Origin of the sequence: Nitrosomonas nitrosa, from assembly GCF_003051105.1 — a bacterium.
Classification (GTDB): Bacteria; Pseudomonadota; Gammaproteobacteria; order Burkholderiales; family Nitrosomonadaceae; genus Nitrosomonas; species Nitrosomonas nitrosa.
On the sequence record NZ_QAOO01000010.1, the window covers coordinates 1 to 115343 of the forward strand.

Here is a 115343-nt window from a genome sequence, read left to right on the forward strand (position 1 = left end):
GCAATAAAACAACCTCATCCGCAACAAACTGACAAGAATTTTAATAACTATAATCTTTTGAAGTAACCCACCCTATTGCGTGACCAGTGTTTGTAACTGGTCACGCATTTTTGTTTCTTTGGTACCACGAGGAACTTGCAAAATTCAAGAATTAAGCTGAATTAATGGTACGGATGGCCAAAAAAAGAGGAAGTAGCCTATCCATAAGTGATAAAGTTGAATTGTCAAAGACTCGAAAATCATCAACAAATGAAAAGGCTGCGAGAAACTTTATCACAAACTTGATTAAGCATACAAAGTTCGTTATTTCCCTGGTTATCTGAAGAATTAGGTCCGCTAACGGCAAAGCAACAGGAACTGGGGGTGTGGAAAAGCTGGAACAATTAGCCTTTCTGAAGAGACAGCATTGCGAAGAAGGACAAGGTTATTTTCTCTGTCGAGCGATTGCCCCAGAGCAATTTACTCATCTGCTGGCAACAGCGTCATGCAATAAACCAAAATACAAGGGAGCAAATAGCGCTAACGGCAGGTATCGCTTAATTCAGTATTAACCTTACGAATATTTTTATCATTGTGATCAATTTCATATGTGCAATGAGATATCTCTTTATATGCGGATCCTTCGACTAGATTCATGTGTTCGAGTCAAGGCTGGAAAGACGGCTAGAAATGATAATGTGCACCGATGCCGAGATACTCGACTTTCTCTGTAAAAAACTGTCCGGTTGGGGAATTACCGTGGAAGTATTCGATAAGAAATTGAAGCCTTCTGTCGAAGGTTTGTAAATTGTCAAACTGAAAACCGGCTCTCGCTGAAACATCGGCATTCCAATTGTTTTGCTCGTGATTCTTGATGTCTACTGCCAGGACTGGCCGCATGGAAGCTATTTCGAGGCGCCATGGACTGCGGAATTCTATGCCATACTGAATGTACCAAGGTCTGATCGATGAGGGCTGCTTGCGGAAAATGCCGCCGCCGCCGCCATAAACACGCACGCCATAAGGCAGTTCATAAGAAAGCCTGAGATCGGCTGCTTCAAAACTGAGATTGATGCGCTCCAGACTAGTGAGCTTTCTTAACAGAAACTCATCGCCGAGATGAGAGCTTTGGTGGTAGACACGGGCAAAAGCGGATGCCTGCCGCGCGCGTAAGCTGGCATACGCGGCTGCGATAAAATCTGTGTTGACAAGATCGGATGAGGGGGCGTCCAGATTAAAGTCGCTGAAGACGCCAGCCTGAAGTCCTGCTTCCCATTGCACCATGGATTGGCCTATGTTGGCGCGGTAAAACGGGATCGTTTCGCCGAAGCTGACTGCGCCATTATTATTGCCGTCGACATTATTACCGATATAGTTACGATAGGTCGCTGAGAAATGCGCCCACCTTGGATCGGCCAGTAGTGGTTTGAATAGATGGCCTTCGGGCAATATGCCGGTCGCAAGCATTGCATGGCCTGTAGTCGGAATGCCTTCCTCGGTGATGGCTTCTTCCGACACTGGAGAAGTCGGTGGAAATTGATGAGCGGTACGTTCAGCGATTGCGACATGGTTGACACCGGGTATTTCCGAAAGTGTCTGCATTATTTTGACATGATCGTCTGCTGCAACTTTATCGGCTGGAATGGTGATATTGCCATTCTGTACCGTTAGGGAGGGCGCATCGATCTTGAATGCATGCTTGAGTACGGCAGTAGCGTAGCCAGCGATATAAGAATCATCAGGTATTGTGGCGTTTGCAGTGGCCACCCTAAACAATAAGCTTGCGATGACTAATTGAAGACTTAATACTTTTATCGTACTCATCAAAATACGATCAGAATCAATTTTCATCATGCCCCCCTCGGTTTTGTATTTATTTTTCCCGGTCTCTTTTTGTCTGGCTACATTTTTGATTGATCATTAGTTTTCGGATTTTCTGGTCGGCTGCCAGAGTTTCAAGACATCGTGAAATAGAGCTGAGGAAGTGCCCTGTATCAGCTATTTGCGAGAGGAATGCCCTATCCGTATTTAATGTACTTTAGTCCACTTCCATACTACTTCTCATTTGTATCAAAATAAATAAACTGTCAGTTATTGTACGATCGTTTTTTATCGTGGAAACGTATCGACCCAATGCTATCTCATCAGCCATGAGTAAATCTATTCTCGTGAGAAAGGATAATCCGGCTGGTTGGGTCAACTATTTAAACAATAATCTGCCTGGATCCCTGGTAGATCATAATATTATGATGATGAATAATAATACAATCTCTGCTATAAGATTTACGTGCATCTCTTGCGAACGCTGGTTTTGGTGCAAATTGCTTGATTCGATCGGTAAGCGGCGATGTGTCATGCTTTGAGTAAGGCAGTAATTTACTGAATCAATGGCAATGTTTTCTGGTAGTAAGACTATCTATCCACTCCGTTTGGTTTAACTGGAGGATCTGGTTTGAATACAATTCTGATTATTACGGATAATGACACTGATGCGAAGTTATTGCATGATGTGCTGACGCAAGCGAACGAGGATGCCTTCAATATTGAATGGGTGAAACATTTATCCAGCGGGCTTGAGCGTTTACGCGCCGGGGCTGTCGACGCAATTCTGGTAGATCTATCGCTGCCTGATAGTCAGGGTATTGCAACACTAGATAAGTTATTTGCGGTCTCATCCCAGATTCCTATTATCCCTCTTTGTACCACGAATAACGAAATGCTTACGGCCGAAATGATGCAGCGTGGTGTACAAGCTTATCTATCCAAAGAACACCTTGATAGCAATCTGGTCCCTCAGTCATTGCGTAATATCATCTTGCGCAAGGCGGCAGAGGCGTTGCTTTATATAGAAAAAAGACGTACAGAAATTACACTCAGCTTTATCAGCGACGCGGTGATCTATACCGATGTGGCAGGCAAAGTTAGTTTCATGAACGCTGCAGCAGAAGGGTTGACAGGATGGTCTAGAAATGAAGCGCAGGGGCATCATATCAATGAAATCATGCGGCTCATCGATGATGAAACGCGTCAACTAGTTGATAACCCTGTCGAATGGATCGTACGGCGCGGCAAATCATTGACTCTGACCGATGCGAATACTCATTTGATTAGGCGGGATGGCCGCAAGGCGGTAGTTGGTGTTTCAGCGGCGCTTGTTCACGATAATGCTGGAAGATCCATCGGATCGGTGATCGTATTCCACGGTATTACGGCGATACAAGTAATGGCGGCAAAAATGGCCTATCTGGCGCAACATGATACCCTGACCAACTTGCCGAACCGCATGTTGCTCAATGATCGCATCACCCAGGCGATTGCTATGGCGAAAAGGCGGGGCACGCATTTAGCGCTGCTTTTTCTGGATTTGGATAATTTTAAGCACATCAATGATACGCTTGGGCATGGCGTAGGGGACAAGTTGCTGCAATCCATTGCGAAAAGGTTGTGTGATAGCGTGCGTGGTTCCGATACGGTGAGCCGACTGGGTGGTGATGAGTTCGTGATAGTGGTAATGCAAGATAAGCATGCACAAGATGCCGCATTAACCGCTGAAAAGTTGCTGACTGCTCTGGCAGCACCTCATTTGATAGCTGGCCATACGCTCCATGTGACGACCAGCATTGGCATCAGTATCTTTCCTACTGATGGTGAGGATGCCGAGGCATTGATCAAGAGTGCCGATATCGCGATGTATCATGCTAAAGAAAAGGGGCGCAATAATTATCAATTTTTCAAGGATGAAATGAATACGCGCACGGCTGAGCGGTTGGCGATCGAGGGCTATTTGCGGGACGCACTCGAGCGCAATGAGTTCATCTTGCACTACCAACCCAAAGTCAACTTGGAAACTGGCATGATTACCGGTGCAGAGGCATTGTTACGGTGGCTGCATCCAGAATGGGGTTTAGTGATGCCGGAGCGTTTTGTGCAAATTGCGGAAGATAGTGGCTTGATAATACCGATTGGCCGTTGGGTGTTACGTGAAGCGTGTATGCAGGCGAAACGCTGGGAAGAAACAGGGCTTAGGCTGGATTCGATCGCTGTGAATATTTCGGCAGTAGAATTCCGTCTCAAAGATTTTGCCAATTCGGTATATACGATTCTTAACGAAACCGGGCTCAATCCCCAGCGTTTGCAGTTGGAAATTACTGAAAGCATCTTGATGCGTGATGTTGAATCCAGTATCACGATACTTCACCAACTCAAGACCATAGGGGTGAAACTGGTCATCGATGATTTTGGTACAGGCTGTTCCAGTGTAAACTATCTCCATCAGTTTTCGATCGATACACTCAAAATCGCCCCGGCATTCGTACAGGAAATTGGGCACGACAATGGTAACAATGGTGTTATCGTGTCTGCAGTTATCGCAATGGGTGCAAGCCTCAAGCAGCATGTAACCGCTGAAGGGGTGGAAAAATGGGAGCAGCTCGCTTTTCTAAAGGTACAGCACTGCGAAGAGGGGCAAGGTTATTTTTTCAGCCGGCCGATTGTGGCGGAGCAATTCGCTCAATTGCTGATAACGGGCCTGAGTGATAGAAACAGGGTTAGTTAGATTTTAGAACCTGGACAAGACAGTCAGTTCTAGCAGGGTTCATTCAGCGATAGCCATACTCGTCTATCAGACAAAATAGCGCTTACCCACCCTCGCGAAATCCCGGATAGAGCGTCATGCCGCCATCAATATACAACGTAGCACCAACCACATAATCAGAAGCATCAGAAGCGAGCCACACTACGGCTTGAGCGACATCTGCAGGATCACCAATACGCTCATAGGGAATCAGCTTCAACAAATTTGCTTCCATTTCAGGGGTTTCCCAGGCGCTTCGATTAATCGGCGTACGAATAGCGCCTGGCGACACAGCGTTGACTCTAATTTTCATGTGGGCAACTTCCTGCGCCAAGCTTTTCATGAACATCAGCAATCCACCTTTTGAGGCAGCATAGTTTACATGGCCTGCCCAAGGAATGATGTCATGCACCGAGGAAGTACAAACAATCTTGCCGGTCGCACAGGATAATTCCGGCACAACTCCTCGGCGAAGAAATTCCTTGACTGCTTCGCGGGCGCACAAAAACTGGCCGGTAAGATTGACTGCCATGACTGAATCCCATTGGGCCAAAGTCATGTCAACAAATGGCGCATACTGTTGAATGCCCGCATTAGCGACCAATATATCGAGACTCCCCCAAGTTTCAATGACCTGTTGAAACATTGCGATTACTTGATCTTCTTGGCTGACATCCGCTTGAATCGTAATCGCTTCACCGCCTGAGGTCTGAATTTCAGCTACCAGCGCCTGTGCTTCCTCAACATTTGATAAATAGTTAATTGCCACCCGCGCACCCGCTTCAGCCAATGCGAGCGCAATTGCAGCACCAATACCTGAATTTCCACCGGTAACAAGCGCACGTTGCCCGACCAGTGACTTCTCGATTATATGCGGCATAATTCTCTGTCCATTTCTATACTTTCATAAAAAAATCACGGCAACCCCATGCCCGATATCGCTGTTTCGGTTATTTCAATGCGTCCCGATTTCAGAATATTAGCTTTGTTGGGATCGTCAGTTTCAGAAGTTGTTATGAACAACATTCGGCGCTTCGGACCGCCCAACATGCAAGCATAAGGCACACCCACCGGTTTGATGCGAGCCAATACCTTACCGCCTCGTTCGACCCGGATCACTTCGCCGGTACCGGGACTGGCAACCCAAATGGCGCCCTCGGCATCAAGACAAATCCCGTCTGGCGTAATCCGGCCTAAATCGGCCCAAATCCGGGCATCATAGAGTAATCCGTCGTCGCCGATCGTGAATGCAGTCAAGCGTGATGCGAAGGTTTCGGCGACGACTAGTGTCGTTCCATCCGGGGTGATTACACAACCGTTAGGAAAAAGCAAATCTTCAGCCGCGATCCGACAACTACCGTTCACTTCGACCGCTATCAGACAGGTCCTGGTCTGTGGCGCCCCTCCATGTAAATCATAACCGAAGTTACCGACATAAACACGCCCATCAGCTGTTGCGATCATGTCGTTGCAATGATACGGCGCCAGTACGGATAGATCAGCATACCGGGTCCATGCTTGATTTCCGATACGATAAACGGCCCGCTCGGTCATCGCGACAACTAAGGGTGTTCCGTCAGGTAACCAAGCTAGTCCGCCCGGTAGATCGTCGGTTTCCAGTATGCATTCTGCCTGTCCGTCGAGTTTAACAGTCATAACTCGCCGTGCATGCTGATCGGTAAACCATAAGCGATCACCGTGCCAACGAGGTGCTTCTGGAAAAGCCAGCCCGGTCAACAGAGTCTCGGTCTTATGCTCCATCATTCTCGTTCTCCAGCGAAATCAACCAGTTTGAAATCGAATCAACTATTGTCTCGACCGGTTGATCGCTATTTATTAAAAGGATGTCGTCCGTTAATTTCAAAGCGGCGAGTTGGCTATCGAGCAAATCTGCCCCCATGAAATGATTCTGTCGCGACACCAGGCGTTGATGCAGGTCTTCGCGGTCACCAATCAAGAATACAAAATTCACATTACTCTCAGTTCCGCGCAATATCTTGCGGTAATTTGCTTTCAATGCTGAACAAGCCAGCACCGCCGACCTGCCTTTATCGAGATAACGGGTTATTTCGTTGTGCAAGCGACTCAACCAGGGTCTTCGATCGTCATCGTCCAGAGGCTCGTTACGGCGCATTTTTTTGATATTCGCTTCGGAATGAAACATGTCGCCTTCGATGAAAGGCCAACTCAAACGCTCGGCAAGTGCTTTGCCAACCGTTGATTTACCGCTACCAGAAACACCACCGATGATCAAGATGCGCCCGGCGCTATGCTGGTTTCTGGTCGATGATTGCATATCCGATTCCGAGATCCTCATCTATTCTGCAGCGTAAATACATGATAGCCCCACGCAGGAAAATCGAGCAACATTTGCTCTGCATTTATTTCGATGCGCAGGGCTGGCGACTTTGAACTCATCAGGTCTTGCTGCGGGTTTTCGTTAATTGGCGGCTCCTGCCAAACGACCCGACATTGTCCGGGATGTGCCGCGTAGTTCACGGCAATCCAAGTTACTTTACCTTCATCTTGCCAGCAATAAATGATGAAATGCTCCCAAGACTCGTTGCCTTGTTCGTTCGGACAGCATTTCGCCAAAACCCATTTCCCGTGCCGAAACACCGGCTTTTGTAAAGTCTGCAGCAGACCACTGTAAAACTCGCTCAACTCTTTATCGACGGCTTCATCCGGACCTCGACACAGATGAATCGGAATATGCACACTTTTTCCTGCTAATTGCCCATCATGAAAAAACCGCAAACCCGGTGCTAGAAACGTAATGATCGCTGCTGCTTTATGGATTTCATGCGGAAACGTTTCTGCAGCGCGCGGCTCGTCGTGATTTTCGAGGAATCGTGCCAGTTTTTGCTGAAAATCGAGACCGGCGCCAAGATGTTCACGCACCGGATAGCCGACTCGAGCTCTGAGCCTATCGTAAAGTCGCTTGTCATAAGTAAAATCGAAGCCTTGTTGTTGTAGCGTCCATTCAAGGTCCCAATAAACCTTTGCAAGCAACACGAAATCGGGAAAACGTTTCCGCACCGCTGTAATCGCCTTGGGCCAAAACGGCTCTATCGTTTTCCCCCCCAGGTTCTCTCGAAGACTTCCGGTAAAATCAGCATCGCCATATCGCTGCGCACGCCATCGCGGCGCGATCGCGAGCAATTCATCAATCATCGCAGCTTGCAGGGCTGACTGGCTGTAATCCAGCTGTAGCACATCTGGCCAGCCGTTGAAATAAGGATCGCGACCGTAAGCGAATACCCGCCTGCCTTGGTTAGTTTCGAGCGCGATATAATTTTGCGGTTCGCGATCGATATCCTGAGTCGAGCCTTGGATATAAAATTCCGGGTGTTTCTGAACCCAGGGGTGATCGAGTGCGGTGTGATTCGGTACGAAATCGAGTATCAACCGCAACCTGCATTGGTTTAGCTGTTTGTGCACGTGGGCCAACGCCTCATCTCCACCCAATTCTTCGGTTGTCTGATAACGCACGACTGCGAAGCAGGAGCCGCAGATATCGCTTTCGGACAAATCGACAAGATTGGCACGAAAGCCTTCTTGCCAAGCTTCATGGCTGCGGGAAATGCTGCCTCCGGCCTTGCCGATTTGCCAAATATCCAAGAGCCAAACCCAATCAAAACCTTGCTTGGCAATGCCTTGCCATTCGCTGTCTGGCCAACTATCGATGCCGACTGCTTGGTCAACCTGGCTAAGGAATCGCCGATGCCGAACCCGAGTATTGATTTGATAAAGTGAAGGATAGTTAGAAATCTCCATCACATTACCTTATTTGCTCGGGTGTGTCATCGGGCGAATCGGCTAAAGTCGCGACAACTTCCTGCATGCCATTCTTGAGCAACTCCTCGCGATCGAGCGAACCAAAAATCGTCAATAGGGAAGCCAGCGTACCAGTCCAACCGGTTTGATGGCTGGCGTCCAGTCCCGAACCATCATCGCCATGAAAATATTCGTAGAACAACAGATAATCTCGGATCAATTGCCGGGTAGGCTTATTAAGAGAATAAGAGAATAAGAGAATAAGAGAATAAGGGAATAGGGCACATCATCAAAGTAACCCAGTAAAGCTAAGCTATTCCTGGGGCTACGGGCGTAATGACATGAGCATATAATTTTAATTGGAGTAAAAAATGACTTATTACTGCCGGATTTGCTCGTCAGTCACCTTGCTAGAAGATTGATAACGAGATGGATTGGAGTAATAAATACGGATGAGGTCCACTAACGTGATCCCGCTTACGGTTTCTTGGCTTGGGCTGTAGCTACGCTGACAACTGCGGTACTAACTTTGGTGATCGGATCAATCATCAGTCGGTGGAATTCAAGCTGGGGCCACGGTAGCTGGTATCGTTGCAACCACATGGGGGGGCTTGCTGCAACAGCTGGTGTTCCACAACCTCAGACATGAGATGGCAAATTCTAGTACTGACAGCAATTCAATGGATTAGTTAATTGATTCCCTGTCTAGCATGGATTTTAGCGCTACGTCGGGTAGTATCGTTCAGGATGCAAGTTCTGCTACACCTATTCAAATGAGAAACCAGCTTTGCAGAAGTTATCTGCTATATCAGTGCAATCAGTTTTATGTTGTCTAAACGAGGTGTTGGTTATTTTTCGGATACGGCCAATTTTCTGGCGGTTGAACAGCAAGATCCGTGGGGAATACTCTCATGGTTGGATCAATTCGACTTCTTTTGGGGTATACAAATCTAGATTCTACTCATCCAAGTTTGCACTAGCCACAACACTGGTAATCTTTACGGATGAGCTTTATCACACAAAACACCCAACAATGCGCCACGCATGCACAGATCTTGCATGACAGCCAAACCACCCATTATCAAAACATCTAGCGAAGGATAACGACTTTCTTCAGCGATTCTTTCGAGCGCAGTTTGTCCGGTAAATTCTGCTGTTTCTAGCAGGTTTAACAGGCGAGCAGTAAAGGCATTGATTTCAATAAATTGAATCTGCTCGTCAACATCACGAAATACCAGTAAATAGGTATCTTTGGGTATTACCTGAGTATGTGGGGCGATACGGTGCACTGGCCAGTTATATTGCAGATTGGCGAGGACTGGATTCAACGCGGGGCGTTGTTTAAGTAAATCGCCTGCGGGATCAATCCTATCCCAGTCAGGGGTGTGTGTCGAGATGGAGAGCACCAGTTCCATCCATTCATAATGCGCGAGCTCAAGCATGAACTTGGGGTATTCTGTGGTGGCGATCCATGTTGCCTGTAAGAATTGAATGAATTCATCAGGTATCTGGCGGAAAAAGGGCGAATGACAGTGATGTTTGGCAAGGAAAGCACGTACCAGCCGTGCCCAACGGCGCTTCCCTAACACTTCCCTTAATACCGGGAAACAGATCAGGAGGGAGTGTTCAATGCCGTTGTAAACAAGTTCTCTGTAAACCTTCATGCGTCGTGCTTCAATCCCATTTGGGCGGGCGTTTGCCTTCGGGTCGCGGATATGTGCAGTGAATTGGTATTGAAAGCGTTGAAACTCAGGAAGTGGCGTGGACATGAGCTTGGGTAATAGGGGTATGTTGGGTCTGAATCTGGGCAATGCGCTCGACTTCGTGTATCAATTCACTCAGAGGGGGAATATTAAAGTCGCGTTCCAATAGCGTGGGAGCTATACCATGAAAATGATAGGTCTCATCCAACAGCGCCCATACCGGATCGATGACATCTGCACCATGCGTGTCGATAATCAGATCTGCTGCCTCGTTATAGTGTCCTGCCATATGCATGTAGACAATACGTTCAGTTGGCATGGCTCGAATAAAGTCGATGGGATCATAGGCGTGGTTAACACCATTGACATACACATTATTGACATCGAGATGCAAATCGCAATTGGCTTCGGTTAAAACTGCCCGGATAAAGTCGACCTCATCCATCTCGGTAATGGGGGCACGCAAATAAAAGGAAGCATTTTCCAGAGCGATACGACGTTCTAGGATGTCTTGTACTCTGCGAATACGAGCAGCGACGTATCTGACGGCCTCCTCGGTAAAGGGTATGGGAAGCAGATCATATAAATGCCCATCATCGGAACAATAGGAAAGATGCTCGGTATAAAGCAGGATTTGGTGCTGGTCGAGGAACTGTCGAATCTGGTGCAAAAGCACCTCATCGAGCGGGAGGGGGCCGCCTATGGAAAGAGACAGCCCGTGGCAGACAAAGGGATAACGCTCAGTAAAGCTGCGCAATTCTCGCTCGGGCCGCCCGCCAATATCAATCCAGTTTTCTGGTGCAATTTCAAAAAACGAAATGACCTCGGGGACATGCTGCTTTAACGCAGGAATTAATTCCCGCCGAAAACCTAATCCTGCACCGGTAAGATGTTTGGGGCTCATGATGATTCAGTCGAAATCTGGTCAGTATTGTTCGCCGCTTAATCTGTGAAATGACGTCAATATTTCTTAATCGATGATCTTTTCATTGAGGATATCACCCGTTTCCTCGGCTGTCTCATCTATTTTCTCCCCTACCGCTTCTGCCGAATTCTTCTTTTCACAAGCGGGAAGTCCAGCAATGAAAACCATTGAAATCACTACGATGGTTAATGTTTTTAATATGTTCATTTGTGTCACGCCTTTAGTTTGCTTCGGTTTATAAGCCAGGGTAAAGAACATCCTAACAGCCTGTCAATTGTATAGAATATAAATGATGACCAATACGATGGTGGGCACGCCGAGTAACCACGCCAATAAATATTTACCCAGTTGTCTCTCCTTAGAAGATTGCAAGTGACCAATCTGTTAGCCGGTAGTCTGCCGTTTAGTAAAACGGCGCGGTAGGTATATAGGATGCTTCTGAAGATACCATCAAAATTTTTAGTTTTCGACCTGCGTCTGATGTGGTCGTGTCAAATGCATCAATTACATTGCACAGCTTACAATGCGCGGCAATTGCAGTCTGTGCGTTGCCGTACAGAACATGGGAGCCAAGATGAACGAGACTTGTGAGCTCATAGAGTCGGAGTAATACTCACGCAACGACTATTAAGCTTGCAATAGATTATATTACGGCGAAATTTCTTCCAATACCGATTACATTGTGCTTATGTCAGGAAGGAGCCGATCATATTCTTTTTTGACCACTTTATAGCACTCGCAAACCCTGGTCTCCAGGCGCGGTCGATCCAGCACGGTGATGTGGCCCCGGTGGTAATGGATCAGGCCGGCGCGTTGCAATTTACTGGCTGCTTCGGTAACGCCTTCGCGGCGCACACCGAGCATATTGGCGATCAATTCATGCGTCATTGTCAACTCGTTCGATGATAAACGATCGAGGGTCAACAGCAGCCAGCGGCAGAGCTGCTGTTCCACTGAATGATATCGATTGCACACTGCCGTTTGCCCAATCTGCGTGAGCAGCGCCTGGGTATAACGCAGCAATAGATGCGCTACTGGCGCAACCTGATTGAATTCCTGTATCAGCAACTGTCCCTTCAGTCGGTAGGCATAGCCCGCGCTTTGTACCACGGATAGTTGTGGCATGGAATCCCCCCCCATAAAGAGGGCTACCCCAACTATTCCTTCACTGCCTACTCTCGCGATTTCAACTGACCGGCCGCACTGTGTGATTGAGAGCAGAGATACGATCAATGTGGTGGGGAAATAGACGTGATTCGACTTGCAACCGGAACCGCAAAGGATTTTGCCAAGAGGCATCGATACCAGTCGCAAATGGGGAAGTAGTCGTTTCAATTCATCTGCGGGCAGGGCGGCGAGAAGATGGTTCTGGTGTGGGTCATTGGGAATATCGGGAATATGGGGAATATCGGGAATATCGGGAATATCGGGAATATGGGAAATATGGGGAATATGGGGGTGTATGGTAGTAGACATCAGTAATCTCCTTTTGTAGGCTAAAAACTACTGCTATGTGAGTTCCAGGGTGGGGTTAAGCCAGTTCTCTACCTGTCTAGACATAATGCCTATTATGAGCTAATAACTGATCCTATTAATGTAATTAAACACTAGCTACAATGATAACAATACTGACCATTAATGTTTTCATGCAAATTCTCCTAATCAATGATGTAGACATTAATACTTAAGCCAAAATCATGCCAGTTTTGTTATTTTATTTATAACATTATGTTATTAAATGAATATATTATTTCTCATCATCTGTTCTAAAAATATAGGGGGCTTGCTCACTGCGTTAAGTTGTGTCATTTTGGCGCATGTGTCATTAAAATCTGGTATGCAAAATGCTAAGAATAAGGCTTTCGATCTTATTCGGTAGTTTGAGAGCAGTGCTAATGGTGCAAGTCGCATTGCCAATATTACTGGTGCTTGCACTGATGCTGATCGTTGGTCAAAATTTGATCAGCCAATTCATAGAAGATAGGTGCTGGAAGATACAGATACTTGTGTAAAAGTAATAAGAAGAATCGCGCGCATCGGGGTTCTGTGCTTTAAAGCACAAAACCAACTTTATGATGAATGTTGCGCTTCATTTTAGTAAATGAGAGGATAAAGGATATCGGAACGATTGCATGAGTGCGATCAGTCGATTGACAAGAATCTGTAAATTTATTTTGTTACTCATTCCAGGAGAAGTATATGCTCGTGACATTTACAACCGATGCCTATGCAGATATCACTATGTTTGGGGATGACGCACTCGTGATGTTGAAAATGATGGGGCACAGCGGAACCGTGCCTGGTGCTATTCTGGCAGCAGATGTTCCTCAAGCGCTAAGTCGGTTAACCGCTGCTTTAGCGGCACAACAAGATGCTTCACCTCCTGCCGAGGATGAGGATGCAGAAGAGCCCGTGGTGAGCATGGCCAATCGAGCGCAGCCGCTAATTGAATTGCTGACCGCCGCAGCAAAGGCAGACCGTAACGTCATGTGGAAATAAATTGTCTTTTCTCGGAGTGAAAGGATGGCCTCATGACGAACGAGACCTAGCTTGGTGGACTCGACTAGGGAGTATCGGGATCGAAGTTCGGAAGCAGAACGGTATAGCTTATTTCATGCAGCATGAATTCTATGCAGAGTGAGACTTTTCCCAGTCATTCGGGTGCAGTTGTCTCAGTGCGCGGCAGTGTGGTTGATATAAGATTTGCTGAGCATCTGCCGCCGATCGACTCGGTGTTGCGTGCTGGAAATGAAGGGCGTATCGTTATCGAAGTGTTGGCGCAACTGGATGCGCATCACGTGCGCGGGATTGCGCTGACCCTATGAAGCCGCGTACCAGAGCACTGCGAAATAATGGCATGTCGTACCCGCCATTACAAATAAATGCCAGATAAAGTGACCGTATCGAATACGTGAATCGGTTGCGAAAAAAAATATGCCAATTGTGTAGGCCACACCCCCTGCAACCAACCAAAGTAGGCCAGATGGGGGTATGCGGGTATACAACGGATAAATTGCGATCAAAATGAGCCACCCCATGAGCAGATAAAGACTGGTGGAGAGGAAGGGGTTGTGCATCTTGTCAAACGCTTTCAGCGCCACGCCGATTGCGGCAAGGCTCCAGACGATCCCAAGGAGCGTCCAGCCCCATGCGCCATGGAGTACACCCAGCGTGAACGGTGTGTAGGTGCCGGCGATGAGGAGAAAAATCGCTGAGTGTTCGATAATCTTAAACACACTTTTGGCTTTGCCTTGCGGCAGGGCGTGATAGAGGGTGGAAGCAAGATAAAGCATCACCATCGTTGCCGCGAAGAGACTCGCACCAACAATGAATCCCGTATCTCCGTGCTGTACTGCATGCATAATAAGAAATGGGGTGGCCACCAGTGCTGCGACCAGCCCTATCCCGTGGCTGATGCTGTTCGCAATCTCTTCTCCTTGGGACTGCTCTCGTTCGGGTACTGCACGCACGATGGTCACGATATGCTAACTAACAGCCTAATGATATGGCCTATGCGCAGGTAGAAAGCGGCTTGATGGGGCAAACGTTCCTGCTGTCGGCGTGTGCCAATATTTGATTTTTCATCAAGCAGAGTCAAAGACACACAATTTTGAGAAGAGGAAGTCAATTCTGTTCGCCTCTCAGCGTAATGATATGAACAGGGATCTTCGGTAATTGTAAATATCCACGCTAATCGGGACGTGCATTAGCGTGGAATGGTTTTACAAGCATATTTTAATCTTTAAACTTGTTTTTCAACTTTGTGGCAGTATCTCGAACAGCGCTGCTTAGTTTATCCCAAGCGCTCTCTGCACCCTCCTTGAGATGCTCCCACGCATCCTCGCTGGCTTCACCTAGTTCTTTCAATTTAGACTTTGCAGCATCAACTTTATGCTCAAGATCTTCTATCTGCTTTTCATACTTAATACGAGTATCGGCTGCAGAACTCTTTGCCTCGGCCCTCAGTTCTGCCAATTTGGCCTGTGCCAGTTCAACCTCGGCTTCTATCTTTTGCTTGTATGCGTCTTTCGTGCTCATAACGTATCTCCTATGAGAATTGATTCAGGATTGATTCTTAGATTTCGTGATAATCCAAACCAGAAATAGTAATAATGCGGCTCCGACCATAGCGGTTACGATTGAACCGATGAGCCCCAAAAGACCGAACATGAGACCGCCCGCAATGGCACCGATAATACCAATAATAATGTTACCCACGGGACCAAAACCACCACCTTTCATCAATATTCCAGCTAGCCAACCTGCTGCTGCGCCGATTACCATAAAAATGATTAATCCTGTATAGTCCATGAGCTTCTCCTCTGGTTTATCAACTACTAAAATAATCTATTTAGGTATGGCCTAGTATCTACGATACCAAAAATCAGGAAAAGATGCTGTAATAGACGTGACGTGATGACGATTAATTGGTGGCATCTTTAACGCTTTCTTTGATTTCTTTACCGGCATCTTCGAGCTTATCAACTGCATCTTCAGTAGCATCGCGCGCTTTCTCGCCGGGACGTCGGTCAAGCGCATCATCAACGTTATCCATTGCTTTTTCAGTACCTGTTTTGGGTTGGTCGCAAGCAGGTAACACCAGCATTGTTGCGGTGATTATGAGTATCAAAAGGTAGTTAGGTTTCATCATCATTTCTCCAATTTAGTTTTGGTTGTATCCACTGGGCTATTCCCACTGAACATAGGACGCTTTCTTACGTTTCATATTCTAATAGCGACATTAAACGCTGTCTGTACGATACCGTACATAATGAAAATCATCATCTTTCCTCAACTATCAAGATCAAATAGTAATCTGCATAGTGGAAGAAAGAACGGAAACAAATGTATGTTTTGTTGCAAGCGTGCTGTGCTACCCTACCTACTTTCAGCAGGCGTCAGTTTAGTTTAGCTGGAATTTTCTAAAGAACCTAGAATGAGGCATTAACGCCGGCCTTGAATAACACGAACCAGTATCACGATAATGGCTATGACCAGTAGAACGTGTATGAATCCGCCCATGGAAGTCGACGAAACTAACTCTAAGATTCACAAAGCTATTAAAACTATTGCAATAATTTCTAACATGACGATATCTCCAGTAATTATTTGGCAGCGATCTGCTGACGATAAGATTAAGTGTAGCAGTCAACCTAAGTCTGTTCGATAGCGCACGCAGAGTTACATTTCTTAATGGCTGTGTCTGGATCTTTTGTAATCTATGTCATTAGTTACTTCTTGGAAATGGCAAGGGGCAGTAAATGGAAGGTATGTATGTTCGGCATCGTACAGAGCGAGTCGGCTTTTGAGTGATATCTTGATCAATCTTTTCTGATCGGAGACTGACATGCCTGGGTTACCAGCGCCACAACAAAACCATCTTTTAGCTGCATTGTCTGTCGAAGCTCAGAACCGCCTGTTTCCTCATCTTGAGCTGGTGTCGCTACCGCTTGGTAAAGTCTTGTATGAGTCTGGGGATTCCTTGCGCCATGTCTATTTTCCGACCAATGCCATCGTATCGCTGCTTTATGTGATGGAAAGCGGTGCATCGGCGGAAATCTCGGTAGTGGGTAAGGATGGTCTCATTGGCATCGCATTATTCATGGGGGGTGAAAGTACCCCAAGCAGGGGCGTTGTGCAAAGCGCCGGTTATGCCTACCGGTTGCTGGGGCAGCGGCTCAAGGATGAGTTCAATCGCCATGGGGAGTTGTTGCAACTGATGCTACGCTATACGCAGGCATTGATTACGCAAATGGCCCAGACGGCGGTTTGCAATCGGCATCACTCGATCGATCAGCAACTATGCCGCTGGCTGCTACTTTCGATAGATCGCCTGCCGGATAACCAATTGACGATGACTCAGGAGTTGATTGCCAACATGCTGGGTGTGCGCCGCGAAGGTGTGACTGAAGCGGCCGGAAAGTTGCAAAAACTTGGCGTGATCGAATATAACCGAGGACATATCACGGTACTGGATCGACCCAGACTTGAGCAATTGAGCTGCGAGTGTTATGCCGTCGTCAAAAAAGAAACAGACCGCCTGTTACCCTACGTTTTTCCACGCCTGAATCGCTGACAGTATGAGTGGTGCTTGCGCACCGCACCGCGTAATGCAGCAATAATTGCTGCAATCACTGAGTCGGGCCTTTCTGCAGAATTACCGTGCTTTCTGTGTCGTAGCGCACAGACATCTCTATGATCATTGATTAGGATGAAGTTGGAGGATTGTTCAGCATCTTTCTCATGCCATTTTTTGGATTTTTTCGTGCTGCAGGATACTCAAATGTCGGCTACAACAACACCGGTGCGTGTGGTCAACCGCCTGATCGGATGTTTGCCACGCGAAGAGCGGAATAGGTTTTTGAAGCGCTGCGAGCCGGTAGAGCTGGCTTTAGGCACCATTCTGTGCGAACCTAAACAGCCTTTTCGGCACGTATATTTTCCCCTTGTAGGTTTCATCTCGCTTGCGATCGCCATGGATGGTCATCAGCCACTGGAAGTAGCGTTGATCGGTAATGAAGGTATGCTTGGTGTTCCGCTGGTGCTGGGAGTCGATACTTCACCTCACCGTGCAGTGGTGCAGGGTGCTGGTACTGCGTTGCGGATGACCGTCGAGCAGTTTCAGCTCGAATTGCACGACAGTACCTACTTGTTGCGCACGCTCAACCGCTACCTGTATGTGTTAATGACGCAATTGTCGCAAACCGGTGCTTGTAGTCATTTCCATGAGATAGAGCTGCGATTGGCGTGCTGGTTACTAATGACGCATGACCGCGCGCGCGCCGATCATTTTCATCTCACACATGAATGTCTCGCTGACATGCTTGGGGTGCGCCGGAGTAGCATCACTATCGCTGCCGGCGTGCTGCAACGGAGAAAGCTCATTCGGTATAACCGTGGTGATATCACTATCCTTGACCGAAAGGGGCTCAAAGCAGCATCCTGCGGATGTTATGATCAGATGAACAAGAACTACAGTAGTTTGCTCCCTTAGACACTTTGCCGTGCTTTCAGCCAGGCAGAGAATTCATCGTGCAATTCCGGATGAACGGACGCAATATCAACGCTGGCCTGCAGCAAGCCCAATCTGCTGCCACAATCATAACGCTTGCCATGGTAATGATAAGCCAGTACCTGCTCTGAATTTAACAGGGCTGCAATACCATCGGTGAGTTGAATCTCTCCTCCTGCACCGCGGGGTTGTGTGCGAATATGCTCGAATACAGGCGTGGTCAAGATATAGCGTCCAGCGATTGCCAGGTTACTCGGGGCAATGCTGGGATGAGGCTTCTCAACCAAGCCCATGATTTTAATAAGCTCTGGCGTCAGCGCATTTCCTTGCACGATACCGTAACGGCTAGTTTGATCCCGCGGCACTTCTTGAACTGCGAGAATGCTGCATCGGTATTGATCGAAAAGGTTAGTCATTTGTTGCATGATGGGTGGATCACCTACCATCAAGTCGTCGGCCAGCAACACTGCAAAGGGTTCGCCACGAACCAAGCGCTCGGCGCACAGCACGGCATGACCCAGACCGAGTGCCCTGGACTGGCGGATGTATACGCATTCCATGTCATCAGGCTTAATAGCGTTGACGATCGTAATGAGATCGTTTTTGCCATTGGCAGCAAGTTCCGCCTCCAATTCATAGGCTGTATCGAAATGGTCTTCAATGGCACGTTTATTACGGCCTGTTACGAAGATCATTTCACGTATGCCTGCAGCATAGGCCTCTTCAACCGCATATTGAATAAGCGGTTTATCAACGACCACCAGCATTTCTTTGGGTGAGGCCTTGGTGGCCGGTAAAAAACGTGTGCCTAAGCCCGCAACTGGGAAAATCGCTTTGGTAACCGTTTGCTGATTACTGTTATACATGATGCCAGCCTCAAAAAGTGTTACTAGATATCGGCCTCATCCCGCTGGGTTATCGGCAGGAGAGGTAAGTGGCATGCATGCTCCCAGAGCTTGGGGGTGTGCATGTCGGTCTGCCGGATCATCGATGTGACTGAGGCGGCAGTGTTACGAAGTTGACTTCGGCCGTGTGATCCTGGCGATCGTCGATCAGCGGGATGATATTGCCCGGTTGTTCAACGCCATCCACCGTGACGCGCATTGCACCACTTTGCAGGGTATCGCCAGCATGTGTTTGCGATACCGTGATATGGTAGACGGTTTCCCGGTACCGGTAATGTAGCTTGAATGCCTGCCAAGAAGTGGGTAGGCAAGGAGCGAAATGAAGCTTGTCCACGTCTAGCCTTAGGCCGAGCAGCGATTCCACAATCAACCGATACATCCAGCCGGCGGAACCCGTATACCAGCTCCATCCCCCACGACCGGCGTGCGGCGAAACCGCATAGACGTCAGCCGCAACGACATAGGGTTCGACTTTGTAGGTCGCTATCGTTGCTGCCGATTTTCCATGGTTCACCGGGTTGATCATAGCCAGCAATTCCCACGCACGTTGACTGTCGCCCAAGGCTGCGAACGCCATGGTGGTCCAGATGGCTGCGTGGGTGTACTGTCCCCCGTTTTCGCGTACGCCGGGAACATAGCCTTTGATATAGCCTGGATCCAGATTCGATGTATCGAATGGTGGATCGAGTAGCTGGATCAACGCATGATCGTGTCGTACCAGTCGCGCATAGACGGCATCCATGCCCTGACGCGAACGTATGGCATCACCTGCGCCGGAGAGTACCGACCAGCTTTGTGAGATCGAATCAATCTGACATTCAGTGTTGGCTGCTGATCCCAGCGGGGTGCCATCGTCAAAGTAGGCGCGACGGTACCATGTGCCATCCCAGGCATTTTGCTCGATCCGCTGGCGCAGTTGTTCAGCTTCACTGCGACACTTTTCGGCAAACGTTACATCTCCCTGCCGCTGTGCTAGCTCAGCGAAGCGCGTTAGCACGTCATACAGGAAGAAGCCGAGCCAGATGCTTTCACCCTTGCCCTGTATGCCTACCAGGTTCATGCCGTCGTTCCAATCTCCGGAACCGATCAGCGGCAGGCCATGTTCGCCAAACGTCAGGCCGTGCTGGATAGCGCGCACACAGTGCTGATACAGGCTGGCTGATTCAGCGGAGTATCTTGGCAGATCATAATATGAGTCATCCTCAGGGTTGACGGGGCGGCCCTCGAGGAAAGAGATGGATTCATCCAGCACGCCGCTATCACCCGTGCTCAACACATAGCGGCACGTCGCCAATGGTAGCCAGAGATAATCGTCGGAACAGCGAGTACGCACGCCACGGCTAGACGGCGGATGCCACCAATGCTGTACATCGCCTTCCACAAACTGATGTGCAGCACACAGCAGCAATTGCTCACGCACGCGTTGCGGTTCGGCATGGATGAGCGCCATTACATCCTGCAATTGATCACGGAAACCGAAGGCGCCGCCTGATTGATAGTAGCCGCTGCGTGCCCACAAGCGGCAAGCAAGCGTCTGGTAGACGAGCCAGCCATTGGCCAGCACATTGAGAGACGAGTCTGGGGTTTCTATCTGGATGGTACCGAGCGTATGATTCCAATATTGCCACACCGCTTCGAGTGCGGTGTGCGCGGTAGCCGATCCACGTAAGCGGCGCACCAGATTACGCGCATCCTCGGTCCCATGCCTGCCGGCCTGACCCAAGCGGAAGATGATCTCGCGTTCTTCCCCGTCGGCCAAGTCAAAACCGACCTGGATTGCGGCGCAAGGATCCAAGGCTGCCCCCACTTTGCCTGAAAGCCGCGTGCGCGCCATAGCTGCCGGGTCTTTGAGCGAGCCATTACGTCCAATGAACTCAGCACGATCGCAGGTAATCGAGCGATTGAGTTCATCCACATCGAAAAAAGCAATCCGGCCAGCAAATTCCGTGTTGTATGGATTGCGTGCGAACAGCGCACCGCAGTCAGAATCTACTTCGGTAGTCACATGCATGGTCGACTTCGGCCGTAAATCCCCTAATACCCACTCTACGTAGCCGGTCGCAGAGAGCCGTCGCGGTCGTCCTGATGCGTTACGTACTTTCAACACCGAGAATTTGACGGCAGCATCCATTGCCACATAGACCCATAGCTCCGAGACGATGCCTCCCTCGGTATATTCGAATACGCTGTAGCCGAATCCATGCCGACTGATATATGCATTCGCACCGCGACAAGGCAGGGGAGTGGGCGACCAGAAATGACCGCTTTCTTCGTCGCGTAGATAAAAAGCTTCTCCGCTCGCATCGGACACCGGGTCGTTGTGCCAGGGCGTGAGACGAAATTCGTGCGCGTTTTCGCTCCAGGTATAAGCCTGGCCGCTCTCAGAAATGACCGTGCCAAAATGCGGATTTGCCAATACATTTACCCAGGGCGCGGGTGTCACCTGCGCGGCAGTCGTGGTCATGACGTACTCGCGCCCGTCTCGTGTGAATCCACCCAGTCCGTTGTGCAGAATGAGATCACGCGGTGATAATAGGTTGCTGTTTGGAGAATCAGCGCGGTGGCTTTTGCTCGGTCGGATGCGTGGCATTTGCACATCCCTCGGGTTGCGGCGGTTGATCTGTTCTGCCAATGTTCCTCGGCTATCCGTTGCGATCACCCGCGCGACTGATTGGAATAAAATACGGTCTTCGTTCGATATCTGTTCCGTGCGGCGCACGAAGATACCGCCTGGTCGATCGATGACATGTGCTTCGACACCTGCCGCAATCAAACCGATAATTTGGTCCTGCAGCAGCTGCCGGTAACCAGCACGGTCTTCATTCCAGATCACCAGATCGACCACCAGTCCTTTTAAACGCCAGTACGCGTGAGCCTGCACCAGTTGACGCACCAATTCGATATTGGTTGCGTCGCTAATCTGCAGTAGAACGATGGGCAAATCGCCAGAAATGGCGTAACTCCACAAACCGGATTGTCCACGACGATTCTGCATCAGGATGCGGGCTTCGGCGCGCAATGAGCTGTTGGCATAGATAACAGAGTTGGCCAGACGCCCGTAGAGTTGCGCGTCAGTCTCACTTGCATTGAGCTGGCGCAATACCACTTGGGCGTGTGTCCAGGCGACATCAAAGACACGATCTGCCAGTCGTCTATCCTGATATCTTTCGATCAGGCTGAGTGCGGCATCACGTGTTTCTCCTACACCGCTCACTAGATCGAGGGTGATTGTTTGTTCTGGATCAAGCGTGATGGCATGGCAAATAGCGACAATTGGATCCAGCACCGACCCCTGGCTGCCGGAAAGCATCCCTGAGGATGTGCTGCTCAGTACTTGCGGGTCGGCGGTGGTGTGGCCACGGCCAATGAATTGTGTCCGATCCGTTTCATAAGAAATGGCATTGATATCTACTCCGTGTGTTGTCATCATGTGAAACATCCAGCATGTTTCCTCGGTAGCCGAACGTGGCCGACGCGTGCAAAGTATTGCATGGCGTTTTTCGTCGATCTCGGTCTGCACGAACAGATTGCTGAAAGCCGGATGCAGCGCATCTGACGCCGGCATGGCAAGCACGACCTCCGCGTAACTCGTTGCCGTAATTGTGCGGCGGGTGCGGGTGCGGTTAGTGATGCGCACACGGCGCAGCTCGATATCGTCTTCTGGTGATACCACGATCTCGGTATAGGTTTCAAAATGACCATTGCTTACAGAATCGCGACGACGAAATTCAGCACGCCCCTCGGAGAAAATCACTTCATAATGTTGTGGCTGTTTCAGCGCTGGCTGATACGTGGTCGACCATATTTTTCCGCTGCCCTCGTCGCGCAGATAGCAGAATGAACCCCAGGGGTCGCAAGTTGTGTCTTCGTGCCAGCGTGTGACGGCGAGATCTTTCCAGCGACTATAGCCGCCGCCGGCGTTGGTGACCATGACATGGTAGCGGCCATTGGACAACAATTGCACTTCTGGTATCGGCGTATTGGCATTGTTGAAAGTACGAATCGGCGCTTCTACAGCATGAGAGGTTAGTTGGGTATCGGAAAATTGGGCGGTGGGAGGAAAGAGTGCCGTGGTTCTGGGGATTCGTTCCTGGAGCAAAAGTAGTGTTGCCTGGAATAGCGGCTCCGATTCGAAGCGCTTCTGCATCGGACGATTCAGCAGTAAATAGGCTAGGGAGAGCAAGCTCATCCCCTGGTGGTGCGCCATGTAAGATCGTACCACGGTGCTCGATTCCCCGCGTCGTTGACGTGATGGGGTGTAGTCAATCGCTTCATAAAAGCCGAATTTCCCCTCGAGTCCTTGCGCGGCGAGTTGTTGCAGATTCAGGTACGCAGCTTCGGGTGACACCATCAGCGCCAGTACCGTGGCATAGGGGGCAACGACCAAGTCATCGGCAAGCCCGCGTTTGAGACCCAGGCCCGGCACACCGAATGCCCGGTACTGATAGTTAAGATGGACATCAACCAAGTGATAACCCGATTCCGACATACCCCACGGTATGCCACGCTGTCGTCCGTACTCGATCTGTCGGGCCACTGCTGCTTTATAGGTCTGGTCAAGCAGTGTGTTCTCAAAGGTCGGCATGACCAGGAGTGGCATCAGGTATTCGAACATCGAGCCGCTCCACGACAAAAGAACGGGTTCTCCGCCGACAGTGGTAAGGAGGCGTCCCAGGGCAAACCAACTCTCTTGCGGGATTTGCCCTTGTGCGATCGCGACAAAGCTAATCAATCTCGCTTCCGAAGCCAGTAAATCGTAATAACTTGCATCCCGCCGCAGTTCATCCACGTTGTAACCAATCGCCAACAGACGCGATGATTTGTCATACAGGAAATCATACGCCATGCAGGCAAATTCGCTTGACTGCGCAGCAAGCCGTTCGGTGATCGCAATCCGTTCAGCAGCACGGCAACTCGCTTCTGTGATGTGGCGTTTATACGCATGCAGCCACTCGCGTTCCGCGGAAGTCGCCACATTCTCATGGGAGTCATCTAGTCGATGTTCGATTGCCGGCAGCAATACACTTTTGATATTTGCCAATTCTCGTAGCGTTGGGATGATGGTGATACTGAAGTCATCGTCAAGCTTGTTCGGTGCAGCCGGTAGCACGAGCCAAGGGGCGAGAAAGGTCAATTCGACGAGAGCGGCTCTACATTGCCGGACCAGCGCATGTGCCCACCAAACCGCGTCGCTCTCGGAAGTCGTCTCAGAGATGACTGCGCTGGCGTGATCCACAGTCGGATGGTGCGTGGAATCCTCATCTACTTCCAGGTATTCACCCGTTTCGGCGTGCCGTTTTTCATCGGCTGTCATCAAGGTGCGCTCTGTTTGAGGGAGCTTCAGAGCGGCAGTTGCGATACTGTCGGCAAACGTTTCGGCATGTTTCACCAGTCGGTCGAGACATTGCCATGCTAATGCGAGCGTAGTGGGTGGAGTGCTGTATGCAGACTCGATCTCCGCCTGCAATGGGGCGAGCAGATCAGGACTGATGCTTCCTATCGCGTCTAGCAGAATTCCGAGCGTGTCGTGGAGCCCGTGGAACCAGCGGGTATCAAGGATTTTGTCGTCGATAAGGGTGAGCAGACCCGATCGCAAGGTCAGGAGATGACCTGCGAGATTCCCGCTATCTACCGTTGAAATATAAGCTGGATGCAGTGGTTTCAACGATTGTGTGTCGTACCAATTGTAAAAGTGACTACGATACCGCTCCAGCGTTTGCATGGTATCGAAGGTATGGGCCGTGCGTTCGATCAGTGGGCCGGCTGGAAGGTAACCGAAGTCATAGGCAGATAAATTGGCGAGTAGCGCCATGCCCATATTGGTTGGTGAGGTGCGATGTGCGACAGCGGCACCGCGATACTCCTGGTAATTATCCGGTGGTAGCCAATGATCTTCCGGGCCGACAAACGTCTCGAAGAATGCCCAGGTTTTGCGAGAAAGCTTACGCAAGAAGTGGGTCTGTTCAGCCGTCAGACGAGTTTCTCGGCGTGCAAGTGGTTGGCCGACCCACCAGACAATCATGGGTGATCCAAGCCACAGCAGCAGGATGGGTCCCGCTATCGCAAGCGCAGCGGTGTTGAAAAGCAGTAGATAGAGTGTTGTAGTAATGGCGATCAGCGGAGCAATCCACATCGCGCGCAGCGTGGCGGCGAAATCCGTGCGGTTGTTACGCGCGGCTTCACCGGATGGATTCCATTCGAGCAGCCGTTTGTGGGTGAACAACATACGCCCCAGCGTGCGCGCGATTGCATCCAAGCTGAACCAAGCTTCATAGGGAAGACACGCCAAAGTAAATCCCGCTTGCGCCAGACGTTGACTGGCTGTAGCGAGTGTGGCGGTAAGATGCTGGCGTAACAGTACCTCTCGCGGTTTGCGGCAGATTTCCACAATCGATGCGATCAAGGGGGGAAGCAGGAGTGTGCCGATGGCCGCCACAGTCCAGAGCCAGGGTGATGCCAGTACAACCCAGCCTAGCAGCAACAGGGCTGTCAACGCGATGGGTACGAGACTGCGCCGCAGGTTGTCGAACAGCTTCCATTGCGATAGGCGTGAAAGCGTGTTTTTCAATCGACGTTTACCGGGACCGGGAGTGAGCGGCAACAGCCAACCCAGCAATTGCCAATCACCACGTATCCAACGATGACGGCGACTTACATCCATACTGTAGTGTGCGGGGTAATCCTCAAATACATGGACATCGCTCAATAAGCCGGCGCGTGCATAACATCCTTCGAGTAAGTCATGGCTGAGAATCTGGTTTTCAGGGAAGCGCGCATTTAATGCCTGCTCGAAGGCTTCTACCTCATAGATACCCTTGCCGATGAACGAACCTTCGCTGAATACGTCCTGATAGACATCAGAGATGGCACGGGTATAAGGGTCAATGCCAGCCTCACCACCCTGTAAGCGGGCATAACGCGAGCGATTAGCGCCTTCCAGGCTCACGCTGACACGCGGTTGCAGAATGCCATAGCCTTCGTCCACACGCTGTTTCGCATCATTGTAGCGGGGTCGATTGAGTGGGTGGGACATGGCGGCTACAAGTTGCCGTGCAACGTCACGTGGTAGCTGTGTATCCGTGTCGAGGGTGATAACGTATTTCACATGCGCGAGGTAAGAGATATCGCCGACGACACGTGAGAAGCGTTTACCGGCATTATTGTGCGTTTCATCGCGTAGTAACGCATTCAAGTCGGCGAGCTTGCCACGTTTACGTTCATAACCCATCCAGATGCATTCTTGCGGATTCCAACGACGCGGACGATGAAAAAGAAAGAAAATACTTTTTTCCGCTATGCCATATTTTGTATTGAGCGTTTCGACTCCTGTCTGAGCGAGCTGCAACAGTGATTCATCTTCAGCGAGTATTTCTGCGTGCGCATCGCGGAAATCGGTCAACAGCCCGAAATATAGATTGTCATCCCGATTCGCCAGAAAGCGCACTTCCAGCGCTTCGACCAGATCGGTGACGCCTTGCGCGCTAGTGAGCATAGTGGGTACGACGACCAGGGTCCGTGATTGTGCTGGGATACCGGCGGAGAAATCCATGCACGGCAGCGGGTGTGGACGCACGAATAAGGTTGCCAGCCAATTCACCAGAGTGAGCGCCATCTGGCTAGTGGGTAGCAGTGCAAGTAGTCCGATCAACAGCAATAATCCATCCGCTACACCTTGGCTAGGCGCGATGACTAATAGGCTGACGCTGAACAGCAGCGTCAGCAACGCGAATAAACCGAGATACACGTTCAACGGGTGCTGCGCCCCCATTTTAATGAGGGTTTCAGTAACAGAGAAGCGCGCTTGTGTTTTTGTTTCGAGCTCGTGCAAGCCCTGATCAATCAAGTAGAAACCTACGTGTGCAGTGCGTTCACTGTCATCGGGATGCGCTGCCTGGGCTTCATGTGCGAGTTGGACCGCGCTCTGTGCTACTTCGACTTCAGTGAGGGAGCTCTGCTTTGCAATTTTTTCGATCGCATGCCGATAACGGTCGCGCGTAGCAAAATCCATTTTGCTATAGGTACCACCAGGATCTTCGCGCAATGTTTGTTCGGCGATACTCATGGTTTCGACGAACTCACGCCAATCCATACCCTCCAGAAAGCGCAGGCTACCGATACTGTGGCTGATGGAAACCTGATTGGCAGCTTGCTGCTGGTTTCCCAATTGAATCAACTGCTCGATTGTCAGCCCCGACTCGGCCAGTACTTGTTCGATCCAAGACAGCGGTAAAGCCAAGGCGAGGCCTTGTCCTTGCAAGCGGCGCGTAAATTCCGATACGAAGGGTGTCGACATTGGCGGTTGTGAGCGCGCCATATCTGCGATCACGAGCACTAGACTCTTCGGGTCTGTCTCGGCTGCCGCTGCCATTTGGTCTGCCCACACGCTAGCGAGGTCGCAGTCGATTCTGTCAGCGGCGATCCGAATGGCGACACGTCGCAAGTTCTCGATCAACGCTAATCGCAGCATGATGGGGATAGCCCATAACTCGCCTAGTTTGAGCGCACTAACTGTCTGGTAGGCAGCAACGAAACGGCTGAGACTTTCTGCATCTACTCGCCCATCTCCATGTGAAATGATCTCCAGAGCGATATCATATACACGCGGCAGTCCTGCCGAAGGGCCATTCAATAAACGGGGTAATTCCCGACTATATCCTTTAGGCATGTGGCGTCTGGTGGTACGGATCTGTTCTTCGACTAGATAGAAGTTATCGAGCAACCATTCGCTGGCTGGCGTGATCTGCTGGCCGGCTTTTACTGCAGTTGTAAGCCGTCCACAGACATCGATCAAGACCGCTTCATTTTCTGCCAAACGCTTCATCAGACGATCCTGTGGGCGTTCCTGTGTCAAATTATGTATGGTTGCGAGATACTTGCCGCGTTGTTCCATCTGATCAGCACTATACAATTCTGAGCGCAGTGGCGGTTCATTAAAGGCATTCTTGAGGGGGATGCCACCGCGCATACGCGTGTTCAACCGGCTCAAATATCGGAAAAAACGACTGTTAGTGGTTTTCATTTAGAAATCCATTCCTCATTGGATGGAAATTTCAACCTAGATTCCTCTATTGGATCAGGTGGAGTGTGCGGTGCTATGGGTACAGGATAGGGTGCAATGACAGGGAATAGTCGTTCTATTCCCAGCGGCTGAACACAGTCATGTAGCCGTAAAATCGTACAGTCCGTACCGGAGCGGCAGTACCCAAAAGGTGGAGGTGGAAATAATTGTAAAGATCATAATATTTATGATGTCAAAAGATTAACTTGGCGATCAACCGAATCTAGGTTCAATACCGTTTTCCGGTAATGTTCCCGATTGGGCAGATCGACATCCAATCGAGTACCTCGTGTAATAATGTATGCTGACATAGAATGAGTCTCTGGAAAGGAGGGGGACGGGACCCATTGCTGGCAAAAAGTAAGATGCGAGTCCTTTCATCATACACGCATATTCTGAAAAAAAGCTGATGCTGCTCATATTCAGAGCACGGTTCCTTGCAATCAAGACTAACTCAAAGAAACCGCTCGTGTTGAGCTGCTCAAATCGCTAAGCAATGGATATCAACCTACTGACCCTGCCTGGCTGAATGGTTTTTTATAAGCGTTACGCTTGAACGATCTACGCGCATAACTCAATATGGCCTACCCCCCCTGCTTTATTCCCATTATTTACTATGAATAAATACGTCCTGTGAGATAAATGAATAAGGAAATGTCCTGAGGTCAATTAGCTTTGCAAGCTATCGTCACTTGATCAGCATGTCATTCTTGGCAGACACCACACCCTTAACATTGCGCGCAACTTCAACAGCCTTGTTGATGTCGGCCTGGGAGCTGACAAAGCCGCTTAGTTGAACAACACCTTTGAAGGTTTCGACATTGATTTCAGCAGATTTCAGGGTAGGTTCATTGAAAATTGCAGCCTTAACCTTGGTGGTAATAACAGTATTATCGAAGTATTCTCCGGTTCCCGATTGCTTGGAGATGGTATAGCGAGTCTGTACGCTAGCGCACAAAGCTTCTCTGCTTCAAAATCCGCTTAATCTGCAGGATGACAGGTAAAATATAGTCAAACCTTCTTTCAGGTAGGGTTTGCGCTAAAAATTGAAAGTTGTGGCTGACCGATTCTTGAATCCGTTCAATAAAACATGTTTTTCAACTCGGATTGTGAAGTTCTTTATGTGTGTTAAGAAAAATGACTATCTTTTCCTCATCGCAATTTTTATTTTCTCGAGCGCCAGTGTATATGCTGAGATGCAGTGTAGGTTTGATACGGACCAGGGAATTGGTGCATTGGGCCGTATCGAGCCACGCTCCCGGGTAATCAAAGTGTCCCATAACGCAGGTCCAGAAGGCGCACGTGTTGCGCAGCTTTTTTTTCAGGAAGCGGATCGGGTTAAGCTAGGCGATCAACTGGCGATTCTTTCTGATCATGCCAAAAAGAAGGCGGAAGTGGAATCTGTCAAAGCACGCATCAAGGTGCTGGAAGCACAGCGCGCTGTCGAACAAGTCGCACTCGCTTTTAATAAAAAAGAGCATTTGCGCTACCAATCACTTGAGCAAAGTGCTATGGCTTCTGTTTCGCTAGCTGATGCTAAACGTTTAGCATTTGAGCAATCCGAGGCCAATATAAAACGCTTGTCTGCTGAAATTGCCAATGCCCAGTCTGAGCTGAAGGTTACCGAGGCTGAATTGGATAATACGCTTATTTATGCACCGATTTCCGGAACAGTCTTGAAAATTCTTGCTTGGCCAGGTGAGCGTATCGGTGATCAAGGCTTACTGCACATGGCCGATTTAACCCAACTCGATGTCGTCGCCGAGGTTTATGAGTCAGATCTATCTCAAGTCAGGATAGGCCAAGCGGGCTGTATTGATGCGATTGGTTTCAAGCAGAGCTATCGTGCTCAGGTCAGAGAATTGGGCTTCTTGGTTAGGAAAAATGACCTGAATGATACAGATCCGCTGGCAGATAGAGATAATCGCATCATCGAAGTGCGTTTGACACTTGAAACGAGTGCTGTTAATGATTTACAGCATCAAATTTTTCGGCAGGTTCGGGTACGGATCTCACCATGAACGGTATTGCCTGGTTTTATTTTCCTGCGCGCCTGGCTTGGCGACAGTTGATCTTTGACCGAACTAAATTGATTGCAGCTACTAGCGGCGTGTTATTCGCCTGCGTGTTGGTGTTCATGCAATTGGGTTTCCGGGATTCCTTGTATGCCAGCGCGGCTTCCGCCCCGGTCAAATTAAACGGGGATCTGTTTCTCATGCATAAGCAGAGTGAAGCGATGTGGCGCCCAGTTCAGTTCAAACGCAGCGAACTGATGCGCACTTTGGGCCATGCGGCTGTCGCCGAGGTGTACCCGCTTTATTCAGCGCTTGCGCCTTTCAAGAATATCGAGACTCAGATCAAAAGAACCCTGATGGTTTACGGCCTGGATCCTGATTCGATGATATTTGATCTCACAGGGCTCAAAAACAAGCAGACCGAATTGCGTCTCAAGGATACGGTGTTATTTGATGAATTTTCCCGCCCAGAATTTGGGCCGATGCGTCAATTGCTGATGGCCGGGCAGCATACAACAGAAATTAATGATTACAAAGTTACGGTCATTGGACTCTTCCGTTTGGGAGTGTCGTTTGCTTCCGATGGTAATGTGATAACCAGTGACTTGAATTTCATGCGCATTTTTCCAAACAGAAATGTTAGCGATATCGATTTGGGCGTAATCAGACTACAGCCTAATACATCGATTAAACAGACACAAAATGAATTGAGAAGCCGGCTCAATGAGTCCGTGAATATTTTTACCTATGAAGAGTTATTAGAATATGAGATGAATTATTGGGCCAATATTGCGCCGATCGGGTTTATTTTCGGCTTTGGCACGGTAATGGGGTTAGTGGTGGGCTTGGTGATCGTTTATCAGATTCTATTTACCGATATTACCAATCACCGCAATGAATTCGCCACATTAAAAGCCATGGGGTATGAACACGGCTATTTTGTTCGGGTAGTGTTTGCTTCTGCGTTTTTTCTGGCCATTTTGGGATTTATACCCGGTTATTTTTTATCCATTTTTCTATATCAGCTGGCTGAATCTCAAACATTCATGCCCATGCCGATGAATATCAGTAAGGTCTTGACTGTTTTTGTATTTATCCTTTCCATGTGTGCCACAGCCGGGCTTCTGGCTATACGCAAACTGAAATCGGCCAATCCGGCCGATATGTTCTGATGGCAATCGTCATCGATGTACAAGGTTTGAGTTTTAGCTTCGGCAGTGGTGCACTAACGCAGCCCGTATTGAAAAACATTACGATTTCAATCCATACAGGTGAGATCGTGTTGATGACCGGGCCTTCCGGTTCCGGTAAAACGACTTTCTTGACTATCATCGGTGGATTGCGACAAGCTCATCACGGCAGTGTGATGGTACTCGATCGGCAGTTGATTAACAGCACAGAACAGATCAAAGTAAGCGTTCGGCAACAAATCGGGTACATTTTTCAGCAGCATAATCTGCTGAAATCGCTTACCGCGTTGCAAAATGTCAGTATGACCTTAGAGATGCAAAACTCAATGACCGAGCAGCAGCGGCTCGAACATTCAGCAGAGATGCTGCGTGCCGTGGGTCTAGGAGAACGACTGAATTACCTGCCAGATCAACTTTCAGCAGGACAGCGCCAGCGTGTTTCCATTGCAAGGGCTTTGGTGGGGCAACCTAAAATCGTACTGGCCGATGAGCCGACTGCTTCTCTCGATAAACAAAGCGGTCATGAAGCTGTGAGTATTCTCAAGCGATTGGCTAAAGAATCAAAAACCACCATCCTGTTGGTCACACACGATTACCGAATCCTGGATATTGCCGATCGTGTGGTGGAATTGGAAGATGGCAAGATCAAGAATGCTTGATATGGGTCATTGAATCCAGGTCGAATATTGGGTCGCGATGATCATGGTTTACTAGACTAAAACGGTATCAGCTAGCAAGAAATCAGCAGTGAACAAGATAGGTTAATATGCCATAGCATTTTTTGCCGTTCTACCACAAGCTACACTTACCTTCCTTAATCTGTAGAGTAGGGCTCACCGAGATACCTAACAGTTATCGATACTGTTGGGTATTTTATTTACCAATCCATTTTTGAGGTAGTTCCTACCCTATGTGTTTTTCAGCAGAAGCGAGTTTCGTTGTCAGTGGTACACTTTTGGTTGTTGGTGCGGGGGCAATCAGGAAAGTGAATGACAAAAAAGATGTATTCATTGCATGCATTCCCCTCCTTTTTGCGTTTCAGCAGCTAACAGAAGGATTGCTGTGGCTTACATTGGAAAGTGGGGAAGAACCACCAATGCAATTCTGGTTGGCAAATTTATATGGCATTTTTATTGGTGTGGTATGGCCTTTTTATGCGCCTTTCGCTATCTATCAAGGAGAGATGGATAAATCAGTTAGAAAAGTAGTCGCTTCCATGATGGTGGCTGGTATTAGCTTGGCAGCCTATACCATCATCGGTTTGCTGAGTGAGCCAGTTATTGCTTCTATCGTCAATCACAGTATTCATTATGCCCATGATGTGGAAGGGCAACGGTTTGTACTCGGTATGTATTTATTTGCGACCTGTGTTCCTTTCATTCTTTCAAGCAATCGGTTGCTGAACATAACCGGGGCAATGATAACACTTGGCTTTTTTGTCTCTTTTTACGCGTATCGAGAAACATTTGCTTCTGTATGGTGTTTTTTTGCTGCTATAGCGAGCGCACTAATCTATTTATATATTGTAGATCAGCGTATGAATAGAGTGCGTGGCTGAATCTAAAAAGATAAGCCATTTTGGTTTGATGAGCAAAATTGCGCTAACGGGATTGGGTGAATAAGCCAATGATGATTTTATTAAAACCTTGACCAGTCATCTGCAACAATCCGGCTATTTTCAACAATAAATCGTTGGTTATATTGACCTATTCTGTATGTCCACGCTTCACGGATAACGTAAATGTTGCCGGGGTAGCGGAAAGTGCCAAGGTGGATACGTGCATGAGGCTCACCTAAATTGGCTAACAATTTGTCGACATAATCACCTTTGGAAATAATATTGCCATTGGGCGCACGGAAGCCACTTAAACACGCTACAATGGCAATGAGCAGTAATAGTTTCTTCATGGCGTTGCCTTTATATGCTGGCAGGATATCAACTGACTATGGCAACTCTATCTTAAAGTGCGTTAATGTAGGCTGAACAAAATAAAAGATTTGTTACTTTTGTTTGTTGGAAGGCACCGTGTGCTGAGGTAACCGGATTCGCCATCTGACGGCCAATAGACTTCCAAGTATGGAATGCATCACGGCAGAGACTGCGCCAACGACCGGTGCCAATGGCAGTAGCGGAAAAGCCTGTTTGGCTAGAACGATGGCTAGCCCAGAGTTTTGCATGCCTACTTCAACAGAGATTGTTCGTGCGCTTTGGTTGGAGTAACCAACGATACGGGCAAGCTGATAGCCCAGTAGAAACCCCCCTCCATGTAACAACGCAGCAGCTAGAATCAATTCAGAGCCATGTTTGAGAATCGACTCTGCATTCGCGGCAAAAACTACTGCACAGATTACACACACCCCCAGGACGGATAGCAGGGGAGCAACGGGCATGACGCGTTGCACAAGTGTGGGTGCCCAGCGATTGAGCAGTACACCCAAGACGACAGGAATAATCACTACCTGAAATGTTTGCTTGAAGAGCATCCAGGTATCGACGGGTACCAATGCTCCCGCAAACAACTCGGTGAGCAGCGGAGTCAGTATGACTGCAGCTAATGTGGAGCAGACGGTCATGACTACCGAAAGCGCGACATCAGCTTTAGCGATATACGTGACGAGATTCGAGGCTGTTCCTCCTGGACAGCAGCCAACCAGGATTAGACCGACGGCAAAGTGTGGGGGCAGGCCGAGCGCATATGCGATTCCCCATGCAAGAAAAGGCATGATGGTGTATTGCGCGACAAAACCGATTGCTACTGCTTTCGGCATGTGCACAATTCTGTGAAAATCATCAAAGGATAGCGTCAGCCCCATGCACAGCATGATAAAAGCCAATATCAATACCATCAGCGAGCCTTGATTCAGGGGGGCCCACCATTCTGGCCAAAATAGGGCAAAGATACTCACAAGTATCGTCCAGAGCGGGAACAGTAAAGTAAGTCTTTGTAACATGATCGTGAGTGGACGGAATTCGGTTTCTAGGAAATGAGCAGGCTATAAAATTGTAAATTTACAAGTGTGTTGGTGTAGCTCACGGTTTTATCCAGTTAGACTGATCATCCTAGAGTCCTCTGATGGGTGGGGTGGCGTGTTCCGATTTCACGAGTGTAGGGCGATGCGCAATGACGCTGAATAGTCGCTCTATTCCAATGCGTCGCAACGAAACCATGTGCTCGCAAAATCGAGCAATCCATCCCGAAGCGGTAGCGCCAGAAAGGTGTGAAAATTATTCTAAAAAATAGAATATTCATAATATTAACCTCAAAAATTAGTGATTAACGGCTGAATCTAGGATCAGTGTGATTACAAATAAAAAAATGAGAATGGATGCAATTTATATTGATTGGTTATAGGGCTAGATTATCAATATGGGCATTATGTATTTTTTGCTGGGTATGTTATAAAGAGTGTGCGTGCAAGGGTAATTGGTTAGTTAGTATCAAATAAGCTAATTTCCCACGATAATACGTAGGCAGTATGGTATGTATAGGTAGCTTTTTTGCCAAGAATGTTTTGATCTTGATAAATCTTAAGCAAAATAAGGAGCAATTGTCATGAAAACAATATTATCTACGTTTGCAATAGGATTGTTAGCATTTTTCTTAAGCGTGTCACTTTATGCAGATGATTTGCAGCATAAAGCGGAAGCAATCGAACACGCAGAAGAGGCGGTAAAACATGGAAAAATGGGGCATGCTAAAGAATTACTCCAGCATGCAAAAGAAAGCCTGGTGCACGCCAAAGCAGCAAGTGAGGCGGGTGCAGATGCGCATATGGATCAAGCTATTAAAGATTTAGAAGAGGCTATCAAGCATGCTGAAATGGATCATGCCGAAGAAGCAACCAAGTATACTGAAGGGGCACTTCAGCATATGGAACAGTCAGGCGTTAGATCCATCCATACGGATACAGATTAAAAAATCTCGCTCCAAACCTTGCAGGAAGGGAAAATTCATGGCTAAAGGCTAGGGAATTGGGATGCTGAATACTTATTTCAGTATCAGGTGAATGCTGACGTCGCACTAATATCATTTTTACCCTTATTTGGTTGTACAACTTGTTAGCGTTTAGTCATATTGTTTTATTGCAATATATGCTATAAAGAGCTTACGTGCTGTGAATTGTGATAGGCATCGGGCACTTATTTTTGCCATGACAGTCCAGAAATTGGACAGCACGGACTTTCCAAGAATGTTCTGACATCATTAATCTCAAACAAAGAAAGGAGTAATGGTCATGAAAGCATTATCGACTATGATTGCAATTGGAATGTTAGCGTTTTTCATGAATACCCACAGCTTTGCCGGCGATGAAGGTCATACGGCGGAAGCATTGGAGCATGCGGAGGAAGCTGTAAAACATGGAAAAATGGGGCATGCAAAAGAGTTGCTTGAGCATGCAAAAGAGAGTCTAGTGCATGCTCAAGCCGCCAAAAAGGAAGGGGCTGATGCACATATGGACGAAGCCATTAAACATCTTGAAGAAGGTATCAAACACGCTGAAATGGGGCATGCCGATGAAGGTACTAAGCATACCGAAGAAGCTATAAGTCATATGCGTGAAGCGGGTCCTAAATCCCCTCATTAGTTGTGGCGGAAGCCATCTACCCCCAAGCATTTGCTGGGGGTAGATAAAATAGGATTCTTTTCTCAAATTTTTTCGATCTCCATTAATAATCCTTAGATCGCTTACCGTGTTTGAAGGGACATAACCATCACGCCCCAGCATCTTTCCTTTTGTTTACAGACACAACGATGGTTTCGGTCACCAAAGGGTGATTCCAGTTTCTACTTAGTGGATGATCTCTTCGGCTACGTGTAAATTTATGATGGTAGCGATTAATTTGTGGCCGCCCAGTGCATTGCAATTAATTCGAAGTGGCTATTACTGATTACGTACTTGAGCTGAGGGTGTGCATGGTGAGTTCCGGTAAATGAGAAAGGGTAGGTGATTTTTGTTTAATCAAACTATCCCGTAAGTTTCACTCAACATAATCGTCCTTTTATGGATAAGGGTAAGTCAAAACGGTTTTCGTAATTCATGCAAAGTGTTGTGCTTTGTGAAGTGACAGAAATAGACTCCCATTGAATAAAGCCCGAAGCGCTGAAATTAACTAATAAATCTGTCAATCCAAAATTCCTGGAAGTGATGTAATGCCATCTAAACTTTTATTTCTTCCCGGCGCATCGGGGGACGCACGGTTTTGGTTGCCTGTGGCAGAACGGCTTGCCTACCCTGCAGATAAAGTTTATCTTGAATGGCCGGGTTTCGGCCCGATACCGCCGGATCCCAGGGTGAACTGCATGCATGATCTCGTTAGCCTGGTTGTAGCAGCGATCGACCAGCCAGTTGCTGTGATTGCTCAATCGATGGGCAGTGTGATTGCGGTGCAGGCGATAGCCGAAAAGACCGAGCTGGTTACTCATTTAGTATTGGCAGCGACTTCGGGGGGAATGGATCTAGAGAGTTTCGGCGCACACAATTGGCGGCCGTTGATTCATGCTACAAACGCATCCTTTCCTCGTTGGTTTTCTGATTATGATGAGGATCTGACACCTCAATTTCATAGCATATGCGTCCCGACCTTGCTGTTATGGGGAGATGCCGATCCAATCAGTCCTGTCAGTGTAGGCCAGCGATTGGCTGCTCTGATCCCGTATGCCAAATTACACATTGTATCCGGTGGAGATCATCATTTTGCCAAGACGCATGCTCAAGAAATTGCACCGCTGATTGATGCGCATCTTGCAGGTCATGTTGAGTAGTTAAGTGAATTAGTATCAGGCGTAGATTGTTAAAGATCATGTTCCGCTCCCTTATTGTTTTAATAATTTTGGCTGTCATTGTTGTCGTTGTAATTATAGGGATGGCAATCCAAGTAGGGGGGAAGCTAATTCGACCCGCTCATCGTATCGTTGGTGACGCACCAGTTGATCTGTCTGCCGAAACGGTCGTGTTGCAAAACGGGCACGGTAATGTGGTTGCTGGCTGGCTTGTGCATGGGAAGCCTGAAATGGGTGTAGTCTTGCTGCTGCACGGTGTGCGCAGCGATCGGCGTCAAATGCTTGGACGTGCCAGGTTTCTCTCAGAAGCGGGCTATTCTGTCATGCTCATCGATTTGCCCGCTCATGGAGAAAGCAGCGGCGAGCACATTACTTTTGGTTACCGAGAGGCAGAAGGTGTGAGAACTGTCATGCATTATTTAGCAGAAAGGTACCCGAAAAACAAGATTGCAGTCATCGGCGTATCGTTAGGGGCGGTTTCATTTGTGCTCTCGAAATCGACACCTACTCCCAGTGCGGTGGTACTGGAGTCGATGTATCCTACTATTGATGAAGCGATCCTTCGAAGACTCGAGAAGCGGCTCGGCCCATTCAGCCGCCTGTTCACCCCACTCTTTCTTTGGCAACTTCCGCTTCGACTAGGTATTTCTGCTGATCATCTCCGGCCCATTACTGAATTACCGCACTTGCATAGTCCAGTGTTGATCCTGTCAGGCGCGGATGATCGTCATACGACCCTATCTGATACGCATCGCTTATACGAAGTCGCTAATCACCCAAAAATGTTGTGGATTGTTAAAGATGCCGCCCATATCAACCTTCATGCACACGCGCCGACAGAATATGAAACCAGGGTGCTGGCATTTTTTCGAAAATATCTTCAGGGTGAACGTGAGTGAGAGGGCATGGCTCAATGCAAATTGACCGGCCCTGTAAGAGATAAGGCGCTAGACTAGCAGATATGGTCTACTAGTCTAGCGCCTTCAATTTACATTTCAGAAATCCAATTCAATTTGGGGCTGCTGATATGGTGCAACTTAATAAAAGCAATTTGATTGGATCGCTGTAAAATGCTTGACCAGAATAGCCATTATTTTCGAAAACTCTTACACCTTAGTTGATCTATTATGATTAATGCATTGCTGCCAAAATTGCTGCAACCTCTTACGCGTAGTTTAACTACCCACAGGTTTCTTCACCCCTACCTGTGGAGATATTTGATACGGGTACGTAATCACTTTGCTACAGTAGAGGAAGATTGTGAATTTGTAACTACGATCGAAAAAACGATTAGAGTACGCACAAAACTTTCTGATCATATCGAGTCTCAGCTTTTCTGGCAGGGATTTCAGGAGGCTGACGAAGGTGTGCTACGTTTAATATACAAATACTTACCCCGCGATGGGATCTTTTTTGATATCGGTGCCAATATTGGCTCATTAACTTTAGTGGGTGCCAAAATAGCGTCTGCTGGTCAAATATACGCATTTGAACCTAGTGATCATCATTGTGCACGGCTAACATACAACTTATCTCTCAACAATTTTGCTAATGTTACCTTGATAAAGAAAGGTCTTTATAACGCAGCCGGCACTGCCACGCTCTATCGGCCGTCTACAGATGAAATGATTAACAATAGTGGGGCAGCTAGCCTTTATCCTAATACCGCTATTGCTGAAAAATTATTCAATGAAAAAATAGAGCTCATTAAACTCGATGATTTTGTGAAGGAACAACATATCTTTCGCATTGATCTGATCAAAATTGATATCGAAGGCTCAGAATACAATGCTTTACTGGGAGGTGTAACGACATTAAAACGTTTCAGACCTGTCGTTCTGATTGAATTGGACCAAGATAATTTGTACCGTGCGGGGTGCACTTCAGCTGATATTTTGAACTTTTGGTATGATTTAAATTATCAGGTAAGCCGTATTGACATCAATGGCGAGGTCACTCCAGTTAATTCAGAGGCTGATCTTGGCAGACATCAGAATCTTTTGTGTCAGCCACAGACATAAGAGCATTTAGTTCAGAAAAATTATCATCGGCTGATGGAATCAACATTTAAAACACACTATGCTATTCACTTCATCAATTCTTTCAAATACTTTGCCCTTAAAGGCTGACTATTGCACTAAAAGTAATTGTTGACTACCTGGTATTTTTCCTTCAAGAAATCAAATCAATAATCCTTGTTCCAACTGGTTCTACCCTGTCCTCCACTCACCGCAAAGACTGTGCTGCTAAAAAAAAGACACGTGCATGACAGGTAGCGCTGGATACCCACGAAAAATGCTTGCTACGCTGCAAACCAGCGCTGGCAAGGCGAGTATATAGATTTTCTTCATTGCAAAAAGCCGCCATCGCAGTTTCTAATTCTTCCTCGCTACGAGGATCAACTATGAGTGCTGCTTGATCAGCGACTTCCGGGCATGCGCTGACATTCGATGTGATTACTGGACAACCACAAGACATAGCCTCCAGGATAGGCATCCCAAATCCTTCATACAACGATGGAAAAACAAAGGCGAGTGCATTCCGGTATAACTCGGCAAGTTCTTCTGAATTGAGATAACCGGTTATAACACGAACGCCTTCTATTCCCTGATACTTCGATAATGCTTCTCGGGGTAATTTGAGCACTAATTCAACTGGATATTTACGCCGCAGGCGAATGAATACATTAACAATACGATGAATATTTTTCCGTGGCTCATCATTCGAAACATGAAAGAAATAAGATTCTGTTTTTGCGCCTGATGTTGGTCGAAATATTTTCGAATCAACGCCATGGTGGCAAACCACGAAGCGATCAGCAGAAATGCCCGTAAAGGCAATCGCCTCGTTCTTGGTGAAATTTGATACTGCAATTACAGAATGTATCCGATGTCGAATATGAACCCACTTTCTTTGCTTGCCTCTTGCATAGTGCTTGGCGAGCAGTTTATCTTTTAGGCCAGTAAAATATTCCCAGCCCTTTAGCGAAATGGGTGCCAAGCCATGTATAGTGACGACCAAAGGAGGTGTGTCCATCCCGACTAGAAAGTCTGGCGGAGGATTACCGCCGCCGGAGCGAATATCCCATAGTACATCTGCATTTCGTGGTAGTGTTCCAACGCTGTCAAAAGGTAATGGTTTGATGCCAAAGGGCGATAGTTGCGCAAGAACATTTTCTGAGTAAACTCTGAAACTTTGTGGGATGTCTGGTGGCATATATACACCGACACTAAGCGGTGTGGTTGATCCAACCTGGTTCAGATATGACATTCTCGATCCTCATAGATAAGTGAAAATATTGGGTGAGCAGTACGATTTCTGCATTAACCCAATTTGATCAACAATCAATACAGGCACGGGGTCTCAAAAGTAAATCATTTGATTAAGATGAGCTTGCAAAAATTTAACGGTAGCTATCTTGATATGATTTAATTTTTTTGATATTGATTATCCTGGTGTAAATTATTGATAGTTCTAATATTTAGAGTCGATATTAATCTTCATTTTACGACTGCTTCTAAGTTAATTTCTTTAGGGTGTCGATTAACTTTTACCATTCAGACGATATCGATTTATATGAGATAAAATTTTAATTATTTCGTCGAATAAAGGTAATTTGAGCAGCCAACCAGCTGCTATCCAGCTAAGCCCGGTAACTAGAATGAGCATAAGCATATTGGGGAGATAAATTAATGATGCATTACCTCCCATCAGTATCACTACGAGAGATGGTATCGACGTCATAACCGTTAGCAGCATGCTCTTACGATAAATAGTGGCAAACGAAGAAAAGCCAATATCTAAGGCTCGTTGTCCCACAATTTGGTAAATAACAAGTTTAATTATGCTGACACAAGTCATAGCAACTGCAACCCATATCAAGCCATAATGAGCGGAAAGCAAGATTGCTATGACATTGAGTGTATGAACTGTGACATTAAGTCGAAAGGAAATACGAATTCGACCTGTTGAAATCAGAACTTGGTCGACTAATGATATTGCATATAAAAGTATGGCGTTAATACAGAGAATGCTTAAAATAGGCGCGGACTCTAGCCAGGTTTTACCAAACAATATATAGATTACTGGCTCAGATAATAGGGCGAGGATTGCATAAAAAGGCCAGGCCAATGCAGTAATGCTGGATGATAGTATAAGATATTGATGCTTATCGATTCCTCCATCGCGGTGTTGTTTAGAAAAACGGGGAAACATAATCCCTACGAGCCCTTCCATAATAACTTTGCTGAAGATACTAATTGCGCCCACTGCACGGCCGAATATACCTACAGCGTTCATATCCAGTATTTTTCCAATAATCAGGTCGGGTGCACTATTACCCATATGCGAGATGAGTGTGCTTGAGCCTGCGTAGCGGCAGAAGGTAAACACGTGGGGAATTTCACGAAAACCAGGAAGCAGTAATACACCCGGAGGACGAAATACAAGTGTCAGGAGTACACTTGTCAACGTGCCGGCGATTGCACTCCAGACGAGACTTCGATAACTTTCTCCAGCCAGTGCAGCAGAGACGCCAACTACCGCAGAAACGAGTGAGCTGCCGATTTGGATAATCATTGTATGCTTAAATCGCATTTCGCGCCGGATATGAGCAAATGTGATCGCGCCTATCGGAACCAGCAGGAAATTGATGCACAATAAACCTATTACATCACTGACGGCTTCGTTTTCATAGAAATTTCCTATTGGGGTACGAGCGAAGTACATAACGAGTGCAATACCCCAACCAAACAGTAAATTCAGAGTAAAGGCGGCGCGGATACGCTCGGCCGTCAAATCTTTTTCCTGAATAATATAGTTATTGATGCCAAATTCTCTAAGTACCTGACCGAGCCCGACAAACACGGAGGCGACGGTATAAATACCGATATCTTCAGGGGTAAGTATACGCGCCAGTATAATAGTGGTTATAAAATAAATAATAAATGTTGAATACTTCGAGGTGTATACATAGAACAACGAAGATCTGAAACTCGTCATGGCGCTTATATTTGGTCTTTTAGGGTTGACTTCTTTAGCTGTTGACAGATCGTATTTATGATTTACAGTAAAAGGAGAGAATTTTCTGACGCAGCACACTCTACCATGACTTAACCCAATTCTCGGTCAGTGTGGCTACTTGATTGCGCCACTTACTACTAGAAAAAGTATGGTTTGCATCCTGTAAATGGATGCATTCTGCTTTTTTGATTTTTAAGGCTTTATCCCAATCTCTGGATTGATTGATTAAATCTAGAAATTCCTTCGCAGTAAGATCATCGCCACTTGTAATGATAAATACTTTTCCTGTAAAACGATTTAGTCCAGCAAGCATGCGTTCAGGTAATGGCGCGTGATTGGCGTCGCTGTGAAGTGAATCATTGGATGGAATTTCATTCCTTCCTTTTCTCGTGAGCGTAAACAGTGACTGTAATAGAAAGCGGAGAGTTACTTTTGGATTATATCGGCCACTACCCACTTTTTTCCAAAAGTCCGGCTGAAACAGACGTGTAGCGTAGTAATGCTTTATATATGTTTTTATCGCGCTTTGTTCCGTTCTAACCCATGGGTTAAGTAGGATTAACCCAACTATACGCGGATCTTGATAGGCATAAAAAAGCGCAGCTGACGCCGCGTCACATAAACCCCAAATTGCTAACTCTTTCAGGTGAGGTAAAGCTAGGAAGAACTGATCGATTGCTGCATGTAGATCGTCATGTATGTTTTCAAATGTTCTAATTTCCCCCTCACTATCCCCCATTCCTCGATAATCATAGCGCATTGCCGGGATGCCTGCAGTAGCTAGATGGCGGGCTAGCAAAGTGAACTGGCGGTGACTTCCCACGCGGTACTGTGGGCCACCCACCACAATTAGCACACCGCGTGATATTGGTTGGTCGGGTATGCTCAGAATCCCGAATAGAGAATCATCAGCGCATTCAAATCTTATTGCTTGCTCGTGATAGATCATATGATCAATCAGCGACTAATTTCGACGTGGTTGAGATTAATTCATGACATTCAGTAATTTCTTGTGTTGCCCAGAAAGGTTGGCAGGAAATAAGGTGAATATCTAGATTAATTCCTGATTGTTTCCACAAGTTTACAACGCTCATTTCAGCAGGTGAGAGCGTTTGTCCGGCTCCTGATGTGATCGCAAACCAATGAATGTGGCTTTGGGCGATCATCAACTCACTTAGTCTCAAGTTGTCGATTTTGCAAGCGAGTTGTGAGGAAAGTTCGTACCCGGCAATTTCAAGCGAGGCGCCCGATGAGAGCATGTTGCGCATTGTCCGTATATTGGTTGTTGTGTCGCTTTCGCGTGTTATCATCTGACTGGCTAATTTTAATCTGAGAAATTGAGTCAGGAATGTATGGCCATTTATAATGGGCTGCCACAAAATAATTTTGTTGAATACATAATCCGATTCTTTAGCAAAATCCAATGCAAGCAAGGCCCCTAAGCGAAGTCCCCAAAGATAAATGGGTGCGTCAATGTGAGATTCGATCCAATGTTTTGCTGCGGAGATATCTTGCTTCCAGATATGCCATGATGCATCTTTGAAATTACCTTGACTATCACCACAACCAAATAGATCGATTTGGAATATACCGATACCTTTCGATGCAAAAGCACGGGCCTGTAGCGCAACCATTCTTCGTGATTTATTCATCTCCTCTGCAAACGGATGGATATAGATAAGCATCCCCTGCAAGGTCTTATTTGAAGCGGGTGGATAGTAAAGGCAAAATCGTTTTCCATGCTCGGTCCTTAAAAAAAAAGGCTCTGCAGGAGGATTTTCTGTACGCATGTCAGCTCGACAGTTTTTGTTCAACAAAGTGGGTTAGGCTGCCCAGGGTTTCAAATGTTTTGGCACTGATTTCATCATCATCTACTGTAATATCGTAATATTCCTCCAATGCAGTAATCACATTGACGACGGCCATTGAATCTAATTCGGGGATATTGCCAAGTAAAATTGTACCTTCATTAAGAGAATGCTTGCGCTCTCCTAGGCTGAGTACATCAGCCAAGATGTTTCTGACTTCTTCCAGATGTTGCATAATTACTCCAAAGTTATTCCTTTTTCACGAGAAGAAAGTGGATTATTTAGTTTTTGTGTATTGAGGTAAAATTTAGGAAAAGAATTAAAATGAGAAGAAAAATGAATATAAGGGTGAAGTGAGGAAAACGTTATTTGCCAGTTATAGACTCGAAAAAAAATGGCTTGCCCGAGGGTTATGGTGCCAAAACCCGCATGTGACTTTAGTGAATTGAGGTTGAAAGCAGAAATTCTACTGCAAGACCATTGAATGCCATTTTTGATCAGTAACTGATTCGCTTCTTCCCATAGACGCAAAAAAGTAAAACCAAGACGATATTCCGGGACTATATAAACATCAAAATCCCAAGCTGCTCTGCTAGATGGTAACGGTATAAACCTTGCTCGCACTTCATCTTCTTGGTAAGGGTTTAATATCAACCAAATAAAGCCAATAAACTTTTCATCCTTAAAGGCAGCCAAACAGAGGGCGCCTTGTTCGAAGCGATTATAAATAACCGAAAGAGGCCGTGGGAAGATCTGTATCACGGGATCTTGTTTGTTTATCAATCTAATTTTTATGTTTTTCCCCCTGTTCGGAGGTAATAACAATTTACTGTTAACTGGCTGTGCAATTAAGTAATATTTGTAAATACAAATATTTTGGTTGGACATTTTTGCAAGCAATCTATTTAATATAAGAAGGCCGGTATTAATCCATCCCATCTGAGATAACGCTTTAGAAATGCGTTTACAGTTTGTGACCGTATTACTGAACAAGGCCATCATTCATTAACTTACTAAATTAATTTATTATTTAAAGTCTACCACATGCTGTGTTAGCGTGAATGAGTAAATCAATGATCCTATATCAACAACCCCCGTTGTATACTGAAAATCGGATGCGCTGCCAAGCATTGCACTATGCTCAAGTCCCAAAATTTATTCTTTATTTAAGTTTAAGTATTTGGTCGGGGTGAGAGGATTTGAACCTCCGACGCCTGCGTCCCGAACGCAGTACTCTACCAGGCTGAGCTACACCCCGAGAAATTAAATAAACTCTATTTAGTTGTGCAAATTATTCTTTAGGGATTATTGATGTGATGGTAGTCAAATAAGTTTTGGCGATATTAATGGTTTCTTGTCACAGCGAATTGGGTTAATTCTAACAAACAATTCTTGTGACTCGAGTCAGTCAGTTTCGCGATTGCTTTGGAGGCTATATCTGCTTCCTTTTGTGCGCGCTGTTTGGCGTAGGCAAGTGCGCCGGTATCCTGTATTATTTGCAGAACGGATTGAAATCCGCTTTCTCCGCCTGTTTCAATCGCACTGCGTATAACGCTTGCTTGTTTATCCGTACCGGCACGCATGGCATAAATCAAAGGTAACGTTGGTTTTCCTTCGGCGAGGTCATCACCGAGGTTCTTGCCAGTATCCTGATAATCTCCTGAGTAATCCAGTAAATCATCAATCAACTGAAAGGCTGTTCCAAGGTGCATTCCATAGATGGCTAAAGCATCTTCTTCCTCGGGAGTGGCATTGCCAAGGATGGCGCCTAAGCGGGCGGCAGCTTCAAAAAGCTTCGCGGTTTTGAAACGGATGACGCGCAGATAATTTTCTTCTTCTACATTAGGGTCTCGGCAATTAAGGAGCTGTAGCACCTCGCCTTCTGCGATAATGTTAGTGGCGTCCGCTAGCACCTGCATAACGCGCATACTGTCCACTTCGACCATCATTTGAAAAGCGCGCGAGTAAAGAAAATCCCCGACCAATACACTTGCAGCGTTGCCGAATAGCGCATTAGCGGTTGCTTTGTTACGCCGTAATTTAGATTCATCTACTACATCATCATGGAGCAGTGTGGCTGTATGAATAAACTCCACGACTGCGGCAAGTTGATGATGGTGCTGCCCAGAGTAGCCGAACAACCCAGCAGATAATATCACCAACGCTGGCCGTAGCCGTTTTCCTCCATTATGGATAATATATTCGCTTACTTGATTAATCAGTGCTACTTGAGAATGAAGCTTTTGTCGTATTACAGCGTCGACAGCGCTCATGTCTTCGGCAATAAAGCTTCTAATACGTTCGATTGGCACAACAACCCCTTGAAGAAATTACTATGGTAGAAATGTCTCAGCTTAAGGTCAAGCGAGAAGGTGTAAATAGATTTCAATATTTATCACACAAAATGCTCGTGCAAATGTATAATTTTAGGGTATATGAAAGAGGATGAATAGGATATGTATGCTGTAATAAAAACTGGCGGAAAGCAATATCGCGTTGAAGTCGGTAACAAATTAAAAGTTGAACAGTTGCCAGCAGAAGCGGGGAGCGATTTAGTCATTGAACAAGTGCTCATGGTTTCTGAAGGTGAAAATGTTTCTGTAGGAAAGCCCTTTTTAGAGAGTGCAAAAGTTAATGCAACTGTGCTTAGCCATGGTCGGCACGACAAAATACGTATTTTTAAAATGCGTCGCCGTAAGCATTACCAAAAACATCAAGGGCATCGGCAAAATTATACCGAAATACAGATTACAGGTATTTCTGCATAAAGTAGAAGTGAGGGGATTACATGGCACATAAAAAAGCAGGTGGTAGTTCAAGAAATGGGCGTGATTCTCATTCCAAGCGTCTCGGTGTGAAACGTTTTGGAGGAGAATTGATAAAAGCAGGGAGCATCATCGTTCGTCAGCGCGGCACCCAGTTTCATCCAGGTGAGAACGTTGGTATAGGAAAAGATCACACACTTTATGCAAAAATTGAAGGCAAAGTTTTGTTTAGTGTGAAAAGCGTATATAAGCGTAAAACTGTATCAATTGTACCTGCCTAAACAGATTAGGTTTTAAAACAAGCCCCATTCAGCGCGATGGGGCTTTTTTTATGTGCGCCCTGCACGGGTGCACGCTTGTGTTCTGCTTTCGTTTTACGCCATCTTGTTTTTGTATTTTTGTGTCCTGGGCTGCTATCAAGTTAAGGTAAGGTTATGAAATTCATTGATGAAGCAAAGATACAAGTTTTCGCCGGCGATGGCGGTGATGGTATCGCGAGTTTTCGCCGTGAAAAATTTATTCCGAAAGGCGGTCCGGATGGAGGGGACGGTGGGCATGGGGGGAGTATTTATGCCATTGCTGACCATAATATCAATACCCTTGTCGATTATCGATTTACACCCATATTTCGAGCTAAAAAAGGTGAGAATGGGCGCGGTTCAGATTGCTATGGCAAGGGGGCTGACGACATCATTTTGCGGATGCCGGTAGGTACCGCTATTACCGATCTGGCTACTGGAGAGATCATTGCAGACCTTAAGTATCACGGACAGAAAGTGCTTTTAGCGAAAGGTGGCGCCGGGGGACTCGGGAATATCCATTTCAAGTCGAGTACCAATCGCGCACCAAGACAATTTACTTACGGCGAGCCTGGCCAAGCTTTTGAGCTGAAACTGGAGCTTAAGGTGCTTGCGGATGTGGGGCTTTTGGGAATGCCTAATGCGGGGAAGTCGACATTAATTCGTGCTGTATCGGCCGCACGTCCTAAAGTGGCTGATTATCCGTTCACAACGCTGTATCCTAATCTGGGCGTGGTGCGCGTAGATCAAGAGCGGAGCTTCGTTATGGCCGATATCCCAGGCTTGATCGAGGGGGCTGCAGAAGGGGTTGGGCTTGGACATCGTTTTTTGAAGCATCTTACTAGAACACGATTATTGCTCCATGTTATCGATATTGTGCCGTTTGATGAGCGTATCAATCCTTTGCATGAAGCCCAGGCATTGATCGAAGAACTTAAAAAATACGATGAAGAACTCTATATGAAGCCTCGCTGGTTGGTGTTCAACAAAATTGATATGCTGCCTGATTCGGAGCGTGAGGCGCGGTGCAATCAATTTATTCTTGATTTTGGCTGGGAAGATAAATGGTTTGGGATTTCAGCATTGACGGGTGAGGGATGCGATGCACTGAAGTATGCCATTATGAATTATCTTGAACGAGCATCGATGGAAGTGACTGAGTAATGAGTCAATCTATTCTGAAGCAGGCTCGTCGTATTGTTGTTAAAGTGGGAAGCAGTCTGGTTACCAATCAAGGGCAGGGGCTCGATCATGAAGCGCTTGCCTGCTGGGCTGCCCAAATTTCACAGCTTAAAGCGATGGGTAAAGAGATTATATTGGTCTCTTCAGGCGCCATCGCTGAAGGTATGCAACGATTGGGTTGGAAAAAGCGTCCGACGGCCCTATACGAGCTGCAAGCTGCTGCGGCTGTGGGGCAAATGGGGTTAGCGCATGCTTATGCAGTCTGCTTTGGTCGTTATGAGCTGTTGACAGCGCAAGTTTTGCTGACGCACGATGATTTATCCAACCGCAAGCGCTATTTGAATGCCCGCTCCACGCTGACAACTTTATTGAAGTTGAGCATTATACCGATCATCAATGAAAATGATACGGTAGCCATTGATGAGATCCGTTTTGGTGACAATGATACTTTGGCTGCGCTAGTGACCAATTTGACAGAAGCTGATGCGCTTGTGATCCTGACTGATCAAGCGGGATTATTTACCAGTGACCCGCGCAAGAACAGTGACGCCAAGCTTATCCAAGAAGCGGTCGCTGGAGATCCTGAGATAGCGGCCATGGCGGGTGGGGCAGGTAGTGAGATTGGCCGTGGAGGCATGCAAAGTAAAGTGGTTGCCGCCAAGCGAGCAGCTAGAAGTGGTGCACATACCCTTATTGCGTCTGGAAGAGAAACTGATGTGCTCATTCGGCTGGCGCAAGGTGAGTCAATCGGCACTTGTTTATTAGCTACCATGCCGGTACTCATTGCCAGGAAGCAGTGGTTGGCTGATCATTTGCAAATTCATGGGAGCGTGGTACTTGACTCAGGTGCGATCAAAGCGCTTGTTACAGAGGGGAAAAGCTTGTTGCCCATCGGTGTGGTGGATGTCAAGGGCGATTTCGAGCGAGGGGAAGCCGTTGCTTGTCTTGATATGGAAGGCAGGGAGATCGCACGGGGTTTAATCAATTACAGTGCCAGAGAAACTCGAAAAATCTTGCGGCGACCGAGCCATGAAATTCAAGCTATTCTTGGCTATGTGGATGAATCCGAGTTGATCCATCGAAATAATTTAGTACTGATATAAATGCGAATTTGGTGAACTTGATGATGGGAAACAGGATGACTGATAGAGACGTCGAAATTATGCGAAAAGAACTATGTTTCCAGGGGTTTTTTCGTATGGAGCGATATACGCTACGTCACAGGCTGTTCAATGGTGATTGGAGCCAGCCCTTGGTACGCGAACTGCTTGAACGGGGGCATGCAGCTGCCGTATTGCCGTATGATCCTGTCAAAGATCAAGTTGTGCTGATTGAACAATTCCGAATAGGCGCGGTATCGGTCGCAACTGGTCCGTGGTTGCTCGAAATCGTGGCTGGTATTATAGAGGAGAATGAAGCTGCGGAATCTGTTGTCAGAAGAGAAGCGGTTGAGGAGGCGGGTTGCGAGATTCTTGAGCTGGTTCCTATTCATGATTATCTCGTCAGTCCAGGAGGGACGACAGAGCGTATTGCGCTATTTTGTGGCAAGGTCGACTCGACCCCTCTTGGTGGAATTTATGGCAAAATGGATGAGGGCGAAGATATCAAGGTGCATGTGATGACTGCAGGCAATGCAATAGCGCTACTAGATGCGGGGGAAATTATTTCAGCAAGTGCGATTATTGCACTGCAGTGGTTGGCCCTGAATCGAGAGCGCCTCCGAAAAGCCTGGTTAAGTGGCTGATTAAGCAATGTTCAATAAACGAATAACGGAATGTAATCTTTTTCGTTTGAAAAGTTTAATAAGTTTTTTTTATCTTTTGGTATTGTTGTGCGGATTTTGTCCGCCAACGGTACATGCAAGCAATACTGCATTATGGCTGGATATTGATGGCGCTATTGGTCCGGCTACTCATGATTATATCAAACGTAGCCTTGCTACCGCAGCTACTCAGAATGCACGGGTGATCATCATTCGATTAAATACGCCTGGCGGTTTGGATGCTTCCATGCGCGAGATAATCCAGGAAATCATCGCATCTCCCGTGCCCGTTGTTACCTATGTCGGCCCTGGCGGGGCGCGAGCTGCGAGTGCGGGAACTTATATCCTATATGCGAGCCATATAGCGGCCATGGCGCCTGCAACAAATTTGGGCGCGGCAACACCAGTAAAAATTGGCGGCTTTCCAAGTATTCCTGATTCGTTTGATGAGAAGCAGGAAAACGATCAGCAAGAGCGAGCCGGTGCGCAAGATCCCATGACAAAGAAAATCGTTAACGATGCAGTTGCCTATATTCGTGGCTTGGCCCAGATGCGAGGGCGTAATGCTGAATGGGCAGAAAAGGCGGTGCGTGAGGCGACCAGCTTGACAGCTGATGAAGCATTAGCGGAAGGTGTGATCGATTTGATTGCATCGGATATTCCCGACTTGCTAGCTAAGATCGATGGGCGAACCGTCAAGATGCAAGGACAAGAAATAATATTGTCGACACAAGATGTCGCTATCGTGGAGCTGGAGCAAGATTGGCGAACACGCTTGTTGGCAATCATAACCGATCCCAATATTGCTTACATCCTGATGCTGATCGGTATCTATGGGTTGATACTCGAATTTGCCAATCCCGGTACCATTGTATCAGGCGTAGTTGGGGCGGTATGCTTGTTACTTGCTTTGTTCGCTTTCCAAGTGCTCCCTGTCAATTATGCTGGACTCGCGCTCATTTTTCTGGGTATTGTATTTATGCTGGCTGAAGTGTTTGTCCCCAGCTTCGGTGCGCTTGGAATTGGTGGCATGATTGCTTTCGTTATGGGCTCTATTATGTTGCTCGATATGGATATACCTGGCTATGGAATTTCTATTCCGCTGGTTGCAACGGTTGCTTTGATAACGACAGGTTTTTTTCTATTTGTGATAGGTATGGCAGTGAAAGCGCGGCAACGGCCTGTCGCGAGCGGCAATGTAGAGATGGTCGGTGCGATCGGAGAAGTTGCCGATGATTTCGATAGCGAAGGCTGGGTGAAAGTGCATGGAGAGCTATGGCGTGCAAAGACGTTTATGCCATTACGTCGGGGGCAAAAAGTGAAAATTACCTCCATAGACGATTTAACCCTGACAGTGGAAATCTATGAGTAGCATCATTCACGGGAGGCGTTAACATGAGTATGAATATTGATGTGGTATCGACGATTATTTTAATCCTGGGGCTCACTGTTTTTTTTCTGGCAAGTGCCTTCAGGGTGCTGCGAGAGTATGAGCGTGGCGTTGTATTCTTGTTGGGGCGTTTCTGGAAGGTTAAGGGGCCAGGATTGGTCATCGTGATTCCAATCATCCAGACGATGGTGCGTGTCGATTTGCGGATGGTTGTTATGGATGTGCCCAGTCAGGATGTGATATCGCGCGATAACGTTTCAGTAAAAGTAAATGCTGTTTTGTATTTTCGTGTAGTTGATCCACAGCGTGCCATTATTCATGTGGAAGATTACAATGCGGCCACAAGCCAGCTCGCACAAACCACGCTGCGTTCTGTGCTTGGTCAGCATGAACTGGACGAAATGCTGGCGAGCCGCGATAAGCTTAATAATGACATCCAAAAAATTCTAGACGAACAAACGGAATCTTGGGGGATCAAAGTTACCAATGTTGAAATTAAGCATGTTGATATTAATGAAAGCATGATTCGTGCGATTGCCCGTCAAGCCGAAGCGGAACGTGAGCGGAGAGCTAAAGTCATTCATGCGGAAGGTGAGTTACAGGCGTCGCAACGTTTGCTGGAGGCTGCGCAAGTGCTTGCAAAGCAACCAGAAGCGTTGTTACTTCGCTATTTACAAACACTGACCGAAATAGCGGGGGAGAAAAGTTCAACGATTGTTTTCCCTTTGCCGCTGGAAATGATGGCTACGCTCCAGAAATCCCTACAAAAACAAACAGAAAAATAGTGGGCAAGAAGTCTTCGATTACATTACCGAAGGGCTTTGGGATGCGCCCCCGTTTTTAAAGCCCGGATTGCTTCTTCTGGTGTGCTGACAATAAGCCCTCGTGGGCAGAAGTAATATTTTGCAAGTTCACGTTGAGCTTGGTCCTGAACGACATTTTCCAGTCTTTCCCATTCTGAAGTGCGAGGCTGTATCCAGGTTTTATCATGACGGCCTAGCGCATAGCGCTTTTTTTCTCTCGTCTCACAGCGAATTCCTTCAAAGGTTGCGTTTTCTGCTCCTTGTGCAGATTTCACCACTAGGCTGTATCGAATTACTCTATCCTGCCCAATACGGATGGAAGTGGCATCAATGTAATGCCGGTGACTACTGGTTGGGCCAACAGAGAATTCCAGCAGATTGCTAGCATCTGGATAGCTAGGTAGTTGAGACTGAATCTCTTCCCATTCTTTTTTATGATCGAGTATGTCTACAAATTTTTCTTCCTTACTCACACATGCAGTGAGAATCAAGGCGCAAAGTATCGTGAGGGTATTTTTCATTTAATATTGTTTGATTGAGCCTTTGGTCAAGGTCAGTTGAATAGGGGTATTGGCCATTTCAATATATGAGTGTTTTTGATTAAAGGTCATACGTGGATGCCCTAAAAATGAAATAACACCTGGTTTCCCAGTGTAAAACCAAGATTAACCAGGCTGTTTTCAAGTTTATTACCTGCAAATTGATTACAGACGACTCGATTGCGGAATAGAATCAAATTTTCGAATTCCATAATATCTCATATTTTAGAAACTGGCGAATGGCCTGTAGCTTGCCAAGTCACCGAGAGCGGTTTATAGAATAGAATCAAATGAGCTTGAGGTAGGTAAAGATTATTGTTTGATCAGCATTTGGACTGGCCTTTATAATGGAACATTTTTTCTAAATGGCAGATTCGGTATTTTTACCAGGCCTCCGAAACACCGTACTATTTGTATATGTACTATGCTATGGTGCTGCCTGTGACACCACAGGCTTTCTGAAATTGTCCGTCAATGGTATCAGTATGAAATCATTTGAGATACAAGCGTCTAGGCTAGCTTGCTAGATCATAATCATAGAGAAAATGAACCCAACACTGAATAAACTGCAACCTTACCCTTTCCAGAAGCTTTCAAAATTGCTAGAGGGTATCACTCCAAATCCATCGTTATCATCGATTCATTTGCATATTGGTGAACCTAAGCATCCAACACCTGATTTTATCCGGCAGGAATTGGTGAATAATCTGGATGGATTGGCACATTATCCAACAACCTTGGGTGCGCGGTGGCTCCGCGTCGGTATCGCAGATTGGTTGATGCGGCGCTATCGGTTGACGACGATCGATCCTGATACTCAAGTAATGCCAGTTAATGGTAGCCGAGAGGCCTTATTTTCTTTTGCGCAGGCAGTAATCGATGCGCATTCTGCAGAATCTCCTGTTGTTGTGTGCACAAACCCTTTTTACCAGATCTATGAGGGCGCAGCATTGTTGGCTGGAGCAATTCCATTTTTTCTCAACACATTAGTACAGAATAATTTTGCGCTGGAATTAACGCAACTCGGCGAGGAGATATGGGCACGTACGCAACTCGTCTATGTTTGCTCGCCGAATAACCCAACCGGTAGGGTAATGACACTGGATGAGTGGCAGCAATTATTCGCGCTCTCGGATCGCTATGGTTTTGTGGTCGCGTCCGATGAATGCTATTCAGAAATATATTTTGATGAGGATCACCCCCCTTTGGGTGCACTAGAAGCAGCTCACCAACTCGGCCGAAACGGATTTCCCAGGCTAGTCGTGTTTAGCAGTTTGTCCAAGCGTTCTAATGTGCCTGGGATGCGTTCAGGCTTCGTGGCTGGTGATGAAGCCATCCTAAAGAAGTTTTTATTGTATCGTACATATCACGGTAGCGCGATGAATCCAGCGGTACAAGCTGCAAGTAAGATTGCATGGGGAGATGAGCGGCATGTCATAGAAAACCGTCGTTTGTATCGTGAAAAGTTCGATAAAGCGATCTCCGCTTTGTCGGGCTGTTTAGATGTGTCCATGCCAGATGCGACTTTTTACCTTTGGGCGAGAACACCTATTAGCGATGTTGAATTCACTCAGAAGCTCTATCGCGATTATAATGTCAATGTATTGCCGGGAAGTTATCTTGGACGCGAAGCGCACAGCGTCAATCCAGGAGAAAACTTTGTGCGTATTGCATTGGTTGCGTCACTGGAAGAATGCCTGGATGCGATGGAAAGAATAAAAAATTGTTGTATCAGAATTGATTAAATATTTTCTAGGAGCAGTATGGAACATTTGCAAGCCATAATTGAAGAAGCTTTCGAGCGCCGTGCCCAAATTACACCTCGTAATGTTGAAGCGAATCTAAAAGAATCGATCGCGCAAGTTATCAATCTGCTCGATAATGGAAAGTTGCGTGTCGCTGAAAAAATAGGTGGCGAATGGGTGACGCATCAGTGGATCAAGAAAGCAGTGCTACTTTCTTTTCGGATAGAAGATAACAGCTTTATCAAAGGCGGGTTTTCTAACTATTTCGATAAAATTCCTTCAAAATTTGCAGATTACAGCTCTAGGGATTTTCGTGATGGGGGTTTCCGGGTCGTACCCCCGGCGGCCGTACGGAAAGGTTCATTTATTGCTAGCAATGTGGTACTGATGCCTTCATATGTCAATATTGGCGCTTATGTTGATGAGGGCACCATGGTGGATACGTGGGCGACCGTCGGATCTTGTGCTCAGATTGGTAAAAACGTTCATTTGTCGGGAGGGGTGGGGATTGGGGGTGTGTTGGAACCCGTTCAAGCTAATCCTACGATAATTGAAGATAATTGTTTCATCGGGGCACGATCAGAAATCGTCGAGGGTGTTATTGTTGGAGAGAATTCGGTGATTTCGATGGGAGTATATATTGGTCAGAGTACCAAAATCTATCATCGGGAAACGGGTGAAATTAGTTACGGGAGGATTCCGCCAGGCTCAGTAGTGGTCTCGGGAAGTTTGCCATCAGAGAACAAACAATATAGCCTCTACTGTGCTGTGATTGTGAAACAGGTTGATGCCAAAACGCGCTCTAAAACAGGCATCAATGAATTACTGCGTGGGATTTAGTAGCTCATAAAATGGGATGGGGCGCTGACAGTTTTGCGCTATCGATCATTAGGAAAGCGAGAGAAGGCATGAGATATACAAAAATTAGCGGATTTCGATGTTTGCCTGTTTATTATTGCGTGATCTAAAAAATTAAGCATTTGGGGGCACACTCTAAAGAAAAAACAATGTGCCTCCACTTTATGCCGAATTTATAAATATTTCGGTGGGCTGCTGCGGACAATAAAAACGCATGCTGGCGGAGGAGGTGGGATTCGAACCCACGTGTCAGGTTACCCCGACCATCTGATTTCGAGTCAGCGCCGTTATGGCCACTTCGGTACCCCTCCGTGTCGATTGTATTAATCTTCTAGCAATTTCTAATATTTTACCAGCTTCTGAGCATCTTACCCATAGCGAGTTGAGCTTGTCGCAGCAAGAGTCGATGCTTGCTTGCAGTCCACTTTTCGATAAAAATTCTCGGACAGCTTCCTAGGTTCAACTCGAGATTGTCACGTTTAATATTTACCCTAATTATGGCCTGATTTATATTACATCACATTGGTAACGGCATTTCTTATTTTCTGGATAGCCTTGGCCTCGATTTGTCGGACACGCTCTGCTGATACCCCTAACTCGTCGGCCAACTCATGCAATGTTGCCGTGTCTTTTTCTCTTAGCCAACGCGCTTCAATAATATGTCGGCTGCGGCTATCTAGGCTTTCGAGAGATTCTTCTAGTTTCTCATGATATAAATGAGAAAGCTGCTTATCTTCAAGCTGTTGAGAGGGATCAACGCCGTCGGTGAGATAATTGATGGGACTGCAGCTATTTTCCTCTTCTTCGTCCGATAGTGGTTCTAACGAGATATCGCGACCACTAAAGCGTGTTTCCATTTCAACAACTTCTTCAGGCTTGACACCAAGCTGGTTTGCCACGGCTACAACTTCACTTTGGCTCAAGGTATCCAAGCTTTGTTTCATACTACGTAAGTTAAAAAACAATTTACGTTGTTGCTTGGTTGTTGCAATTTTAACTAGCCGCCAGTTTCGCATAATAAATTCATGGATTTCTGCTTTGATCCAGTGTACAGCAAAGGATACAAGACGCACACCTCTTTCTGGGTCAAATTTTTTCACAGCTTTCATTAATCCGATATTGCCTTCCTGAATTAAATCTGCATGGGGCAATCCATAGCCCAGATATCCGCGAGCGATCGAAATGACAACTCGCAGATGCGAAAGTACAAGCTGGTGAGCGGCTTTTATATCATTGTTGTCTCTCAAGGATCTTGCCAGCCGAACCTCATCTTCTTGAGATAAAACAGGGAAGCGGTTAACTGTTTGTATATAGTTCTCGATGCTGTCTCCCACTATTGCGGGTAACGCTAAAGTATTTGCCATGTCTGCTCCTTTAACATCAAATGTGATTCTTGACGCTTTTTATAAATATTAGCACTCTGGCATTGAGAGTGCTAATATTTCTTGAAGTTTCACGGATCACCTAAAAATAGCGGGCAAAAGATCGTTAGTATGAAATGAAGTGAGCTTGCTTGATTATGCTCTGAAAGCAGCAAAGAGGATAGCTGTCCTTCCTATTTACAATCCGAACTATTCAGGTTCTATCAGAGAGAGATGTTGTGCGACGGATAATCTTGCTCCCAACCAGCCTAGCCATGCTGAGAAAAGAAGCAAGCTCAGGCTATCCAGTAGAGAAAGGTGGTCTATAAAAAAGTCTATTGAATAGAGCTGGGTGAGTTCGACTAGGCTTTCATTGATCGCTTGGATACCTAAAGCAATAATGAGCCATGCTGATGCGGCACCGGCCATTCCTTGTATTGCGCCAAAATAAAGAAAAGGGCGGCGTATAAAACTATCTGTCGCGCCGATGAGCTTCGAAACTTCTATTTCATCTCGCTTGGTAAGTATCTGCAGGCGAATGGTATTGAAGACAACGATGATTAAAGCAAAACCTAATAAACAAGCCAACATCAGCACGGCAAATTGACCTAATCTAATAAAGGCATCTAATCGCCTTGCCCAATCGGTATCGACCTGAGCATGTTCTACTTCAGACCATTTTTTCATTGTGGCTTGGATCGATTCGAGTTCATTGGGTGAAACTGGCTGGATATCAATAACAAATGCGTCGGGTAGGGGGTTCTTGATTAGGCTATCGACTACATCGGCTAATCCACTTTCATGTTGCAGTTGCTGTAAGGCGATTTCCTTGGAAACGAACTTAAAACTCGCAATATTCGGGAATTTCTCCAAACGAGCGTTGATTTGTTCAATATCAGAGGATGTGGCGTCCATCCTTAGAAACAAACTTAATTGAGGGGTGTTTGCAACGTGTCCGGAGAGGGCCTGTAAATTTCCTATCAGCGTGTAAATACCGAGAGGGAGGCTAAATGCAATGCCAATCACAAAAATACTTAATAGGCTGGAGAGTGGTGTTCTTGCAAGCTGTTTGAGTGTCTGACCCAATGCTTGCCAATGCTGGGACAACCACATTTTCATGAAATTAACTTTCCTTGGTTGAGGGTGAGAGTACGATAGCGCGTGTCATTTAATAACGTCACGTCATGCGTGGCGATGAGCACGGTTACGCCCACTTGCTGGAATGATCTGAACACTTCCATAATACTTTGTGCATAATCGACATCGAGATTGGCCGTGGGCTCGTCGGCGATCAAAATAGACGGTCGGTGGACAACCGCTCGTGCAATACATAATCGCTGTTTTTCTCCACCGGATAAGGTAATAGGGTTTGCGGTTTCTTTCGCTAGTAAACCGACTTTATCAAGTGCGGCACGAACTCGTGCAGCTGATATTTTTTTTTCAAAGCCGCGGATTTGTAAAGGGAGCATGACGTTGGCAAAAACAGAGCGATCGTACAGAATCTTCTGATCTTGAAAAATGATACCTAAGCTGCGTCGCAGAAAGGGAATGGTACTTTTTTTGAGCGCATTGACATTCTGTTCGCTCACAGTGATATGACCCGATGTGGGACGCTCAATGGCAGCAATCAGTTTCAATAAAGTGCTTTTTCCGGCACCTGAGTGACCTGTCAGATATACCAATTCACCTGCGTCAATTGTGAAGGCGACATTTTTTAAGGCCTCGAAACCATCTGGATAACGTTTGTAAACATTTTTAAAACTGATCATAAAAAACCTGGGAAAGCAAAAATCAAATCGTTGAACGATTAATCGAACAATGCTTCTACAAATTCCTCGGCATTAAAAGGTCGGAGATCATCAAGTCCCTCTCCAACACCTATAAAGCGTAGAGCGGGAGGGTTTTGTGGATATTGAGCAGCAATGGCGGCAATGATGCCTCCCTTGGCTGTTCCATCTAGCTTGGTTAAGATCAATCCAGTTACCCCGAGCGCCTCATCGAAAGCTTTGACTTGGCTAATGGCATTCTGTCCTGTATTGGCATCCAACACTAATAAAATTTCATGGGGTGCATCGGGCATGGCTTTTGTAATAACACGCTTGATTTTTTTGATTTCTTCCATCAAATGTAATTGAGTCGTCAGGCGGCCTGCCGTATCGGCCAATACGATATCGATATTACGTGCCTTGGCGGCATTGACCGCATCAAATATGACTGCTGCAGGATCGCCCTTTTTTTGTGTATCGTTTTCTTGGGCAATAACGGTCACGCCATTGCGCTCACCCCATGCGAGCAGTTGTTCTCGTGCAGCGGCACGGAATGTATCGCCTGCCGCGAGCAATACTGATTTTCCCTGGGAGCGATAATAATAGGCAAGTTTTCCAATGGTGGTCGTTTTGCCAACACCATTGACACCCGTAATCATGATCACGAACGGCTTCTTCGTATCAACATCTAGGGGTCGAGCAAGGGGTGTGAGTAAGCTGACTAAAGTTTCCTGTAATGCTCCCTTGAGTTGCTCCGCGTTATTAAGCGCATCACGCTTGACTTTTTTACGTAACGACTCCAGCAACCAGTTCGTGGCGGTAACGCCCGTATCAGCGGTCAGTAAAATGGTTTCGAGCTCCTCGTAGAGCTCTTCATCAATCTTGCGGTTGCCAAATAAGCCAGAGAATTGTTTACTGAGGTTTTGCCGGGTTCGAGCAAGCCCTTGCCGAATTTTACTCGCTAAACTTTCCGATTTGGCAGTACTCTCTGTTTCTTCTGATGGATTTTTTTTTGATTTAAAAAAACTGAACATTCTAATAAAGAGTAATTAATATAGAGTCACAATAAATATCGATTTTATTCTTATTACGTATATTTGGGTGAGCGAAAAATAGAAATAGAGCGTTATAATTAAAGCCAATTTTTTTGACAAGAATAATGTCTCGGATTTTTAATTTTTCATTAGACAAATCCCTCACTTTATCAGTGCTATGTTACATTAAACCTCCTTCTTCATTGTCTGGGCTTTTCGGTATAGGAATTCGACAGAATATATTCATTCTTGGAACGGCTTGCTGATCGATTCTCGATTATAAAAAATTTAATTCCCATTCTGGAAAGTTATCTTATTTTTCATATAAGCACATTTTATGCCGCGTCCTATCCGCGCCTTGATTGATTTCTTAGCTCTTCAACATAACCTTAGTATTGTGCGTAAGCATGCAAGGAATGCACAAATTATGGCTGTGATCAAAGCAAATGCCTATGGACATGGATTACTGAGTACTGTAAGTGCGCTTAAATCAGCCGATGCATTCGCAGTGCTTGAATTGGAAGCTGCTGTGCGACTAAGAGAGGCTGGCGTAGATCATCCTATTCTACTACTTGAAGGTTATTTTTCCACAGAAGATCTTGTTGTGGCCGATCAGTATCGCTTAAGCACAGTAATCCACCATAAAGAACAATTAGTAATGCTGTTGGCATCAAAGCTTAAAAATAAACTCAACGTGTTCGTAAAAATCAATACGGGGATGAATCGCTTGGGCTTTACGCTTGGCGATGCAGTTGCTGCATTAAATACACTCAGATCTCATCCGACTATTGGCAATATTACGTTAATGACCCATTTTGCCTGTGCAGACGATCCATTACAAAAAATTGAAATAATTGAACAAATTAAGTGTTTTTCCGTAATTCAGAAGAAATTTCATTTGCCATGCTCAATGGCTAATTCTGCAGCCATCTTGCGATACCCTGAAACACTTGCAGATTGGGTGCGTCCAGGCATTATGCTTTATGGCGCATCGCCCTTGCTAGATAAGACTGCAGCAGAGCTAGATCTTCGCCCAGTCATGACAGTAACGAGTAAAATCATTGCGATACAGCACCTTGCTCTAAAGGATAAGGTTGGATATGGCAGCCACTTTCAGGCTGATCGGCCTATGCGAATTGGTATCGTTGCCTGTGGCTACGCAGACGGTTATCCTCGTCATGCGCCGACAGGAACACCTATACTTGTCGATGGGCAGCGTACTCGTATCGTAGGGCGCGTCTCTATGGATATGCTTACGGTCGATCTTACCGGTATAGAGCATGCAAATGTCGGAAGCATTGTCATTTTATGGGGGAAAGGATTACCGATTGAAGAAGTAGCAGAATCAGCCGGTACTATTAGCTACGAACTGTTTTGTGCCCTTTCTTCCCGAGTAGAGACACAGACTATCATGAATGAAAATCAGTAAAGCAATTAGCTTTACTGATTCCCGATGGCTATAACAAAGCTATTCGACTTTAGCTTTGTTTCTTAAGTCTTGCACAGTAGCCGCAAAATTTCTTTGTAGGACACGTTGCTGCATATTCATTTTTACTTCATCGAAAGGGGGTGTCACGGTAGGCCGGATATCTTCTAAGCGGATAACATGCCAGCCAAAAGAAGTTTGTACGGGTTTATCAGTGGTATTACCTTTCTTCAGGTTTTGAAGTGCATCAGCAAAGGGCTTGACGTAAGCGGCGGCTGCACTCCAGCCTAATTCACCACCATTATTTTTACTTCCTACATCGATCGATCTTTCTTCGGCCAGTTTTTCAAAAGAAGTGCCCTTCTTGAGAGAAGCGATAATATCCTTTGCTTCTACTTCGGTTTCAACAAGTATGTGGCGTGCTTTATACTCCTTGTCACCCATTTGAGCTTTGACAGTCTCGTACTCACGTCTTAAAACATCATCGCCTACAGCATTATTTTTGATGTAATCGGCCTGATAAGCTCTCACCAGTATAGCTTGCCGTGCGAGTTCAATTTGGGTAATCACATCCGGATCACGATCAAGTCCTTTCTTAATGGCTTCTTGTGCAATAATTTCTTCAGCAATGAGATTCTCACGAAGCGCGTTTCTCATCTCGGAAGAATCAGGCTGACCCTGAGCCACAGCAGCTTTGACCATAAAATCTAGCCTTGATTGGGGAATGACCACGCCGTTAACTTTCGCTACCGCGGCAGTCGATTGAGCATGAAGAGAGGCTGCGATAACGAGTCCTCCCAGACATATAGATATTGACAACAGAACTTTTACTAAGCGCATGCAACTTCCTTTAGATAAATTAAGGTTAAGATGAAAATATTTATATACAAGGCACTTTATGGTGTATGCGTGATGCCCTGCATATTATAAGCATAGGTAAGGTAAATAGCTGATAATCATTTCTGAGATCTAATTAAAATAGAGCTAGACAGGGAACACTTTCTTGAATGGTCTAACAGTGATTTTCGAATAGACGCCAGCGGTAACATAAGGATCCGTTTCTGCCCAAGATTGAGCTGCTTCCAGTGAAGCAAATTCCGCAACAATCAGGCTTCCTGAGAAACCGGCTGATCCGGGATCTGCACTATCGATTGATGGATAAGGTCCTGCTAAGATAAGTCGCCCTTCATTTTGTAGTGTCTGAAGGCGCTCCAAGTGGGCGGGCCTTGCCATCATGCGCTTTTCTAGACTGTTCAATACATCCTCGCCATGGATTGCATAAAGCATAATTCTCTTTTACCCGTGCTGTTAGGTTAGTTTTATTTGGTTTGATCATTTTAGAAAATTTGAGTATTTTTAGTACATCATAATAAAGATTCTTTCCTCCATTGACTTTTTCCAAAGTTGCTTACTGGTTTGTGCGAAAGAAATAGTATCGCCAGCTTCACAATTGTTTTCCTATAGATCATTAAAATCTTTCAGGATTCAATTTTTTCCTTATTTTCTATCATAGGGTGGTCAAGATGGCCTAGCATAAAATAGTGAACAATATAGCAGTTTTCTGGCGATTTTCTATTTGCTGGGCAATAATAAAACGGAACTAATTAAATACGTGTTGATCCTCATTGGGAGGGCAGTAGAGCGTCGAAGTTACGCATATATTAAAAATAAATCTGAATCTGGCCATACGCAAAGGCGAATACCCTTTTCAAGAGAATATATTATCTCAAGCATTAATATTTGTTATCCAAATATGCCACTTCTTTCCCAATTTTTAACTTGATATTCCGATTTTAGAAATATTTAGCTTTCTATCTTGTATCTCAGGTGATACTTTAAATTTTTTAACGAGTCTTTTTTATCAATATCAATTCTAGAAGGAGCCAATCGATGAAGTATTCTTTATCATTTTTGATTGCCACAATAACATTGTTTAGCGCATTGTTCAGTAATCAGGCGTTTGCACGTTCCCTCTGGATTGAAGGTGATGTCCTCGATGGTTTGCATAGCAAGCTTTATTTTGGTGAGTATGGTGAAAATCAGCGCGAATCATCGCCAGGTGAACTGGATCATATCGTTTCTCCTTCTGTTTCAGTATTTGATACAGAGGGTGTTGAGAAAGAAGTGACAGCCGAAAAAAGCGGCAATCATTTCGTGATCCCTAGTGGAAGAACTGTTTTAGTACAAGCGCTCAATCAACCTGTTGAAGAAATAAAGCGTGACGGTAAGTCTATTTTTGTCAAACCCTATTTCTATGCACGCCTAGGCGCTGAGGGGAGCATGCCGTTAGATATCAAGCAGAATGGTAATAAATTGTCACTCTACTTTAGAAACAAACCATTAGCCGATGCGAGTATTCGCATCATTGCGTCAAATGGTTGGGAAAGACGGCTACGTACCAATGAGAATGGAGAAGTTACCTTTACACTTCCAGGTTTAGGCATTTATATCGTAGAAGCGGAATACGAAAATAATCAACCCGGCGAATTTGAGGGTAAAGCCTATACACGTGAAATTCATACGGCGACGCTAAGCATTTATCAATAATAATGGCTGTTCGCTGACAACGGCGTACATCGCGTGTGTCGTCCCAGTCGAATGCCACTGGTTATTGAAGTACGATGACAAGGGTTTGGAATATGGCGTTTTTATAGTTTAATCTTTTTCCATTACGCTCAATCCAATTGAAAAGTATAGAAAATATCAACGGCGTTATCTTCGCCGGCGCGCGTTACGACTGAAATATTGCTTGTCAGACTGTACGTGAGTTTTGTGATGCCTGTTGCTGTGGTCGTCAGTCCTCGTTCGTAACTCAGGTAAGCGCGTGAGGAAAGACGCTTCCCCACGGTGCCTATTTGACTGGTTAGTGGATCGCCGGTGCCTTGCTGGCGGATTGAAAATTCATCCACACCCAGTGCGCCACCGATTTGGTCCATAATCCCACCGCCTGATTGTCCACCGAGAATGGAACTTGCTGCTGTGAGCAACAGTGAAGTATCCATTCCACTGGCATCTGGTGCGCGACCGAGCACAATCCAGGATAATTTCTCGGCATCTGGAACGTCAGGCGTGGAGACCAACCTAATGATTGGGTTACGCACAGATCCTGTCACTTCCACGCCCGCTTTAACGGGTAAATTGTTGCGTACTGCCAGGACGTTGAGCCCTGGATCATCCAGCGGACCGTCGAAGCTGACAATGCCGCGCTGTACTTTCAAACTTTGGCCATAGGCATTGAAAGACGTATCACGTGCAGTGATCGTGCCAACTGCATGCAATGCTTGCCCTGGTTGACTGCTTAAGTGCAATTGCCCCGCTAGCCGGCCTTCCAAGCCGGAAGCACGTAAATAAAAATGTTCGCCTAAATCCAGTGCCGCATCCAGATTGACCAGTAGTTTCTCTGCATCTTCAGGAGGGGGTGTTTGTCCGATAATGACGACATCATCAGCTAATTGGGGGCGCCCAGCTTCAGGTTGCAGGATAAAGCCCGCATCGGCAGTGATTTTGCCACCGATAGTAAGCTGTTGATCATTCAAGCTGATCTGGCCATCGCCGGATGCAATGATCCAGCGGTTAGCTTGTTGCGAGAGGGGGAGATGATCAATTTCAATATTCGCATGGCTACGCCGATCTTGATAATCGATAGCGCCCGTAACCTTGAGCTGGCCCGTTTTTTTGGGAAGCTCGATCTTGGATAAGAGACGATCTTTGGGCGGGGGTTCATGCGGTGCGTCGAATGTAAGCGTGTTAATTTGTAAGGTAGCCTGATCAAAAGCGATAGAGAGTGCTCCGTTCTCCAAATGGATGCCTTCATCGAGCAAGGCAATACCCAGTGTATCGCCTTGAATAGTGCCGTCTAGCCTGGGCTGATCAAATGTACCGCTTGCCCGTGCTTGCAAGGAGAGCTGCCCGTTACTCTTCAGATTACTGTCTACCACTGGCCCAACCCAGGATAAGTCAGCAATGTGTATATTCATTTTGCCACTCAGTGGGCGATCTTGTGCGATTTGCCATCCTCCCTCCTTGGAGATTAAAGGGAGCACACCGCTCGCGATCGTTTCACCAATACGGTTACCATGAATGATCATTTCCACTGTCAGATTGTCATCCAATGCACGTGCATCGAATTGTAGACGCTGTAATCCTAATTGTACGGGGTTTCCCTCCAGGAACAGGGTCCAATCCCCTTTTTTTCGTTCGATATGTATATGCCCGGTGAGCTGTTTCCCAGCCGTGATATTCCATTCACCGCCCATTTGTAGGGGTTCAATATTTTGGGGTGGTTTTTCATTAGGTCTCAGGGTAATTTCGGATAGCGTTCCGCGGCTCGACCATTGGCGTGGTGTCCAAATTGTTTCGAGCAAGCTGATTTCGCCTTCTGCAATGGCTATTTGGGTAGATTCCAGCGCGATTCGGTGTTGGCTGATATGTAGAGCGGGTTGGTTGACTAAGTGAGTAGGCATACCTCCCGTGACAGATAATTTTTGTATCGTGCCGTTCCATCCAAAATCCTGGGGTTTTTCCCGTGAGAAGGTAAGTTTGCCCGTTGTTTGGAAAGAGAGATGGGCGTCTTGTGGCAAACCTGATTCGATACCGAGCGTATGACGTGCCAAATTGCCAGTCAACGTGACGGTGGGATTTTTCAGATAATCATCTGTGGCCGAGCGATAGTTGGCCGCTTGAATGGCCAAAGTGGTGGCGGTTTCATGTAGATCGCCATTGATCTTCAGTTTCGATAGTTGATGGTTTTCACCTAGCACTAAACGTTTTGCACTGCTTTCAATCAGCAGGCGAGGCGAATCAAAAGTGTCAGCCAGTGTGAGCTGTGCCTTGATATCGCCTTCAATGCCCATTCCAAGCTGTGCAAGTGCGGGTGCGACAATATTCACTATTAATCGATCACCCTTGATACCAAAGGCACCTTTAGTATCGAATCGGTTGCTGCCGATCTGCAAGTGGATATCGCTTTTGATGCGACGTGTTGCATCAAATGTCAGCTGTCCTTTACCTGCTACCGGCTGTCGAGCGAAATGGCTTTTGGCTATGGCAAATCCAAGCTTGCCCTCGATGGAGGGTGAAAGCTTTCCTGATAATGTGACCGTTGCGTTCAAATTCGAGGGAGGGGCTTGTACCAGCGTAGCCAGGTTGAATTGACTGAGCTTGCCTTCAAAATGGAAGGATTGTGCGTCATCCCAATTTAAACGGCCTTGTCCTGTAAGTGCGGATGCTGCATGGCGCAGGGAGAGCTTTTCCAAATTTATCATCGCATCTGTACGGGTCAGGCTTGTTTCCAACGATAATGCGCCGTCACGCAACGAAATCATGCCATACTGCGTTCCGATGTCGCCTGTAAGTTGGATGTTGCCACTGATTTTGGCGGGTTGTAATCGTGTATCCAGCGCTGCTGGATTGACCTGATTTACCTTTATCTTGGCAGTGCCGGTCGCGTGCGCGATATGCCAGGCAATATGGCCTGTAATGCTCGCTTGATCGGTTAATTGCAACAGTAGCTCGTCGAGCTGAATTTCCTCCATCGTAATGGCTGGATGGGCGCGTATTTCTGTCACGGGTAACCCTTTCTGATCAAGAGGTTGGGGCAGCTTGTTTTTTATGATCACGCTTCCCGCCAGTTTTCCGGTGACCGCTTCAGTAAGTGCCGTGGCAATGGATAGGTCGGCTTTGGGTAGATCAGCCAGAAAGGTTTGTGGATTCAGTTCGTCTATCGATAAATGTAGCGCAGCCAGCGGCATGGTTGCAAAAGGACGTGCTATGAATGTTCCGCTTCCTTTTGCACCCGCGCTCGTTCCCGCTATTTTTCCCTGGATTTCCTCCAAGTTGCCGTCAAGCACAATCGAGACCATTCCCTCAGGGGCCGCAACAGAAGAGGTATGTAATCGGTCAAGCGACGCGCGCAAACTGAGATTAAAGGGACGATCAGGGCCTAACCGGGCCGATCCCTGAAGCATTCCAAAAGGCAGTTTTGCTTTGATTTCCTGTAACTGATGTTGGTGCTCATCGCTTTTCAGACGGGCGGTGAGATGGGCGATCATGACATCGGGAGTATCATGACCGAGCGTAAACATTTGTATGGAGCCAATATCGACCTGCTGCAGCGAAATTGTCAAGGGGAGGCGCAAGCTTTCCGGCAAAGTGGCGGGTTCGGTCGAAGGGGCTGAATGCATTTCAATAGCACCGATGGTCAATGCGTTGATTTCCAATCGACTTGAAAACAATCGTTGCGGTTGCCATTGCAATTCAAGGTCGTCTATCGTCAGGCGCAGGTCTTCACTTGCATAGCGCATTTTTTGGATCGTTAATGCACGCAAGCTGCCATTGATCTGCTCAAATTGAACGCTTTCTCCGCTAAGACGCGAAGCCATCGAGAGCAAAAAACGGAGCCCGGCATTACTGGTGGCGAGCCAAATGCTGCTTGCGATCAATACGAAGATCAGTGAAAACAAGGTGTAGAGAAACCAGGGTCGTTTTCTTTTTTCCTTTTGACCCTGGTTATTGGTATCGGTATCGTATTCTTTCATCTGATGTCCAAGCTAGAATGCAACCGCAATCGAAAAATGTACCCGCAATGTGCCGGTATCATGCCGTCTGGCTAAATCAAGCGCAAAAGGACCCGCCGGACTGCGCCAGCGGATACCGCTGCCATAGCCGAGCGATGGATTGAAGGATTGCCAGCTATCAGCGGCATCCCCAATGTCAGCGAATACTGCCCCTCCCCAATTTTGGGTGAGCCAACGGACATATTCGAGCGTTCCCGTGCCCAGTACACGTCCACCAACGATGGCATCACCTTCACGTACCCCCAGGCTTAAAAAATCATGCCCTCTCACGGAATTGATGCCCCCGGCACGGAATAAATATTCCTGAGGTATACCTTGCCGGGATGAGGCAAGAGTTTGTCCGATTTCTGCACGAAAAAACAAGACGTCACGCTTGCCGATCGGCCACCAATGCTGGTGACGTCCATACAATCGGAGAAAATCGCGCTCTGAAAGAATATGTTGACTACCGCCACCGACGCGCAGCTCCGTAATATTCCCACGTCTGACATGCAGTGGATCATCAACTGAGCGGTAACGCCACCAGGTATCTAATGCGAGTGCTTGAATGACGGTATCAGGTGCGCCAACTGGGTTTTTTTCTTCTCTTTGCCAATTAATGCCGACTTGGGTTTGCATGTTTTCCTGAATATGGGTACCGCTCAAACCGAGTCGCTGATTGAAGGTTTTCAGATTTTCGATATCCGTCAATTGAACGCTGGCCCCTAATCCATACTGAAGATTGTATTCATTGGGCAGAGTGTCGATCTTTGCAGAAAATGTTTGACGTTTTTGCTCATAGCGCAACAAGCTACTTAAAATCCAGGCGCGATCAAGAAAATTATAGCTTTGATAATTGACTTCACCTCGTGCTCCGTTGTTAGAACTATACCCCACACCGATACCGATTCGCTTGGAGCGAGCCTCTGTCAGAAGAATATCGATAGGGGCTGCTTGATGCTGCGTAACATCCGGCCGAATACTGACCGTGGCGGAGCTGAACTGGGGGAGGTTTTGCAAGGTCGCTTGCAGCGCGAGCAATTTATCCCTGCGATAGGGATCCCCTTTTTTAAAGAGGACTTTACTGCGAACCAGATTGGGATCATAACGCTCCAATCCGCTAATATTCAAATCACCAAAATAAAAAATAGGCCCCGAGTCGACTACGAGATGGAGCGTTGCACTTGCAGTAGCAGGGTCAACTTTTGCCTCACTCTTGATCAACCGGGCTGCGGCGTATTCATTGCTGGTCAAATTGGCAAGCAAGGATGATTTAGCTTCTTCCCAGGCGGCATTCCTAAAAAATTTGCGAGGGGTTAACGGCCAATTTGCCCGTAACTGCGCTATCCGATTACGAAACTCGGGAGCGTCTTTAGCGATTTCCCCTTGAAATTCGATATTAAGCTCTGTGACACGGGTTCGCGGCCCTGGTACGACTTTCAGCAAGCGTTTACCGTCGGGCAAATCATTTTCCAACGTAATCGTCGGTGTAAAATAGCCTTCGGTCGCGAGCAATTCGGTGACTTCCTGCCGCGTCTTGCGCACAAATGAGGCTCGTGCAGTATCATCGGAAAACGGCTCGGTCGGGAAAGAGAAATATTTTTCAATTACATTCCTGACGGATTTGGGCGCTGACAGCTCGATAATGCCTGCTTCCTTTTTTTTATCGCTGCCCTGAATCGCTTGTGCTGCGGTAATAGGGGCGCCAAGTAAAAGCAAAGCGATACACAAGGCAAGAAGGATTCGCTGTGCATTACGAAAATCAATTGAAGCGTTCGTTGTAGATTGAATTGAACGTATGACCGTCATTAATCCGGGATGCCAATTTTGCTTGCATGAAATTGATCGTACTTTTCCAAACCAGCAAAGTGGGTGTTTAAAATGGGCTTAAATGCGTTCGATATACTCACCACTATCTGTATTGACTTTGATTTTCTCGCCTTGTAGAACAAAAGACGGTACCATGACGACCAATCCCGTTTCCAAGGTTGCGGGTTTAGACGAGCTGGTGGCTGTTGCGCCTTTGAGGCTGGGTTCCGTGTCAACGACAGTCAATATGACACTGGAAGGAAGCTGCACGCCGATTGGGCGATCATTGTGAAAATTGACCAGCACGTCCGTATTGGGTAACAGGTATTCGCTTTGTCCTTCGAGAAAGTCTTGCGACAGATTGAGCTGCTCGTAGGTTTGCTTGTCCATAAAGACGTAATCATTGCCTTCCTGGTAGAGGAAGGTCATTTCCCGTGGCTCGACCAGTGCGCGTTCAACTTTATCTTCGGTACGGAAACGCTGGTTTGTTTTGGTGCCTGCTTCGATATCCTTCATTTCGACTTGCATGAATGCGCCCCCACGGCCACCGACATGAACATGGTAACATTTCAATATACGCCAGATCCGTTTGTCCCATTCGATCAGATTGCCGACGCGGATTTCTGTTGCGAGAACTTTTGTCATTGTTAATTGATATTCAAAATGGCCATTTTACACCATAACACCCATTCTCCGAGCCTGCATGAGGCGTTGGCCGATTGCCGGCAATGCCACCGGCTGGCAAAATTCTTGGAAACAGTCAAGACACAGTACCCAAGTTATCACGCCAAACCGGTACAGGCATTTGGAGATTCGTTATCTAAGCTGCTGATTATCGGTCTAGCGCCGGGCATGCATGGCGCCAACCGGACGGGTAGGCCATTCACGGGGGATTTTGCGGGTATCTTGCTATATCAAACACTGCATAAATTTGGGTTGGCGAATCATCGCGAATCCATTTCGGCGGCGGATGGATTGCAACTGTTGAGTTGCCGCATCACCAATGCTGTCAAGTGTCTCCCCCCGGCAAATAAGCCGCTGCCAGGCGAAATCAGGCAATGCAATGCTTATCTGGCCGCTGAAATAGCAGATTTCACAGTAAGGGGCGGGCGGGGAATTCTAGCACTTGGGAGAGTAGCGCATGAGGCGGGCCTTATGGCGCTAGCCCTCAAGATGAAAAGCTATCCTTTCAGTCATGGTGCAGTCCACAACCTGCCCAACGGTTTGATGCTTTATGACAGCTATCATTGTAGTCGCTACAATACGCAAACCAAGCGCCTGACAGCTGAAATGTTCGAGCAAGTCATCGCTAGAGTATGCGCTGATCTGGCATTACCATCATAATTATTTCGGGAGAAAAAGAAATGCCTTACGTCAATATTCGTATTGCCGGCACTTTGAGCCGGGAGCAAAAAAAACAGATCGCCGAGGAAATTACCGATACCTTGGAAAGAGTAGGGAACAAACCCAAGTCGTACACCTATATTTCTTTTGACGAGATTCCCCATGAAAACTGGGCAATTGCGGGAACGTTGCTCGGTGAGGATAAATAGCGTGCCGTAGCGGAGAAAATGCGTTTTGTCTGAAATTACATTTGATGGCAAGGTTTTTTCGTCGACTTTGCCGCCTCTGCCGGGTGTTTATCGTATGCTGAATGCGGCGGGGGAAGTCATCTATGTTGGAAAAGCAATCGATTTGCGGAAACGGGTGTCGTCTTACTTTCAGAAATCCAATTTAAGTCCGCGCATCCAACTTATGGTTTCGCAGATTGTGGGTATTGAAACAACCGTCACCCGTTCGGAAGCAGAAGCGCTATTGCTCGAAAACAATCTCATCAAAAGCCTGGCGCCCCGCTACAACATCTTATTCCGAGATGATAAATCATATCCCTATTTGATGTTGAGTCGGCATGCCTATCCTCGATTGGCATTCTATCGCGGTATGCTTGACAGCCAGCATCAATATTTTGGACCCTTTCCAAATGCAGGGGTCGTCAGAGAAAGCATCCATCTTCTGCAAAAAGTATTTCGCCTGCGTACTTGCGAAGACAGTGTATTCAATCATCGTGCCCGTCCTTGTTTGCTATACCAAATCAAGCGCTGCAGTGGGCCTTGTGTGAATCTCATTTCGCAGGATGAATACCGTGAGGATGTAAAAAGTGCTTCACTTTTTTTACAGGGCAAGCAAAATGAAGTACTGAAAGCGATTGCTGAAAAGATGCAGATAGCTGCCGAACGTATGGAATATGAGCAAGCCGCTATTTTCCGAGATCAGATGCAGGCTCTGCGGAAAATACAGGAAAAACAATTTGTCGACAGCGGCAAGGCTTTGGATGTGGACGTCATTGCCTGTACCTCATTGCAAGAAGGTGATGGAAACGTTTGTGTCAATCTGGTCATGATTCGAGGAGGACGGCACCTCGGGGACAAAAGTTTCTTTCCACAAAATGTACAGGGCTATACGCTAGCCGATGTTCTGGAAGCGTTTATTACCCAACATTATATCAACCGACCTATCCCGCCGATGATTGTAATCGATGAGAAAATCGCCTTGGACGTATTACAACCTTTACTGAGCGAGCAAGCCGGGCGCAAAGTTGCGATCGTCATCAATCCGGCAGGTGAACGGCGCGCATGGTTGAGGATGGCGACAGAGAATGCGCGTTTAGCGCTCAAACAAAGGTTGCAAAGACAAGCAAGTCAAGAGGATCGGCTACAAGCGCTGCAGTTTGCCTTGAATCTACCTAGCCTTGGTCGTATCGAATGCTTCGATATCAGCCACACTATGGGTGAAGCAACGGTAGCATCTTGTGTGGTTTATGATAATTTTGCGTTGCGTAATAACGAATATCGCCGCTATAACATCACTGATATCATGCCAGGCGATGATTATGCTGCGATGCGTCAAGCGCTTTTGCGGCGATACAAAAAAATCGCGGAAGACGAAGGTAAGTTACCCGATTTGATTCTGATCGATGGTGGGAAAGGACAAGTCAGTGCAGCACAGGAAGTGCTCATCGAACTCGGACTAAATGATATTCCTTTTATCGGTGTAGCCAAAGGAGAAGAACGTAAGCCAGGTTTGGAGCAATTGATTTTTCCATCAACAGAAAAGTCGTTAAAATTACCGCCTGATCATGCGGGTTTACATTTAATTCAGCAAATTCGTGATGAAGCGCATCGCTTTGCAATTCAGGGACATCGTGCACGTCGCAACAAATCGCGCACCCATTCTAGCCTCGAACAAATAGCCGGTATTGGGGCAAAACGACGACAAAGCTTGCTAGGCCGGTTCGGGGGACTTAAAGGCGTGCTAACGGCGAGTATCGAAGAATTACAGCAAGCGGAAGGTATCAGCCGGGCGCTGGCAGAACGGATTTACCGGGAGCTGCATTGATACGTGGATGCTAAGCGGATTTGAAAGTTAAGGGTGACTAGAAGGTTGCCGCTAAACATAAATAACAGAATCGATTTTACACACTATGCCAATGAATCTTCCTAACCTGCTGACATGGTTGCGGATACTCGCTATCCCATTGTTTGTCGGGATTTATTATTTGCCACCAGACTGGTTGTCGCCATTTGCAAAAAATTTGATCGCCACCATCATTTTTACCGGTGCGGCGATCACCGATTGGCTGGATGGCTATCTTGCCCGTACGCTCAATCAGATGTCGGCATTTGGTGCATTTCTCGACCCGGTTGCTGATAAATTAATGGTTACGGCTGCGTTAATCGTGCTGGTCTATTTGGAAAGACTGGATGCGCCAATCGCATTGATCATCATCGGACGTGAAATTACCGTATCCGCTTTGCGCGAATGGATGGCGCAGATCGGCAAGGCAAAGAGTGTGGCCGTCTCCTTTTTGGGAAAAATCAAAACGGCATCACAAATGATCGCAATCCCGCTCTTGCTCTACCATGAAAAAATCGGGCAATTTGACCCTCAAGTCATCGGTACCTGGTTGATTTACCTAGCTGCTTTCCTGACTTTATGGTCGATGATTTATTACTTGAAAGCGGCCATCCCTCAGGCAATCAAGCATTCTTCCTAGCGGGTGATTGGTGTGGATACGGCTACGCGATAAGCTCAACCTTGCCCGTTTTGAGATGGTAAAAACCGCCAACGATGCGGATTTTTTTATGATCATGATAATAATCGAGGATGGGGGTTTTAGTTCTCAGTTTTTCGACCGTCATGATCACATTGGTTTTGATCACATTGACCAGCCGGTTGCTGGAAGTATCGGTGACCGCTCTGACCGCAGGGGCGATGGCGCTTGCTAGTAATTGGATGTGTCCTGGAAAATCTTGGTAATGATCGACTGCGTCGATCGCTGCTTTCACTGCTCCGCAGCTTTCGTGTCCCAACACCATGATCAACGGTGTTTTCAGTACGGCTACTGAGTATTCCAATGTGGCAAGATTGTCGTGCGTCAAGTAGTTTCCTGCCACGCGCGCGACAAAGAGATCGCCAAGCGCTTCATCGAAACAATGTTCGGGGCTTACCCGCGAATCGGAGCACCCTAAAATCGTAGCGTACGGATTCTGACCTTTGGCGAGTGCCGTCTCCACATCATGAAAATCTAATGGCTCCGATTTGCCCGATACAAAGCGCTCATTCCCAGCCATTAACCGTTCCAATGCTTGATCCGGAGTGAGGATATTTTCAGGCTTGGGGGTGGACGGGAGCGGTGATTTAGTGCTGTTCTTTTCTTTGTCAGCCGCGATACCCGCCGTTACGAAACCCAAACTGAGCGCAGTCACAGCAGCTTGTTTCAGAAATAGGCGTTTATCCGGTTCTGCTGGTCCATGATGTCCATTTGACACGTGTTCATTCTGAATAGCAGATATATCGGCTTGAGCGCATCGATAGCACATGGTGGCAACTCCTTTGGCAGGCTTGATCGGTAAGACATTTTAACTTGTAATTGACTTAATGACTCAAGTATCTATCTCCTTGAAATCAGGAAGGCTTTAGTACCAGAAAGGGTTTTGAGCCGTGAATCCTTGTTCTTGCGAGCTCAATGGGGTCTCCGTGTTTTTTATAACAACTCGTTTCTTTCAGTGAACAGTAGATTTTTGCTACTATTGCGCGCAAAGTAATCAATCTAATTTTTCATGTAAGGTAGATCACTCTGGCTACGCAACAAGAGCTTTCTGATTTTCTGAGCGAGGTCGAATTACGTGCCTATAAACAAGCACTGTTTGCGGTGCAAGATGAGCATGTCGCGCTGGACATCGTGCAAGATGCCATGATGAAACTTACTGAAAAATACGCACATAAACCACCGGAGCAACTTCCGCTGCTATTTCAGCGTATTTTACAGAATACCATTCGCGATTTTTATCGGCGGCAGAAATCCCGCTCATCGTGGATAATGTTGTTTTCAGCGTTTTCATCGCATCAAGACGAAAAAGAACATGAAGATTATGATTTTTTGGAAACGCAAGCGGCGAACCGGGATTCAAATTACGGTAATGATCCCCATAAACAGCTAGAGCAATCCCAAGTAATTGCAATCGTCGAGAAAGCGTTAGAAACATTACCTGCACGTCAACGCGAAGCCTTCTTGTTGCGTTATTGGGAAGAGATGGATGTGTCAGAAGCTGCAAAAGTCATGGGGTGTTCGGAGGGAAGCGTGAAAACGCATTGCTCACGTGCAACGCATGCATTGGTTGCGCTACTGAAAGCAAAAGGAGTCAAGTTATGAATGAAGAAGAGAGGGTAGGCAAAGAAGTTGCCAGGCTATTGAATCACAGTATAGGCGAAATTAATCAGGATACATTGTATCGATTGCAAGCAGCGCGCAGAGCTGCCATGAAGAATTATCAGTTGGAAGAAAAGATAATTCATGTGGGTGCAGGTATGGCCGGGCGGAACGGTTTGGATAGTTTTTTTTCTCATACGGGTAAATTGGTGTTGCCTGTCATGGTGTTATTTGTTTTGATGGCTACCTTGTATTGGAAAATAAGCTACGAAGTCGATGAAAAAGCTGCTATCGATACGATGATTCTTGCTGATGATTTACCGGTTGACGTTTATCTCGATGACGAGTTTGATATATGGCTGGAATCTACTCGGTAATCGTTTATACCTGTTTTGCATTTTCTGTGGCGGCTTCATCGGAAGCCGCCTCGGCACAATCTTCTTGGGCAAAACTCAAACCACAACAAAAAATTATTCTGCAGCCCCTCGAACAAAGCTGGGATACATTTGAACCTGCTCAGAAAAAGAAATGGCTGAGGATGACCAAGCATTATTTGAAGTTGACTCCCGAGGAGCAGCAGCGCATACAATCCCGCATGCGGGAGTGGAGTGCTTTAACGCCCGAACAGCGTAGCCAGGCACGGAAAAGATATAAAAAAATTGAAAAACTGCCTGTTCATAAACAGCACCAAATTAAACAGAAATTGAGCCAATTGAATGATGCATCCCAAGACCGCGCGATAGACTGAAATGTTCGATCAAGCCTATCCCTATTGTGTGTCTGATAGACATTTTATTTTTTTCACCCCTTCTGGTTATCAATCCTAATTTCTCAGTTGATGTAAATGCAGCAGCTCGCTCGTTGCTTGCATAGCCATGCTATGTCTCGTTTTCCATTTCAATTAGGCGCACAAATCGAAGCGCAACTTGCAAGCGGCGAGAAGGTGCTTGCTTGGCTTGAAACTGATCTTGATGCAAGACTACACTTTTCATCGGGTTTGATCGTGGTGACCAATCATCGCTTTTTGGTAAAAATGGCGGAGGATAATAGTTGGCATGTGTGGTTTCATCGGCAAGGTTTAAGGTTGACCAGCCGTGATCACGCTGGTGTTGGTGCTCTTGAGTTATGTGACGAACAAGAACGGTTGGGTTGTTGGCATTACACAGTACGTTTGAATAGTGAAGCGAATCATCTCATCGCATGTTTTGAACAACAGCTCGTAGCTCGATCGAATGAGGTGGATACGATCCCGGATGCCCAGGCTCATTGCCGCAATTGTGGGATGATTTTGTCGAGCTCCCAGGATACATGCCCATCATGCGAACGGGAAGCGCATGCCCCTCCTTCAACCTGGACATTATTACGTTTATGGCGTTTTGCTGAGCCTTATAAATGGCGTTTACTCGCCGGCTTTATGCTGATGCTGGGGAGTACGGCGGCTACTTTGGTGCCACCTTATCTGACGATGCCCCTCATGGATAACGTGTTAATCCCTTATCAGAACGGCCAGCCGATTGACAACGAGCTTGTTACGCTCTATCTGTCCGGTTTGCTGGGTGCGGCATTATTGGCGTGGGTGTTAGGTTGGTCGCGGACGTATATTTTGGCAAAAATTTCAGAGCGGATCGGTGCAGATTTACGCACCACGACTTATGCGCATCTGCTCAAGCTTTCACAGGCATATTTCGGCGGAAAGCGGACGGGTGATCTAATGGCGCGGATCGGTACGGAAACTGACCGTATCAATCTTTTTCTTTCTCTGCATTTACTCGATTTTGCAACCGATGTGATCATGATGACGATGACAGCCATCATCCTGATTTCGATCAACCCATGGCTGGCACTCGTTACGTTGCTGCCATTACCGATCATTGCTTGGTTGATCCATCTGGTGCGCGACCGGTTGCGCACTGGTTTTGAGAAAGTCGATCGTGTCTGGGCTGAGGTCAACAATGTGTTGGCCGATACGCTGCCTGGTATACGGGTCGTCAAGGCATTCGCTCAGGAAGCCCGTGAGGTGGCACGTTTCCGTGCAGCTAACCAGCGTAATCTCGAAATCAATGATCGCGTCAATAAGATTTGGTCGTTGTTCACACCAACCGTGACGCTATTGACCGAGATCGGTTTGTTGGTCGTATGGATTTTTGGTATCTGGCAAGTCTCGCAGGATCAGATTACGGTCGGTGTGTTGACGGCTTTTCTGGCATATATCGGTCGCTTTTACCTGAGACTGGATTCGATGAGTCGTATCGTTTCTGTTACGCAAAAAGCGGCCGCTGGCACCAAACGTATTTTTGATATCCTCGATCATGAATCCAGCGTGCCGGAGCCGGTTAAACCCGTGTCTTTAGCGACGATCAACGGGCAGATCGAACTGCGTAATGTAAGTTTCCGTTATGGAACACGCAGCGTTGCGCAGGATATCAGTCTGCGGATCGAGCCTGGTGAGATGATTGGCCTGGTTGGCCATAGCGGTTCAGGCAAGAGCACGCTTATCAATCTGATCTGTCGCTTTTATGATGTCAGCGAAGGGGCCATCCTGATCGATGGGGTGGATATCCGTACCCTTCCAATAGCCGAATACCGTAAACATATCGGCTTGGTATTGCAAGAGCCTTTTCTATTTTTTGGTACGATCGCTGAGAATATCGCTTATGGCAAGCCAAACGCGACACGTGCAGAAATCGTTACCGCAGCCCGTGCAGCGTATGCGCATGAATTCATACTTAGGTTGCCATATGGTTACGATTCTTTGGTAGGTGAACGCGGGCAAGCGCTTTCAGGGGGCGAACGGCAGCGTATTTCAATCGCGCGCGCACTCTTGATTGATCCACGCATCTTAATACTCGACGAGGCCACTTCCTCGGTCGATTCCAAAACGGAACGCGAGATTCAAGCTGCGCTTGACAACCTTGTGAAAGGTCGAACGACCCTAGCGATCGCCCACCGCCTCTCTACCTTACGTGAAGCGAATAGATTAGTGGTACTTGATCGCGGGAAAATCATCGAGATAGGTGCGCATGCTGAACTGATGGCGCGACAAGGGTTTTACTACCACCTTTACCAATCTCAATTGCAGTATAGCGACACGCAAGATGATGCAGTCGGATTGAAACGATGTCCAGATACTAAAGAAAATCGGTTATGAATCTGCCAGGCTATGAATTGTATCGGAATGCCTTCGGTCGCCTCGTATTGGTGGACAAAGATCATCAATGCGAGGAAGTCATACCAGTACGGGCTTTTCCGATCACGGCGCCCGATCATGGCGTAGCGCTGGTCGATGCTCATGGACATGAACTTGCCTGGGTTGAACGACTGGACGCGTTACCGGAAGCTTATCGTGCGTTGATCGAGGAAGAACTGACGAGCCGGGAGTTGATGCCGGAGATCCAGTGTATCGAAAAGGTTTCCAGCTTTGCTACACCGAGCCGCTGGTGGGTTAAAACCGATCGGGGTGAGACTGCTTTCGTGCTCAAAGGAGAAGAAGATATTCGCCGCTTATCGCTTGAAGCATTATTGATTACCGATAGTCATGGCATTCATTTCTTGATTCGTGATCGTTCGCTACTGGATCGCCATAGTCGTAAGCTGCTGGACCAATTCCTCTAAAATTCATCAAAAATTATTTGCCTTGCTGTAAACCGATTGGCATGAGTTGCGTTAATTAGAATGTTTCTCATTAAGCATTCAATTTATGCCAAATAACCCTGATGCCTGTCACCCTAGTAATAACAAAGATATCAAGTTTCTCGAAATACGCCATTTGAATGGCCCCAATATATGGACTTACTATCCGGTACTGGAGGCGATTGTTGATATTGGTGACCTGGAAGATTTTCCTTCTCATACGATTCCAGGTTTTTATGAACGTTTATCATCGTGGATGCCTTCATTGATCGAGCATCGTTGCAGCTATGAAGAGCGGGGTGGTTTTCTGCGTCGTGTCCAGGAAGGAACCTGGCCATGCCATATCCTAGAGCATGTAACGCTTGAATTACAAAACATGGCCGGGATGCACGGTGGGTTTGGCAGGGCGCGTGAAACGTCGGTGCGGGGCGTTTACAAAGTCGTGGTAAGCGCCTGGCATGCAGAGATTGCAACAAATGCACTGTTCTCGGCGCGTGAGTTGGTCCTGGCGGCCATGGGGTTTGATGCTTGTGAGCCCTATGATGTGCAAGGTGCTGTTGAACGGCTGCGTGACATGGTCGACTCACTGTGGCTTGGTCCTTCTACCGCCTGCATTGTAGATGCGGCTGCCGCCCGCAATATTCCTGCCATTCGACTGTTGTCCAAAGGAAATCTCGTGCAGCTAGGACAGGGCGCGCACAGCCGACATATCTGGACCGCCGAGACAGATCGCACACCAGCTATCGCCGAAAGCATCTCGCGGGATAAAGAGCTGACTAAAACATTGCTCCGTGCTTGTGGTGTGCCCGTCCCAGAGGGGCGCATGGTAGTGAGTCCAGAAGATGCTTGGCAAGCTGCGTTAGCCATTGGCTTGCCCGTGGTCGTCAAACCGTGTGATGGTAACCATGGGCGCGGTGTGTTTATTGAGCTTAGACAACGTGACGAGGTCGAATCGGCGTATGCCGTTGCTTTACAAGAAGGAAGCGGTGTGCTGGTCGAGCGATACATACCCGGAACGGAGCACCGCTTACTGGTCGTCGGTGGGAAACTGGTAGCCGCTACGCGAGGTGATGCGGTTTCTGTTATCGGCAACGGTATTTCCACTATTGCTGAGTTGATCGATGTACAGATCAATGCCGATCCACGCCGAGGCACTACCGAAGATCATCCGCTCAATATTATCCGGTTGGATAGTGCCGCGCAGATGGAGATCGTCCATCAAGGTTATACGCCAGATTCTGTTGTGCCGTTTGGTATCGAGGTGCTGATTCAAAGAAATGGCAATCATGCTTTTGATGTGACGGATGACGTTCATCCCAGTACTGCGCAGATAGCCGCTTTGGCAGCGCGCATCGTGGGCTTGGATATTGCAGGTATCGATTTGGTGGTCGGCGATGTGTCGCGACCACTTGCTGAGCAAGGCGGCGCAATTGTCGAAGTCAACGCCGGCCCCAGTCTGTTGATGCATATCAAACCAGCCGTTGGCAAGGCACGTCCAGTTGGGGAAGCCATTGTCGATCATCTTTTTCCGAATCAAGATCACGGCCGTATTCCGATTGTCGGTATTACTGGTAGCCATGGCAAAACGACGGTTGCTCACCTTGTTGCGCGATTGCTTAGGTTGTCGGGAAAACGGACAGGGTTGGCGTGCAGCAGCGGACTTTATCTGGATCATAAGCCGATCGATCAGAGCGACTCAGCCAATTGGCAAGCAGCTCAGCGTATTCTGATAAACCGGACAGTCGAGGCGGCTGTTTTTGAAAATGGGTTTGACACTATTCTTCAACAAGGGTTGGCTTACGATAGTTGTCAGATAGGTATCGTGACCAATGTCGAGCCCTCTTTGCACTATGGTCGGCATGATATCGAGTCGCCTAAACAGGTTTTTACCGTATTGCGTACGCAAGTCGATGTCGTCACACCGACAGCCGCCGCAAAAGATAATGTGCTGGAAGGTGTGAGTCTACCAATAGGCGCAGCGATTCTCAATGCTGGGGATGCTATGCTGATCGAAATGGCTGATTTATGTCATGGTGAAGTCATTTACTTTAGCTGTGATCCCAAATTGCCAGCAGTCAATGCGCATCGTAAGCGAGGAACCGGGCCAACGGGGAAGAAGCGGGCTGTCATCATACGCAACGGGAAAATCGTGCTGGCGGATGGGCTGGAGGAAACATCCCTGATCAAGCTGGCAGAATTGCAACCCGCTGTGGGTGATCGTGCCGTGCAGGAGATTGAGTATGTCTTGGCCGCAGTAGGTGCTGCCTGGGCACTTGGCATACCGCTCGATCTGATACGGATGGCTGTGGAGACCTTCGAATTCGGTCAAGAAAGCAATCCCTTCAAGTATCTGCCTATTCCGGAAAAACAAAAAATTTGAGGAACGATATATGAAAGTGATACAGACTCGCGTTTTGCGGGGCCCCAATCTATGGAGTAAGCACACTTCTCTTGAAGTAACCGTTATGCTTAATGAATATGAGTGTGATTTTGACAGCTTGTCGAGCTTTGCAGTGCGTTTGTGCGAGCGTTTTCCGGAGATTGCGCTGTTCCAGCCCGCTGACCGACATGAAACGGTTACGATGGCACATGCGCTTGAATACGCCTTGCTTGGACTGCAAAATCAAGTAGGTTGTCCTGTTACCTTCAGTCGTACCATCCAGATATCGAATACCCGTAGTTATCGGGTCATCGTCGAATACAGCGAAGAGGCAGTGGGGTGTTTAGCACTGGATTTCTCTTTGGATCTCTGTCACGCGGCCATGGATAATAAATCTTTTGATTTGGCCGATGCGCTTCGCCGATTGCGTGAGCTCTACGAAGACATACGCCTCGGGCCTAGCACCAGCGCGATCGTGCGCGCTGCAGTCGCACGTGGCATACCTTACCGTAGGTTGACCGATGGAAGTTTGGTGCAATTCGGCTGGGGAAGCAAGCAGCGGCGCATTCAGGCATCCGAAAGCGATTTGACCAGTGCAGTTGCAGAATCGATTGCACAAGACAAAGAGCTGACGAAAGCGTTGCTCCATGCTGCGGGCATTCCAGTTCCGTTGGGTCGGCCTGTTTCGAGTGCTGAAGATGCCTGGGCGGCTGCTTGTGAAATAGGTGTGCCTGTGGTTGTCAAGCCTCAGGATGGGAATCATGGCAGAGGAATAAACATCAATCTGGTTGATGAAGAACGGATCAAGGCTGCTTATCATTTGGCAGCCGGAATCAGCGATAGTGTTATAGTTGAACGTTATATAAGCGGGCATGACTATCGCATGTTGGTGGTCGGTAATAAGTTGGTTGCCGCTGCAAGACGTGATCCTCCCCAGGTCATAGGGGATGGGATACACACTATCCGTCATTTAGTGGAGCAAATTAATCGTGATCCATTACGAAGCGAAGGCCATGCGAATCTCCTAACTAAAATTCACTTGGATGAGATTTCACAGGTTCATCTTGCTACCCAGGGGATGACAGCAGATTCTATCCCTCCTAAAGGTATGCGTGTTGTGTTGCGTAATAATGCCAATTTATCGACTGGGGGGACAGCAACGGATGTGACCGACGATGTCCACCCGGAAATTGCGGCAAGCGTGGTTGCGGCCGCATATATGACGGGTCTCGACATCTGTGGCATTGATATTATTTGCGACAGCATTCTGCGTCCGCTGGAGGAACAAGGCGGTGCCGTGATCGAAGTGAACGCAGCGCCTGGATTGCGTATGCACTTGCAGCCCTCCTATGGGAAGGGGCGCGCGGTGGGGGAAGCGATTATCGACAGCATGTTTGCGCATGGTGAAGACGCGCGCGTTCCGGTTGTGGCGGTAACAGGTACTAACGGCAAAACAACGACGGTACGCTTGATAGCGAGTATGCTTGAGCATAACCAACTACGCGTTGGTATGACATGTACCGATGGTGTTTATGTTAATGGCCTATGTGTCGATACAGGGGATTGTAGTGGCCCGAGAAGTGCGAGAAATGTACTTTCTCACCCCGATGTCGATGCTGCAATACTGGAAACGGCACGGGGCGGCATGCTGCGCGAAGGGTTGGGTTTCGATCATTGTCAGGTCGCGGTGGTCACTAACATTGGTCGAGGCGATCATCTCGGTCTTGCCAACATCGATACCGCGGAAGAATTGGCCCTCGTCAAGCGGCTTATCGTTGAAAATGTCACACCGGGGAGCGGTGTTGCCGTACTCAATGCCGATGATCCACTGGTCGCCAAGATGGCGGATCATTGCCCAGGATCTATCATCTACTTTTCCCGGAACAACCATAATCCCGTTGTGCTGACACAACGTGCGCAGCGTAAACGTGTCGTCTATCTGGAAGACCATGAAATCGTCGTGTCTGAGGCAAACATGGAGCAGCGGATCTCACTGAGTGGGGTTCCGATTACAAAGAATGGCCTGATTAGTTTCCAGGTCGAAAATGCAATGGCAGCGATTGGAGCGGGATGGGCATTAGGGCTGGATTGGGCTGTGATCCGTACTGCTTTGGCACGCTTTGTCAACGATACGCAAAGCGTACCCGGCCGGTTTAACTTTTTTAATTATCGGGATGCAACCTTGATTGCCGATTATGGCCACAACCCCGATGCGATAGCAGCACTGGCGTGTGCGATTGACCGTATGCCGGCGAAGAGACGGACTGTCGTCATTAGCGCAGCAGGAGACCGACGTGATGAAGATATCCGGCTGCAAACTCGAATTCTCGGCGATATCTTCGATGAAGTGGTGTTATATCAGGATAAATGTCAACGTGGACGCGCAGATGGGGAAGTGCTTGGGTTGTTACGCGAAGGGTTAGAGAATGCCAGACGCGTGCGAAAAGTGCACGAAATATATGGTGAGTTCAAAGCAATCGACACTGCGTTATCCGGTTTGCAGCCAGGGGAACTTTGTCTTATCTTGCTCGATCAGGTGGAACAAGCGCTTGGGCACATTCATTCCCGGATTGCATAAGCATTACCCAATCGTTGCTGAGTGGTTGACAATTCCCAGTCAACTTGCCTGAGTGAGCGAAAATTTTCTTGAATAATGTGTTGCTTTTATCCCTGTGCCTCAGAACAAAACCCTACACGTATTGTCGAATTGATGTGACCCTGAAGTGAAAAATGATAACAACGATGGGTGCACCTTGTCGGAATGATGAGAGAAAAATTAACAATGTCATTTTAATAGGAGAGTCAGTCGTGTTAAGGCAATCAATACAAACTACCCTTATTGCCTCTATATTCGTTGCGGCGTTTTATGCGGGCGCAGCGATGGGGCATGGAAAGGTTTCATTGGAGGAAGATAACTGTGTACGTCAAGCAGGGGGCAATATGGTGCACTTGAGCACCTATCAGCCTCAATATGATCAGAATGAACAATATTGTACGAATCTGCCTGCGGCAGGCGATACTTATCTGGTTGTGGATTTGCTTGATCAGAATCTACGCAATATGCCGGTTGGTATCAAAGTTTTTCGTGGCAGTGCAGAAGAAGGTGAGGCGGTAGCGCAGATCAATGCTAATTATCATCCGGACGGCGTCGTCAGTGGAGTAGGCAAGCTGGATAAAGGCCTTTACTCTGTGGTAGTAACAGCTGAAGGTATCCCTCCTTTGAATTATCACTATCAACTGCGTGTGGAAATGATTGATTACGGAAAAGTCGCGCGCACTTGGGCAGGTCCCGGCCTGGTTATGTTGCTTTTATCGTGGTTGATGTATAGATTTGTGCAATCTGGACGTTTGCGCTCGTTGTTGGGTACTCGCTCTCAATAGCGCTACGCTTGTTCGATTGAAAATAAACCCCCAGTTTTGCTGGGGGTTTATTTTCATGTGCTTTCTCGATGACTTACTCAGATTGAAATAAAATGACAGAGCGGCGACAGAAAACGGGATCGCTCGTTTTCTGTCGCCAGCCCAAGGTGATTATGAATACGTTTCGACGGTAACCTTGACAGGCACCGAGTTTGATACCACATCGAACACCGGTGAAAATTTCGTCAGTTCTTGCAAGGTTGCTTGCATTGCTTGAGACTTGACACGCATTTTGACTCTTATTTCCTGATAACCTTTGCGTACGTCTTTTGCCAGGTTCAGGAATCCACGTAAATCAAGATCGCCTTCCAATTCAGAATCCACTGCTTCGATTTTGATACCGCGTGCTGCTGCATGATAGACCAAGGTCGTCGTCATGCAAGCAACCAAGGCATGAAGGATAAATTCTACAGGGTTGGCGCCGATATCTTGGCCAAGTAGCACAGGTGGCTCGTCTGCATCGAGTACAAAAGGTGCAGTACGGGTGGTATCTTCAGCCCGGCATCCGTAAAACCCCTGGATAGTCGATTGGTTATGTCCGCCGTTAAACCAGTGATTGCGCGCACGGAACTTGAATTTTGCCAACTCATTATCATTCTTGACTGCTTCAATGGTATCGAGCAGTGCGGTGACATTCACGCCATTGGTAGTTACGGCTTCGGTATGGTCAGCAGCTTGAGTCATGATGATTCTCCTTTATAGAACAAATTGTTATCAGCTATTTGCTAAATTACTTGTGGAACATTGGTGATACAGGTTGCATGGTAGAATCCAAAGTCAAGCTTGATAAGATGCTGGTGTGCCATAAACTGTTCATTTGTGCCACGAATAGGGAGGTTGTTTGGACGAATCCGGTCATGTTCCGGTTGAAGTACTGATAGTTGCCATTCCTGAAACTGCCGGCTCCGCCCTTTACGGCATGATCGATGTCCTATCGGCAGCAGGAACGTTGTGGCAAAGCTTGGTGCGTACCGAACCGCTACGGCGGCTTTTCAACGTACGCATTATGGGGTCAACACGCGTATCATTTCGCTGCGAGAATGGCATCCCTGTTATTCCGGATGTATCGCTTGACGATAATCCCAGGGCGGATATTTTAATTTTGCCTGAAATCTGGTTAGGCCCAGATGAGGTGTTTAAAGGGCGCTATCCAGAAATCATGGAGTGGGTACGTAAGCAATATCGTCGGGGTGTCGTGATTTATGCAGCCTGCTCTGGCGTAATCATGCTGGCAGAAACTGGGTTACTCGATGGATGCGAAGCCACATCACACTGGGGGTATCAGGATCTCTTCAGAAAACAATATCCTAGAGTACGCTATAGCCCTGAACCGAATTTGGTATTTGCCGACCCGGCTGGACGTATAGTGACGGCGGGGGGTACGACGTCATGGCACGATTTGGCGATCCACATCATTTCGCGGCACGCCAATCCCGGAGAAGCGTTGCGTATCGCCAAAGTGTACCTTCTAAAGCTGCATGGCGAAGGGCAATTGCCTTATGCGAGTTTGGTGCGGAATGATCCTCACGCTGATGCGCTCGTGCGTTCTTGTCAGGAGTGGCTACGTGAGCATTTCATGAAAACAGATGCAATCGGTCAGGTTGTTGCCTATGCTAAGATTCCTGAACGTACGTTAAAGCGACGTTTTAAAAGTGCAACTGGCCTATCACTGATCGAGTATTTGCAGAATCTCCGGGTGGAGCATGCAAAAACGCTATTGGAACAAAGCGAAACGCCGGTCGATGAAATCAGTGTTTCGGCGGGCTACGAGGACGCTTCTTTTTTCCGGCGTTTGTTCAAACGGAGCACAGGATTGACGCCAAGTCAGTATCGTCGCATGTTCCGGCCTTTACTGCAGATTTGACTTTGTTTTGATTCTTGCCATTCCCTTATTGCTAGGGTTTCCAGAAAATTACGGCATTGACCGTTAAGTTGCCTTGTTTTATTGACCTCGATTGTCGAAGATCTGAGCGGATGGCGAGAATCAAAAGTTATAATGATCGTTGCCAAATGTGTTACTTCAAAACCAGGAGTGTGCGATGAGTGATTATATTGTATGGTTCGATCAGTTAACTAAAAATGATGTTGGGATAGTAGGCGGCAAAAACGCATCATTGGGCGAGATGATCAGCCATCTCAGCAAAATGGGCGTCAATGTACCGGGTGGCTTTGCGACGACGACGCATGCCTATCGCGACTTCTTGACGAGCAATGGCTTAACCGAACGCATCAAGCAATTGTTGGATCCCTTGGACGTCAGTGATATCAACGCCCTCACCACGGTCGGTAAAACGATTCGTGGTTGGTTGCTGAAGGCATCGCTGCCCACCACTTTGATACAAGCCGTCACACAGGCTTATGAGGGGCTCGTAGCCAGAGAAGGGGATGCCATTTCGTTTGCAGTGCGCTCATCTGCAACGGCGGAAGATTTGGCCGATGCGTCGTTTGCAGGCCAACAGGAAACTTTGCTGAATGTATGCGGGTTGGAGCAACTGATCGCTGCCATCAAGGTCGTGTTTGCTTCATTGTACAACGATCGTGCCATTGCCTATCGTGTTCATCATCATTTCGAACATGACAAAGTTTACCTGTCGGCTGGTATACAGAAAATGGTGCGTAGCGACCTGGGCGCAAGCGGGGTGGTATTCACGCTCGATACCGAATCGGGATTCCGCGAAGCCATTTTTATCACTGCGGCCTATGGTCTGGGGGAGACTGTCGTGCAGGGCACCGTCAATCCGGATGAATTTTATGTTTATAAAAAGGGGCTCGAAGCAGGCCGACCGGCCATCCTGACACGGCGGCTAGGCGCCAAAGCGATCGAAATGGTTTATGACGAAAAAGGTGAAAAGGGCGTTTCTACCTTGGTACGCGATGTAGAAACCGCGCGCCGTCAGCGATTTTGTTTATCCGATACACAAGTCGAGGCATTGGCCCGGCAAGCCTTGATCATAGAACAGCACTATGGCCGTCCTATGGATATCGAATGGGCGCTGGATGGATTAGACGGACAGCTCTATATTGTCCAGGCCCGTCCTGAAACAGTTGAAAGCCGGGTTGGTTCTACCATAGAACGCTTTAAACTCAAGCAAAAAGGTAAGATGCTGACGGAAGGGCGCGCGATCGGACAAAAAATAGGGCAGGGGGTGGCACGTCTGATCATGAGTACAGAGCAGATGAACGTGCTTGAGCCCGGCGAAGTACTGGTTACGGATATGACCGACCCCGATTGGGAGCCGATCATGAAGCGGGCATCGGCGATAGTTACGAATCGTGGCGGACGGACTTGCCATGCAGCAATTGTTGCGCGTGAATTGGGTATTCCCGCAGTGGTCGGCTGTGGTGATGCAACAATGCGAATTAAGGATGGTGTGGGCGTCACGGTTTCCTGTGCGGAAGGCGATACCGGCCTTGTTTATGAAGGGTTGCTGCCGTATGAACATACAATGTCCGAGACTGGCGAGTTGCCTGAGCCCCCAGTTAGAATCATGATGAATGTTGGCAACCCTTCCCATGCTTTCGCATTTTCCCGCATGCCAAATCAGGGGGTAGGATTGGCGCGACTGGAGTTTATCATCAACAATATCATCGGTATTCATCCGAAAGCGTTGCTGGAATTTGAGCGATTGCCCAATAACCTGAAAGACGAGATCAACCGTCGTATTGCAGGTTACGCTGATCCGATCAGCTTTTACGTGAATAAATTGGTGGAAGGTATCGCAACGTTGGCAGCTGCATTCCAACCTCATCCTGTGATCGTGCGTACCTCTGATTTCAAATCCAACGAGTATGCCAACTTGCTGGGTGGGGATCGCTATGAACCGCAAGAAGAAAATCCCATGATCGGCTTCCGCGGTGCGTCACGCTATGTCGCGGATGCGTTTCGCGATTGCTTTGAATTGGAGTGCCGGGCATTGCGCACAGTGCGTGACGAGATGGGGTTGACCAATGTGGAGATCATGATTCCGTTTTGCCGGACACTTGGAGAAGCCGAGCAAGTGACGGCATTACTCGCGTCACAGGGGCTGGCGCGCGGAAATAACGGGTTACGCTTGATCATGATGTGCGAGATTCCATCCAATGCTTTGTTGGCAGAAGAGTTTCTAGAATATTTCGATGGATTTTCCATAGGCTCAAACGATATGACCCAACTCACGCTGGGAATCGATCGCGATTCGAGTTTGGTGTCGCACTTGTTCGATGAGCGTAATCCGGCAGTCAAGAAAATTCTCAAAATGGCTATTGATGCCTGCCGGCAGCGCGGTAAATATATCGGTATCTGCGGGCAGGGACCGTCCGATTATCCGGATTTCGCAGTTTGGTTGTACGATCAAGGAATCAATAGCTTGTCGCTGAATCCGGATAGTATCGTGGACACTTGGCTGCATCTTGCCCAGCTGAAGAAATCGTGACCAAGCATAAGCGTACCGTTTTTTATGTATCCGATCGTACCGGCATTACGGCGGAAACACTCGGACATAGTTTGTTGACCCAGTTTGACGGAATCGAGTGGGAGAAGATCAATGTGCCGTTTTTGGATGATATCGCAAAAGCGCATAGGCTCGTGGAGCGGATCAATCATGCGGCCAAGCTGGATGGTTACCGGCCCCTGGTTTTCAGCACGTTGCTTAAGCCAGATATTCTCGAGGTGATCCGGCAAGCAAATTGTCGGGTGTATGATTTTTTTGAAACGTTCATCAGCTCGATTGAAGAAGAGCTACATCAACCGTTTGCTCGCATAGCTGGACGTTCGCATGGGCTCCAATACCACTTGAAGTATTTCAAGCGGATTGCCGCAATCAATTACGTTCTGGCGCACGATGACGGCGTTAATCCTAAGAATTTTACAGAAGCGGATATTATTTTGGTAGGCGTGTCGCGTACCGGCAAAACGCCTACTTGTCTTTATCTGGCACTGCAATATGGGATAGCAGCCGCGAATTATCCACTCACGCAAGATGATATGCCCAAAATGCAGCTTCCCAAAATTCTCGAGCCCATTAAGGATAAACTCTTTGGTTTGACGCTCAGTGCTTCCCAACTGCATCTCATCCGGCAGGAACGGCGCCCTAATAGCCAGTACGCTGCACTTACCCAGTGTCAGCGAGAAATTCAATGGCAGGAATCACTGTTCCAATTATTCGACATCCCTTATCTTGATACAACGAATATTTCAATCGAAGAAATCAGCGCCACCATACTTGACCGGAGAGGATTAAAGCGGCAGTTATACGGCTAGAGTTACCAATTCGTTATTTTTTGAGTACCTGGTATGTTTAGGGAAGAACGCGAACATGATCTACTTCAATTTGTTACTTAATCATTTTTAAAAGGTTTTGTTTCTGATGATCGAGCAGTTTTTTCCACAAATCCTGATGCTCCTTGGAACAGCAGTGGTTATTGTGGTTACTTTTCACCGTATACACGTTCCGCCGAGCCTGGGCTATTTGCTCGTGGGTGTCCTACTTGGATCCTATACTCCGGGACCGGTAATTGAGGCGCAACCGATACATATGCTAGCCGAGTTCGGCATCGTGTTTCTCTTGTTTACGATTGGTCTCAATTTTTCGCTTCCGCAGATTCAAGCTTTACGTGGCATGGTACTCGGTCTTGGAACGGCCCAGGTACTCTTGACAACCTTGGCTGTGGGGGCTGTTGTTTGGTTAATGGGCTTACCAGTGGCGGCAGCTTTTGTGGTCGGTGCGGTCTTTGCTCAGTCTTCCACCACGATTATCAGCAAGACACTGATTGAACAAGGCGAGGAGCACAGCCGGCATGGACGGCTCGGTACAGGGATGTCCGTTTTTCAAGATGTGACAGCGGTTCCTTTTTTGATTGTCATTCCTGCACTGGGCGCGGCTGCGGTGGGAATGGGTGCGCTCGCGACTTCTCTTGGGCTAGCGCTTGCCAAGGCAGCGCTGGCTTTTGTATTGGTGTTTGTGGTAGGGCGGCAGTTGCTGCGACCATTGTTTCATCTCATTGCAGCGCAGCGTTCGGCCGAGGTGTTTACCTTGACCGTTTTGTTTGTTTCCCTGGTTGCAGCCTGGGTTACTCAGAGCTTGGGTATGTCAACTGCATTTGGTGCTTTCCTGGCGGGGATGGTTTTGGGAGAAACGGAATTCCGCCATCAAGTGGAATCGACCATCCGGCCTTTCCGTGATGTGCTGCTGGGCCTCTTTTTTGTGGGTATCGGTATGTTATTTGATTTATCCGTGTTTCCGCAGATATGGCATTGGGCGTTAGCAGGCGCGTTGCTTCTCATGGTTTTCAAAGCGTTTATCGTCGCACAAATTGCCCGGTTTTCCGGGGTTGAATCGTTGACGGCTTGGCGAACTGGCTGGCTATTGGCTGTAGGAGGGGAATTTGGATTTGCTTTGTTGACCATTGCGCTGGGGATGCAGGCCATTGATCAGGAAACCGGCCAGATTGCGCTGTCTTCTGTGTTGCTTTCGATGATCGTGGCACCCTTTCTCATACGCTACAACCATGCCCTCGCCAGGCCCTTCGCACGTCAACCTGCGTTGCAACATGAAGAAGTGCTCCCTCGGTTGGAGGCGGTCAATGCCGACAAGTTGAAGAACCATGTCATCATCTGTGGTTATGGCCGTATCGGCCAGAGTGTGGCCCATTTCTTGGAAGAAGAACAAATTCCTTACATTGCGCTGGATTTGGATCCGGTAAAGGTCAAAGAAGCGTATACCGCGGGTGAAAAAGTTTTTTTTGGCGATGCAGCTGAGCGCGATATTCTTGAAGCTGTGGGGGTAAATGAGGCTCGGCTAGTTGTGATCAGCCATGAAGATATAACCTCCGCACACAAAGTCTTGCATCATGTTCGTGCGCTTCGCCACGACCTTCCAGTTATGGTGCGTACCCGAGATGAAAGCCGTGTCGATGAGCTGCGAGCGAGCGGCGCGACAGAAGTTGTGCCTGAAACGCTCGAAGCCGCACTGATGATCGCCGTCCATACGCTACTTCTGTTAAACGTGCCGACTGTGCGTGTGATGCGACGCATGCAGCAGCAACGTGATGGTCGTTATCACTTATTGCGCGAATTTTTCCGAGGCAGCAATGTTTTTACCGATACCTCACGAGAACAGGATGCCGATCGGCTCCGGCCTGTGGTTTTGACATCGGACAGTCCGGCTGTCGGGCATCTGCTGCGCGAATTCGATCTCGAAGGGGTGGCAGTGACCGCGTTGGTGCGAGAAGGCAAACGGCAGCTGACACCCTCGCTCGATACCCAATTACAAGCAGGTGATGTGATTGTCCTGTTTGGATCGCCTGCCGATTTGGAGCGTGCACAAAATATTCTATTGAGTTAGGTAGTTTCGTCAAACAGTTTGAATATAGGGGTTCACAATAAGTATGCGGGATAATCCTTGTACCAGTAATCATTATAGAATTGGCCTGTTTGTTCTGTTCAATGATGGGGTATTGCAAGATGACTGCGATTAAATCGATTCTGGCGGCAACAGATTTTTCTATCGATGCGCGATACGCCGCTGAACGGGCCGCCATGATTTCTGCACAGTTAGGCATAACCAACGGTGTCATTCTTCATGTGCTTAAATCTTCCTGGCTGGATACATTGAAACAATTTGTCAATTTACCTGTTGAAACAGAGCAAACTGTTATCAGCGATATGTCTCAGTCGCTTAATGAAATTATTGTAGGCATCCAGCATCAGACAGGCTTTGCATTCAAACCAAAGCTATGCTCCGGAAATGTGCTGGATACGATTCTGAAGGTGTCGGAGACGTCTGATTTATTGGTACTCGGTGCGCGGGGAGAAAATCCGCTCAAAGATTTTGCGATTGGCACGACCGCTGAGCGACTCATTCGGCAGAGCTGGAAACCGATTCTGGTTGTCAGAAGCGAACCTAAAACAGTCTATCGACGTGTGCTCGTTGCTGTCGATTTCTCTCCCCATTCGTTGTCAGCATTTGCATACAGCAAATTGATTGCGCCAGACAGTGAAATTTATCTTACCCATGTTTTCGAGGCGCCGTTCGAAAGTAACATGCTGTATGCGGGGGTAACAGATGAGATCATTCATGAGTACCGCGTCAATGCGCAGCGTGAAGCCGAAGCGGAGATGAAGCGATTTATCGAAACATCGGGTGTGGATTCGCATAATGTGCATCGATTAATCGAACATAGCCGCCATGTGCCTACCAAGCTTAGGGATAAGGTAGCCGAAATCGACGCCGATCTCGTGATTGCCGGTAAACATGGTAAGTCGCTGGTTGAACAGCTATTGATAGGAAGCGTCACGCTACACCTGTTAGCTGAATGCCCCTGTGACGTATTGATAACGCAGTAAGGAAAGGCTCAGTAGAACTGCGCATGTCCTGTTTGAGTATTATTGCAGTAAAGACTGCAACGTTTTAACTGATGTGGGATGCATCTTTCTGCCGCGTAACAGATAGAAAGGTTCTGAATAGAGCGCTTTGATATCCACAGGTACTTCAGGAAACTTCTCGGCATATTCTTCTTTGACAAAAAATGCATTTGCTCCAGTAGCGGCGTTGCAACAGATCAACCGATAACCAAATTGCGAAAACAATTCGACAAACATCTGTAAAGATGCACCAAAATAATCGTCAGATTTCCAAAAATGTTGTGGATTGTAAGGCATGGTAAATTTCACACCTGGGGGAAATTTTGCATTGTATTCTGCGATAAATAATTTTGGATTAGCTCCATTACGTAACAATTCTTCAATAAAGTGAAAATCGTTGCCATCAAGATCAAGCGATATGACATCTACCTCTGATGCAATCGTCTTATAAAGACTAAGGATATTTTCTTTCGTTATCCAAGTTTTAGTAAATGTTAATTTAGATGATTTAGATACGTCTAATATGATATCTTGTCCACCGAACCAACTGCCGGACCAACCTAATGCAAGCAAGATAAGCGTATTGTTTTCTGTACCATCACCGACACCAAATTCACAAAAAAATCCTTTTGAAATACCCATACGAGAAAGAATTTCAATCGTTAACCCGTCTTCATCACTCTGGGAAAAACCAAAAGCCCCATACCTGCAGAATGGATTAGGGTGCTCCATCTGGCGACGTCGTATTTCTTTTCTTAATTCAAGCTCATACAAGTTAGTTAACGCATCTAGCGGCATAACTTTTGTCAGAAATCTGCGGGTGAAACTCAGTAATCTGGATTTTAAATTTCTCATTTTTTTACCTTGAGTCTTTGTGTGGCTGTTTTTTTGAGTTGCAAGGTTAGCATTAGAGCCTCTTGCAAAATTATCACGAGCTAGCCGAATAAGTCCGACATCTGCTAATTAAAGCAAATTTTTATGGCTCTTCAGGAAGATTTGTGAGTAATGCTATAACGAATATGTAACAAAGGTGCTAGTTTTTTTGTTTTTGAGATAAAGGGTAGTGCATCCTGCTGTTCTTCTGAGAAGATGGAAGTGTTGAACAACCCTCAATCAGAAGGAAAGGAACAGGATGCATATCAAGACTATCCTGACATCGTGTTCAGAAATTCAAGTCATTTGTATATGGAAGAGTCTGATAAGTGGAAGATGACTTGGTCCCAATAGAGTAGTAAAAGGTGACAGAGTAAAAGATGACACGTGTTTTCAAATATGTCAGTCCCTGGGTTTCCTTATGGATAGGCTACTTTCTCTCTATTAGCTATTCGGACCGCTCATTCAGCTTAATTCTTGAATTTTGCAAGCCCCTCTTTAGTTTAAACATTAAGAAAGAGCGCCGGTAAGTGGTAGGGTTGAAGGCTAACGTTGGCACAGCATATTTAACTGGTTATAAATATGCTGCCCTGTCCACGGTATTACAACATCGAGATTTAGAATGTACTTATGATCTTGAATTTACCCATGCACATTTTAAGTAAATCGAATTGTTAAATTTGTTTACGACGGTGACGCAAAGCTATGATTGAAAACAATCCCAAAGCGACAAGAGTCAATGAAGCAGGTTCAGGTATCTGATTGGGTTGTGTTTCTATGCGTAATTTTTGCTTAACACCATCCGCAAAAGCACCAAAATCAGCGGCATGTAATGAAAATCCGTTACTGGTAATTACATTGGCATTATAAAAATCATTAATGCTTGTTGAGCCAATAGTGATGCCATTAACAGTCACTCCTGCGGATACGGCTGCATCACGTGCTGCCTGAGTAACAGTTATGGTTGAAGTGCCATCTCCCGAAACATCCATTATCAAATTGGCGCTTTCAAAGCCGTTGTTTCCGGTTAACGTAGCTAACGATTTATTCATTCCACTTGAAATGACTGTCCCGCCACTGCCTGGGCGGACGAAATTGTCAAGTGTATCGGCAAAGGCGTTTATACTAGCCACAGAATCCAACAGAGTAAAAGAGTCCAGGCTGGTCGAATATGCATTTGAAGCAAAAAATATCGTATTGACTGCAATTGCTCCATGCGTACCGTTGTTCAGAATATTGTTTTGAACTATTGGATCACGAAAGGCATTAGCATAACCATCCATCATCAGGTTGTATTCGCTTGTACTAACACTACCTGAAATATCAATGACTAGTGATAGTTCCATATCAACCGTTACAGCAGAAGCAAAAGAAGAACTCATCAGTAATGGTATTGATGCGAGGGCACTTTTTGTTATTTTTTTCATAGCTTATGTCACCTTTAGTTGTGTTTATTATTAACAATTAAATTTCAAATGTACAAAGTACTATAAAATCATAGCAAAATTCATGCCTGCTCGTGATTTATATATAGAATACAATGACATAACCAAGTTGTTAAATTTCCCTATGTTAAAATGTGTAAAAAATGTCGACACTCTGTGCAAATGGGGTCAAGCAAGAAATGTGATCCAAAAACAAGAAAAAATTATTCGACCTGTAATCCGCTTAAAGCAAATCAGATCCACATGAAATTACAGCGATTTTGTGAACATTGATACACCAAAATAGCCTATTCGAAGGTATCCGGTATATGCAACCAAACGAATTCAGAGTTGTCTTTGGTGCTGGTTACAAAATGGATTCAATAGCAATCATTTGAGAAGGTTAAGCTTGAAGAAAACCGAAGAGATCCTCCAGGTGGGCAGCAGCTCGGAATTGATCGAATGCGGTGTGATTCCCCATCCGCTTCCTGTACATGAACAGCCCATCCTTTTGGTGCTGGCTGGTGTACATTTCATTCATATCATGGATTTCATGATGATGCTGCCTTTGGGTCCGCAATTCATGAAATTATTCGATTTTACTCCGCAGCAATTTGGTCTGCTGGTTTCGGCGTATGCATTTAGTGCAGGTATTTGGAGTTTTTTTGCTTCTTTTGTAATCGATTGGTTCGATCGTAAGACCGTTTTGATTACGCTGTGCGGAGGGATAGGGATTGCTACGCTACTGTGTGCATTGGCAACCAATTATCCCACGCTATTGCTTGCGCGTATTGTGGCGGGGGGATTTAGCGGTATTACCAGCGCTATTGTTTTCGCGATTATTGCGGATATTATCCCAGCCCGTCGACGCGGCGCAGCAACGGGAACGATCAGCTCGGCTTTTTCCATGGTGGCCGTGATCGGTATGCCGATTGGTATGTTGCTCGTTAATTTGAGCGATTGGCGTGCACCTTTTTTTCTCCTGGCAGCACTCAGTGCCTTCATGGTGATCGTGGCGATGCGTGTGCTGCCCCCGCTGCGCGGCCATCTGATTCATCAGTTGGAACGGCATCCTTTCAGGCAGTTGCGTGCGATCTTTTTTGAGCGCAATCATTTGTATGCCTTCGCGTTAATTGCGATGTTGATGTTTGCTGGATTCTCCGTCAGTCCGTTTATCAGCACCTATATGGTGATTAATGTTGGTATGGCGGAAATCGATTTGCCTTATCTTTATTTTTTTGGTGGGTTAGCGACATTTTTTACGGCTCGCCTGTTTGGCAAGCTTTCAGATCTGCATGGCAAAAGGAAAGTGTTTGGCGTGACAGCAGCGCTTTCCGTTTTTCCTATCCTGATGGTGACCCATTTGTCACCAGTGCCGACCGTGCTCGCTCTCGGCATTACGACATTGTTCATGATGCTGGTCTCTGGACGGTTTGTTCCTGCCATGGCATTGGTGACGGCGAGCGTAACACCGCGTTTGCGGGGAAGCTTCTTGAGTTTTAATATCTCAGTTCAGCAATTGTCTGCAGGATTGGCTACATTGCTCGCCGGTTCCATCATTGGCACTTCGGTCAACGGTACGCTGACGCATTACGATGATGTAGGTATTATTGCGGCAGTGGCAACACTCGCAAGTATTGTGCTGGCCGCCAAAGTTAATGGAGTCCATGAATGATGGCTCATTCCCAATCCAATGAGTGGTTGCCGGGTTTTTTACGTGTCTCGCCCCTGTACGCGCCGCTATGCGCAACCGGCGTATCTCTCAAGCATCTCGATCGATGGCCTGATATTGAAGACCTCAATCAACTGCTTAATGATTCTGCTGCCTCCGCTAAGACAAAATCGGGTAGGGAAATTCGTTTCGTACGGCAAACAAAGGTTATGAGCAAATTTGCTCAACAATATGAACCCCGGATTTATCTGACAGGCGAAATACAAACCCGCGAACGAAATTGGCACGATCTTTTCAATGCTTTGGCCTGGCTAACCTATCCTCGGGCTAAAGCTGCTCTGAACCTTTTGCATTACCATGCTTTATTGCAGGAAAGAACACTTCAGCAGCCCATGCGCGGCCGTTTGCGCGATGCGGCTACTCTTATCGATGAATCGGGGGTGGTGGTCGTTAGCAGTAACCCGCATTTGATTGGATTGCTGAGAAATTTTGAATGGAAGGCTTTATTCTGGGAGCAACGCACTACGCTCCTTGAGCAAATGAAATTTTATGTCTTGGGCCATGGTTTATTAGAAAAAGCGCTGCGTCCCTATCCAGGCATGACAGGGAAAGGGATGGTGATGCCAGTCGAGGATACTTTTTTTGAACAAAATTTAACCGATCAGATTGCTATGATCGATGTTTGGTTGGATAATTTTCTAAGGCGCTCTACTTTAAGTTCGACTGATTTGGCACCTGTTCCGGTGTTAGGGTATCCTGGCTGGACACCTGATAATGAAGACTCGACTTATTACGATAATCAACATTACTTTCGTCCGCGAAGAATAATGAAACACCCGATACATTCTTGCTGAATGTGTCGAATGATGTTTCTTCTTGAAAACTCAGATAGGAGGTTGAAATGACAGATATCGCCGGATTGTTAGGTGATGAGGCAGACAAACTGCTCAATCATGTGTGTCAAGGTATTCCTAAAACAAGTTTGCATGTGCCAGGCCCCGATTTTATAGATCGGGTAGTGGCAGCGGGGGATCGTAAGCCGGGCGTGTTACGCAATCTTCAGGCGCTTTACAATCATGGCCGCTTGGCAGGGACAGGCTATTTATCGCTGCTACCCGTTGATCAGGGGGTTGAGCATTCGGGAGGGGCTTCATTTGCACCTAATCCGATGTTTTTCGACCCGGAAAATATTGTCAAGCTGGCCATTGAGGGGGGATGCAATGGCGTGGCTTCCACGTTAGGCGTGCTGGGTATGGTCGCGCGCCGTTACGCCCATAAAATTCCGTTCATTCTTAAGATCAACCATAACGAATTGCTGACTTATCCGACAAAATATGATCAGACCTTGTTTGCCAGTGTTGACCAAGCATTCGATATGGGCGCGTGCGCAGTGGGGGCGACCGTGTTTTTTGGTTCGGAGGAATCGCGCCGCCAGATACAAGAGATTTCCGAGGCATTCGCACATGCGCATGACCTGGGCATGGTGACGATTCTCTGGGCCTACACACGCAATGCAGCTTTCAAGACTGCGGAAAAAGACTATCATGTGAGTGCCGATTTGACCGGGCAAGCCAATCATCTTGCCGTCACGCTCGAAGCCGACATCGTCAAGCAGAAAATGGCCGAAAACAATGGGGGTTATACTGCGCTCAAGTTTGGCAAGACCAGCCCTAAAGTATATAGCGATCTGACGACTGACCATCCGATCGACCTGGTTCGTTATCAGGTTGCGAACTGTTACATGGGGCGGGTTGGCATGATCAACTCGGGTGGGGAATCAGGCAAAGATGATTTGCATCAAGCGGTGCGTACTGCTGTGATCAACAAACGCGCCGGCGGCATGGGACTCATTTCGGGGAGGAAGGCTTTCCAAAAACCTTTCAATGAAGGGGTCAAGCTGCTGAACGCGATACAGGATGTCTATTTATCTGCAGCTATCACTGTTGCTTGAAGGTCTATTTAATCTATCTTCTGGAAGGAGGGCAAAATTATGCCAGCCAATCATATTCAAGATCGAGCAGCAGGTGCTCTCATGGGAGCCTTCATAGGCGACGCATTAGGTCTAGGCCCTCACTGGTATTACCAACTTGACGCATTACATCAAGACTATGGTGATTGGATTGACGGCTATACAGATCCTAAACCCGGTCGATATCATCCCGGATGTAAAGCGGGTCAGCTATCGCAGGCGGGGTTTATTCTGGCGTTAACCGTAAGATCACTAGTCGAATGTGGCGCGTATGATCGCAATGATTTCTGTCGGCGGATGGATGAGGAGCTTTTCCCGCTCCTCGATGGAACGCCAGTGTGTGGGCCGGGGGGTTACACCAGCCAATCGATTCGCGAAGTATGGCGGCGTCGTGTCCAGCAGAAGTTACCATGGGGACAGACGGGCAGCCATGCTGATACCACTGAAGCCATCGAACGTACGTTGGCCATAGCGATTCGTTATGCTTTCCAACCTGCTGAACTCGCAGCCAATATCACAGACAATACCCTACTCACTCAGAGCGATGACATAGTCGTTTCGATGACAGTGGCTTATGGTGCGGTATTGGCCTTGCTCGTGCAGGGACACATGCTCGATACCGAATTGTCGGAAAAATTGATGGCGCTAGTCAAAAACGGGACTTTACCATTTCATGCCGTCACACAAGATGATCTGCAACCCCCGCGTCCGGGCGATCCCGATCCGCCGCGTGCGGGCCGCTTCGCTTCTCCGGATGCATTGCTTACCCCTTCCTACATGGCAGCCGCCGTAGCCGACCCGGATATCCGGATCGAACCTGCGTGGAAAGTATCGCTTGTCTATGGCATGCCTTGCGCGATCTATCATCAGTTGCCAGCAGCTTATTATTTAGCCGCTCGATTTCGAGATGACTTTGAATCTGCTGTATTGCATGCCATCAATGGCGGTGGGCAGAACCAAGCGCGCGCCATTTTAACCGGTACATTGGTGGGGGCGCAGGTAGGGATGTCAAGTATTCCTCAGCGTTTTCTCGATGGTCTCGATCAAGTGGACACACTTAGAAATTTAGCGATGGCCCTTGCCGCGAAAGTCGGCGATTCTTGAACGATTCGGTAGGTTTTATTATTTTTTTCAGTTTTTCTCAACGAACTCTTTAAAAATTTTGCATTCGGTTTCGTTATAATAGCGCTTTGTGAAGGATCGTTATCAATATGCGACTGATTCAGAAAGCACTCACCTTTGATGATGTTTTACTTGTTCCCGCACATTCAGCAGTACTGCCCAAGAATGTCGATTTAACCACACAATTTACCCGCGCTATTAAGCTCAAAATTCCATTGGTCTCGGCGGCGATGGATACGGTAACCGAGGCGCGGTTAGCGATAGCCATCGCTCAAGAAGGGGGTATCGGTATCATTCATAAGAATATGTCGATACAAGCGCAAGCGACCCATGTTGCCAAAGTCAAGCGATTTGAAAGTGGCATCGTGACCGATCCGGTGACAATTCCACCCAATATGACGGTACGCGGGGTGTTGGATTTGATTCAGCAGCATAAAATATCCGGACTGCCCGTGGTAGAAGGCACCAAGGTCGTAGGCATAGTGACCAACCGGGATCTTCGATTTGAAACCAATCTCGATCAACCCATCAAAAATATCATGACGCCCAAGCGGCGGCTTGTCACCGTCAGAGAGGGCGCTTCGCGCGAAGAAGTGTTGGCTTTGTTACACAAGCATCGACTGGAACGAGTGTTGGTGATCGATGATGCATTCGAGTTAAAGGGGTTGATTACTGTCAAAGATATCATCAAAACAACAGAGCATCCGCATGCCAGTAAAGACGAGCAGGAGCGGCTGCGGGTGGGTGCGGCGATCGGGGTCGGTGAGGGAAGCCAAGAGCGAGCGGAAGCGCTTGTCGAAGCGGGTGTCGATGTATTGGTGGTCGATACCGCACATGGTCACTCTCAGAGTGTGCTCGACCAAGTGCGCTGGGTTAAGAATCGCTTCCCGAAAATTCAGGTCATCGGCGGCAATATCGCTACGGCAGCAGCGGCCAAGGCATTGGTCGATAGTGGAGCGGATGCGGTAAAAATTGGTATTGGCCCGGGATCGATCTGCACCACCAGAGTGGTGGCTGGCGTCGGCGTGCCGCAGATTACAGCGATTGAGAACGTGACTAAAGCGTTGGATGGCACGGGCGTGCCTGCTATAGCGGATGGCGGCATCCGCTACTCGGGCGATATCGCAAAGGCGATCGCTGCAGGGGCTAACACGGTTATGCTGGGTGGCTTGTTTGCCGGGACGGAAGAAGCACCTGGGGAAATCGAGCTTTTTCAAGGCCGCTCTTATAAAAGTTATCGCGGAATGGGGTCGCTCTCAGCGATGCAGCAAGGTTCGAGCGATCGCTATTTTCAGGAGAGCAAGCAGCATGAGGCCCATAAGCTGGTGCCAGAGGGGGTGGAAGGGCGTGTTCCCTATAAAGGATCAATCCTCTCTGTCATACATCAATTGGTAGGGGGTGTTCGCTCCAGCATGGGCTATTTGGGGTGTCGTACCATAGAAGAAATCCACACAAAAGCCGAGTTCATTGAGATAACCTCTGCCGGTGTACGTGAATCTCATGTACACGATGTACAGATCACAAAAGAAGCACCTAATTATCACGTCGAATAACAACACATTTTTTATGCACCAGAAAATCCTTATTTTGGATTTTGGTTCTCAATACACCCAGTTGATTGCGCGCCGCGTTCGAGAAACGAATGTTTATTGTGAACTGCATCCCTATGATGTCGATCCTCAATTCATAAAAGCATTTTCTCCTGTCGGCATTATTTTATCGGGAGGACCCGCTTCTGCTTTTATTGAGAATACCCCACGCGCGCCCCAAATTGTTTTTGAGTTGAATGTGCCTGTTCTGGGTATTTGTTATGGCATGCAAGTTATGGCCGCCCAGTTGGGTGGTAGAGTGGAGAGTGCTAATCAGCGTGAATTCGGTTACGCCGAGTTACTGATTGAGGATTGCAAGCTCTTTGGTGGGATTAGTGACCGGATAGATTCTGATGGACAAGCGATACTCGATGTCTGGATGAGTCATGGAGACAATGTCGTAGCTTTGCCTACTGGCTTCAAGGTAGTTGCGCATAATGCGGCCACCCCAATTGCTGCGATGGCCGACGAGATGCGTCAATTTTACGGATTGCAATTTCATCCGGAAGTGACGCATACCTTGCAAGGTAAAACCATCATCGAGCATTTCGTACATAATATTTGTGCGGCAGGCTATGACTGGAACATGCCTGACTATGTGGCAGAGTCGATTAGTCGAATTCAGGCAAAAGTAGGCAGCGATAAAGTCATTCTAGGATTATCGGGCGGGGTGGATTCTTCGGTTGCTGCGGTGCTCATTCACCGCGCGATCGGCGATCAATTGACATGTGTATTTGTCGACAACGGCTTATTACGCTTGCATGAGGCGGAGCAGGTTAAAGCGGTTTTCGCCCAGAACCTGAATATGAAAGTGATTCACGTCGATGCAAGCAGGCAATTTCTCGAGCAGCTGCAAGGTGTGACTGATCCTGAGCAAAAACGTCGCATCATTGGACGTGAATTTGTCGAGGTGTTCCAGAAGGAGTCTGCCAACATTGCCGATGCACGGTGGTTGGCTCAAGGGACAATTTATCCTGATGTAATTGAATCTGCAGGCAGTCAAACTAAAAAAGCACACACTATCAAATCACATCACAATGTAGGCGGCCTGCCAGATACACTGCACCTTAAATTGCTCGAGCCATTGCGCGAGTTGTTCAAGGATGAAGTGCGCGAGCTTGGCTTGGTTTTGGGTTTGCCGCATGATATGGTATTTCGCCATCCCTTTCCCGGCCCAGGGCTGGGAGTCAGAATTTTAGGAGAAGTCAGGCAGGAATATGCAGATCTGCTCCGCCAAGCGGATGCAATCTTTATTGAGGAACTCAAGGCTTCCGGCTGGTACGAAAGAACCTCGCAGGCATTCGCTGTATTTCTGCCAGTGAAATCGGTGGGCGTCATGGGAGATGGCCGAAGTTATGAGTATGTCGTTGCATTGCGTGCTGTTCAAACACAGGACTTCATGACTGCACATTGGGCAGAATTGCCTTATTCTTTGTTAGCCAAGGTCTCTAACCGCATCATCAATGAAGTACGAGGCATCAACCGAGTGGTTTATGATGTTTCCGGCAAACCGCCTGCTACGATTGAGTGGGAATGAGTGTATTTCGGGGCATGACAAGCCGTTCTTAGCCAGTCTGTAGATTAACTGTTAGGTTCTGCGAGCGTTAGGTTATCAATCATCTTCTCGCTTAAGTATTTTTCTTTTTTTCCGTTAATTCTTCATTATCAGCTTGGAAATTAGAACAAGGAAGCGATCATGGAGATTTTCTTGAGCCTGGCATTCATCGCGCTCATGGGTGGGGTATTACTCCATCCCCTAATAAGACGTCGTCGCAGCAGTGCGGCTAAAGCAGCATTAACAGACCAGCAGATAATAAGCCATCACGACAAAGCAATAGGTGAGGCGAGTGCTTACATGCAGTTTAACTGCTTCGGTAAGCGTATGCAGCCTGCCGAAGGGCAGTACCACATTGTTTACACTAATGAGCACGGGGTAACGACCGAGCGAGATATCAGTGTCACGGGCGTCCATAGCCATAATGGCAAAGATGCTGTCATCGCATTTTGTCATCTGCGTAATGCACATCGGTTGTTTATCAATGAAAATATCGAGCGTGCGGTCGATCTTTATACGGGCGAATGGGTAGAAAGCGTTGCCCAGCATGCTATCGTAAGACATGAGAATAGCGAAGAAGAAAAAATGATGAACGCGCTCGACCAGGAAATGATGGCATTACATCTTCTCGTTTTTTTTAGTCGTGCTGATGGTCGTATGACCAAAACCGAACGGGGAATTATTGCGGATTATCTCAAACATCGCTACCAGGATATTGCATTTGAGGGAAACGAATTTGAGGAAGCGATCAACGCTGTCAGTACAATTGTCAAAAATGACTTTAAGCGAATCGTTGCAGATATGGTATCCAGCCGCGATAGCGAACGGTTGAGCGATATTTCAGATTACGCCAAGCGTATCGTTGCCACTCAAGAAATTGTCAATTTACTTGAAAAAAACGCACTGGAATTACTTGCGGCAGCAGTAGCCAAATGCGGGCCTTCCCTACAAGAGAGTGGATCAACTTATATCAAATCACAAACGAGCACACTCTAATGGGTAGAATGATTGGGGTCATGAAGATCATTTCTGAGTCGGTTGGCGATCTATTCCGCTGAATGGTGGCTTGATCGGCTAACCTGACTTTTTACTTTTTTCCGCCACACGTTTTCTTCTCTTTTCTTTGGGGTCGAGTAACAAAGGGCGGTAGATTTCAACGCGGTCGCCATTTTGCAGAAGGGTACCTGGTTTTGCTATCTTGTTGAAAATACCAAATTTTTGTGTGGTCAGATCGATTTCGCTAAATAGTGTGGTAACGCCAGATAAAACGATAGCTTGTTCAATCGTTGTGCCAATAGGTACAAAAAAACGTTCCAGAAACTGGCGATGAGGAAGTGCATATGTGACTTCAATTTCGATAGAATCAGTTGCGTGTTCCATAAATTGCTTCAGCGCGTTCGACGAATGCTTCCACGAAGTTGTTGGCAATGACATAGAAAACCGGCCCGACAAGTTTCTCCAGTAATTTGTGAGAGAACGTATAATGTAGGCGGAATTCAATCTTGCATGCGCTATCAGAAAGCGGGATGAAACGCCAATGACCGTCTAAGTGTTCGAAAGGGCCATCCAAAAGCTTCATTTCGATCAATTCAGGTGGATGGCGTTTATTCTCTGTGGTAAAGCTATGCTTGATATGATGATAGTTGATGTGGAGCGTAGCGTGGGCAATATCCTCACTTTGCAACTTGACGGATGCGCCATCACACCAAGGCAGAAATTCTGGATAATTTTCAACGGTATCAACTAATCTGAACATTTGGCCGGCTGAGTAGCCCACCAGTACTGATTTTTCTATTTCTGCCATAAAATTATTGACCCTTTGTTTTCAACTGAGCTGAAGTTGGAAAGCTGATAAACTAAAAGATATTAAGTTATTTGTCTTTGTTCCCATCATATAATTTCAAGATGAGTATCGCCCAAAACAAAAAAGCGTTTCATGATTATTTTATCGAGGAAAAATACGAAGCAGGTATTGTTTTGGAAGGCTGGGAAGTCAAAGCGATTCGTGCCGGACGAATTCAATTAAAAGAAGCTTATGTTATCATTCGCAACAGTGAATTATATCTTATTGGTAGCCATGTGAGTCCTTTACCTACTGCTTCAACACACATTAATCCTGACCCACTACGTACCCGTAAATTGTTACTCCATGCCGAACAAATAGAACGGTTGATCGGAAAAGTCGAGCGTGCCGGGTATACCCTTGTTCCTCTTGATATGCATTATAAATCAGGAAGAATCAAACTTGAAATAGGTCTTGCTAAAGGTAAAAAGCAATACGATAAACGGGAAGCTGAAAAACGTAAAGAGTGGGAACGCGATAAACAGCGATTACTCCGGGCGCGCTAGTCAACCCATTTTTCTTTCATTCATTGATTTTTTAATTTGTTCATTATGCAGAAACCCATCGCGATTTGGTTATTTATTTGTTGTGCGCTTGTCTTTGCCATGGTCATTGTAGGCGGCGTCACGCGCCTGACGGGTTCAGGTTTATCAATTGTTGAGTGGCAGCCGCTTATCGGTGCCATTCCGCCGCTGAGTCAAGAAGACTGGGAAATACTTTTGGAAAAATATCGTCAGATACCACAATACCAGGAAGTTAACAAAGGGATGACCTTGGATGAATTCAAGGGCATTTTCTGGTGGGAGTATTTTCATCGATTATTGGGGCGTTTGATAGGTCTGGTTTATTTCATTCCATTTGTCTATTTTATCACCCGCAAACAGGTGGATCGTGCACTTGGTATTAAACTGCTGGTTATTTTTATTCTGGGCGGTTTGCAGGGACTGATGGGTTGGTATATGGTCATGAGCGGCCTGGTCAACAATATATACGTTAGTCAGTATCGACTAACAGCGCACTTGGGATTGGCTTTTGTTATTTTTGCGGCCATGTTCTGGGTGGCGACAGGGTTGTTGTCATCAAGAGAACGTCATCAACAAGATAGAACGGAATTACAAGGGTTACGCCGATTTTCGTTTCTGATTACTACCCTTATTTTCATCATGGTATTATCAGGTGGGTTTGTTGCCGGCATACATGCAGGGTTGGCTCATAATACTTTTCCTTTGATGAGCGGCTATGTGCTTCCCCCCGACTTATTTGTGCTCGAACCCTGGTATCGTAATTTCTTCGAGAATATGACCACCGTTCAATTTAATCATCGATTGATCGCATGGACATTGGCATTTCTTGTGCCTATTTTTTGGTTTAGGGCAAGAAAATATACGCTCTCTAGCTCGGAACAGTGGGCTTGCCATCTGCTACTGGCGATGCTGGCGATACAGATCAGTTTAGGGATCGCCACTTTATTATTGGTCGTGCCTTTGCCATTGGCGGCTGCGCACCAAGGGGGGGCTATGCTGTTGTTCACTGCTGCACTATGGGTGAATCGAAAGTTGTCTTAAGGTGTGTCTTTGGTAAGCAACGACGTATTGTGAAAAAATAGGGATTTTGAGCATAGCGCTTAATTAATTCGATCTTGCTGAGTAACAATTCATCAGACGGCAAGCTATCTGCGGTACAAAAAGGGAAGGGTTACGATGGTGTTTTTGTATGTAACTTACGATGCTCGTTACTGCAAAAATAGTTGTCATTAGCTGCTATGCTTTCGCTTCTTGGTACATGTAAACCGCAGTGGGCACACCTTACCATATCTTCAATTTCGTTGGGTTTTGTAGGTGTTCCTTTGGGCCGTTGCAGATTCTTGAAGATCCAGTAAATTATCAATAAAACAATAATGAAGACTATCCATTTACCTAACACGGTTACTTTCCTTGTTGTTAGCACATTTATGGCTTGAATCATCGCAACTTCTGAAATGTATGGCAAATTTAATTTCAATTTTGTGGCTGCCTGAACGATTAAATAAAATTGGTTGAAAGCGATAAAGTGAGTTTCTCAGGTAAGAAATGATCGCTAATAGATTTGGAAAAAATGCTTCAACCGGTGCATCGAAGAAAGCACAGCAGTGGTATTTGATGCACGATGACGAAAACAGGTGAAAAGACGACATCGCTCAACATAATGAAATGTCTACTGAGCCTGTTTTAACAATCTAGTTAGCAGAATGAAGTGTTACTCAGGTTGCCTTGATGGGCATTATTCCAACTCTTTCAAGGAACAAGGCGGGGCGATGCCATACCCTTGGGCAAAATCGATTTTGATTTCGCGTAATTTCTCAATAACTTCGTGAGACTCAACGAACTCTGCAATGGTCTGGATCTTCATAAGATGGGCAATTCGATTAATTTCACTGACTTTCGTGAAATCAGAAGCATCATGAAGAATATTACAGATCAGGTTTCCATCAATTTTAACAAAATCAATTTTGATATTTTTAAGCAAATTAAACGAAGAGCGGTCATGGTTAAAACCGGAAAGTGAAACTTTACATCCCATTTCCCTCATTTTTTGAGCGAAGATCGCGGTATCCGGGACATTGGTTTTGGCATCTGATTCCTCGATTTCAAAACACAATGCTTGCGCAGGAATATTTAAATCGTGAAGCTGTTTCTTCACAAAATCAATGAATTCTGCATCATCGAGTGTATCTCTTGCGATATTTATGCACAGCATAGCATCTGATTTTGTTTTTTGTTTTGATAACCATAGTGTCAGGTGATTGACAACCCAGCGATCGAGACGAGGCATCAATTTGTATTTCTCAGCAATTGACAAAAATACACCGGGCGGTAACAGATTATTTTCTTCTTCGGACATCCTTACCAAAATCTCATAATAGGGTGGCGGGCTTATGTCCGGTCTGACTGGCACGATACTTTGGTAGTGCAGATAAAACTTATTCTGTTCAATTGCCTGGATAATTCGAGCGGCTGAGTCGATGGGGGGGGGCGAAGAATGCTTATTGTCTAATCTTCGCTCCGCTTCCCTATCATTTTGTGCCCCGGATGGATCAAACCTGGTAAATGTTGAAGCTATTTTGATTCGTTCGCTTTCTTTCAGTATCCTCGGTGTATAAAGTGTGTAAAAACCAGTCACCTTTCCTTTAGGATCAAAATGAGGGACAAATTGCTCGGTGATCAGGCAGGTCGCGCCATTTGCCAGTTTCTGGGTGCGCTGACCTTGTACCAATTCACCTGCCAGGACGCTCTCGATACTATTTTTGATTTCATACTGAAAGTGTTCGTTTAAGAATTCACCTAGAAAATGGTTGTCGATTTGTTCCGCTTTTAATCCAAACCATAAACGATAAGCCCGATTATGATAGCGGCACTGCTGTTCCGTATTGAAGTAGGCAAGCATGACCGGAAAATTTTCATCAACGATTTGGAGTCTGCTCTTATTTTCCGATGACGTTTTTTCAGCCCAGAGCCGATATTTGATCTCGTTTGCGAGCCTTTCCTTGTTTGCTGCAAATTGCGCCATGTGTTTTGCGAGTGCCTTTTCCGCGTGCGTGATTTGCACTATCATGGCGGTAATGGCCGCAAGCAGCATGACCCATAAGACACCAATAACCAGGGGCGCTAATTCCAACGTAAAGAAATCTGCTGCAATAAGTGTTCCTGTTATCGCGATGGCAATACAGGCAGCGAAGTAAGATTTAACACCGTTAAATTTGGGAGACATCTATACACTCATTTTCTATGATCACTGATAAAGGAGTATCGCCGTTTTGGACAAAATGGAATTTGATTGTATCGGTCAATTCTTTGCGTAACTCAATAAAGATTTCGTTCTCCTCCAAAATTTCCATAAATTACTACGCGTCAATTTGAAGTTTCTCACGCCATCGTCGTTTAACGTGGTGATTGTCAATTGCGTTATTTTTCCCGCTTTTATAGCGGTGAATAAAGGCTTGAACCAGTTGTTTTCCAGCGAGCTCAAGCATTGGCGCCATTCATATATATTTTTGTAGTGCGTTTTGTTCGCTAAACTATCAAGAATCACCAAATGGTGGCCAGGTTTGGCTGTTTGCTGCCATGCTCGCGCCGTTTCGAAGAGCGGTTGGTGTGGAATTTTACTGGCTACTGCGAGTGCCCAGCCAAAGGGATCATCACTCCAAACTTGATCGTAGCAAGCCCCTATGTGTTTGGGCATCACCCCGCCTCCCCAGAACCAAATGCTGTTGATCGCTAAATCACCGCGAATCTCTCGCGCCTGGTTGAGCGGATGGTCATGTAACAACATTTGTATCTCGTTGAATAGGTTGTGCCAAACTCGACTATCTTCACCAATCGGTAATTGCTGGTTAATATTTTTACCGGCTACTTCGCTGAGTAGGTGGGTTTGCAGGCGAGGGACCTTATCCGTACGGACATACCAGCGATCGGGTTGAAAGGGTAAAAACAATAAGCCATCTTTACTAAAGTTCTGATTGAGCGTATCGGCAAATTGTGTTGATTCCTTTAAGGAAATACTGAATATTTGGCTATCGGCCAACAAGATGTGATTGTTTTCGATACGCAGATGAACGGGGTCGGCACGCAACCAGTACTCATCCTGAGCTTGTAGCATCTCATCCGTGTCGTCTATTTTCAACGTGATGGGAGCAACGGGCCAATCTTGCTGCTTAGAGACACCAAAAGCTTGGCATAACCAAGCTTCCATGCTCAACGGCGGATTTTTGGTGTAGTGGCTTTTTGCCAGCAGGGTTTCCAAGGCAGCCAAGGATAAGTCATTATAAATTTCCGGTATCTCATTATCTGGCCAGAGTAGTCCTGGAACAAGCAGATGGAGGTTCATAGGTATCAAACGGTGATTAAGGCGTTTTAAGATAAAAATTCGTTAATTTGTTATTAAGAGTGACGAATGTTGTCAGTCATTATAAAATACAAATCAAATGGTTGCCTCTTAATCGTCCATAAGCATCATCTCGAGATCTTGCTTGACAAAATAAGTATTACAAGCCTCAATCATAAATCCTATAGCGTTGGTTCCTTTTTCACTTAATCGAGCCCGTTCAGCTTGTGTTCATTTTTTTGCGATATAGTCACCTGGGGCGGTATTAAACATACCAAAATATACGAAAGTAACCCCATGAAAATCTAACTAAATACTTCTTCTTTTTAAATAGACAATAGACAATCGATAGCCTATAGTGCGGGTGCGTCTTTTTAGACCCACTTCTAGGTGTTATTTCAACAATTTCTGATGATTCAAAATTGCTTAGAATTTCCATGCAAAAAATATTTATTTTGCTAATCGTGCTTTTTTTCTTGAGTTCATCGATTTCGGCGCAAGAGACATTAAAACTTTCTATCGAGGAAATACAGCGGCTGGGGTTAGAAGCGAATGGATTAGTGCTTGCTGCACGTTCACAGGTGAATATTTCAGAGGCAGGTGTGGTTGCTGCTTCAGCATTTCCAAATCCTGAAGTGACCGTCATGGCAGGCCCTGTTACGAGGCGCCTACCGGAATCCTTGACGGGGCCAGCCGCAGGGCAGCGCGTTGTAACTGTTAATCAGCCCATTGAAAACCCCTTTATGAGACAGGCCCGTATTGCTTCAGCAGAGGCAGGAGTTGAAGCTAACCGAGCCAGTTTTGATCAAGTACGTGCGGATTTGGCAGCTCAAATACGGGTGCGTGCTTACGAGTTAATATTACGCCAGAAACAGGCTGAAATTGAAGCGGGTATTTATGAGCTGTTGGAAGATGTTCGTCAAAGAATCAAACTGAATGTTGAGCGTGGTGAGGCAGCTCGTTTTGAACTGATTCGAGCAGATACTGAAGTGCAAAGCGCTGCAAATCGAAAAGAAGCTGCGCATTTGATTGCGCAACAGGCAAGGATTTCGCTGATGCAACTCACGGCGGGTGCTTTGCCGCTAAACTTTGAAGTGAGCGCTTCATTAGATGACCCTGATAATCTCCCATCGATGGAAATATTACGTCAGGAAGTTCCAAACGTGAATCCTGATGTGGTGCGTTTGCAAGCTGAGCAAGAGCGGGCCAAAATGCGTATCGATCAGGAGCGTGCCTCTGTGTTGCCTTCACTGAATGTGTTATATACGAACCATCAGGATGCGCAATTCAATGCTAATACGGTAGGGGTAAGCGTTCGGGTGCCGCTATTTTATCGTCGCCGGGGTGAGATCGATACTGCAATTTATGATGCTGCACGTATACGAGACACACTCGAATACCGTCGCTATGAAGTAGGTCAGCTATTTGAAATAGCATGGCAAGCATTGCAAATTGCTAAGCGCAGAGTAGAGATGTTTGAAGGCGGTCTTATCAAAGAAGCTGAAAATGCAGTGCGGGTCGCTCAGGCAGCGTATCGGTTTGGTGAGCGTGGACTTATTGAGTTACTTGATACCCAGCGAGTGCTTCGAGGCATACAGAATGATTCTTTACAAGCGCGCTTCGATTTGCAGGCTGCCGCTGCTGAGATTGATCGCCTGCGTGCATATTATCCTAAGGAACACACTGTAGAATGAAAATTAATCATATCTTGAGGAATTTTTTAGTAGCACTCGTCAATAAGCCGCAGTGTCCCGAGATCAGAATAATGAGAAATCATTTTGTTTCAATGAATTTGTTAAAAACTACGTCGCTTGACATGACTCGTAGTTATAAAGTTAAGTTATTTTGCTTCTTGAGCTTATTTTCAGCGGTGATGTTACTTGGGGGATGTGGTAAGAATGACTCAGGTACTTCTCAAGAACACGAATCCGTGCAACAAGAAGCAGAAGATGAGAGAGATTATAACAGCATAACAATTCGTCCTGAACTGATAGGGCGCATAAAAATCGGATCGCCTTCCATGGTCGATCTTGCAGATAGGATTCAGGTTCCCAGCAGGATTGAAATCGATGAGGAAAGGACATCACATATCGGTTCCTACGTTACTGGCCGCATCATTGATTTATATGTCGTGCTCGGCGACTCCGTCAAAGCAGGGGACCCACTGGCGCGTATTACTAGCCCTGAGTTGAGCCAAGCACAACTTGCCTATTTACGAGCATTGTCGAGAGCCCAATTGACTCAGAAGGCTTTTGAACGTGCTCATCATTTACTGGCTGCCGATGTGATTCCGCTTGCTGAAGTGGAGCGGCGCGAATCCGAGCTCGAAATCGCTACTGCAGAGTTGGAAGCGGCCACAGATCAATTGAAGCTGCTAGGTATGGACCGGGCTCAACTGGCGAAATTATCTAAGGAATGGAAAGTTTTACATTCGGTAGACTTGAAATCTAACAGAGACGGAATCGTTATATCCCGGAACGTTATCGTTGGCCAGGTTGTCCAGCCCGCTGACCCGTTATTTCAGGTGGCTGATTTATCTTACGTATGGGCGGTGGGAGAAGTACCTGAGCAAGTTGCTCGTACGGTAAGTGTCGGGCAGCACGTAGATATTAATGTGCCCGCAATAGGTGATGTGGAATATGATGGCGTGATCATTTTTGTCGCAGATACCATAAATCCTTTGACACGGACAGTGATGGTGCGGGTAATGGTCGAAAACTCGGAACGCAAACTTAAACCCGATATGCTGGCGAATATGCATATCAAGGAATCCCAACGAAAAACACTAGTGATCCCAGAAGCTGCGGTAGTGCGCGATTCAAATCGTGATTATGTATTCTTGGCTAAGACCGCTGACCATTTTCAGAGAATTCCTGTTGAGCTAGGTCCTGAAATAGCCGATTTTCGACCGGTTCTGGATGGACTGACGATTGATCAAAATATCGTGATCGAGGGCGCTTTTCATTTAGATAGTGAGCGTAAGCTTGCTGAACTGGAATAAGCCATGATAACCAATATAGTAGGGGCTGCGCTTTCCCAACGCTTGCTATTCTTGATAATCGGATTATCCCTTTGTGTTGCCGGAGGATTTTCAGCACAAAAATTGTCGGTAGATGCATTTCCGGATGTTACGAATGTTCAAGTGCAGGTTGCGACTGTAGCGATAGGTCGCAGCCCAGAAGAAATCGAACGGTTGGTGACTGTGCCGGTTGAAATCGCTATGACGGGCCTGCCTGGGTTGGTGGAAATGCGTTCGATGAACAAGAGCGGGTTATCACTGATTACGTTGGTATTTACCGATGCAACCGATGTATTCTTTGCGCGGCAATTGGTGATGGAAAGGCTGATTGAAGTAATGCCCAGGTTGATTCCAGGTATTACGCCCGTGCTTGGGCCGGTATCTACAGGGCTGGGCGAGATTTACCAATATACGATCGAGCACCCGGATGACGGAAAACGGGAGCTGACTATGGAGGAGCTGACAGAACGACGTACGATCCAGGATTGGGTCGTTCGCCCGATGTTACGCTCAATACAAGGTGTTGCAGAAATTAACTCCATAGGTGGATATGTCAAAGAGTATCAAGTGCTATTCGATCCGAATAAGCTGCGGCATTACGATCTGACGCTGGCTGATTTAGATCGAGCCATTGCAAGTAATAATGCTAATTCGAGCGGGAATATCTTGGCTTTGCACTCGGAACAATATTTGATACGCGGCGTTGGTTTGATCCGCAGTCTGGACGATATTAGAAATATTGTCCTTAAAGAGGTAGGCGGCATACCGGTATTTGTGCGTGATGTGGCAGAAGTTAGATTTGGCGGCGAAGTTCGGCAAGGCGCGAGTCTCAAGAATGGTTACACTGAATCGGTAGCAGGTATCGTGATGATGCTGCGCGCTGGTAATGCCAAGGAAATTGCCGGGCGGGTTAAGGAAAAGGTTGCTGAAATCAATGAGCGCAATTTGTTACCTGGCGGACTTCAGATTGTCCCCTTCTATGATCGTACTGATTTGGTTGACGGCGCATTGTCAACGGTTTTAAGCACATTAATCGAAGCCTTGATTCTGGTTATTATTGTCCTGTCGATTTTCCTTGGTAACGTTCGAACCAGTCTAGTTGTGTGTTTTACGCTCATTATCACACCGCTCGTTACGTTCATGGTGATGAATTACTTTGGCATGCCTGCCAACCTGATGTCGCTTGGCGGGTTAACGATTGCGTTGGGTATGATGGTGGACCCAACGGTAGTAGTCGTTGAGAATATTTATCAACGATTGGGGCAAGCGAAAGGTACGAATCAGTCCCGATATGAAATTATTGTTAAGGCAGTTTCTGAAGTGGGTACACCGGTAATTTTCGGTGTATTTGTCACCATTCTTGTGTTTTTACCACTGATAACGCTAGAAGGGATGGAGGGAAAAATGTTCAGCCCCCTGGCGGTAACCATTTCAATTGCGCTTGTCATTGCGTTATTGGTATCGATATTGTTATCACCCGTGCTGAGCGATTATCTCTTGAGTGGCGGTAACGAGCAGGATACCAAAATTATTGCCGTTCTTAAGTCTGGCTATTTGCGAGTTCTCAATTTAGCGCTCGGCAATCAAAAGAAAACGATTATCATCGCAGTGAGTATGTTGATGATTGCGTTTGCTATTTTTCCCTATTTAGGAAAATCGTTTATTCCTATCATGAGAGAAGGCGCTGTGACACCGGTAATTATTCGCGCCCCTTCAATCTCATTAGAGCAGGCGATTGAATTAGAGAACGAGGCCATGGCACTTATAGCGGCGATACCTGGGGTGAAGTCGGTTGTATCTAAATTAGGCAGAGGAGAGTCGCCCGCCGATCCTGCTTCGCAAAATGAGTCTGATCCTATAGCCGTGCTTGATTTGGAGGGATCTGGCCGTACCCAGCAGGAGATTGAAGAAGATATTCGTCAGGCGTTGTCAACGTTACCGGGTGTCAGTATCGTCATTTCGCAACCGATAGCGCAACGTGTGGATGAGATGGTTACCGGCGTGCGCTCGCAAGTTGCTGTCAAAATTTTCGGGGATGATCTGGAAAAACTCCGCGAGTTGTCAGAACAGGTGGCTCGTATCGTCAAATCGACGAAAGGAGCTAGGGATATCCGCATAGAACTGTTATCAGGTCAACAGGAATTGACCATTGATATCGATAGGCGTGCCATTGCCCGGCATGGCCTCAATGTGTCGGATGTCAATGAGTTGATCGCTACAGCAATCGGGGGCAAAGCTGTAACCCAGGTATTTGAAGGCGAGCGGCGTTTTACGCTACTCTTGCGATTGCCCGAAAATTTTCGTCATGATGTTGAAGCAATCAAAGAGTTACTATTGCTTAAACCTGCAGCCGGTGTGGCGGCAAATGGCACAGCTTTGCCAACGCGCAGTATGTTGGTACCGTTGAGTGCAGTAGCTGACATTCGAGTTGTCGATGGCCCGGCCATTATTTCTCGAGAATTTGCTATGCGGCGTGTGGTGATTGGGGCCAATGTGCACGAACGAGATTTGGGTGGATTTGTAGCCGAGTTGCAAGAGCGTACCGCGAAAGAGGTTAAATTACCCCCGGGTTATTTTTTTGCATGGGGTGGGCAATTTGAAAATATGGAGCGCGCCATGGCAACGCTTTCCGTCATCGTTCCTATTACATTAGCGGCAATCTTCTTTTTGCTGTTCATGCTTTTTAATTCTGTCAAGCTAGCTGGACTTATCTATCTGGTTTTGCCGTTTGCTTCAGTGGGGGGCATTGTCGGGTTATTTATTTTTGGCGAATACTTGTCTATACCCGCATCAGTAGGGTTCATAGCAGTCTGGGGGACATCGATATTGAACGGTGTTGTGCTGATTTCTTTTATTCGTGAATTGCGTGACAAAGGACTGAGTGTGGGAGATG

102 protein-coding genes and 2 tRNA genes (1 of these 104 running past the window's edge) are annotated in these 115343 nt (G+C 46.9%); 56 read left to right on the forward strand and 48 right to left on the reverse strand.

Translation table 11 applies throughout. The features are described 5' to 3' along the window. Nucleotides 1-365: 365 nt before the first annotated feature. Entirely contained in the window at nucleotides 366-551 is a 186-nt protein-coding gene (locus C8R30_RS15850) for a hypothetical protein (protein WP_177182321.1), read from the forward strand. Nucleotides 552-663: 112 nt separating this feature from the next. Here the strand turns inward: C8R30_RS15850 and C8R30_RS07050 are convergent, their stop codons facing one another. Then, the gene (locus C8R30_RS07050) at nucleotides 664-1830 is read right to left on the reverse strand and encodes a DUF1207 domain-containing protein (protein ID WP_258191962.1); all 1167 of its coding nucleotides are present in this window, start codon (nucleotides 1828-1830) and stop codon (nucleotides 664-666) included. Between the two features lie 601 nt (nucleotides 1831-2431). Here C8R30_RS07050 and C8R30_RS07055 point away from each other — a divergent pair. Further along, nucleotides 2432-4534: an EAL domain-containing protein gene (locus C8R30_RS07055; protein ID WP_107789853.1), complete on the forward strand. Its 2103-nt coding sequence runs from the start codon at nucleotides 2432-2434 to the stop codon at nucleotides 4532-4534. Nucleotides 4535-4616: 82 nt separating this feature from the next. Here the strand turns inward: C8R30_RS07055 and C8R30_RS07060 are convergent, their stop codons facing one another. Genes C8R30_RS07060 through C8R30_RS07080 form a run of 5 tightly spaced genes read right to left on the reverse strand, consistent with a single transcriptional unit; the run spans nucleotide 4617 to nucleotide 8549 of the window. Next, nucleotides 4617-5432 (reverse strand): glucose 1-dehydrogenase, encoded by an 816-nt coding sequence (locus tag C8R30_RS07060; protein ID WP_107789854.1) that lies wholly within the window; start codon nucleotides 5430-5432, stop codon nucleotides 4617-4619. 35 nt (nucleotides 5433-5467) lie between these two features. Next, nucleotides 5468-6316, reverse strand: coding sequence for an SMP-30/gluconolactonase/LRE family protein (locus C8R30_RS07065; RefSeq protein WP_204800183.1), 849 nt, complete (start codon nucleotides 6314-6316; stop codon nucleotides 5468-5470). Then, nucleotides 6303-6848: a gluconokinase gene (locus C8R30_RS07070; protein ID WP_107789894.1), complete on the reverse strand. Its 546-nt coding sequence runs from the start codon at nucleotides 6846-6848 to the stop codon at nucleotides 6303-6305. The genes C8R30_RS07065 and C8R30_RS07070 overlap by 14 nt, the downstream gene beginning before the upstream one ends. A 17-nt stretch (nucleotides 6849-6865) precedes the next feature. Continuing rightward, on the reverse strand, nucleotides 6866-8329 hold the full coding sequence (locus C8R30_RS07075; RefSeq protein ID WP_219908826.1) for an alpha-amylase family protein: 1464 nt from the start codon (nucleotides 8327-8329) through the stop codon (nucleotides 6866-6868). Nucleotides 8330-8333: 4 nt separating this feature from the next. Beyond that, nucleotides 8334-8549, reverse strand: coding sequence for a hypothetical protein (locus C8R30_RS07080; RefSeq protein ID WP_244888045.1), 216 nt, complete (start codon nucleotides 8547-8549; stop codon nucleotides 8334-8336). A gap of 605 nt (nucleotides 8550-9154) precedes the next feature. On the opposite strand from C8R30_RS07080, the gene C8R30_RS16395 reads away from it, so the two are divergent. Continuing rightward, nucleotides 9155-9283: a hypothetical protein gene (locus C8R30_RS16395; protein ID WP_258191956.1), complete on the forward strand. Its 129-nt coding sequence runs from the start codon at nucleotides 9155-9157 to the stop codon at nucleotides 9281-9283. Nucleotides 9284-9327: 44 nt separating this feature from the next. Here the strand turns inward: C8R30_RS16395 and C8R30_RS07085 are convergent, their stop codons facing one another. From C8R30_RS07085 to C8R30_RS07100, 4 genes are all read right to left on the reverse strand, one after another. Further along, the gene (locus C8R30_RS07085; RefSeq protein ID WP_107789855.1) at nucleotides 9328-10098 is read right to left on the reverse strand and encodes an HvfC family RiPP maturation protein; all 771 of its coding nucleotides are present in this window, start codon (nucleotides 10096-10098) and stop codon (nucleotides 9328-9330) included. Next, nucleotides 10079-10936, reverse strand: coding sequence for an HvfB family MNIO-type RiPP peptide maturase (locus C8R30_RS07090; RefSeq protein WP_107789856.1), 858 nt, complete (start codon nucleotides 10934-10936; stop codon nucleotides 10079-10081). Before C8R30_RS07090 ends, C8R30_RS07085 begins: the two co-directional genes overlap by 20 nt. 66 nt (nucleotides 10937-11002) lie before the next feature. Then, nucleotides 11003-11164 carry a hypothetical protein gene (locus tag C8R30_RS15855; protein WP_181258715.1) on the reverse strand — a complete coding sequence of 54 codons (162 nt, stop codon included), beginning with the start codon at nucleotides 11162-11164 and terminating at the stop codon, nucleotides 11003-11005. A gap of 468 nt (nucleotides 11165-11632) precedes the next feature. Continuing rightward, entirely contained in the window at nucleotides 11633-12433 is an 801-nt protein-coding gene (locus C8R30_RS07100) for a Crp/Fnr family transcriptional regulator (RefSeq protein WP_107789858.1), read from the reverse strand. 723 nt (nucleotides 12434-13156) lie between these two features. Here C8R30_RS07100 and C8R30_RS07105 point away from each other — a divergent pair. Together C8R30_RS07105 and C8R30_RS07110 are read left to right on the forward strand one after the other, a co-directional pair. Then, entirely contained in the window at nucleotides 13157-13456 is a 300-nt protein-coding gene (locus C8R30_RS07105) for a DUF1840 domain-containing protein (RefSeq protein ID WP_107789859.1), read from the forward strand. Between the two features lie 131 nt (nucleotides 13457-13587). Continuing rightward, nucleotides 13588-13782, forward strand: a complete 195-nt coding sequence (locus tag C8R30_RS07110) for a hypothetical protein (protein WP_258191957.1) — start codon at nucleotides 13588-13590, stop codon at nucleotides 13780-13782. Here the strand turns inward: C8R30_RS07110 and trhA are convergent. The 5 genes from trhA to C8R30_RS07135 all read right to left on the reverse strand — a co-directional run bounded on the left by trhA (nucleotide 13777) and on the right by C8R30_RS07135 (nucleotide 16006). Then, nucleotides 13777-14427, reverse strand: a complete 651-nt coding sequence (gene trhA / locus C8R30_RS07115) for a PAQR family membrane homeostasis protein TrhA (protein WP_258191958.1) — start codon at nucleotides 14425-14427, stop codon at nucleotides 13777-13779. The genes C8R30_RS07110 and trhA overlap by 6 nt on opposite strands. A gap of 265 nt (nucleotides 14428-14692) precedes the next feature. Further along, nucleotides 14693-14995, reverse strand: coding sequence for a sll1863 family stress response protein (locus C8R30_RS07120; RefSeq protein WP_107783705.1), 303 nt, complete (start codon nucleotides 14993-14995; stop codon nucleotides 14693-14695). Nucleotides 14996-15019: 24 nt separating this feature from the next. Further along, nucleotides 15020-15268, reverse strand: a complete 249-nt coding sequence (locus C8R30_RS07125) for a GlsB/YeaQ/YmgE family stress response membrane protein (protein WP_107783706.1) — start codon at nucleotides 15266-15268, stop codon at nucleotides 15020-15022. Nucleotides 15269-15380: 112 nt separating this feature from the next. Further along, a complete protein-coding gene (locus C8R30_RS07130) occupies nucleotides 15381-15611 on the reverse strand; it encodes a hypothetical protein (RefSeq protein WP_218143451.1) in 231 nt (76 codons plus the stop codon). 290 nt (nucleotides 15612-15901) lie between these two features. Beyond that, nucleotides 15902-16006 (reverse strand): lmo0937 family membrane protein, encoded by a 105-nt coding sequence (locus tag C8R30_RS07135; RefSeq protein ID WP_258191963.1) that lies wholly within the window; start codon nucleotides 16004-16006, stop codon nucleotides 15902-15904. Nucleotides 16007-16304: 298 nt separating this feature from the next. Between C8R30_RS07135 and C8R30_RS07140 the strand changes: the two genes are divergently transcribed. Both C8R30_RS07140 and C8R30_RS07145 read left to right on the forward strand, forming a co-directional pair. After that, nucleotides 16305-17033: a Crp/Fnr family transcriptional regulator gene (locus C8R30_RS07140; RefSeq protein WP_107789861.1), complete on the forward strand. Its 729-nt coding sequence runs from the start codon at nucleotides 16305-16307 to the stop codon at nucleotides 17031-17033. Nucleotides 17034-17240: 207 nt separating this feature from the next. Then, nucleotides 17241-17951: a Crp/Fnr family transcriptional regulator gene (locus tag C8R30_RS07145; RefSeq protein ID WP_107789895.1), complete on the forward strand. Its 711-nt coding sequence runs from the start codon at nucleotides 17241-17243 to the stop codon at nucleotides 17949-17951. On the opposite strand, the gene galU is transcribed toward C8R30_RS07145, so the two are convergent. The 3 genes from galU to C8R30_RS07160 all read right to left on the reverse strand — a co-directional run bounded on the left by galU (nucleotide 17948) and on the right by C8R30_RS07160 (nucleotide 28890). Further along, nucleotides 17948-18835: a UTP--glucose-1-phosphate uridylyltransferase GalU gene (galU, locus tag C8R30_RS07150; RefSeq protein WP_107789862.1), complete on the reverse strand. Its 888-nt coding sequence runs from the start codon at nucleotides 18833-18835 to the stop codon at nucleotides 17948-17950. The genes C8R30_RS07145 and galU overlap by 4 nt on opposite strands. Nucleotides 18836-18953: 118 nt before the next feature. After that, the gene (locus C8R30_RS07155) at nucleotides 18954-27893 is read right to left on the reverse strand and encodes a glycoside hydrolase family 94 protein (RefSeq protein ID WP_107789863.1); all 8940 of its coding nucleotides are present in this window, start codon (nucleotides 27891-27893) and stop codon (nucleotides 18954-18956) included. A 727-nt stretch (nucleotides 27894-28620) separates the two neighbouring features. Beyond that, nucleotides 28621-28890 carry a BON domain-containing protein gene (locus tag C8R30_RS07160; protein WP_090669012.1) on the reverse strand — a complete coding sequence of 90 codons (270 nt, stop codon included), beginning with the start codon at nucleotides 28888-28890 and terminating at the stop codon, nucleotides 28621-28623. A gap of 163 nt (nucleotides 28891-29053) precedes the next feature. Here C8R30_RS07160 and C8R30_RS07165 point away from each other — a divergent pair, with 163 nt between their 5' ends. From C8R30_RS07165 to C8R30_RS07180, 4 genes are all read left to right on the forward strand, one after another. Beyond that, nucleotides 29054-29953 (forward strand): efflux RND transporter periplasmic adaptor subunit, encoded by a 900-nt coding sequence (locus C8R30_RS07165; RefSeq protein ID WP_107783711.1) that lies wholly within the window; start codon nucleotides 29054-29056, stop codon nucleotides 29951-29953. Then, a complete protein-coding gene (gene devC, locus C8R30_RS07170; RefSeq protein WP_107789864.1) occupies nucleotides 29950-31119 on the forward strand; it encodes an ABC transporter permease DevC in 1170 nt (389 codons plus the stop codon). Before C8R30_RS07165 ends, devC begins: the two co-directional genes overlap by 4 nt. Then, nucleotides 31119-31796 (forward strand): ATP-binding cassette domain-containing protein, encoded by a 678-nt coding sequence (locus C8R30_RS07175; protein WP_090669021.1) that lies wholly within the window; start codon nucleotides 31119-31121, stop codon nucleotides 31794-31796. The genes devC and C8R30_RS07175 overlap by 1 nt, the downstream gene beginning before the upstream one ends. A gap of 251 nt (nucleotides 31797-32047) precedes the next feature. Next, nucleotides 32048-32695, forward strand: coding sequence for a DUF6629 family protein (locus C8R30_RS07180; protein ID WP_090669024.1), 648 nt, complete (start codon nucleotides 32048-32050; stop codon nucleotides 32693-32695). An 80-nt stretch (nucleotides 32696-32775) separates the two neighbouring features. Here the strand turns inward: C8R30_RS07180 and C8R30_RS07185 are convergent, their stop codons facing one another. Beyond that, entirely contained in the window at nucleotides 32776-33045 is a 270-nt protein-coding gene (locus tag C8R30_RS07185) for a DUF2845 domain-containing protein (RefSeq protein WP_107783713.1), read from the reverse strand. A gap of 93 nt (nucleotides 33046-33138) precedes the next feature. Then, entirely contained in the window at nucleotides 33139-34089 is a 951-nt protein-coding gene (locus C8R30_RS07190) for a bile acid:sodium symporter family protein (protein ID WP_107789865.1), read from the reverse strand. Between the two features lie 602 nt (nucleotides 34090-34691). On the opposite strand from C8R30_RS07190, the gene smbP (C8R30_RS07195) reads away from it, so the two are divergent. The 5 genes from smbP (C8R30_RS07195) (at nucleotide 34692) to C8R30_RS07215 (ending at nucleotide 38941) form a co-directional block, all read left to right on the forward strand. Beyond that, a complete protein-coding gene (smbP, locus tag C8R30_RS07195; RefSeq protein ID WP_090669032.1) occupies nucleotides 34692-35054 on the forward strand; it encodes a small metal-binding protein SmbP in 363 nt (120 codons plus the stop codon). Nucleotides 35055-35373: 319 nt separating this feature from the next. Next, nucleotides 35374-35724 (forward strand): small metal-binding protein SmbP, encoded by a 351-nt coding sequence (smbP, locus tag C8R30_RS07200; protein WP_090669034.1) that lies wholly within the window; start codon nucleotides 35374-35376, stop codon nucleotides 35722-35724. 566 nt (nucleotides 35725-36290) lie between these two features. Beyond that, complete coding sequence (locus tag C8R30_RS07205; RefSeq protein WP_107789866.1) at nucleotides 36291-36902, forward strand: alpha/beta fold hydrolase; 612 nt, start codon at nucleotides 36291-36293, stop codon at nucleotides 36900-36902. A gap of 101 nt (nucleotides 36903-37003) precedes the next feature. Further along, a complete protein-coding gene (locus C8R30_RS07210) occupies nucleotides 37004-37819 on the forward strand; it encodes an alpha/beta hydrolase (RefSeq protein ID WP_181258716.1) in 816 nt (271 codons plus the stop codon). Between the two features lie 228 nt (nucleotides 37820-38047). After that, complete coding sequence (locus C8R30_RS07215; RefSeq protein WP_107789868.1) at nucleotides 38048-38941, forward strand: FkbM family methyltransferase; 894 nt, start codon at nucleotides 38048-38050, stop codon at nucleotides 38939-38941. Nucleotides 38942-39146: 205 nt separating this feature from the next. Here the strand turns inward: C8R30_RS07215 and C8R30_RS07220 are convergent, their stop codons facing one another. The 8 genes from C8R30_RS07220 to ispB form a co-directional block, all read right to left on the reverse strand. Further along, complete coding sequence (locus tag C8R30_RS07220; protein ID WP_090669046.1) at nucleotides 39147-40190, reverse strand: glycosyltransferase family 4 protein; 1044 nt, start codon at nucleotides 40188-40190, stop codon at nucleotides 39147-39149. Between the two features lie 273 nt (nucleotides 40191-40463). Further along, nucleotides 40464-41900, reverse strand: coding sequence for a lipopolysaccharide biosynthesis protein (locus tag C8R30_RS07225; RefSeq protein ID WP_177182324.1), 1437 nt, complete (start codon nucleotides 41898-41900; stop codon nucleotides 40464-40466). Nucleotides 41901-42021: 121 nt separating this feature from the next. Continuing rightward, on the reverse strand, nucleotides 42022-42891 hold the full coding sequence (locus C8R30_RS07230; protein ID WP_107789869.1) for a hydrolase 1, exosortase A system-associated: 870 nt from the start codon (nucleotides 42889-42891) through the stop codon (nucleotides 42022-42024). 4 nt (nucleotides 42892-42895) lie between these two features. Further along, entirely contained in the window at nucleotides 42896-43732 is an 837-nt protein-coding gene (locus C8R30_RS07235) for a hydrolase 2, exosortase A system-associated (RefSeq protein ID WP_090669055.1), read from the reverse strand. A 1-nt stretch (nucleotide 43733) separates the two neighbouring features. Next, nucleotides 43734-43985 carry an acyl carrier protein gene (locus C8R30_RS07240; RefSeq protein ID WP_090669058.1) on the reverse strand — a complete coding sequence of 84 codons (252 nt, stop codon included), beginning with the start codon at nucleotides 43983-43985 and terminating at the stop codon, nucleotides 43734-43736. A gap of 2 nt (nucleotides 43986-43987) precedes the next feature. Further along, nucleotides 43988-44752, reverse strand: coding sequence for a GNAT family N-acetyltransferase (locus tag C8R30_RS07245; protein WP_143068221.1), 765 nt, complete (start codon nucleotides 44750-44752; stop codon nucleotides 43988-43990). Between the two features lie 179 nt (nucleotides 44753-44931). After that, nucleotides 44932-45008 (reverse strand) — tRNA-Pro (locus tag C8R30_RS07250). A gap of 85 nt (nucleotides 45009-45093) precedes the next feature. Continuing rightward, complete coding sequence (gene ispB, locus C8R30_RS07255; protein ID WP_107789870.1) at nucleotides 45094-46062, reverse strand: octaprenyl diphosphate synthase; 969 nt, start codon at nucleotides 46060-46062, stop codon at nucleotides 45094-45096. Between the two features lie 144 nt (nucleotides 46063-46206). Here ispB and rplU point away from each other — a divergent pair, with 144 nt between their 5' ends. From rplU to C8R30_RS07290, 7 genes are all read left to right on the forward strand, one after another. Continuing rightward, a complete protein-coding gene (gene rplU / locus C8R30_RS07260; protein WP_090669068.1) occupies nucleotides 46207-46518 on the forward strand; it encodes a 50S ribosomal protein L21 in 312 nt (103 codons plus the stop codon). A 20-nt stretch (nucleotides 46519-46538) separates the two neighbouring features. After that, nucleotides 46539-46796 (forward strand): 50S ribosomal protein L27, encoded by a 258-nt coding sequence (gene rpmA / locus C8R30_RS07265; RefSeq protein WP_090669071.1) that lies wholly within the window; start codon nucleotides 46539-46541, stop codon nucleotides 46794-46796. A gap of 153 nt (nucleotides 46797-46949) precedes the next feature. Continuing rightward, nucleotides 46950-47978: an Obg family GTPase CgtA gene (gene cgtA / locus C8R30_RS07270; protein ID WP_107783720.1), complete on the forward strand. Its 1029-nt coding sequence runs from the start codon at nucleotides 46950-46952 to the stop codon at nucleotides 47976-47978. Further along, entirely contained in the window at nucleotides 47978-49099 is a 1122-nt protein-coding gene (proB, locus tag C8R30_RS07275) for a glutamate 5-kinase (protein WP_107783721.1), read from the forward strand. Before cgtA ends, proB begins: the two co-directional genes overlap by 1 nt. 35 nt (nucleotides 49100-49134) lie before the next feature. Next, a complete protein-coding gene (gene nudF, locus C8R30_RS07280) occupies nucleotides 49135-49740 on the forward strand; it encodes an ADP-ribose diphosphatase (RefSeq protein ID WP_239654228.1) in 606 nt (201 codons plus the stop codon). A gap of 46 nt (nucleotides 49741-49786) precedes the next feature. Beyond that, on the forward strand, nucleotides 49787-51130 hold the full coding sequence (locus C8R30_RS07285) for an NfeD family protein (RefSeq protein WP_258191959.1): 1344 nt from the start codon (nucleotides 49787-49789) through the stop codon (nucleotides 51128-51130). Nucleotides 51131-51159: 29 nt separating this feature from the next. Further along, the gene (locus C8R30_RS07290) at nucleotides 51160-51933 is read left to right on the forward strand and encodes a slipin family protein (protein WP_090669158.1); all 774 of its coding nucleotides are present in this window, start codon (nucleotides 51160-51162) and stop codon (nucleotides 51931-51933) included. A 23-nt stretch (nucleotides 51934-51956) separates the two neighbouring features. Here C8R30_RS07290 and C8R30_RS07295 read toward each other — a convergent pair whose 3' ends face one another. Continuing rightward, entirely contained in the window at nucleotides 51957-52472 is a 516-nt protein-coding gene (locus C8R30_RS07295) for a CNP1-like family protein (protein WP_107789872.1), read from the reverse strand. Between the two features lie 563 nt (nucleotides 52473-53035). On the opposite strand from C8R30_RS07295, the gene dapC reads away from it, so the two are divergent. After that, nucleotides 53036-54235: a succinyldiaminopimelate transaminase gene (gene dapC / locus C8R30_RS07300; RefSeq protein ID WP_107789873.1), complete on the forward strand. Its 1200-nt coding sequence runs from the start codon at nucleotides 53036-53038 to the stop codon at nucleotides 54233-54235. An 18-nt stretch (nucleotides 54236-54253) separates the two neighbouring features. Continuing rightward, nucleotides 54254-55075 carry a 2,3,4,5-tetrahydropyridine-2,6-dicarboxylate N-succinyltransferase gene (gene dapD, locus C8R30_RS07305; RefSeq protein ID WP_090669092.1) on the forward strand — a complete coding sequence of 274 codons (822 nt, stop codon included), beginning with the start codon at nucleotides 54254-54256 and terminating at the stop codon, nucleotides 55073-55075. Nucleotides 55076-55311: 236 nt separating this feature from the next. Here the strand turns inward: dapD and C8R30_RS07310 are convergent. The 5 genes from C8R30_RS07310 to ftsY all read right to left on the reverse strand — a co-directional run bounded on the left by C8R30_RS07310 (nucleotide 55312) and on the right by ftsY (nucleotide 59254). Continuing rightward, nucleotides 55312-55404 (reverse strand) — tRNA-Ser (locus C8R30_RS07310). A 201-nt stretch (nucleotides 55405-55605) separates the two neighbouring features. Continuing rightward, nucleotides 55606-56457, reverse strand: coding sequence for an RNA polymerase sigma factor RpoH (rpoH, locus tag C8R30_RS07315; RefSeq protein ID WP_107789874.1), 852 nt, complete (start codon nucleotides 56455-56457; stop codon nucleotides 55606-55608). 207 nt (nucleotides 56458-56664) lie between these two features. Continuing rightward, complete coding sequence (ftsX, locus tag C8R30_RS07320) at nucleotides 56665-57573, reverse strand: permease-like cell division protein FtsX (protein ID WP_107789875.1); 909 nt, start codon at nucleotides 57571-57573, stop codon at nucleotides 56665-56667. Further along, nucleotides 57570-58223, reverse strand: coding sequence for a cell division ATP-binding protein FtsE (gene ftsE, locus C8R30_RS07325; protein WP_090669101.1), 654 nt, complete (start codon nucleotides 58221-58223; stop codon nucleotides 57570-57572). Before ftsE ends, ftsX begins: the two co-directional genes overlap by 4 nt. Before the next feature lie 38 nt (nucleotides 58224-58261). Beyond that, nucleotides 58262-59254, reverse strand: a complete 993-nt coding sequence (gene ftsY / locus C8R30_RS07330; RefSeq protein WP_090669104.1) for a signal recognition particle-docking protein FtsY — start codon at nucleotides 59252-59254, stop codon at nucleotides 58262-58264. A gap of 337 nt (nucleotides 59255-59591) precedes the next feature. On the opposite strand from ftsY, the gene alr reads away from it, so the two are divergent. Beyond that, nucleotides 59592-60683 (forward strand): alanine racemase, encoded by a 1092-nt coding sequence (alr, locus tag C8R30_RS07335; protein ID WP_107789876.1) that lies wholly within the window; start codon nucleotides 59592-59594, stop codon nucleotides 60681-60683. A 39-nt stretch (nucleotides 60684-60722) separates the two neighbouring features. Here alr and C8R30_RS07340 read toward each other — a convergent pair whose 3' ends face one another. Further along, nucleotides 60723-61520 carry a peptidylprolyl isomerase gene (locus C8R30_RS07340; RefSeq protein WP_090669109.1) on the reverse strand — a complete coding sequence of 266 codons (798 nt, stop codon included), beginning with the start codon at nucleotides 61518-61520 and terminating at the stop codon, nucleotides 60723-60725. Nucleotides 61521-61664: 144 nt separating this feature from the next. Next, entirely contained in the window at nucleotides 61665-61967 is a 303-nt protein-coding gene (locus C8R30_RS07345; protein ID WP_090669112.1) for a YciI family protein, read from the reverse strand. A gap of 603 nt (nucleotides 61968-62570) precedes the next feature. Between C8R30_RS07345 and C8R30_RS07350 the strand changes: the two genes are divergently transcribed. Next, complete coding sequence (locus C8R30_RS07350; protein WP_107789877.1) at nucleotides 62571-63227, forward strand: hypothetical protein; 657 nt, start codon at nucleotides 62571-62573, stop codon at nucleotides 63225-63227. Nucleotides 63228-63355: 128 nt separating this feature from the next. On the opposite strand, the gene C8R30_RS07355 is transcribed toward C8R30_RS07350, so the two are convergent. From C8R30_RS07355 to efp, 3 genes are all read right to left on the reverse strand, one after another. Then, nucleotides 63356-67216, reverse strand: coding sequence for a translocation/assembly module TamB domain-containing protein (locus C8R30_RS07355; RefSeq protein ID WP_107789878.1), 3861 nt, complete (start codon nucleotides 67214-67216; stop codon nucleotides 63356-63358). A gap of 12 nt (nucleotides 67217-67228) precedes the next feature. Continuing rightward, complete coding sequence (locus C8R30_RS07360) at nucleotides 67229-69043, reverse strand: autotransporter assembly complex protein TamA (protein ID WP_258191960.1); 1815 nt, start codon at nucleotides 69041-69043, stop codon at nucleotides 67229-67231. Nucleotides 69044-69121: 78 nt separating this feature from the next. Further along, nucleotides 69122-69688, reverse strand: coding sequence for an elongation factor P (gene efp / locus C8R30_RS07365; protein WP_107789879.1), 567 nt, complete (start codon nucleotides 69686-69688; stop codon nucleotides 69122-69124). 18 nt (nucleotides 69689-69706) lie between these two features. Here efp and C8R30_RS07370 point away from each other — a divergent pair, with 18 nt between their 5' ends. The 4 genes from C8R30_RS07370 to pgsA all read left to right on the forward strand — a co-directional run bounded on the left by C8R30_RS07370 (nucleotide 69707) and on the right by pgsA (nucleotide 73097). Then, nucleotides 69707-70387 carry a uracil-DNA glycosylase gene (locus tag C8R30_RS07370; protein ID WP_090669123.1) on the forward strand — a complete coding sequence of 227 codons (681 nt, stop codon included), beginning with the start codon at nucleotides 69707-69709 and terminating at the stop codon, nucleotides 70385-70387. Between the two features lie 20 nt (nucleotides 70388-70407). Then, nucleotides 70408-70596: a tautomerase family protein gene (locus C8R30_RS07375; protein ID WP_090669126.1), complete on the forward strand. Its 189-nt coding sequence runs from the start codon at nucleotides 70408-70410 to the stop codon at nucleotides 70594-70596. Nucleotides 70597-70621: 25 nt separating this feature from the next. Next, nucleotides 70622-72439, forward strand: coding sequence for an excinuclease ABC subunit UvrC (gene uvrC / locus C8R30_RS07380; RefSeq protein WP_107789880.1), 1818 nt, complete (start codon nucleotides 70622-70624; stop codon nucleotides 72437-72439). Nucleotides 72440-72524: 85 nt separating this feature from the next. Next, the gene (pgsA, locus tag C8R30_RS07385) at nucleotides 72525-73097 is read left to right on the forward strand and encodes a CDP-diacylglycerol--glycerol-3-phosphate 3-phosphatidyltransferase (protein ID WP_090669132.1); all 573 of its coding nucleotides are present in this window, start codon (nucleotides 72525-72527) and stop codon (nucleotides 73095-73097) included. 22 nt (nucleotides 73098-73119) lie between these two features. On the opposite strand, the gene C8R30_RS07390 is transcribed toward pgsA, so the two are convergent. Then, the gene (locus C8R30_RS07390; protein WP_090669135.1) at nucleotides 73120-73923 is read right to left on the reverse strand and encodes a carbonic anhydrase; all 804 of its coding nucleotides are present in this window, start codon (nucleotides 73921-73923) and stop codon (nucleotides 73120-73122) included. Nucleotides 73924-74180: 257 nt separating this feature from the next. Here C8R30_RS07390 and C8R30_RS07395 point away from each other — a divergent pair, with 257 nt between their 5' ends. The 8 genes from C8R30_RS07395 to C8R30_RS07430 all read left to right on the forward strand — a co-directional run bounded on the left by C8R30_RS07395 (nucleotide 74181) and on the right by C8R30_RS07430 (nucleotide 84144). After that, nucleotides 74181-74756, forward strand: coding sequence for an RNA polymerase sigma factor (locus C8R30_RS07395; protein WP_090669138.1), 576 nt, complete (start codon nucleotides 74181-74183; stop codon nucleotides 74754-74756). Continuing rightward, on the forward strand, nucleotides 74753-75130 hold the full coding sequence (locus C8R30_RS07400) for a DUF3619 family protein (protein WP_107783735.1): 378 nt from the start codon (nucleotides 74753-74755) through the stop codon (nucleotides 75128-75130). Before C8R30_RS07395 ends, C8R30_RS07400 begins: the two co-directional genes overlap by 4 nt. Beyond that, nucleotides 75109-75501 carry a DUF3106 domain-containing protein gene (locus tag C8R30_RS07405; RefSeq protein ID WP_090669145.1) on the forward strand — a complete coding sequence of 131 codons (393 nt, stop codon included), beginning with the start codon at nucleotides 75109-75111 and terminating at the stop codon, nucleotides 75499-75501. Before C8R30_RS07400 ends, C8R30_RS07405 begins: the two co-directional genes overlap by 22 nt. A 132-nt stretch (nucleotides 75502-75633) precedes the next feature. Next, entirely contained in the window at nucleotides 75634-77901 is a 2268-nt protein-coding gene (locus C8R30_RS07410; protein ID WP_090669164.1) for a cyanophycin metabolism-associated ABC transporter, read from the forward strand. Continuing rightward, entirely contained in the window at nucleotides 77898-78365 is a 468-nt protein-coding gene (locus C8R30_RS07415) for a cyanophycin metabolism-associated DUF1854 family protein (protein WP_107783737.1), read from the forward strand. The genes C8R30_RS07410 and C8R30_RS07415 overlap by 4 nt, the downstream gene beginning before the upstream one ends. An 85-nt stretch (nucleotides 78366-78450) precedes the next feature. Beyond that, on the forward strand, nucleotides 78451-80763 hold the full coding sequence (locus tag C8R30_RS07420; protein WP_107789881.1) for a cyanophycin synthetase: 2313 nt from the start codon (nucleotides 78451-78453) through the stop codon (nucleotides 80761-80763). Between the two features lie 10 nt (nucleotides 80764-80773). Beyond that, the gene (gene cphA / locus C8R30_RS07425) at nucleotides 80774-83341 is read left to right on the forward strand and encodes a cyanophycin synthetase (RefSeq protein WP_107789882.1); all 2568 of its coding nucleotides are present in this window, start codon (nucleotides 80774-80776) and stop codon (nucleotides 83339-83341) included. A gap of 230 nt (nucleotides 83342-83571) precedes the next feature. After that, nucleotides 83572-84144: a hypothetical protein gene (locus C8R30_RS07430; RefSeq protein ID WP_239654086.1), complete on the forward strand. Its 573-nt coding sequence runs from the start codon at nucleotides 83572-83574 to the stop codon at nucleotides 84142-84144. Nucleotides 84145-84294: 150 nt separating this feature from the next. Here C8R30_RS07430 and C8R30_RS07435 read toward each other — a convergent pair whose 3' ends face one another. Continuing rightward, nucleotides 84295-84867: an OsmC family protein gene (locus C8R30_RS07435; RefSeq protein WP_107789883.1), complete on the reverse strand. Its 573-nt coding sequence runs from the start codon at nucleotides 84865-84867 to the stop codon at nucleotides 84295-84297. 157 nt (nucleotides 84868-85024) lie between these two features. Here C8R30_RS07435 and C8R30_RS07440 point away from each other — a divergent pair, with 157 nt between their 5' ends. From C8R30_RS07440 to C8R30_RS07460, 5 genes are all read left to right on the forward strand, one after another. Continuing rightward, the gene (locus C8R30_RS07440) at nucleotides 85025-86047 is read left to right on the forward strand and encodes a GlxA family transcriptional regulator (RefSeq protein WP_204799332.1); all 1023 of its coding nucleotides are present in this window, start codon (nucleotides 85025-85027) and stop codon (nucleotides 86045-86047) included. A 175-nt stretch (nucleotides 86048-86222) separates the two neighbouring features. Then, nucleotides 86223-88595, forward strand: coding sequence for a phosphoenolpyruvate synthase (gene ppsA / locus C8R30_RS07445; RefSeq protein WP_107789884.1), 2373 nt, complete (start codon nucleotides 86223-86225; stop codon nucleotides 88593-88595). Beyond that, nucleotides 88592-89422, forward strand: a complete 831-nt coding sequence (ppsR, locus tag C8R30_RS07450; protein WP_107789885.1) for a posphoenolpyruvate synthetase regulatory kinase/phosphorylase PpsR — start codon at nucleotides 88592-88594, stop codon at nucleotides 89420-89422. Before ppsA ends, ppsR begins: the two co-directional genes overlap by 4 nt. A 106-nt stretch (nucleotides 89423-89528) precedes the next feature. Then, nucleotides 89529-91505 (forward strand): monovalent cation:proton antiporter family protein, encoded by a 1977-nt coding sequence (locus C8R30_RS07455; RefSeq protein WP_107789886.1) that lies wholly within the window; start codon nucleotides 89529-89531, stop codon nucleotides 91503-91505. A gap of 119 nt (nucleotides 91506-91624) precedes the next feature. Continuing rightward, on the forward strand, nucleotides 91625-92506 hold the full coding sequence (locus C8R30_RS07460) for a universal stress protein (RefSeq protein ID WP_177182343.1): 882 nt from the start codon (nucleotides 91625-91627) through the stop codon (nucleotides 92504-92506). 39 nt (nucleotides 92507-92545) lie between these two features. On the opposite strand, the gene C8R30_RS07465 is transcribed toward C8R30_RS07460, so the two are convergent. Both C8R30_RS07465 and C8R30_RS07470 read right to left on the reverse strand, forming a co-directional pair. Further along, entirely contained in the window at nucleotides 92546-93379 is an 834-nt protein-coding gene (locus C8R30_RS07465) for a hypothetical protein (protein ID WP_146162684.1), read from the reverse strand. A 692-nt stretch (nucleotides 93380-94071) separates the two neighbouring features. After that, nucleotides 94072-94824 (reverse strand): DUF1194 domain-containing protein, encoded by a 753-nt coding sequence (locus C8R30_RS07470; RefSeq protein ID WP_107789897.1) that lies wholly within the window; start codon nucleotides 94822-94824, stop codon nucleotides 94072-94074. 406 nt (nucleotides 94825-95230) lie between these two features. Between C8R30_RS07470 and C8R30_RS07475 the strand changes: the two genes are divergently transcribed. The 7 genes from C8R30_RS07475 to C8R30_RS07505 all read left to right on the forward strand — a co-directional run bounded on the left by C8R30_RS07475 (nucleotide 95231) and on the right by C8R30_RS07505 (nucleotide 103724). Continuing rightward, a complete protein-coding gene (locus tag C8R30_RS07475; RefSeq protein ID WP_090670651.1) occupies nucleotides 95231-96496 on the forward strand; it encodes an MFS transporter in 1266 nt (421 codons plus the stop codon). Then, complete coding sequence (locus C8R30_RS07480) at nucleotides 96493-97347, forward strand: DUF3025 domain-containing protein (protein WP_090670649.1); 855 nt, start codon at nucleotides 96493-96495, stop codon at nucleotides 97345-97347. Before C8R30_RS07475 ends, C8R30_RS07480 begins: the two co-directional genes overlap by 4 nt. Nucleotides 97348-97394: 47 nt before the next feature. Continuing rightward, complete coding sequence (locus C8R30_RS07485) at nucleotides 97395-98444, forward strand: class I fructose-bisphosphate aldolase (RefSeq protein ID WP_090670646.1); 1050 nt, start codon at nucleotides 97395-97397, stop codon at nucleotides 98442-98444. A gap of 39 nt (nucleotides 98445-98483) precedes the next feature. Then, nucleotides 98484-99566: an ADP-ribosylglycohydrolase family protein gene (locus C8R30_RS07490; protein ID WP_090670643.1), complete on the forward strand. Its 1083-nt coding sequence runs from the start codon at nucleotides 98484-98486 to the stop codon at nucleotides 99564-99566. A gap of 107 nt (nucleotides 99567-99673) precedes the next feature. Continuing rightward, nucleotides 99674-101137: an IMP dehydrogenase gene (gene guaB, locus C8R30_RS07495; protein WP_090670640.1), complete on the forward strand. Its 1464-nt coding sequence runs from the start codon at nucleotides 99674-99676 to the stop codon at nucleotides 101135-101137. Nucleotides 101138-101150: 13 nt separating this feature from the next. Continuing rightward, entirely contained in the window at nucleotides 101151-102710 is a 1560-nt protein-coding gene (gene guaA, locus C8R30_RS07500) for a glutamine-hydrolyzing GMP synthase (RefSeq protein WP_090670637.1), read from the forward strand. 159 nt (nucleotides 102711-102869) lie between these two features. Beyond that, entirely contained in the window at nucleotides 102870-103724 is an 855-nt protein-coding gene (locus C8R30_RS07505) for a hypothetical protein (protein ID WP_090670634.1), read from the forward strand. A 78-nt stretch (nucleotides 103725-103802) separates the two neighbouring features. Here C8R30_RS07505 and C8R30_RS07510 read toward each other — a convergent pair whose 3' ends face one another. Together C8R30_RS07510 and C8R30_RS07515 are read right to left on the reverse strand one after the other, a co-directional pair. Beyond that, complete coding sequence (locus C8R30_RS07510; RefSeq protein WP_090670631.1) at nucleotides 103803-104108, reverse strand: RnfH family protein; 306 nt, start codon at nucleotides 104106-104108, stop codon at nucleotides 103803-103805. Further along, the gene (locus C8R30_RS07515) at nucleotides 104092-104532 is read right to left on the reverse strand and encodes a type II toxin-antitoxin system RatA family toxin (RefSeq protein WP_090670628.1); all 441 of its coding nucleotides are present in this window, start codon (nucleotides 104530-104532) and stop codon (nucleotides 104092-104094) included. Before C8R30_RS07515 ends, C8R30_RS07510 begins: the two co-directional genes overlap by 17 nt. A gap of 101 nt (nucleotides 104533-104633) precedes the next feature. Here C8R30_RS07515 and smpB point away from each other — a divergent pair, with 101 nt between their 5' ends. Further along, a complete protein-coding gene (smpB, locus tag C8R30_RS07520; RefSeq protein WP_090670625.1) occupies nucleotides 104634-105077 on the forward strand; it encodes an SsrA-binding protein SmpB in 444 nt (147 codons plus the stop codon). Nucleotides 105078-105122: 45 nt separating this feature from the next. Further along, the gene (locus C8R30_RS07525) at nucleotides 105123-106136 is read left to right on the forward strand and encodes a COX15/CtaA family protein (protein WP_090670621.1); all 1014 of its coding nucleotides are present in this window, start codon (nucleotides 105123-105125) and stop codon (nucleotides 106134-106136) included. Between the two features lie 130 nt (nucleotides 106137-106266). Here the strand turns inward: C8R30_RS07525 and C8R30_RS16400 are convergent, their stop codons facing one another. From C8R30_RS16400 to C8R30_RS07535, 3 genes are all read right to left on the reverse strand, one after another. Continuing rightward, nucleotides 106267-106536, reverse strand: a complete 270-nt coding sequence (locus C8R30_RS16400; protein WP_258191964.1) for a PP0621 family protein — start codon at nucleotides 106534-106536, stop codon at nucleotides 106267-106269. Nucleotides 106537-106830: 294 nt separating this feature from the next. Further along, nucleotides 106831-108318 (reverse strand): sensor domain-containing phosphodiesterase, encoded by a 1488-nt coding sequence (locus C8R30_RS07530; RefSeq protein WP_090670617.1) that lies wholly within the window; start codon nucleotides 108316-108318, stop codon nucleotides 106831-106833. Nucleotides 108319-108393: 75 nt separating this feature from the next. Then, a complete protein-coding gene (locus tag C8R30_RS07535; protein ID WP_090670615.1) occupies nucleotides 108394-109434 on the reverse strand; it encodes a phosphoglycerate mutase in 1041 nt (346 codons plus the stop codon). A gap of 434 nt (nucleotides 109435-109868) precedes the next feature. Here C8R30_RS07535 and C8R30_RS07540 point away from each other — a divergent pair, with 434 nt between their 5' ends. The 3 genes from C8R30_RS07540 to C8R30_RS07550 all read left to right on the forward strand — a co-directional run. Then, nucleotides 109869-111125 carry a TolC family protein gene (locus C8R30_RS07540; RefSeq protein WP_090670612.1) on the forward strand — a complete coding sequence of 419 codons (1257 nt, stop codon included), beginning with the start codon at nucleotides 109869-109871 and terminating at the stop codon, nucleotides 111123-111125. Between the two features lie 158 nt (nucleotides 111126-111283). Next, on the forward strand, nucleotides 111284-112432 hold the full coding sequence (locus C8R30_RS07545) for an efflux RND transporter periplasmic adaptor subunit (protein ID WP_258191961.1): 1149 nt from the start codon (nucleotides 111284-111286) through the stop codon (nucleotides 112430-112432). 3 nt (nucleotides 112433-112435) lie between these two features. Beyond that, nucleotides 112436-115343, forward strand: the 5' portion of a protein-coding gene (locus tag C8R30_RS07550; RefSeq protein WP_090670608.1) for an efflux RND transporter permease subunit. It continues 293 nt past the right edge of the window; the window shows 2908 of its 3201 coding nt (coding positions 1-2908); the start codon lies at nucleotides 112436-112438; its stop codon lies off the right edge, out of view.

What these genes read in the sequence shown, in the direction of transcription:
- C8R30_RS07050 (WP_258191962.1), bottom strand. Translation starts at nt 1,830, where the DNA reads ATGAAAATTGATTCTGATCGTATTTTGATGAGTACGATAAAAGTATTA.
- C8R30_RS07060 (WP_107789854.1), bottom strand. Translation starts at nt 5,432, where the DNA reads ATGCCGCATATAATCGAGAAGTCACTGGTCGGGCAACGTGCGCTTGTT.
- C8R30_RS07065 (WP_204800183.1), bottom strand. Translation starts at nt 6,316, where the DNA reads ATGATGGAGCATAAGACCGAGACTCTGTTGACCGGGCTGGCTTTTCCA.
- C8R30_RS07070 (WP_107789894.1), bottom strand. Translation starts at nt 6,848, where the DNA reads ATGCAATCATCGACCAGAAACCAGCATAGCGCCGGGCGCATCTTGATC.
- C8R30_RS07075 (WP_219908826.1), bottom strand. Translation starts at nt 8,329, where the DNA reads ATGGAGATTTCTAACTATCCTTCACTTTATCAAATCAATACTCGGGTT.
- C8R30_RS16395 (WP_258191956.1), top strand. Translation starts at nt 9,155, where the DNA reads ATGTTGTCTAAACGAGGTGTTGGTTATTTTTCGGATACGGCCAATTTT.
- C8R30_RS07085 (WP_107789855.1), bottom strand. Translation starts at nt 10,098, where the DNA reads ATGTCCACGCCACTTCCTGAGTTTCAACGCTTTCAATACCAATTCACT.
- C8R30_RS07090 (WP_107789856.1), bottom strand. Translation starts at nt 10,936, where the DNA reads ATGAGCCCCAAACATCTTACCGGTGCAGGATTAGGTTTTCGGCGGGAA.
- C8R30_RS15855 (WP_181258715.1), bottom strand. Translation starts at nt 11,164, where the DNA reads ATGAACATATTAAAAACATTAACCATCGTAGTGATTTCAATGGTTTTC.
- C8R30_RS07100 (WP_107789858.1), bottom strand. Translation starts at nt 12,433, where the DNA reads ATGTCTACTACCATACACCCCCATATTCCCCATATTTCCCATATTCCC.
- C8R30_RS07105 (WP_107789859.1), top strand. Translation starts at nt 13,157, where the DNA reads ATGCTCGTGACATTTACAACCGATGCCTATGCAGATATCACTATGTTT.
- C8R30_RS07110 (WP_258191957.1), top strand. Translation starts at nt 13,588, where the DNA reads ATGCAGAGTGAGACTTTTCCCAGTCATTCGGGTGCAGTTGTCTCAGTG.
- C8R30_RS07120 (WP_107783705.1), bottom strand. Translation starts at nt 14,995, where the DNA reads ATGAGCACGAAAGACGCATACAAGCAAAAGATAGAAGCCGAGGTTGAA.
- C8R30_RS07125 (WP_107783706.1), bottom strand. Translation starts at nt 15,268, where the DNA reads ATGGACTATACAGGATTAATCATTTTTATGGTAATCGGCGCAGCAGCA.
- C8R30_RS07130 (WP_218143451.1), bottom strand. Translation starts at nt 15,611, where the DNA reads ATGATGATGAAACCTAACTACCTTTTGATACTCATAATCACCGCAACA.
- C8R30_RS07140 (WP_107789861.1), top strand. Translation starts at nt 16,305, where the DNA reads ATGCCTGGGTTACCAGCGCCACAACAAAACCATCTTTTAGCTGCATTG.
- C8R30_RS07145 (WP_107789895.1), top strand. Translation starts at nt 17,241, where the DNA reads ATGTCGGCTACAACAACACCGGTGCGTGTGGTCAACCGCCTGATCGGA.
- galU (WP_107789862.1), bottom strand. Translation starts at nt 18,835, where the DNA reads ATGTATAACAGTAATCAGCAAACGGTTACCAAAGCGATTTTCCCAGTT.
- C8R30_RS07155 (WP_107789863.1), bottom strand. Translation starts at nt 27,893, where the DNA reads ATGAAAACCACTAACAGTCGTTTTTTCCGATATTTGAGCCGGTTGAAC.
- C8R30_RS07165 (WP_107783711.1), top strand. Translation starts at nt 29,054, where the DNA reads ATGTGTGTTAAGAAAAATGACTATCTTTTCCTCATCGCAATTTTTATT.
- devC (WP_107789864.1), top strand. Translation starts at nt 29,950, where the DNA reads ATGAACGGTATTGCCTGGTTTTATTTTCCTGCGCGCCTGGCTTGGCGA.
- C8R30_RS07175 (WP_090669021.1), top strand. Translation starts at nt 31,119, where the DNA reads ATGGCAATCGTCATCGATGTACAAGGTTTGAGTTTTAGCTTCGGCAGT.
- C8R30_RS07180 (WP_090669024.1), top strand. Translation starts at nt 32,048, where the DNA reads ATGTGTTTTTCAGCAGAAGCGAGTTTCGTTGTCAGTGGTACACTTTTG.
- C8R30_RS07185 (WP_107783713.1), bottom strand. Translation starts at nt 33,045, where the DNA reads ATGAAGAAACTATTACTGCTCATTGCCATTGTAGCGTGTTTAAGTGGC.
- C8R30_RS07190 (WP_107789865.1), bottom strand. Translation starts at nt 34,089, where the DNA reads ATGTTACAAAGACTTACTTTACTGTTCCCGCTCTGGACGATACTTGTG.
- smbP (WP_090669032.1), top strand. Translation starts at nt 34,692, where the DNA reads ATGAAAACAATATTATCTACGTTTGCAATAGGATTGTTAGCATTTTTC.
- smbP (WP_090669034.1), top strand. Translation starts at nt 35,374, where the DNA reads ATGAAAGCATTATCGACTATGATTGCAATTGGAATGTTAGCGTTTTTC.
- C8R30_RS07205 (WP_107789866.1), top strand. Translation starts at nt 36,291, where the DNA reads ATGCCATCTAAACTTTTATTTCTTCCCGGCGCATCGGGGGACGCACGG.
- C8R30_RS07210 (WP_181258716.1), top strand. Translation starts at nt 37,004, where the DNA reads ATGGCAATCCAAGTAGGGGGGAAGCTAATTCGACCCGCTCATCGTATC.
- C8R30_RS07215 (WP_107789868.1), top strand. Translation starts at nt 38,048, where the DNA reads ATGATTAATGCATTGCTGCCAAAATTGCTGCAACCTCTTACGCGTAGT.
- C8R30_RS07220 (WP_090669046.1), bottom strand. Translation starts at nt 40,190, where the DNA reads ATGTCATATCTGAACCAGGTTGGATCAACCACACCGCTTAGTGTCGGT.
- C8R30_RS07230 (WP_107789869.1), bottom strand. Translation starts at nt 42,891, where the DNA reads ATGATCTATCACGAGCAAGCAATAAGATTTGAATGCGCTGATGATTCT.
- C8R30_RS07235 (WP_090669055.1), bottom strand. Translation starts at nt 43,732, where the DNA reads ATGCGTACAGAAAATCCTCCTGCAGAGCCTTTTTTTTTAAGGACCGAG.
- C8R30_RS07240 (WP_090669058.1), bottom strand. Translation starts at nt 43,985, where the DNA reads ATGCAACATCTGGAAGAAGTCAGAAACATCTTGGCTGATGTACTCAGC.
- C8R30_RS07245 (WP_143068221.1), bottom strand. Translation starts at nt 44,752, where the DNA reads ATGATGGCCTTGTTCAGTAATACGGTCACAAACTGTAAACGCATTTCT.
- rplU (WP_090669068.1), top strand. Translation starts at nt 46,207, where the DNA reads ATGTATGCTGTAATAAAAACTGGCGGAAAGCAATATCGCGTTGAAGTC.
- rpmA (WP_090669071.1), top strand. Translation starts at nt 46,539, where the DNA reads ATGGCACATAAAAAAGCAGGTGGTAGTTCAAGAAATGGGCGTGATTCT.
- cgtA (WP_107783720.1), top strand. Translation starts at nt 46,950, where the DNA reads ATGAAATTCATTGATGAAGCAAAGATACAAGTTTTCGCCGGCGATGGC.
- proB (WP_107783721.1), top strand. Translation starts at nt 47,978, where the DNA reads ATGAGTCAATCTATTCTGAAGCAGGCTCGTCGTATTGTTGTTAAAGTG.
- nudF (WP_239654228.1), top strand. Translation starts at nt 49,135, where the DNA reads ATGACTGATAGAGACGTCGAAATTATGCGAAAAGAACTATGTTTCCAG.
- C8R30_RS07290 (WP_090669158.1), top strand. Translation starts at nt 51,160, where the DNA reads ATGAATATTGATGTGGTATCGACGATTATTTTAATCCTGGGGCTCACT.
- C8R30_RS07295 (WP_107789872.1), bottom strand. Translation starts at nt 52,472, where the DNA reads ATGAAAAATACCCTCACGATACTTTGCGCCTTGATTCTCACTGCATGT.
- dapC (WP_107789873.1), top strand. Translation starts at nt 53,036, where the DNA reads ATGAACCCAACACTGAATAAACTGCAACCTTACCCTTTCCAGAAGCTT.
- dapD (WP_090669092.1), top strand. Translation starts at nt 54,254, where the DNA reads ATGGAACATTTGCAAGCCATAATTGAAGAAGCTTTCGAGCGCCGTGCC.
- rpoH (WP_107789874.1), bottom strand. Translation starts at nt 56,457, where the DNA reads ATGGCAAATACTTTAGCGTTACCCGCAATAGTGGGAGACAGCATCGAG.
- ftsX (WP_107789875.1), bottom strand. Translation starts at nt 57,573, where the DNA reads ATGAAAATGTGGTTGTCCCAGCATTGGCAAGCATTGGGTCAGACACTC.
- ftsE (WP_090669101.1), bottom strand. Translation starts at nt 58,223, where the DNA reads ATGATCAGTTTTAAAAATGTTTACAAACGTTATCCAGATGGTTTCGAG.
- ftsY (WP_090669104.1), bottom strand. Translation starts at nt 59,254, where the DNA reads ATGTTCAGTTTTTTTAAATCAAAAAAAAATCCATCAGAAGAAACAGAG.
- alr (WP_107789876.1), top strand. Translation starts at nt 59,592, where the DNA reads ATGCCGCGTCCTATCCGCGCCTTGATTGATTTCTTAGCTCTTCAACAT.
- C8R30_RS07340 (WP_090669109.1), bottom strand. Translation starts at nt 61,520, where the DNA reads ATGCGCTTAGTAAAAGTTCTGTTGTCAATATCTATATGTCTGGGAGGA.
- C8R30_RS07345 (WP_090669112.1), bottom strand. Translation starts at nt 61,967, where the DNA reads ATGCTTTATGCAATCCATGGCGAGGATGTATTGAACAGTCTAGAAAAG.
- C8R30_RS07350 (WP_107789877.1), top strand. Translation starts at nt 62,571, where the DNA reads ATGAAGTATTCTTTATCATTTTTGATTGCCACAATAACATTGTTTAGC.
- C8R30_RS07355 (WP_107789878.1), bottom strand. Translation starts at nt 67,216, where the DNA reads ATGAAAGAATACGATACCGATACCAATAACCAGGGTCAAAAGGAAAAA.
- C8R30_RS07360 (WP_258191960.1), bottom strand. Translation starts at nt 69,043, where the DNA reads ATGACGGTCATACGTTCAATTCAATCTACAACGAACGCTTCAATTGAT.
- efp (WP_107789879.1), bottom strand. Translation starts at nt 69,688, where the DNA reads ATGACAAAAGTTCTCGCAACAGAAATCCGCGTCGGCAATCTGATCGAA.
- C8R30_RS07370 (WP_090669123.1), top strand. Translation starts at nt 69,707, where the DNA reads ATGGCCATTTTACACCATAACACCCATTCTCCGAGCCTGCATGAGGCG.
- C8R30_RS07375 (WP_090669126.1), top strand. Translation starts at nt 70,408, where the DNA reads ATGCCTTACGTCAATATTCGTATTGCCGGCACTTTGAGCCGGGAGCAA.
- pgsA (WP_090669132.1), top strand. Translation starts at nt 72,525, where the DNA reads ATGCCAATGAATCTTCCTAACCTGCTGACATGGTTGCGGATACTCGCT.
- C8R30_RS07390 (WP_090669135.1), bottom strand. Translation starts at nt 73,923, where the DNA reads ATGTGCTATCGATGCGCTCAAGCCGATATATCTGCTATTCAGAATGAA.
- C8R30_RS07400 (WP_107783735.1), top strand. Translation starts at nt 74,753, where the DNA reads ATGAATGAAGAAGAGAGGGTAGGCAAAGAAGTTGCCAGGCTATTGAAT.
- C8R30_RS07405 (WP_090669145.1), top strand. Translation starts at nt 75,109, where the DNA reads ATGGCTGGAATCTACTCGGTAATCGTTTATACCTGTTTTGCATTTTCT.
- C8R30_RS07410 (WP_090669164.1), top strand. Translation starts at nt 75,634, where the DNA reads ATGTCTCGTTTTCCATTTCAATTAGGCGCACAAATCGAAGCGCAACTT.
- C8R30_RS07415 (WP_107783737.1), top strand. Translation starts at nt 77,898, where the DNA reads ATGAATCTGCCAGGCTATGAATTGTATCGGAATGCCTTCGGTCGCCTC.
- C8R30_RS07420 (WP_107789881.1), top strand. Translation starts at nt 78,451, where the DNA reads ATGCCAAATAACCCTGATGCCTGTCACCCTAGTAATAACAAAGATATC.
- cphA (WP_107789882.1), top strand. Translation starts at nt 80,774, where the DNA reads ATGAAAGTGATACAGACTCGCGTTTTGCGGGGCCCCAATCTATGGAGT.
- C8R30_RS07435 (WP_107789883.1), bottom strand. Translation starts at nt 84,867, where the DNA reads ATGACTCAAGCTGCTGACCATACCGAAGCCGTAACTACCAATGGCGTG.
- ppsA (WP_107789884.1), top strand. Translation starts at nt 86,223, where the DNA reads ATGAGTGATTATATTGTATGGTTCGATCAGTTAACTAAAAATGATGTT.
- C8R30_RS07455 (WP_107789886.1), top strand. Translation starts at nt 89,529, where the DNA reads ATGATCGAGCAGTTTTTTCCACAAATCCTGATGCTCCTTGGAACAGCA.
- C8R30_RS07460 (WP_177182343.1), top strand. Translation starts at nt 91,625, where the DNA reads ATGACTGCGATTAAATCGATTCTGGCGGCAACAGATTTTTCTATCGAT.
- C8R30_RS07465 (WP_146162684.1), bottom strand. Translation starts at nt 93,379, where the DNA reads ATGAGAAATTTAAAATCCAGATTACTGAGTTTCACCCGCAGATTTCTG.
- C8R30_RS07470 (WP_107789897.1), bottom strand. Translation starts at nt 94,824, where the DNA reads ATGAAAAAAATAACAAAAAGTGCCCTCGCATCAATACCATTACTGATG.
- C8R30_RS07480 (WP_090670649.1), top strand. Translation starts at nt 96,493, where the DNA reads ATGATGGCTCATTCCCAATCCAATGAGTGGTTGCCGGGTTTTTTACGT.
- C8R30_RS07485 (WP_090670646.1), top strand. Translation starts at nt 97,395, where the DNA reads ATGACAGATATCGCCGGATTGTTAGGTGATGAGGCAGACAAACTGCTC.
- C8R30_RS07490 (WP_090670643.1), top strand. Translation starts at nt 98,484, where the DNA reads ATGCCAGCCAATCATATTCAAGATCGAGCAGCAGGTGCTCTCATGGGA.
- guaB (WP_090670640.1), top strand. Translation starts at nt 99,674, where the DNA reads ATGCGACTGATTCAGAAAGCACTCACCTTTGATGATGTTTTACTTGTT.
- guaA (WP_090670637.1), top strand. Translation starts at nt 101,151, where the DNA reads ATGCACCAGAAAATCCTTATTTTGGATTTTGGTTCTCAATACACCCAG.
- C8R30_RS07505 (WP_090670634.1), top strand. Translation starts at nt 102,870, where the DNA reads ATGGAGATTTTCTTGAGCCTGGCATTCATCGCGCTCATGGGTGGGGTA.
- C8R30_RS07510 (WP_090670631.1), bottom strand. Translation starts at nt 104,108, where the DNA reads ATGGAACACGCAACTGATTCTATCGAAATTGAAGTCACATATGCACTT.
- C8R30_RS07515 (WP_090670628.1), bottom strand. Translation starts at nt 104,532, where the DNA reads ATGGCAGAAATAGAAAAATCAGTACTGGTGGGCTACTCAGCCGGCCAA.
- smpB (WP_090670625.1), top strand. Translation starts at nt 104,634, where the DNA reads ATGAGTATCGCCCAAAACAAAAAAGCGTTTCATGATTATTTTATCGAG.
- C8R30_RS07525 (WP_090670621.1), top strand. Translation starts at nt 105,123, where the DNA reads ATGCAGAAACCCATCGCGATTTGGTTATTTATTTGTTGTGCGCTTGTC.
- C8R30_RS16400 (WP_258191964.1), bottom strand. Translation starts at nt 106,536, where the DNA reads ATGATTCAAGCCATAAATGTGCTAACAACAAGGAAAGTAACCGTGTTA.
- C8R30_RS07530 (WP_090670617.1), bottom strand. Translation starts at nt 108,318, where the DNA reads ATGTCTCCCAAATTTAACGGTGTTAAATCTTACTTCGCTGCCTGTATT.
- C8R30_RS07535 (WP_090670615.1), bottom strand. Translation starts at nt 109,434, where the DNA reads ATGAACCTCCATCTGCTTGTTCCAGGACTACTCTGGCCAGATAATGAG.
- C8R30_RS07540 (WP_090670612.1), top strand. Translation starts at nt 109,869, where the DNA reads ATGCAAAAAATATTTATTTTGCTAATCGTGCTTTTTTTCTTGAGTTCA.